This window comes from Luteimonas terricola (assembly GCF_004352845.1).
In the GTDB taxonomy this organism is placed as follows: Bacteria; Pseudomonadota; Gammaproteobacteria; order Xanthomonadales; family Xanthomonadaceae; genus Luteimonas; species Luteimonas terricola.
This window is the reverse complement of sequence record NZ_SJRX01000003.1, coordinates 1-114519: the sequence shown is the minus strand read 5'-3', so window position 1 is coordinate 114519 and position 114519 is coordinate 1. Positions and strand designations below refer to the sequence as shown.

At 67.5% G+C, this 114519-nt stretch carries 100 protein-coding genes and 2 pseudogenes (1 of these 102 only partly in view); 45 read left to right on the top strand and 57 right to left on the bottom strand.

Annotation, left to right across the window (positions count from 1 at the left end):
- Positions 1-1709, top strand: partial view of an alpha/beta fold hydrolase gene (locus tag E2169_RS08035; RefSeq protein WP_132986113.1) — the 3' portion only. Its footprint begins 67 nt before the window's first position; the window shows 1709 of its 1776 coding nt (coding positions 68-1776); the start codon falls outside the window, past its left edge; the stop codon is at positions 1707-1709.
- Between the two features lie 43 nt (positions 1710-1752).
- Here E2169_RS08035 and E2169_RS14255 read toward each other — a convergent pair whose 3' ends face one another.
- Positions 1753-1896 (bottom strand): hypothetical protein, encoded by a 144-nt coding sequence (locus tag E2169_RS14255; RefSeq protein ID WP_165942369.1) that lies wholly within the window; start codon positions 1894-1896, stop codon positions 1753-1755.
- A 354-nt stretch (positions 1897-2250) separates the two neighbouring features.
- On the opposite strand from E2169_RS14255, the gene E2169_RS08030 reads away from it, so the two are divergent.
- The 8 genes from E2169_RS08030 to E2169_RS07995 all read left to right on the top strand — a co-directional run bounded on the left by E2169_RS08030 (position 2251) and on the right by E2169_RS07995 (position 11737).
- Positions 2251-2610 carry a hypothetical protein gene (locus E2169_RS08030; RefSeq protein ID WP_207918377.1) on the top strand — a complete coding sequence of 120 codons (360 nt, stop codon included), beginning with the start codon at positions 2251-2253 and terminating at the stop codon, positions 2608-2610.
- 66 nt (positions 2611-2676) lie between these two features.
- On the top strand, positions 2677-3927 hold the full coding sequence (locus E2169_RS08025) for a TolC family protein (protein WP_132986111.1): 1251 nt from the start codon (positions 2677-2679) through the stop codon (positions 3925-3927).
- Entirely contained in the window at positions 3924-5156 is a 1233-nt protein-coding gene (locus E2169_RS08020; RefSeq protein ID WP_132986110.1) for an efflux RND transporter periplasmic adaptor subunit, read from the top strand. The genes E2169_RS08025 and E2169_RS08020 overlap by 4 nt, the downstream gene beginning before the upstream one ends.
- A gap of 10 nt (positions 5157-5166) precedes the next feature.
- The gene (locus tag E2169_RS08015; RefSeq protein ID WP_132986109.1) at positions 5167-8358 is read left to right on the top strand and encodes an efflux RND transporter permease subunit; all 3192 of its coding nucleotides are present in this window, start codon (positions 5167-5169) and stop codon (positions 8356-8358) included.
- Between the two features lie 164 nt (positions 8359-8522).
- Positions 8523-9170: a HupE/UreJ family protein gene (locus E2169_RS08010; RefSeq protein ID WP_132986384.1), complete on the top strand. Its 648-nt coding sequence runs from the start codon at positions 8523-8525 to the stop codon at positions 9168-9170.
- 19 nt (positions 9171-9189) lie between these two features.
- Entirely contained in the window at positions 9190-9858 is a 669-nt protein-coding gene (locus E2169_RS08005; protein WP_132986108.1) for a transmembrane anchor protein, read from the top strand.
- Between the two features lie 75 nt (positions 9859-9933).
- Positions 9934-11268: an MFS transporter gene (locus tag E2169_RS08000; RefSeq protein ID WP_132986107.1), complete on the top strand. Its 1335-nt coding sequence runs from the start codon at positions 9934-9936 to the stop codon at positions 11266-11268.
- A gap of 34 nt (positions 11269-11302) precedes the next feature.
- The gene (locus E2169_RS07995; RefSeq protein WP_132986106.1) at positions 11303-11737 is read left to right on the top strand and encodes a YqaA family protein; all 435 of its coding nucleotides are present in this window, start codon (positions 11303-11305) and stop codon (positions 11735-11737) included.
- A gap of 20 nt (positions 11738-11757) precedes the next feature.
- Here the strand turns inward: E2169_RS07995 and E2169_RS07990 are convergent, their stop codons facing one another.
- Positions 11758-11988: a hypothetical protein gene (locus E2169_RS07990; RefSeq protein ID WP_132986105.1), complete on the bottom strand. Its 231-nt coding sequence runs from the start codon at positions 11986-11988 to the stop codon at positions 11758-11760.
- Between E2169_RS07990 and E2169_RS07985 the strand changes: the two are divergent.
- Positions 11975-12099 (top strand): annotated as a pseudogene (locus E2169_RS07985) (IS3 family transposase); the annotation flags it as partial. The gene E2169_RS07990 and the pseudogene E2169_RS07985 overlap by 14 nt on opposite strands.
- Before the next feature lie 56 nt (positions 12100-12155).
- Here the strand turns inward: E2169_RS07985 and E2169_RS07980 are convergent.
- Complete coding sequence (locus E2169_RS07980; protein ID WP_132986104.1) at positions 12156-12554, bottom strand: MerR family transcriptional regulator; 399 nt, start codon at positions 12552-12554, stop codon at positions 12156-12158.
- A 44-nt stretch (positions 12555-12598) separates the two neighbouring features.
- Between E2169_RS07980 and E2169_RS07975 the strand changes: the two genes are divergently transcribed.
- The 3 genes from E2169_RS07975 to E2169_RS14440 are packed head-to-tail and all read left to right on the top strand — an operon-like array spanning position 12599 to position 13459.
- A complete protein-coding gene (locus E2169_RS07975; RefSeq protein WP_132986103.1) occupies positions 12599-12955 on the top strand; it encodes a mercuric transporter MerT family protein in 357 nt (118 codons plus the stop codon).
- Positions 12956-12963: 8 nt separating this feature from the next.
- Complete coding sequence (locus tag E2169_RS07970) at positions 12964-13254, top strand: heavy-metal-associated domain-containing protein (RefSeq protein WP_132986102.1); 291 nt, start codon at positions 12964-12966, stop codon at positions 13252-13254.
- A complete protein-coding gene (locus E2169_RS14440; RefSeq protein ID WP_425480542.1) occupies positions 13202-13459 on the top strand; it encodes a GDCCVxC domain-containing (seleno)protein in 258 nt (85 codons plus the stop codon). Before E2169_RS07970 ends, E2169_RS14440 begins: the two co-directional genes overlap by 53 nt.
- A 517-nt stretch (positions 13460-13976) precedes the next feature.
- Here E2169_RS14440 and E2169_RS07960 read toward each other — a convergent pair.
- The 15 genes and pseudogenes from E2169_RS07960 to E2169_RS07890 form a co-directional block, all read right to left on the bottom strand.
- Complete coding sequence (locus E2169_RS07960) at positions 13977-14159, bottom strand: MerR family DNA-binding transcriptional regulator (RefSeq protein WP_132986100.1); 183 nt, start codon at positions 14157-14159, stop codon at positions 13977-13979.
- Between the two features lie 172 nt (positions 14160-14331).
- A complete protein-coding gene (locus tag E2169_RS07955; RefSeq protein WP_132986099.1) occupies positions 14332-17484 on the bottom strand; it encodes an efflux RND transporter permease subunit in 3153 nt (1050 codons plus the stop codon).
- A 1-nt stretch (position 17485) separates the two neighbouring features.
- On the bottom strand, positions 17486-18940 hold the full coding sequence (locus tag E2169_RS07950) for an efflux RND transporter periplasmic adaptor subunit (RefSeq protein WP_132986098.1): 1455 nt from the start codon (positions 18938-18940) through the stop codon (positions 17486-17488).
- Positions 18937-20259 (bottom strand): TolC family protein, encoded by a 1323-nt coding sequence (locus E2169_RS07945; RefSeq protein ID WP_229659130.1) that lies wholly within the window; start codon positions 20257-20259, stop codon positions 18937-18939. Before E2169_RS07945 ends, E2169_RS07950 begins: the two co-directional genes overlap by 4 nt.
- Before the next feature lie 129 nt (positions 20260-20388).
- Positions 20389-20811: a hypothetical protein gene (locus E2169_RS07940; RefSeq protein WP_132986097.1), complete on the bottom strand. Its 423-nt coding sequence runs from the start codon at positions 20809-20811 to the stop codon at positions 20389-20391.
- Positions 20812-20855: 44 nt separating this feature from the next.
- Positions 20856-23282, bottom strand: coding sequence for a heavy metal translocating P-type ATPase (locus tag E2169_RS07935; RefSeq protein WP_132986096.1), 2427 nt, complete (start codon positions 23280-23282; stop codon positions 20856-20858).
- A gap of 61 nt (positions 23283-23343) precedes the next feature.
- On the bottom strand, positions 23344-24273 hold the full coding sequence (gene copD / locus E2169_RS07930; protein ID WP_132986095.1) for a copper homeostasis membrane protein CopD: 930 nt from the start codon (positions 24271-24273) through the stop codon (positions 23344-23346).
- Positions 24274-24283: 10 nt separating this feature from the next.
- Positions 24284-24667: a copper homeostasis periplasmic binding protein CopC gene (gene copC / locus E2169_RS07925; RefSeq protein WP_132986094.1), complete on the bottom strand. Its 384-nt coding sequence runs from the start codon at positions 24665-24667 to the stop codon at positions 24284-24286.
- Between the two features lie 58 nt (positions 24668-24725).
- A complete protein-coding gene (locus tag E2169_RS07920; protein ID WP_370465108.1) occupies positions 24726-25250 on the bottom strand; it encodes a DUF411 domain-containing protein in 525 nt (174 codons plus the stop codon).
- 13 nt (positions 25251-25263) lie between these two features.
- The gene (locus tag E2169_RS07915) at positions 25264-25773 is read right to left on the bottom strand and encodes a nuclear transport factor 2 family protein (RefSeq protein WP_132986092.1); all 510 of its coding nucleotides are present in this window, start codon (positions 25771-25773) and stop codon (positions 25264-25266) included.
- A 101-nt stretch (positions 25774-25874) separates the two neighbouring features.
- Complete coding sequence (locus E2169_RS07910) at positions 25875-27047, bottom strand: copper resistance protein B (RefSeq protein WP_229659129.1); 1173 nt, start codon at positions 27045-27047, stop codon at positions 25875-25877.
- Positions 27044-28882 carry a copper resistance system multicopper oxidase gene (locus E2169_RS07905; RefSeq protein ID WP_132986091.1) on the bottom strand — a complete coding sequence of 613 codons (1839 nt, stop codon included), beginning with the start codon at positions 28880-28882 and terminating at the stop codon, positions 27044-27046. The genes E2169_RS07910 and E2169_RS07905 overlap by 4 nt, the downstream gene beginning before the upstream one ends.
- Before the next feature lie 103 nt (positions 28883-28985).
- Positions 28986-29411, bottom strand: a complete 426-nt coding sequence (locus E2169_RS07900; RefSeq protein ID WP_132986090.1) for a CopL family metal-binding regulatory protein — start codon at positions 29409-29411, stop codon at positions 28986-28988.
- Positions 29412-29541: 130 nt separating this feature from the next.
- Entirely contained in the window at positions 29542-30462 is a 921-nt protein-coding gene (locus E2169_RS07895) for a cation diffusion facilitator family transporter (protein ID WP_129135893.1), read from the bottom strand.
- A gap of 403 nt (positions 30463-30865) precedes the next feature.
- Positions 30866-31222 (bottom strand): annotated as a pseudogene (locus E2169_RS07890) (integrase core domain-containing protein); the annotation flags it as partial.
- Between the two features lie 180 nt (positions 31223-31402).
- Between E2169_RS07890 and E2169_RS07885 the strand changes: the two are divergent.
- A protein-coding gene (locus E2169_RS07885) for an IS3 family transposase (protein ID WP_132986089.1) occupies positions 31403-32544 on the top strand; the annotation gives its coding sequence in 2 pieces (ribosomal slippage) (positions 31403-31646 and positions 31646-32544; 1143 coding nt in all).
- A gap of 4 nt (positions 32545-32548) precedes the next feature.
- Here the strand turns inward: E2169_RS07885 and E2169_RS07880 are convergent.
- The 11 genes from E2169_RS07880 to E2169_RS07830 all read right to left on the bottom strand — a co-directional run bounded on the left by E2169_RS07880 (position 32549) and on the right by E2169_RS07830 (position 47548).
- Positions 32549-33031, bottom strand: a complete 483-nt coding sequence (locus E2169_RS07880) for a ferric reductase-like transmembrane domain-containing protein (RefSeq protein WP_132986088.1) — start codon at positions 33029-33031, stop codon at positions 32549-32551.
- A 34-nt stretch (positions 33032-33065) separates the two neighbouring features.
- A complete protein-coding gene (locus E2169_RS07875) occupies positions 33066-34229 on the bottom strand; it encodes a porin (protein ID WP_132986087.1) in 1164 nt (387 codons plus the stop codon).
- Positions 34230-34349: 120 nt separating this feature from the next.
- The gene (locus tag E2169_RS07870) at positions 34350-34913 is read right to left on the bottom strand and encodes a hypothetical protein (RefSeq protein WP_132986086.1); all 564 of its coding nucleotides are present in this window, start codon (positions 34911-34913) and stop codon (positions 34350-34352) included.
- A gap of 93 nt (positions 34914-35006) precedes the next feature.
- A complete protein-coding gene (locus E2169_RS07865; protein WP_207918375.1) occupies positions 35007-35555 on the bottom strand; it encodes a DUF924 family protein in 549 nt (182 codons plus the stop codon).
- Positions 35556-35897: 342 nt separating this feature from the next.
- Complete coding sequence (locus E2169_RS07860; protein WP_132986084.1) at positions 35898-37475, bottom strand: hypothetical protein; 1578 nt, start codon at positions 37473-37475, stop codon at positions 35898-35900.
- Positions 37472-39319: a restriction endonuclease gene (locus E2169_RS07855; RefSeq protein WP_132986083.1), complete on the bottom strand. Its 1848-nt coding sequence runs from the start codon at positions 39317-39319 to the stop codon at positions 37472-37474. Before E2169_RS07855 ends, E2169_RS07860 begins: the two co-directional genes overlap by 4 nt.
- 240 nt (positions 39320-39559) lie before the next feature.
- Positions 39560-40285 (bottom strand): hypothetical protein, encoded by a 726-nt coding sequence (locus E2169_RS07850; RefSeq protein WP_132986082.1) that lies wholly within the window; start codon positions 40283-40285, stop codon positions 39560-39562.
- Between the two features lies 1 nt (position 40286).
- The gene (locus E2169_RS07845; protein WP_132986081.1) at positions 40287-41333 is read right to left on the bottom strand and encodes a restriction endonuclease; all 1047 of its coding nucleotides are present in this window, start codon (positions 41331-41333) and stop codon (positions 40287-40289) included.
- 2 nt (positions 41334-41335) lie between these two features.
- On the bottom strand, positions 41336-43858 hold the full coding sequence (locus E2169_RS07840) for an N-6 DNA methylase (protein WP_132986080.1): 2523 nt from the start codon (positions 43856-43858) through the stop codon (positions 41336-41338).
- Between the two features lie 7 nt (positions 43859-43865).
- Positions 43866-46403, bottom strand: a complete 2538-nt coding sequence (locus E2169_RS07835) for a DEAD/DEAH box helicase family protein (RefSeq protein WP_132986079.1) — start codon at positions 46401-46403, stop codon at positions 43866-43868.
- A gap of 65 nt (positions 46404-46468) precedes the next feature.
- Positions 46469-47548, bottom strand: coding sequence for a site-specific integrase (locus tag E2169_RS07830; protein WP_132986078.1), 1080 nt, complete (start codon positions 47546-47548; stop codon positions 46469-46471).
- A 104-nt stretch (positions 47549-47652) separates the two neighbouring features.
- Here E2169_RS07830 and E2169_RS07825 point away from each other — a divergent pair, with 104 nt between their 5' ends.
- Positions 47653-48609 carry a DNA-binding protein gene (locus tag E2169_RS07825; protein ID WP_132986077.1) on the top strand — a complete coding sequence of 319 codons (957 nt, stop codon included), beginning with the start codon at positions 47653-47655 and terminating at the stop codon, positions 48607-48609.
- Positions 48610-50627: 2018 nt separating this feature from the next.
- On the opposite strand, the gene E2169_RS07815 is transcribed toward E2169_RS07825, so the two are convergent.
- Genes E2169_RS07815 through E2169_RS07805 form a run of 3 tightly spaced genes read right to left on the bottom strand, consistent with a single transcriptional unit; the run spans position 50628 to position 53929 of the window.
- Positions 50628-51773, bottom strand: a complete 1146-nt coding sequence (locus E2169_RS07815; RefSeq protein WP_308422581.1) for an MFS transporter — start codon at positions 51771-51773, stop codon at positions 50628-50630.
- Positions 51752-52882 carry an MBL fold metallo-hydrolase gene (locus E2169_RS07810; RefSeq protein ID WP_132986076.1) on the bottom strand — a complete coding sequence of 377 codons (1131 nt, stop codon included), beginning with the start codon at positions 52880-52882 and terminating at the stop codon, positions 51752-51754. The genes E2169_RS07815 and E2169_RS07810 overlap by 22 nt, the downstream gene beginning before the upstream one ends.
- Before the next feature lie 12 nt (positions 52883-52894).
- Positions 52895-53929, bottom strand: a complete 1035-nt coding sequence (locus E2169_RS07805; RefSeq protein WP_165942388.1) for an alpha/beta hydrolase — start codon at positions 53927-53929, stop codon at positions 52895-52897.
- A 170-nt stretch (positions 53930-54099) separates the two neighbouring features.
- Between E2169_RS07805 and E2169_RS07800 the strand changes: the two genes are divergently transcribed.
- Positions 54100-54987, top strand: a complete 888-nt coding sequence (locus tag E2169_RS07800) for a LysR family transcriptional regulator (RefSeq protein ID WP_132986074.1) — start codon at positions 54100-54102, stop codon at positions 54985-54987.
- Between the two features lie 22 nt (positions 54988-55009).
- Here the strand turns inward: E2169_RS07800 and E2169_RS07795 are convergent, their stop codons facing one another.
- The 6 genes from E2169_RS07795 to dsbD are packed head-to-tail and all read right to left on the bottom strand — an operon-like array spanning position 55010 to position 59730.
- Positions 55010-55507 carry a cyclophilin-like fold protein gene (locus E2169_RS07795; RefSeq protein ID WP_229659128.1) on the bottom strand — a complete coding sequence of 166 codons (498 nt, stop codon included), beginning with the start codon at positions 55505-55507 and terminating at the stop codon, positions 55010-55012.
- A 45-nt stretch (positions 55508-55552) separates the two neighbouring features.
- Positions 55553-55735, bottom strand: coding sequence for a hypothetical protein (locus E2169_RS07790; RefSeq protein WP_207918374.1), 183 nt, complete (start codon positions 55733-55735; stop codon positions 55553-55555).
- Positions 55732-56235: a protein tyrosine phosphatase family protein gene (locus E2169_RS07785; protein WP_243707993.1), complete on the bottom strand. Its 504-nt coding sequence runs from the start codon at positions 56233-56235 to the stop codon at positions 55732-55734. Before E2169_RS07785 ends, E2169_RS07790 begins: the two co-directional genes overlap by 4 nt.
- Before the next feature lie 23 nt (positions 56236-56258).
- Positions 56259-57077 (bottom strand): thiol:disulfide interchange protein DsbG, encoded by an 819-nt coding sequence (dsbG, locus tag E2169_RS07780; RefSeq protein ID WP_132986071.1) that lies wholly within the window; start codon positions 57075-57077, stop codon positions 56259-56261.
- Complete coding sequence (locus E2169_RS07775) at positions 57077-57922, bottom strand: TlpA family protein disulfide reductase (protein WP_425480541.1); 846 nt, start codon at positions 57920-57922, stop codon at positions 57077-57079. The genes dsbG and E2169_RS07775 overlap by 1 nt, the downstream gene beginning before the upstream one ends.
- Before the next feature lie 2 nt (positions 57923-57924).
- Complete coding sequence (dsbD, locus tag E2169_RS07770) at positions 57925-59730, bottom strand: protein-disulfide reductase DsbD (RefSeq protein WP_132986069.1); 1806 nt, start codon at positions 59728-59730, stop codon at positions 57925-57927.
- A gap of 146 nt (positions 59731-59876) precedes the next feature.
- Here dsbD and E2169_RS07765 point away from each other — a divergent pair, with 146 nt between their 5' ends.
- Both E2169_RS07765 and E2169_RS07760 read left to right on the top strand, forming a co-directional pair.
- A complete protein-coding gene (locus E2169_RS07765; protein WP_132986068.1) occupies positions 59877-60542 on the top strand; it encodes a response regulator in 666 nt (221 codons plus the stop codon).
- On the top strand, positions 60539-61891 hold the full coding sequence (locus E2169_RS07760; RefSeq protein ID WP_132986067.1) for an ATP-binding protein: 1353 nt from the start codon (positions 60539-60541) through the stop codon (positions 61889-61891). The genes E2169_RS07765 and E2169_RS07760 overlap by 4 nt, the downstream gene beginning before the upstream one ends.
- Before the next feature lie 15 nt (positions 61892-61906).
- On the opposite strand, the gene E2169_RS07755 is transcribed toward E2169_RS07760, so the two are convergent.
- Positions 61907-62902 (bottom strand): GlxA family transcriptional regulator, encoded by a 996-nt coding sequence (locus E2169_RS07755; protein ID WP_132986066.1) that lies wholly within the window; start codon positions 62900-62902, stop codon positions 61907-61909.
- Positions 62903-63025: 123 nt separating this feature from the next.
- Between E2169_RS07755 and E2169_RS07750 the strand changes: the two genes are divergently transcribed.
- A complete protein-coding gene (locus E2169_RS07750; protein WP_132986065.1) occupies positions 63026-63931 on the top strand; it encodes an MBL fold metallo-hydrolase in 906 nt (301 codons plus the stop codon).
- 26 nt (positions 63932-63957) lie between these two features.
- The gene (locus E2169_RS07745; protein WP_132986064.1) at positions 63958-64617 is read left to right on the top strand and encodes an SDR family oxidoreductase; all 660 of its coding nucleotides are present in this window, start codon (positions 63958-63960) and stop codon (positions 64615-64617) included.
- A 14-nt stretch (positions 64618-64631) separates the two neighbouring features.
- Here the strand turns inward: E2169_RS07745 and E2169_RS07740 are convergent, their stop codons facing one another.
- Positions 64632-65078: a hypothetical protein gene (locus E2169_RS07740; protein WP_132986063.1), complete on the bottom strand. Its 447-nt coding sequence runs from the start codon at positions 65076-65078 to the stop codon at positions 64632-64634.
- Between the two features lie 267 nt (positions 65079-65345).
- Between E2169_RS07740 and hemN the strand changes: the two genes are divergently transcribed.
- From hemN to E2169_RS07725, 3 genes are all read left to right on the top strand, one after another.
- Complete coding sequence (gene hemN / locus E2169_RS07735; protein ID WP_132986062.1) at positions 65346-66743, top strand: oxygen-independent coproporphyrinogen III oxidase; 1398 nt, start codon at positions 65346-65348, stop codon at positions 66741-66743.
- Positions 66744-66762: 19 nt separating this feature from the next.
- Positions 66763-67518: a helix-turn-helix domain-containing protein gene (locus tag E2169_RS07730; protein ID WP_229659127.1), complete on the top strand. Its 756-nt coding sequence runs from the start codon at positions 66763-66765 to the stop codon at positions 67516-67518.
- Between the two features lie 132 nt (positions 67519-67650).
- On the top strand, positions 67651-69927 hold the full coding sequence (locus E2169_RS07725) for a nitric-oxide reductase large subunit (RefSeq protein ID WP_132986061.1): 2277 nt from the start codon (positions 67651-67653) through the stop codon (positions 69925-69927).
- A gap of 597 nt (positions 69928-70524) precedes the next feature.
- Here the strand turns inward: E2169_RS07725 and E2169_RS07720 are convergent.
- Entirely contained in the window at positions 70525-71061 is a 537-nt protein-coding gene (locus E2169_RS07720; RefSeq protein WP_132986060.1) for a DUF1415 domain-containing protein, read from the bottom strand.
- Positions 71061-71543, bottom strand: a complete 483-nt coding sequence (locus E2169_RS07715) for a YajQ family cyclic di-GMP-binding protein (protein WP_132986059.1) — start codon at positions 71541-71543, stop codon at positions 71061-71063. Before E2169_RS07715 ends, E2169_RS07720 begins: the two co-directional genes overlap by 1 nt.
- A gap of 114 nt (positions 71544-71657) precedes the next feature.
- On the opposite strand from E2169_RS07715, the gene E2169_RS07710 reads away from it, so the two are divergent.
- Positions 71658-72707 (top strand): NAD(P)-dependent alcohol dehydrogenase, encoded by a 1050-nt coding sequence (locus E2169_RS07710; RefSeq protein ID WP_132986058.1) that lies wholly within the window; start codon positions 71658-71660, stop codon positions 72705-72707.
- A gap of 91 nt (positions 72708-72798) precedes the next feature.
- Positions 72799-73659 (top strand): DMT family transporter, encoded by an 861-nt coding sequence (locus tag E2169_RS07705; RefSeq protein WP_132986379.1) that lies wholly within the window; start codon positions 72799-72801, stop codon positions 73657-73659.
- A 385-nt stretch (positions 73660-74044) separates the two neighbouring features.
- Here E2169_RS07705 and E2169_RS07700 read toward each other — a convergent pair whose 3' ends face one another.
- Positions 74045-74671, bottom strand: coding sequence for an OmpW/AlkL family protein (locus tag E2169_RS07700; RefSeq protein ID WP_370465131.1), 627 nt, complete (start codon positions 74669-74671; stop codon positions 74045-74047).
- A 168-nt stretch (positions 74672-74839) separates the two neighbouring features.
- On the opposite strand from E2169_RS07700, the gene E2169_RS07695 reads away from it, so the two are divergent.
- The 13 genes from E2169_RS07695 (at position 74840) to E2169_RS07635 (ending at position 88267) form a co-directional block, all read left to right on the top strand.
- On the top strand, positions 74840-75685 hold the full coding sequence (locus E2169_RS07695; protein WP_229659215.1) for a DUF2884 family protein: 846 nt from the start codon (positions 74840-74842) through the stop codon (positions 75683-75685).
- Positions 75686-75805: 120 nt separating this feature from the next.
- Complete coding sequence (locus tag E2169_RS07690) at positions 75806-77275, top strand: dihydrolipoyllysine-residue acetyltransferase (protein ID WP_132986057.1); 1470 nt, start codon at positions 75806-75808, stop codon at positions 77273-77275.
- 10 nt (positions 77276-77285) lie between these two features.
- Positions 77286-79061 (top strand): dihydrolipoyl dehydrogenase, encoded by a 1776-nt coding sequence (gene lpdA / locus E2169_RS07685; protein ID WP_132986056.1) that lies wholly within the window; start codon positions 77286-77288, stop codon positions 79059-79061.
- Positions 79062-79219: 158 nt separating this feature from the next.
- Positions 79220-80770 carry a BCCT family transporter gene (locus E2169_RS07680; protein ID WP_132986055.1) on the top strand — a complete coding sequence of 517 codons (1551 nt, stop codon included), beginning with the start codon at positions 79220-79222 and terminating at the stop codon, positions 80768-80770.
- A gap of 321 nt (positions 80771-81091) precedes the next feature.
- Entirely contained in the window at positions 81092-81472 is a 381-nt protein-coding gene (locus E2169_RS07675) for a hypothetical protein (RefSeq protein WP_132986054.1), read from the top strand.
- Between the two features lies 1 nt (position 81473).
- A complete protein-coding gene (gene atpB / locus E2169_RS07670) occupies positions 81474-82271 on the top strand; it encodes a F0F1 ATP synthase subunit A (RefSeq protein ID WP_132986053.1) in 798 nt (265 codons plus the stop codon).
- A 62-nt stretch (positions 82272-82333) separates the two neighbouring features.
- A complete protein-coding gene (gene atpE, locus E2169_RS07665; protein ID WP_132986052.1) occupies positions 82334-82633 on the top strand; it encodes a F0F1 ATP synthase subunit C in 300 nt (99 codons plus the stop codon).
- A 101-nt stretch (positions 82634-82734) separates the two neighbouring features.
- On the top strand, positions 82735-83205 hold the full coding sequence (locus tag E2169_RS07660) for a F0F1 ATP synthase subunit B (RefSeq protein ID WP_132986051.1): 471 nt from the start codon (positions 82735-82737) through the stop codon (positions 83203-83205).
- Positions 83206-83210: 5 nt separating this feature from the next.
- Positions 83211-83738 carry a F0F1 ATP synthase subunit delta gene (locus tag E2169_RS07655; protein ID WP_132986050.1) on the top strand — a complete coding sequence of 176 codons (528 nt, stop codon included), beginning with the start codon at positions 83211-83213 and terminating at the stop codon, positions 83736-83738.
- Between the two features lie 95 nt (positions 83739-83833).
- Complete coding sequence (gene atpA, locus E2169_RS07650) at positions 83834-85384, top strand: F0F1 ATP synthase subunit alpha (protein WP_132986049.1); 1551 nt, start codon at positions 83834-83836, stop codon at positions 85382-85384.
- Between the two features lie 68 nt (positions 85385-85452).
- Positions 85453-86316 (top strand): F0F1 ATP synthase subunit gamma, encoded by an 864-nt coding sequence (gene atpG / locus E2169_RS07645; RefSeq protein ID WP_132986048.1) that lies wholly within the window; start codon positions 85453-85455, stop codon positions 86314-86316.
- 103 nt (positions 86317-86419) lie between these two features.
- Positions 86420-87829: a F0F1 ATP synthase subunit beta gene (gene atpD, locus E2169_RS07640; protein WP_132986047.1), complete on the top strand. Its 1410-nt coding sequence runs from the start codon at positions 86420-86422 to the stop codon at positions 87827-87829.
- A 15-nt stretch (positions 87830-87844) separates the two neighbouring features.
- Complete coding sequence (locus tag E2169_RS07635; protein WP_132986046.1) at positions 87845-88267, top strand: F0F1 ATP synthase subunit epsilon; 423 nt, start codon at positions 87845-87847, stop codon at positions 88265-88267.
- 175 nt (positions 88268-88442) lie between these two features.
- Here E2169_RS07635 and E2169_RS07630 read toward each other — a convergent pair whose 3' ends face one another.
- Positions 88443-88826, bottom strand: coding sequence for a GtrA family protein (locus tag E2169_RS07630; RefSeq protein ID WP_132986045.1), 384 nt, complete (start codon positions 88824-88826; stop codon positions 88443-88445).
- A gap of 91 nt (positions 88827-88917) precedes the next feature.
- Here E2169_RS07630 and glmU point away from each other — a divergent pair, with 91 nt between their 5' ends.
- A complete protein-coding gene (gene glmU / locus E2169_RS07625; RefSeq protein WP_132986044.1) occupies positions 88918-90306 on the top strand; it encodes a bifunctional UDP-N-acetylglucosamine diphosphorylase/glucosamine-1-phosphate N-acetyltransferase GlmU in 1389 nt (462 codons plus the stop codon).
- 74 nt (positions 90307-90380) lie between these two features.
- On the opposite strand, the gene E2169_RS07620 is transcribed toward glmU, so the two are convergent.
- From E2169_RS07620 to E2169_RS07590, 7 genes are read right to left on the bottom strand one after another with little or no spacing between them, the layout of a single operon-like run.
- Positions 90381-91691, bottom strand: coding sequence for a sensor histidine kinase (locus tag E2169_RS07620; RefSeq protein ID WP_132986043.1), 1311 nt, complete (start codon positions 91689-91691; stop codon positions 90381-90383).
- Entirely contained in the window at positions 91691-93031 is a 1341-nt protein-coding gene (locus E2169_RS07615) for a sigma-54-dependent transcriptional regulator (RefSeq protein WP_132986042.1), read from the bottom strand. The genes E2169_RS07620 and E2169_RS07615 overlap by 1 nt, the downstream gene beginning before the upstream one ends.
- 9 nt (positions 93032-93040) lie before the next feature.
- Positions 93041-94273, bottom strand: a complete 1233-nt coding sequence (locus tag E2169_RS07610) for an ABC transporter permease (protein WP_132986041.1) — start codon at positions 94271-94273, stop codon at positions 93041-93043.
- 16 nt (positions 94274-94289) lie between these two features.
- Entirely contained in the window at positions 94290-95591 is a 1302-nt protein-coding gene (locus tag E2169_RS07605; RefSeq protein ID WP_132986040.1) for an ABC transporter permease, read from the bottom strand.
- A 10-nt stretch (positions 95592-95601) separates the two neighbouring features.
- On the bottom strand, positions 95602-96354 hold the full coding sequence (locus E2169_RS07600) for an ABC transporter ATP-binding protein (protein ID WP_132986376.1): 753 nt from the start codon (positions 96352-96354) through the stop codon (positions 95602-95604).
- 38 nt (positions 96355-96392) lie between these two features.
- Positions 96393-96608, bottom strand: a complete 216-nt coding sequence (locus E2169_RS07595) for a hypothetical protein (protein WP_132986039.1) — start codon at positions 96606-96608, stop codon at positions 96393-96395.
- A 2-nt stretch (positions 96609-96610) separates the two neighbouring features.
- The gene (locus E2169_RS07590) at positions 96611-97912 is read right to left on the bottom strand and encodes an efflux RND transporter periplasmic adaptor subunit (protein WP_132986038.1); all 1302 of its coding nucleotides are present in this window, start codon (positions 97910-97912) and stop codon (positions 96611-96613) included.
- A 193-nt stretch (positions 97913-98105) separates the two neighbouring features.
- Here E2169_RS07590 and glmS point away from each other — a divergent pair, with 193 nt between their 5' ends.
- The 5 genes from glmS (at position 98106) to E2169_RS07565 (ending at position 103933) form a co-directional block, all read left to right on the top strand.
- A complete protein-coding gene (gene glmS, locus E2169_RS07585) occupies positions 98106-99935 on the top strand; it encodes a glutamine--fructose-6-phosphate transaminase (isomerizing) (RefSeq protein ID WP_132986037.1) in 1830 nt (609 codons plus the stop codon).
- A 96-nt stretch (positions 99936-100031) separates the two neighbouring features.
- Positions 100032-100799, top strand: coding sequence for a DUF3348 family protein (locus E2169_RS07580; protein ID WP_132986036.1), 768 nt, complete (start codon positions 100032-100034; stop codon positions 100797-100799).
- Positions 100796-102787, top strand: a complete 1992-nt coding sequence (locus tag E2169_RS07575; protein ID WP_132986035.1) for a DUF802 domain-containing protein — start codon at positions 100796-100798, stop codon at positions 102785-102787. Before E2169_RS07580 ends, E2169_RS07575 begins: the two co-directional genes overlap by 4 nt.
- Positions 102784-103431, top strand: a complete 648-nt coding sequence (locus tag E2169_RS07570) for an OmpA family protein (RefSeq protein ID WP_132986034.1) — start codon at positions 102784-102786, stop codon at positions 103429-103431. The genes E2169_RS07575 and E2169_RS07570 overlap by 4 nt, the downstream gene beginning before the upstream one ends.
- On the top strand, positions 103421-103933 hold the full coding sequence (locus tag E2169_RS07565; RefSeq protein ID WP_132986033.1) for a DUF2894 domain-containing protein: 513 nt from the start codon (positions 103421-103423) through the stop codon (positions 103931-103933). The genes E2169_RS07570 and E2169_RS07565 overlap by 11 nt, the downstream gene beginning before the upstream one ends.
- On the opposite strand, the gene E2169_RS07560 is transcribed toward E2169_RS07565, so the two are convergent.
- The 6 genes from E2169_RS07560 to iadA form a co-directional block, all read right to left on the bottom strand.
- Positions 103930-105354 carry a PQQ-dependent sugar dehydrogenase gene (locus E2169_RS07560; RefSeq protein WP_132986032.1) on the bottom strand — a complete coding sequence of 475 codons (1425 nt, stop codon included), beginning with the start codon at positions 105352-105354 and terminating at the stop codon, positions 103930-103932. The two genes, E2169_RS07565 and E2169_RS07560, sit on opposite strands and share 4 nt — an antisense overlap.
- Complete coding sequence (locus E2169_RS07555) at positions 105351-105776, bottom strand: DUF2231 domain-containing protein (RefSeq protein ID WP_132986031.1); 426 nt, start codon at positions 105774-105776, stop codon at positions 105351-105353. The genes E2169_RS07560 and E2169_RS07555 overlap by 4 nt, the downstream gene beginning before the upstream one ends.
- Before the next feature lie 169 nt (positions 105777-105945).
- The gene (locus E2169_RS07550) at positions 105946-107748 is read right to left on the bottom strand and encodes a Mur ligase family protein (RefSeq protein ID WP_132986030.1); all 1803 of its coding nucleotides are present in this window, start codon (positions 107746-107748) and stop codon (positions 105946-105948) included.
- 64 nt (positions 107749-107812) lie between these two features.
- On the bottom strand, positions 107813-110599 hold the full coding sequence (cphA, locus tag E2169_RS07545; protein ID WP_132986029.1) for a cyanophycin synthetase: 2787 nt from the start codon (positions 110597-110599) through the stop codon (positions 107813-107815).
- A 14-nt stretch (positions 110600-110613) separates the two neighbouring features.
- Complete coding sequence (locus E2169_RS07540) at positions 110614-111453, bottom strand: cyanophycinase (protein ID WP_132986028.1); 840 nt, start codon at positions 111451-111453, stop codon at positions 110614-110616.
- On the bottom strand, positions 111453-112646 hold the full coding sequence (gene iadA / locus E2169_RS07535; RefSeq protein WP_132986027.1) for a beta-aspartyl-peptidase: 1194 nt from the start codon (positions 112644-112646) through the stop codon (positions 111453-111455). The genes E2169_RS07540 and iadA overlap by 1 nt, the downstream gene beginning before the upstream one ends.
- Positions 112647-112782: 136 nt before the next feature.
- Here iadA and E2169_RS07530 point away from each other — a divergent pair, with 136 nt between their 5' ends.
- A complete protein-coding gene (locus E2169_RS07530) occupies positions 112783-114234 on the top strand; it encodes a bifunctional 2-methylcitrate dehydratase/aconitate hydratase (protein ID WP_132986026.1) in 1452 nt (483 codons plus the stop codon).
- The last annotated feature ends 285 nt before the right edge of the window (positions 114235-114519 follow it).

Genomic DNA, 114519 nt, shown 5'->3' with positions numbered 1-114519 from the left:
GCATGACGGTCTCCACCAGGATCGATGGCCTGCGCCTGCCGGCGCGCCCCTGGGCGACCACGCGCGAGGTCATCTCGATGCTGGGGCTGGAGGAGGCGTGCAGCAGTTCCGGTCCCATCTGCGCGGACGCGATCCTTGATGCGTCCGACCCCATGCGCCCGGGGGTCCGCCTGATCGCGGCCGCGGACGTGCTGTTCCTGCATGGCCGCGCTGCGACCGGTGACGCGCGGACGCAGGCGCTCACCCGCTGCGGCATCCTGACCCATCGCTATCTTTTCGGACCCAACCTGCCCGGGCGCTTCGGCCCGCTGGATGCGCGTTCGCAGATGGCGCTGCGCCTGCACAACGCCTGTACTTCGGGCCTGGTGCAGGACGTCGTCGACCGTCCGCAGGCGATCGCCTGGCGGGTGGACGAGCGCCGCTTCCCCAGGTCCGCCGTGGAGCGGCTCGAGCTGGCCGCGGCGCTGAGGCCGAAAGGGCTGCGCACCCGCCAGATCAAGGACGGCATCGGTGCGCCTGCCGTGGCATTCGGGCGCACGGAAGAAGCAGTGGGTGCGTTCCCGGCGCAGCCCTTCGCGCTGCCGGTCACGGTGCAGTTGGTCGTCGATGCGGAGGGCAACGCCAGCCTGCTCGCCACCGACGCCTCGCGTGAAGCGTCGGTCGCGACCGTCTTCGGCGACATCCCGCTCGCACGCGACCTGAGCGCGGCCTATGCCAGCGCCGCGATCGCGTTCGAAGAGGAGCTGGACATGTGGCGGCTCCTCCGCGGCGCGCCGGACGGTGATGGCGAACCCCAGATCAGGCTGCTGGCGCCGATCGATTACCACAAGGACGTCGTCCTGCTGGTGCACGGCTTCGCGAGCAGCCCGATGACCTGGGCCAACATGGTCAACGAGCTGCTCGGCGATCCGAGGATTTCCGACCGCTACCAGTTCTGGCTTGCGCGCTATCCCACCGGCTTGCCGTTCCTCGTCAACCGGCAGGGGCTGGCCCGCACCATCACCGACTTTCGCGAACGCGGACGCCTGTCGCCCTATCATCCCCAGCCGCCCATGGTGATCGTGGGCCACTCGATGGGTGGTGTGCTGACGCGGCTGCTGGTCACCGAGTCCGGAACAGCGCTGTGGGATGCGGCATTCACCGTGCCGCCGGATGCCTTGCAGGCCGATGCCGCCGACATCGAGGCCGCCCGCGGTCTTTTCATGTTCGAACCCCTGGAGGGCGTGGACGACGTCGTGCTGATCGCCGCACCGCACCGGGGCAGCCTGATGGCGGAGGGAATGATGGCGCGCCTGGTCCGGAGGTTCATCGGCGGTCCGCGGGACGTGCTCGACTATCTGGTCCGGATGACCCTCGGACATCCCGGCCAGGTGCAGCCCGAGGTGCGCGACAACTACCTGGCCGGCGGGCCGGACAGCCTGGCGACGCTGTCGCCCGCGCAACCGGTGAGCCGCGCGGCGAGTGAACTGCCGACGGCGCCGGGCGTGGGCGTGCACTCCATCATCGGCATACTCGATCCCGAGGATGCGGCGCGCGGCGACGGCGTCGTCTCGCTGCAGAGCGCCTCATGGCCCGATGGTGCCGAGTACCGCGTGCGTGGCGGCCACGACCTGCAGACCCTCCCGGAAACCATCACCGTGCTCAAGCGGATCCTGCTGGCCAGGCTGCCAGTCTCACAGCCAACCCCGCAGCCAGCCACGGCGGAGTGACGGGGACCTCCCCATGTCGCCAATGTGCCGGGTGGGGGAGGGGCTATGTCGGTTCGGCGTCGGTGGCGCTGGCCATGTCGTCGGCGTGTTGGCCCGGCTTCTCGGCGGCGCCATCCGGCATGGTCTCGCCGAGTTCGGTTTCCACCGCACTTGCATGCCGTTGGCGATAGTCGGGGCAACGATTCACGGTAGTTCCCTGCGCACTGGCAGCAACACGTGGGTTCGCGCGCGTCTTTGGTCGCGAAACGGTATTAGCCAGGGGTGATTAGGCAGCATTATCGGGGGTAGGGAAGGGCTGCATTCGAGCCGAAGCGGACATGGCATGAGGAGCGCGGCGGACACGCTCCCGCACGTGCTCGGACTGGTGGGTCGGCCATCGTTTGGCCCCCGGGATGGGTCGACGCCCTGGTCCGGCCTTGACGGGCGTGCGGACCGCGCGCCCCAGACCCGTTAAATGCTGGTTCGGCTGCAGCTTGTCCGCCAGGATGGCAATCTCCGACGCCAATTGAAACACTGTATCAATTCGAGGTATCGTCGCAAAATGCTTCTCTGGCTCCGCCGCCGACTCTCGGGTAAAGCAGCATTGCTGCTGCTTGCCCTCGCCATGCTCGTGCAGCCAATGCTTGCAGCGGTTGGGGAGCTGCATGCCGTGGAGCATGGGTCGCACGTGGCGAGCGCGCACGACGACGACCATGTACCCCACGAGGAGGACGATCCCGCCCATGCGTTGGGCGCCCACGCGCTCCTCCACCAGTCGACCTGCGGCGGCGCTTATGCCGTGCTCTCCGCCGCGTTGCCGGTGCCTTCGTTCCTGCCCGCGACGGTCGATCTCTCGGGCGCAGACGCGCCGGGACTGCCCAGGTCTGTTCTGACCCTTCCGTTCCGACCTCCGATCGCCTGACGACGCTTCCGGCTGCCTGCGGGCAGTTGCTCTTGCGTATCCCGTCAACCGAATCGGAGGTTCTCCGTGAATCTGCGTTACTTGCTGGTTCTGGCCCTGGCCGGAACCTGCGGCGTTGCCTTGCCCGGCTATGCCGCCGAACCCTTGCGTCTGGATCAGGCCGTGTCCAGGGCGCTGGGCGCCAATCCACTGCTCGTCGCCGAGAAGGCGGAACTGCGGGCTGCCGAAGCGCGGTCCGCCCGGGGGGCATTACCCAAACCGCTGACGATCGGCGGTGAATTCGAGAACTTCGCCGGAAGCGGGATGCTGTCCGGTGTGCGCTCCAGCGAAACCACACTGCGGATCGGCAAGGTGCTGGAGCTTGGCGGCAAGCGACCGGCCCGGGAGGCGCTGGGGCGGGCCGAAGTCGACGAGCAGCTCAACCAGGCGGATGCCGTCCGCGTCGCGCTCGTCCGTGAGGCGACCTCCCGGTTCATCGACGTGGTTGCCGACCAGGAGCGCCTCGCATTCGCAAGGGAGCGCGTGCAGCTCGCGGAGCGGACGCGGCGGGAGGTGGCCTCCTGGGTCAACGCGGCGCGCAACCCCGAGTCGGACCTCCGGTCCGCCGAGATCGCGCTCGCGGAGGCGGAGCTGGAACTCGAGGACGCACAGCACGAGCTCGAGAGTGCGCGGGTCACGCTTGCGGCCATCTGGGGCACGCTCGAACCGGACTTCTCCGATGCCGTCGGCGACTTCGACGTGCTGCCCGAGTTGCCGCAACTCGCTGCGCTCGCTGCCCGGCTGCCCCTCACTCCGGGGCAGCGCCACGCGGCGCTGCAGCGCGAAACGGCGGACGCCAGGCGGCGCGTGGCGATGGCGAGCGCGAAGCCGGACATCGACCTGAGCCTTGGAGTCCGGCGGCTGGAAGGCCTGGACGACCAGGGCCTGGTGATGTCGGTCAGCGTGCCACTCGGCACGCGGGCCCGGGCCGGGCACTCGGTTTCCGAAGCCGACGCTGAGATCGCCGCGATCGACGCCCGCATGCTGTCGCAGCGCTACGAGCGTCATCAGCAGCTCTTCGCCGCCTACCAGGAACTCGCCCACGCGCGACACGAAGTAGAGCGCCTGAGGACGGCAATGATTCCGAAGGCCGAGGAGGCGGTCGCGATCACGCGTCGCGGGTTCGAACAGGGCCGTTTCGCCTTCCTCATGCTCGATCAGAGCCAGCGGAAGCTCTTCGACCTCCGCATCCGCCAGCTCGAAGCCACTGCCCGCTATCACACCCTGTTGGCCGAAATCGAAAGTCTCACGGCCACCGTCCAGGACACCATCCCATGATCCGCTTCCCGCTTTCCCTGATGATCTGCCTTGCGCTGGCCGCCTGCGGCGGGGCCAAGCAACCTGCCTCCCTTGATCCCTCTGCTGAAGCCGCAGCCGCTGGCGAGTACGAGCGCGGCCCGAACCGCGGGCGGATGCTCCGTGATGGCGACTTCGCCCTCGAAGTCACCATTTTCGAAGAGAACGCGCCCCCGCACTACCGCCTCTACGCGTACCAAGGCGACAAGCCTGTCGCACCACAGGACGTGCAGGCCACCATCCGCCTCAAGCGGCTCGATGGCGAGGTGAACGACTTCAGCTTCAAGCCGGAGGGCACGTTCCTCACTGACAGCGGAGAAGTCACCGAGCCGCATTCGTTCGACGTCGAAGTCCGCGCGCAGTACGCCGGCAAGTCGCACGAGTGGGTTTACGAGTCCTACGAGGGGCGCACCACGATCCCGGCCGCGGCCGCGCAGGCCTCCGGCGTGGAGATCGAAGTCGCCGGTCCGCAGACCATCCGCGACACCGTCAGGCTGATGGGCGTCGTGACGCTGGACGCCAACCGCCACGCACAGGTCAAGGCAAGGTTTCCAGGCACGGTGCGCTCGGTCAGCGTCGAGCAGGGCCAGCGTGTCAGCCGGGGCCAGACCTTGGTCACGGTGGAAGGCAACGACAGCATGCGCACGTACCCGGTGACCGCACCATTCGACGGCGTCGTGATCGCCAGGAACACCAATGCGGGCGACGTGGCCGACGCCAACGTGCTGGTGGAGATCGCGGACGTTTCGAAGGTCTGGGTCGAGTTGCGTGCCCTTGGAGCGGACGCGGAGAGGCTTGCGGTGGGCCAGCCGATCGAGATCGGCTCGGCGACTGGTGCCGGCAAGGTCGAAGCCAGGATCGAGATGTTGCTCCCGCTCGCATCCGGTCAAAGCGTTGTGGCGCGCGCCAGCATCGACAACCCGGAAGGCCGCTGGCGCCCCGGAATGATGGTCACCGGCGACGTCACCGTGGACGAAAAGGAGGTGCCGCTTGCGGTCCAGGAAGCAGGTCTCCAGCGGTTCCGTGACTTTACCGTGGTGTTTGCCCAGGTGGGTGACACCTACGAGGTCAGGATGCTCGAACTTGGCGATCGCGACGGTCGTTATGCGGAGGTTCTCGGCGGACTCAAGCCCGGAACGCCCTATGTGACCGAGCAGAGCTTCCTCATGAAGGCCGACGTCGAAAAATCCGGCGCCAGCCACGACCACTGAGGAGAACGCAATGCTTGAGCGCATCATTCGCGCGGCGATCGCGCATCGCTGGCTGGTCCTCGTCCTCGTCCTCGGCGTCTCGGTGCTGGGCATGTGGAGCTATGGCCGGCTGCCGATCGACGCCGTGCCCGACATCACCAACGTCCAGGTCCAGGTGAACACCGAGGCACCGGGCTATTCGCCCCTCGAGGCCGAACAACGGGTGACATTCCCGGTGGAAACCGCGTTGGCGGGCATGGCCCGCCTGCAGTACACGCGGTCCATCTCACGCTACGGCCTGTCCCAGGTCACGGTGGTCTTCGAGGATGGCACCGATATCTACTTCGCCCGGCAGCAGGTCGCGGAACGGTTGCAGCAGGCCGCTTCGCAGCTGCCAGACGGCCTGGAGCCCACCCTGGGACCGGTGGCAACCGGCCTAGGCGAGATCTTCATGTACACGGTCGAATCGGAGCCGGGCGCCGTCAAGGACGATGGCCAGGCCTGGACCCCGACCGACCTGAGGACGCTGCAGGACTGGGTCATCCGCCCGCAGCTGCGCAACCTGAAGGGCGTCACCGAGGTCAACACCATCGGCGGCCACGTGCAGCAGTACCACGTGACGCCCGACCCCTCGAAGCTGGTGGCATTCAAGCTCACGATCGACGACCTGCGCAGGGCGATCGAACGCAACAACGCCAACGCAGGCGCGGGCTATATCGAGCAGCGCGGCGAGCAGAACCTGATCCGCATCCCGGGGCAGGTCGCGGACGAGGCCGGCATCCGGGACATCGTGGTGGCCATGCGCGACGGCTTGCCGCTGCGCGTCGGCGACGTGGCCGATGTCCAGGTCGGCTCCGAGCTCCGGACTGGCGCCGCGACCCAGGACGGGCATGAGGTCGTGCTCGGCACGGTGTTCATGCTGATCGGCGAGAACAGCCGCGACGTTGCGATGCGGGCCGCCGAGCGGCTGGAGGAGATCGACGCCACGCTGCCGGCCGGTGTCTCGGCCCGAGCCGTCTACGATCGCACGCGGCTGGTGGACCGCAGCATCGCGACCGTCCAGAAGAACCTCCTGGAGGGTGCCTTGCTCGTCATCGCCGTGCTGTTCCTGCTCCTGGGGAACATCCGCGCGGCCCTCATCACCGCGGCGGTGATCCCGGTGGCGATGCTGATGACCATCACCGGCATGGTGCAGAACCGGGTGTCGGCAAACCTGATGAGCCTGGGTGCGCTCGACTTCGGGCTGATCGTCGACGGCGCCGTCATCATCGTGGAGAACTGCCTGCGCCGGTTCGGCGAGCGGCAGCGTGCATTGGGCCGGCTGCTGACCCGCGAGGAGCGGTTCGACCTGGCCGCCGTGGCAAGTACCGAGGTGATCAAGCCGAGCCTGTTCGGCCTGTTCATCATCGCCGCGGTGTACCTGCCGATCTTCGCGCTCTCCGGCGTCGAAGGTAAGACCTTCCACCCGATGGCGATCACCGTGGTCATGGCGCTGACCGCGGCCATGGTGCTGTCGCTGACGTTCGTGCCGGCGGCGGTGGCGCTGTTCGTGAATGGCAAGGTGGAGGAGAAGGAGACCAGGGTGATGCGGGCCGCGAGCCGCGTGTACGCCCCCCTCCTGGAGAAGGCCATTGCCCTGCGCGCTCCGCTGGCCGCGGTGGCCGCGGTGCTGGTCGTGCTCTGCGGATTGCTCGCCACCCGCCTGGGAACGGAGTTCATCCCCAACCTGGACGAGGGCGACGTCGCGATCCACGCCCTGCGCATTCCGGGAACGAGCCTCACCCAGGCCATCGGCATGCAGGAGCTGCTCGAGTCCCGGATCAAGGAGTTCCCGGAAGTCGACAAGGTCGTCGGCAAGATCGGTACGGCCGAGGTGGCCACCGACCCGATGCCCCCGTCGGTCGCGGACACGTTCGTGATGCTGAAGGACCGGGCCGACTGGCCGGATCCGGGCAAGCCGAAGACGACCCTCATGGCCGAGATCGAGACGGTACTGCGGGCGATTCCCGGCAACAACTACGAGTTCACCCAGCCCGTGCAGATGCGGATGAACGAACTCATCGCGGGCGTCCGCGCCGAGGTCGCGGTCAAGGTGTTCGGCGATGACATGGAGGAACTCGCCGCCGTCGGGGCGCAGATCGAGGGTATCGCGAGCTCGATCGACGGCAGTGCGGACGTGGCCCTGGAGCAGATCACCGGGCTGCCGCTGCTGGTCATCACGCCGGACCGGGCGGCGCTGGCCCGCTATGGCCTCTCGGTCGCCGATGTACAGGATACGGTCGCTGCGGCCATGGGCGGCGCGAACGCCGGGCAGCTGTTCGACGGCGACCGGCGTTTCGACATCGTCGTGCGGCTGCCGGAGGCGCAGCGCCAGGATCCGCGTGCGCTCGCGTCGTTGCCGATCCCGCTGCCGGCGGGCTACGGCGGGGCGGACGCCGGATCCATGGCGTACCTGCCGGGAGTGGTGCCACTGAGTGCCGTGGCCAGCATCGAGGTGGAGCTCGGTCCGAACCAGATCAGCCGTGAGAACGGCAAGCGCCGCATCGTGATCACGTCCAACGTCCGTGGTCGGGACCTTGGCTCGTTCGTGGAAGAGCTTCGGGCCCGGGTGGCTGCAGAGGTCGAGCTACCGCAGGGCGTCTGGGTCAACTATGGCGGCACCTTCGAGCAGCTGATCTCGGCAGGCCAACGGCTCGGCATCGTCGTGCCCGTGGTGCTGGTCATGATCTTCGGCCTGCTGCTGATGGCATTCGGATCGGCAAAAGACGCCGCGATCGTCTTCAGCGGCGTGCCCTTGGCGCTGACGGGCGGCGTGCTGGCGCTGTGGCTGCGCGGCATCCCGTTCTCGATCTCCGCGGGCGTGGGATTCATTGCGCTCTCGGGCGTCGCCGTGCTGAACGGCCTGGTGATGATCACCTTCATCCGCAAGCTGCGCGAAGAAGGCGCGAGCGTGCATGACGCCGTCGTCAACGGGGCGCTGACGCGCCTGCGTCCCGTGCTCATGACGGCCCTGGTGGCGAGCCTTGGTTTCGTGCCGATGGCCCTGAATGTCGGTACCGGCGCCGAGGTGCAGCGTCCGCTGGCCACGGTGGTCATCGGCGGGATCATTTCGTCGACCCTGCTGACGCTGCTGGTGTTGCCGGGTCTCTACCGGATGGTGCATCGCCCGAAGAAGCGTGCGGGCCGCGAGCCGTCCGCAGGCACCGCGCCCACGAACGCCTGACCCGAGGCGCGGAGCGGTCCCCGCGGCCGCTCCGTGCCTCTCTCATTACCTGACCTGGAAATCGTTTCCACATGATGTTCAAACCAACGCAATTCCTTCCGGCCACAGACGCCCCCGCGCGGAACTGGCTCCCGGCACTCCTCGCCGTACTCGCTGCACTGTTCATGCTGGTGCTGCCCGACCTCGCGTACGCACATGCCATCGCGGAAGGCGACAAGGGCTACATCCAGGAAATCACTGGCGTGCACCTCGTGTCCTTCGCCTATCTGGGCGCGAAGCACATGGCGACAGGCTACGACCACATCCTGTTTCTCCTGGGCGTGATCTTCTTCCTGTACCGGATGAACCAGATCGCGCTCTACGTCACCCTGTTCGCGATCGGCCATTCCACCACGATGCTGCTCGGGGTCTACTTCAACGTCGGCATCAACAGCTACCTGATCGACGCCATCATTGGCCTGTCAGTGGTCTACAAGGCGCTCGACAACATGGGTGCGTACCAGCGCTGGTTTGGCTTCCAGCCAAATACGAAGGTCGCGACCCTGGTCTTCGGCCTGTTCCATGGTTTCGGCCTGTCGACAAAGATCATCGAGTACGAGATCTCGCCCGATGGCCTCGTCCCGAACCTCCTCGCCTTCAACGTGGGCGTGGAGATTGGCCAGTTGTTGGCGCTGGGCGCCATCCTCATCGCCATGGGCTACTGGCGCAGGACGGACAGCTTCCTGAAACACGCCTACACCGCAAACGTCGTGATGATGTCGGCCGGCTTCATCCTCGTCGGCATGCAGCTGACGGGTTACTTCGTTTCCTGAACACTCAAGAGGCCTATCCATGTACAACTCGAAACCCACGAACTCCGATCTTCCGTCGTCCTCGCGCCTGCTCAAATCGACGATCATCGCCGCCGCCGTGGCGGTGCTCTTCCTGGTGACCATCGTGTTGCCGGCTGAGTACGGCATTGATCCCACGGGCATCGGACGCGCGCTTGGCCTGGCCGAGATGGGCGAGATCAAGACCCAGCTGGCAGAGGAACGCGATGCGGATGCCATCCTTGACGCGGCCAGTGCCGACGCGGCGATCATCCAGCCGCCGCAACCGGCCCAGGCTTTGGATGTCGCGGGAGCTGCCGGAGCTGCAGGCTCCGCATCCGCTGCGGCGGTCGAGCCGGTGCCGGAGGCGAAGTCGGCCTGGCGCGACGAAATGCGGGTGGAGCTCTCGACGGGGCAGGGCGCAGAAGTGAAGCTTGCGATGAACGCCGGGGAGCAAGCCACGTTCTCCTGGATGGTCGAGGGCGGCGTCGTGAACTTCGATACCCACGGTGATGGCGGTGGCCGCTCCACAAGCTACGAGAAGGGCCGGGGCGTTCCTGCCGATGAAGGCGTGCTCGAGGCCGCATTCGACGGCAACCACGGCTGGTTCTGGCGCAATCGCGGGAGCGCTCCAGTCACAGTGATCATCCGGACGGGTGGCGCGTACAGCGCCATGAAACGGGTGATATGAGGTCAAGGCTGCGCGCGGCGAGATCGGGTGACCCCTGCCATGTCTTGTCGCATTTGATTCTCCGGAGGCAGGCACATGCTCGAAATTCTGCGTGAACGCACGTTTCGCCGGTTGTTCGGTGCCCAGGTGGTCGCCCTTGTCGGCACCGGCCTGGCGACCGTGGCACTTGCGCTGCTGGCTTACGACCTGGCTGGCGCGCAGGCAGGCTCAGTGCTTGGCACCGCCTTGGCCATCAAGATGGTCGTATACGTGACTCTGGCGCCGCTGGCCGGCGCCACCGTTCCACCGCGACTACGCAAAGCGGTGCTCATCGGGCTTGATCTGGTCCGGGCCGCGGCGGCGCTGATGCTGCCGTTCGTCACCGAGATCTGGCAGGTCTACGTGTTGATCGCGCTGCTGCAGTCGGCATCCGCATGCTTCACGCCGCTGTTTCAGTCATTGATCCCGGAGATCCTCCCGGAAGAACGCGATTACACGCGCGCCCTGTCCTTGTCGCGCCTTGCCTACGACCTGGAGAGCCTGCTGAGCCCGGCGATTGCGGCGGCGCTGCTGACGATGATCAGCTTTCATGGACTGTTTGCAGGGACGTCGGCGGGTTTCATCGCCTCGGCCCTGCTGGTCATGGCGACCACGTTCCCGGTGGTTCATGCGGCGCGTGCCGCAGGCAGCCCCTACGCCCGCGCGCTTCGGGGCATGCGTATCTACCTGCACACGCCGCGCCTGCGTGGCCTGCTTGCACTGAACCTGTGCGCCGCCGCCGGCGGCGCCATGGTGTTCGTCAACACCGTCGTGATCGTGCGTGGCCCGCTTCAGGGGGGCGAACGTGAAGTCGCGTGGGCGCTCGCAGCGTTTGGTGCCGGCTCGATGGCCGTGGCGTTGCTGCTGCCGAAGCTGCTCGAACGTATCCAGGACCGGAGCGTGATGCTCGGTGCCGCTTCGGTCATGGTGGGCGCGCTGTTCGCGGCCACCGGGCTGTGGGCCGCCACGCAGGGAAGGCTGGGCTGGGCCCTGCTCATCCCGCTCTGGTGCGTGCTTGGAGCGGCATACGCCGGCCTTGTAACACCCGGCGGACGGCTGTTGCGACGATCCGCGCAGGCGGATGATCTCCCGTTCCTGTTTGCGGCGCAGTTTTCGCTATCCCACGTGTGTTGGTTGCTGGCATACCCGCTGGCGGGCTGGGTAGGGGCCGCCATCGGACTCGGCAGCGCGCTCGTCGCCTTGAGTTGCGTGGCCGTGCTGGGACTGTTTGTTGCCTGGCGCGCCTGGCCTTGCCACGATCCGGACGTGGTTGAACACAGCCATCCCGAGTTGTCCGACGATCACCCGCACCTCGTCGACCATCAGGTCCTCGAGGGAAAGCATATGCATCCCTACAGGATCGACGAGTTGCACGGACGCTGGCCCCAATGAGGAGGCGCGGCACGAGCGGCCCGCCACGTGATCGATGACGGAACTGGGCGTTTATGCCGCGTTGTTCGCGATCGCCTTCGGGGCGGCGACGCTGCTGCCGCTCTCGTCGGAAGTCCTGCTCACCGGCTTGCTGATGGCGGAGTACGAGCCGGCGTTGCTGATCGTCATCGCCGGCGCCGGCAATGTGCTGGGCTCCACCGTGAACTGGGTCATCGGGCGCCAGTTGGAACGCTTCAGGAATCGCCGTTGGTTCCCGGCGAATGAAGCACAACTCGATCGCGCCCGGCGTTGGTACCGGCGTTACGGAAAATGGTCGCTGTTGCTCAGCTGGGTTCCCGTGGTTGGCGATCCGCTGACGGTTGTTGCCGGTGTCCTGCGCGAACCCCTTTCGAGCTTCCTCGTGCTGGTGGCGATTGCCAAGGTGGGGCGCTACATTGCATTGGCGGCCGTGGTTCTCGGCGCACGTTGAAGAATATTCGTCGGTCGACATCACCCGCCTGCCACGTCCACCAGCCGTCCATAACCGGCGGCACCCACCAGCCAACGCCAGGTGGACCGGAACAGCACGCCCAGCGCGACCGCAAACACCACAGCGCCGCTCAGGTCCCTGGAGCTGCCAAGCAAAAGCGCGAGGTTGGTCCCGGTGATCAGCCCGACCACGGCGGCCGTCGCGCCCCCGAGGAACTCGGCAATGTCGCGACGATGCTTGTGGCGAAGCAAGTTGGGGGCATGGGCGTGCCCGGCGCCAAGCGCTTGAAGGAGCTGGAGACCGAGAACGGCCGGCTGACGAGGCTTCTGGCGGAGCCGATGCTCGAGAACGAGGTGACCCGCTAGGCGATGCGAAAAAAGGGTACCGCACCAGCGCGCAGGGCGCTGGTGCGGTACCCCTAGCCCATGAATGCTTTCAGAGTGGGGCAGGGCGCTCCGGCGGGTGCCTGGGCACACTTGTCCAGTTGCTTTTCCAGGTCGGCCTCCAGCTTTCGCAGATCAGAAATCCGTCCGCGGACATTGGTTAGCTTGCGCTCGGTGAGCAACTGCGTCTGTTGGCAGGAAGAAGCCCCAACCACCTGCTGGAGTGCTTGAACCTCTGCGAGGCTGAACCCCATGGTCTGGGCACGGCGTATGAACTGAAGTCGCTTCACGTCATCAGGCCCGTAGCGGCGTACGCTGCCTGCAGGACGCTCAGGTTCCGGAATCAATCCCCTGCGCTGGTAGTAGCGGACGGTTTCCACGTTTACGTTGGCGGCCGTTGCGAGCCGTCCGATGGTCAGCGTCGGGTTACCCAATTGTCTTGACTCCGTACTATGGTACGGAAGTTAGTATAACCCTCATGTCCCGCGCGCACCCGAAAACCCCGGTCATCGCCCTGATTGGTGCTGGCCTCGCCACCCTCGGAGCTTCGATTTGCTGTGTGGTGCCGCTGGTGCTGGTGCTCATGGGGATCAGCGGCGCCTGGATCAGCACCCTCACGGCGCTGGATCCCTTGAGACCCTGGTTCAGCGCCGCTGCCGTGCTGTCCTTGGCCGTGGCGTTCTGGTTGGTGTATCGACCGGCAGCGCAGTGTGGTGTGGATGGCCGCTGCATCGAGCCGGGCACCCTGCGACGCAGGCGGCGTTGGCTCTGGCTCGCGACGGCCCTCGTCGCCCTGTTGCTGCTCTTTCCCTATTACATCGTCTGGATTCTGTAGGAGGCGCGATGCGCAAGTGGATACTGGCCCTCGTGGCTGCTCTTTCGATCGGTGCTGCTCTGGCGGCGACGCCGGCGACCGTGGTTGTGCTCGATGCCGAGAACATGACTTGTCCCGCCTGTGGCATCACCATCAAAAAGGCACTGGAGAAGGTGCTGGGCGTGGCCGAGACGAAGGTGGACACCCGAGCTGAAACAGTCACGGTGGCTTTCGATTCGAGCCAGACGGATATATCCGCGATCGCGCGTGCAGTCACGGAGGCAGGTTTCCCGGCCAAGGCGCGAACCGGCGGTGAGTGACGTCGAGCTCCAGAGTGTCTTGACCTGCCCGGAGTGTGGGCATCGGGCAACGGAGACAATGCCGGTCACAGCATGCCAGTTTTTCTATGAGTGCACGGGCTGTGGAGTGGTCTTGCGGCCCAATCAAGGCGACTGTTGCGTGTTCTGCTCATTCGGAACTGTGCCGTGTCCGCCGATCCAACAACAGAAGCCCTGTTGCGGATAACGGCCGTGGCAAGTGGTTGCCGCTCATCAGCAAACCCGGCGAACGAACGCCCCGCGGCAAGCGGGGCATTTCTTCTCCTGGGGACCGGACAACGGGCCGTAATTCAGTGAGGTAAGCCCCCGGCTCTGCCGCGGGACGCTTAGGGTTTGACCTATACCGCGGTCGGCTTCACCCCAGTGCTTCTTGCAGTTGATGTTGCTGTTGCTCTTAGCGATTGGAAAAGACCCCTTTGAGGGGTCCCAATCGCTTAAAGCCCACGGCTTTGCCGAGGGATACTTACTACGTCTCATAAACAGTCGCCAAGCATCGGGACCTGAGCTTGCTGACCCTCAAGCGGGTGGAGAGCGGCAGTGGCGAGCCGACGGTCGAGACGTTGAACAGCATCGGCAGCATCTGACCCGGTACCGACAAAATAACGAGACTGATCAACTTCTTAGCTAACTTTTGGCTGTTTTTTTACACGAATCCATGCCGACCCTCTTCATCTGCTTCACCTCGGATTGCGATATTGAATCGCTTATCCGGGTGTCCGGGAAAGAGGGGCAGGATCAAACAGCTGGTAGCCGCTCTCGGTATGCGTGGCCGCTCGCAGCAGGCCGCGCCGCAGATAGTTGCGCACTACATGCACCGTGACGTCGCCCTGCTGTGCCAGCTGGCGTACCGTCATCAGCGGCGGCGCTGCTTCGTCTTTGGCCGCCATTGGCGCACTCCCGCTAAGATGTTAATCACGCTTGACCTGTGTCTCGCACACAGGTCAAGCTCGACTGACGCGATGCCCTCAATGACAAGACGCCTGGTGCTCCCGCGGCGATAACGACGGGCCCGCGCGTATGCGGACCGCCATTGCCCAGGTGCGTTGAAAGTGGAACGCATCACGGCACTTCCACGGACAGCGCGGCGGGTGTCTGCGGCTTCCTGGCCAGCTGCCGTTGCTTGATCAGCGAGTACAGCGCCGGAATCACCACCAGGGTCAGCACCGTCGACGAGACCATGCCACCCACCATCGGCGCGGCGATGCGGCGCATCACCTCCGAGCCAGTGCCGCTGCTCCACATGATCGGCAGCAGGCCGGCCATGATCGCGACCACGGTCATCATCTTTGGGCGCACGCGGTCGACCGCACCCTCGATGATCGCCTCGCGGAGGTCGCGTGCGTCCAGCAAGCGGCCTTCGGCCTGGCTCTGTGCGGCGCGCGCCTCGAGCGCGTGGTCGAGGTAGATCAGCATCACCACGCCGGTTTCCGCGGCGACGCCCGCCAGCGCGATGAAACCCACGATCACCGCGACGCTGACGTTGTAGTCGAGCATCCACATCAGCCAGATGCCGCCGACCAGTGCGAACGGCACCGACAACATCACGATCAACGACTCGGTGACGCGACGGAAGTTGAGGTACAGCAGCAGGAAGATCAGCGCCAGCGTCACCGGGATGACGACGCGCATCTTCTCCGCGGCACGCTGCATGTATTCGTACTGTCCGCTCCAGGTCACGTAGTAGCCCGGCGGGAATTGCACCTGCCCGGCGACCGCGTCCTGCGCGGCCTGCACGTAGCGGCCCAGGTCGCTCTCGCGCGTATCGACGTAGATGTAGGCCGCCAGCATCGCGTTCTCGGTGCGGATGCTGGGCGCGCCCATCGTGACCTCGATGCGCGCGAGCTCGCCCAACGGCACCTGGGCGCCGCCGGGTACCGGCACCAGGACCTGCGTCCCGATACGGTGCGGGTCGTCGCGCAGCTCGCGTGGATAGCGCACGATCGCGCTGAAACGCTCGCGCCCCTGGAGGATGGTGGTGACGATCTCGCCGCCCAGCGCGGCCGCCACCACGTCCTGCACCTCGCCCAGAGTCACGCTGTACTGGGCCAGGCTGCGCAGATCCGGGGTGATGTCGAGGTAGTAGGCGCCGGTCAGGCGTTCGGCGAACGCGCTGGTCGTCCCCGGCACCTCGCGCACCACTGCTTCGATCTCGGTGGCGAGGGCGTCGAGCTGCTCCAGATCGTTGCCGAAGAGCTTGATGCCCACGGGCGTGCGGATGCCGGTGGCCAACATGTCGGTGCGTGCCTTGATCGGCATCGTCCACGAGTTGGCGACACCCGGGAACTTCAGCGCCGCGTCCATCTCGGCGATGAGCTTGTCGGTGGTCATGCCGTCGCGCCACTCGTCCTCGGGCTTGAGGTTGATGGTCGTTTCGAACATCTCCAGGGGCGCCGGGTCGGTCGCTGTCAGGGCACGACCGGCCTTGCCGAACACGGATTCCACCTCCGGGAAGCCCTTGATGATCCGGTCCTGCTGCTGCAGCAGCTCCGAGGCCTTGGTCACCGACATGCCCGGGAGCGAGGTGGGCATGTACAGGAGCGTCCCTTCGTTGAGCGTGGGCATGAACTCGCTGCCCAGCCGCGACGCGGGCCACAGGCTGGCGAACAGGGCGACGAGGGCGATCGCGATCGTGGCCATCCGGTACCGCAGCACGACGTCGATCACCGGGCGGTAGGCCGCGACCAGGAACCGGTTCACCGGATTCTTCTGCTCGGGCACGATCTTGCCGCGCACGAACAGCAGCATGAGCACCGGCACCAGCGTCACCGAGAGCAGCGCGCCCCCGGCCATGGCAAACGTCTTGGTGAACGCCAGCGGCTTGAACAGGCGGCCTTCCTGCGCTTCCAGGGCGAAGACCGGCAGGAACGAGACGGTGATGATCATCAGGCTGAAGAACAGCGCCGGGCCGACCTCGCGGCAGGCGTCGATGATCAGCTGGGTTCGGCTTCGGGAGCCGTCGGAGCGCTCGATGTGCTTGTGCGCGTTCTCGATCATCACGATCGCCGCGTCGACCATCACGCCGATCGAGATCGCGATGCCGCCCAGGCTCATGATGTTCGAGTTCATGCCGAGCGCACGCATTGCGATCACCGCGATCAGCACGCCGACCGGTAGCATGACGATCGCGACCAGCGCGCTGCGCGCATGGAACAGGAACACCAGACACACCAGCGCGACGATCAGGCTCTCCTCGAGCAATGTCGTGCGCAGCGTCTTGATCGCACGCACGATGAGATCGGACCGGTCGTAGACCGCCTGGACGCTGACGCCTTCGGGCAAGCCGCGTGCAAGTTCGGCGATCTTGTCCTTTACCCCGCCGATCACGGCCAGGGCGTTTTCGCCGAAGCGCGCAATGACAATCCCGGCCACGACATCGCCTTCGCCGTCCAGGTCGGCGATGCCACGGCGTTCGTCGGGCACCAGTTCGACCCGGGCGACGTCGCCGATCAGCACCGGTGCGCCTCCTTCGGCGCGCAGCACCAGGCTCTCGATGTCCTCGATACCGCGCAGGTAGCCACGGCCCCGCACCATGTACTCGGTCTCGGCCATCTCGATCACGCGGCCGCCGACGTCGCGGTTGCTCGCGGCGATCACTTCGGACACCCGCGATAGCGGGATGTCGAACTCGCGCAGCCGGACCGGGTCGACGGTGATCGAGTACTGGCGCACGAAGCCGCCGACGCTGGCGACCTCGGCCACGCCGGGCGCGGTGGTGAGCTGGTAGCGCAGGTACCAGTCCTGCATCGCCCGCAGCTCGTCCAGCGAGTGGCGATCGCTTTTCAGCACGTACTGGTAGACCCAGCCCACGCCCGAGGCGTCGGGTCCCAGCGCTGGCGCCACGCCGGCCGGCAAGTTCTTCGAGGCGACGTTCAGGTTCTCGAGCACGCGCGAGCGCGCCCAATAGAGGTCCGTGCCTTCCTCGAAGATGACGTAGATGAAGGAGGCGCCGAAGAACGAGAAGCCACGGACGTCCTTCGACTTCGGCACCGCGAGCAGCGCGCTGGTCAACGGGTAGGTCACCTGGTCCTCGACCACCTGGGGCGCTTGCCCCGGGTACTCGGTGAACACGATCACCTGGACGTCCGACAGGTCCGGCTGTGCATCAAGCGGCGTCTGCAGCAGGGCGTAGACGCCACCGGCGACGATCGCCAGCGCCATTACCAGCACAAGGAAAACGTTGCGGACCGACCATTCGATGAGGCGGGCAAGCATGTCAGTGCCCCTCGTGGTCGGTAACGGGAGCGTCGTGGTCGCTCACGGCCCCGTGGTCGCCTTGGCCATCATGATCGTCATGGGCGCCGTTGCCGCTGTCGGGGGGCGGCGTCGACTCCGGGGCGGCCGGCATGGTGTGACCGGCATGTGGATCGGCGGTGGCCTCGTCGTGCCCTGCGTGTGGATCCTCGCTGGCGTCCGAGGGCGAGCCGTGGCCCGCGTGACCGGCCAAACCTTCGAGCGCGGACTGCAGGTTGCTTTCGGCGTCGATCAGGAAGTTGGCGGAGACCACGACCTGCTCGCCCTCGGCGACCCCGTCCAGAACCTCGATGCGATCCCCGCCGCGCCGCCCCAAGGTGACGTCGCGCGGCGCGAAACGTCCCGGGCCGGTTTCAATCAGCACCATCTGGCGCGTGCCGCTGTCGAGCACGGCCGAGCGCGGAACGGTCAGGACCGGTCCTGCCCCCCGCTCCTCGAGCAGCACGGTCCCGTAGAGCCCGGGCCGCAGGTCGCCGTCGGGATTGGGCAGCGCGATACGCACATCCACGGTGCGCGTCTGCGCATCGACGACCGGCTGCACAAACGTGACCTCGCCCTCGGTCACCTGGCCTGGCAGGGCCACGGTTTCGAAGCGCGCCGGCTGTCCGACCCTGATCTCCGAGGCCTGCGCCGCCGGCACCTTGGCGATCACCCAGACCGTTGACAGGTCGGCCAGGCGCAGGATGGTTTCGCCCGGCTCGAAGCGCGCGCCCTGGACCACCGGCTTCTCGATCACGACCGCGTCCGCGGGCGCAGTGAGGACCAAGGCCGTCTTGCCCAGTTGCGAATCGCTGATTTCCCAGTTGCGCAGGCGGGTGCGTGCGGCATCGCGCAGGCGGACCATTGACGCCGCGCTCGCGGGATCGGACTCGGCCAGCCGGCGGGCAGTCTCGTCGGCCAGCCGGTATTCCTGCTGCGCTGCGGCCAGCTGCGGGCTGTAAACGGACAGCAGGGGCTGCCCGGCGCCGACCCGCATGCCGGTCTGGTTCGCATACAACCGCTCCACCCAGCCTTCGAAGCGCGGGGCGATCGCGTACTGCCGGGTCTCGTCGACCTCGACCGTGCCGCTGGTGCGCACGGTGGTGGCCAGGGCCCCGCGCGTGACCGCTTCGGTGCGCACGCCCAGCGCCTGCACCTTGTCTGGGGGCATCACCACCGTGCCCGGCGCCGCCGGCGGTGCGTCGCCGGCATAGACCGGGACGTAGTCCATGCCCATCGGGTCCTTCTTCGGCACCGGCGACGTGTCCGGGAGGCCCATGGGATTGCGGTAATAGAGCACCTTGCGTTCGGCGGCCGGCGCGTCGACCGAGGTGCCTGCGGCCGGTGAATTGTTCGTGGCGCGGCCGGCCATCCAGCCGACGGCGAGGGCGGCGAGCGCGACGCCAATGGCGAGCGACAGAGTCTGGACACGGGTCATTGGATGTCTCCTTCGATGGCGCGCACGGCGGCGGCGCCCGACAGTTCGTCACGCAGCGCATCGACCCGTGCGAGGTCGGCGCCCTGCCATTCATTGAGTGCTTCGAGCAGCGTTCCGAAGTCGACTTCACCGACCTGGTAGCTGGCCAGCGCGGACTGCCAGTTGGCGTCCGCTTGCGGCAGCAGCGTGTTCTCGATCAGCTCGCGCCGTTCGCGTGCGCTGGTCCACTGCGTCCAGGCGGAGGCACCGCGTTCTTCGACGTTCCGGAGCGTGGCGTCCATGCGGGCGAGTGCTGCGTCTTCGAGCAGGCGGGATTCGCGCTCGCGCTCGCGTCGGGCGCGCTGCTGGAACGGGATCTCCACCTCCAACATCAGCTCGGTGCTTTCGATCCCATTGCCGAGTTGCATCGCGCCCACGCCCACGGTGATATCGGGATACCGGTTGCGACGCTCCAGCACCACGTTCGTGCGGGCGGCCTCGGCGCGGGCCCACTGCGAACGCACTGCCGGATGCGCATCGGCGCCATCCAGTGCTTCGGCCAGCGAAGCGCTGCGAACGAAGAGGCGGGGCGCCTCATCGGGGCTGACCAGGGGCGCATCGGAGCGGCGACCCAGCACCGCGTTCAATGTGGCGACGGCCTCCTGTTTAGCGGCAATGCGCTCGATCCGCTCGCGCTGGAGGCTGGTCTGCTCGACCTGGGCGCGGATCGCGTCCTGCTGTGCCGCTTGGCCGAGGGCGTAGCGGACGCCGGCCATCTCTTCGACCTGGCGGAGCAGGGCGATGCGACGATCGAGCACGGCGACGGCTTGGTCAGCATGCCAATAGCGCACGTAGGCGACCTCGGCAACAACCAGCAGGTCGCGCGCAGTGGTGATGCGGTCGAGCCCGACCGCGATCGCATCTTGGCTGGCCGCGGTCCGCGCCAAGCCGCGCTTGCCCCAAAGCGGGAAGCGCTGGCGCAGCGCGTAGTCGACCTCGCGGCCGGCATCGGGGGTGCGCCAGGGCTCGTCCGGATCAAGGCCGCGGAATCCCACGGAGGCCGTCGGGTCGGGCAGGGCGCCTGCCGGCAGGATCCGCGCTTCGGCAGCCTGGGCCTCGAAGTCCATGGCCCGTAGCTCGGGGTTGTGTTCGAGAACCCAGGCGCGGATCGACTCGAGGTTGTGCCCCGGGACAGGGTCGGTGGCCGACGCCGGCAGCGCCAGCGTCCACAAGGCGCTGGCGAGCAGGCAGGGAAGCAGGTGCCGGAGCGGTGGCCGACGGCGGAACAGCGGGCGAGGGTGCAGGCGCCGGGCCTGCAGTCGGTCGAACAGGGATGCCATGTCAGATGTCCTTGGGCCGACGCGACGCAAGTCGCTCGGACGAGGGCAGGAACACATGCCGTGACGAGGCACGGCGTGAACGCACAGTACTGCGCCGCACAGACGTGCGGCGCAGTCAGCGTTCGGGCATCAAATCAGCAGGAGGGCCGCGGGATGGGCGGTCGGCCGGTGCCACGAGGGCCTGGGTGGCGAGTCCACCCATGTGGACGTGGCGCCCGGCGCACCATTCGCAATCTCGGCGACCGCAAACCAGGAGAGCCATGCTCCGACAAGCAGCGGCGGAATCGAAGGAATGCGCCCGCTATCCGCCGAGAGGTCACCCTCGGTGCAGTGTGCGCCGCACAACGCCTTGCTCGCCGAGTGAACCTCGGCATCGCAGCCGTGGCCATGGTCGTGATGGGTGTCGGTGGCGGCAGCGACAAACGCCGCCGGCGTGCCTGGGAGATCCAGGCACTCGCCATGGCCGGCCAGCGCGAACTGGGACCAGAGCAGCGCCGCCATCGCGAGGAGGACGGTGCGCTGGAACCATTTCCGATGGCGAAGGCGGGTCATGACTTGAGCTTACTTCTTACCGGGACTGAAGCAACTGACCCATATCAAGTCCGGGCCAAGCCAGGCGCCTGGTCTGATGCCGTCGTCGTCGGTCCTGCCGGGACCGACGCGGACTTGGCCAGGCGAAGTGCATTGGCCACCACCGATACCGAGCTCAGGCTCATGGCGAGCGCCGCGACCATCGGGCTCAGCAGGATCCCGAATGCGGGGTAGAGCACCCCGGCCGCGACCGGAACCCCCAGCGCGTTGTACAGGAACGCGAAGGTGAGGTTCTGCTTCATGTTGGCCACCGTGGCCTGGGAGATCTTCCGAGCGCGCAGGATGCCGCGCAGGTCGCCCTTGACCAGGGTGATCTGCGCGCTGGACATCGCGACGTCGGTGCCCGTGCCCATGGCGATCCCGACGTCGGCTGCGGCCAGCGCCGGCGCGTCGTTGATGCCGTCGCCCGCCATCGCCACCCGCCGGCCTTCGCGCTTGAGGCGCTGCACCAGCTCGGCCTTGTCCTCGGGGCGGACCTCGCCATGCACTTCGTCCAGGCCCAGCTCGGCGGCCACGGCGCGTGCGGTGGTGAGCCCATCGCCGGTGGCCATGATGATGCGCAGCCCCGCGGCATGCAGCTCATCAATGGCGGCCGCGGCCGAGGCCTTGATGGGGTCGGCGACCGCGATCAGGCCCGCCAGGCGGCCGTCCACGGCAAGGAACATGGCGCTCGCGCCTTCGCGGCGCAGACGTTCGGCCACGTCGACATGCGCACCGGGATTGGCGCCCAGGTCGTCCATGAGTGCGGTATTGCCCAGCGCAAGCGCGTGGCCGGCTACCGTCCCACGCACGCCCATGCCGGTCACCGAGTCGAAGCCCTCCACGCGGTCGAACTCGAAGTTCCGGCGCCGGGCCTCGGCGACGATGGCGTCGGCCAGCGGATGCTCGCTGCCCTGGTCCAGGCTGGCGGCCAAGTGCAGGACCCGGTCGGCGTCGAAGCCCTCGAAGGCCACGACTTCCTTGAAGGCGGGGCGCCCTTCGGTGAGGGTGCCGGTCTTGTCGACGATCAGCGTATCGATGCGGCGCATGTGCTCGATGGCCTCGGCATCCCGGAACAGCACGCCGACCTGTGCCGCCTTGCCCGTGGCGACCATGATCGACATCGGCGTCGCCAGGCCCAGCGCGCATGGGCAGGCGATGATCAGCACCGAGACCGCGTTGAGCACGGCGTAGGTCCAGGCCGGCTCCGGGCCGAAGATGCCCCAGATGAAGAAGGTGGCCACCGCGATCGCCAGCACCGCGAGCACGAACCAGTAGGCGACGGTATCGGCCATGCGCTGCATCGGCGCGCGGGAACGCTGCGCCTGCGCGACCAGCTGCACGATCTGCGAAAGCACGGTATCGGAACCCACCTTGGCGGCGCGGATCACCAGCGCGCCGGTGCCGTTCTGGGTCGCGCCGATGACCTGGTCGCCAGCGGTCTTCTCGACCGGGATCGGTTCGCCCGTGAGCATCGACTCGTCGACGCTGGAATGGCCTTCCACCACCTCGCCATCGACCGGCACCTTCTCGCCGGGGCGCACGCGCAGGTGGTCGCCGACATGGACATGGGTCAGCGGGATGTCCTCCTCGGTGCCGTCGGGATTGACCCGCCGGGCTTCCTTCGGTGCCAGTCCAAGCAGCCCCTTGATCGCCGCGGAGGTTTTCGAGCGAGCCCGCAGTTCCAGCATCTGGCCGAGCAGCGTCAGCGACACGATCACTGCCGCCGCCTCGTAATACACGCCGACGCGCCCATGTTCGGTAAACGACGGCGGGAACAACCCGGGTGCCAGCGTGGCGACCAGGCTGTAGCCAAAGGCGGCCGCGACGCCAATGCCGATGAGGGTGAACATGTTCGGGCTGCGGTTGCGGATCGACTGCACGCAGCGTTCGAAGAACGGCCAGCCAGCCCACAGCACGACGGGCGTGGTCAGAACCAGCTCGACCCAGGTCTGCACGTCGATCGACAGCGGCAACATCTGTACGCCGCCCAGCACGACACGCGGGAGGTACTGGCCGAACATGGCCAGCACGAGCGTCACCACCGTCAGCGGAAGCGTCCACCAGAACCGGCGTGAGAAGTCGCGAAGTTCCGGATTGTCATCGTCCTCCAGGCTCGGCATTTCCGGTTCCAGCGCCATGCCGCAGAAAGGACAGTTGCCCGGACCCTGTTGCCGGACTTCAGGGTGCATCGGGCAGGTGTAGATGGCGCCGGGCTGGGTCACCTCGGGCTCATCCCGGGACGTCAGGTAGCGCTCGGGCTCAGCCACGAACTTCGCGCGGCATCGCTCCGAGCAGAAGTGAAAATGGGCGCCGGCGTGGTCCGCATGATGCGGCGTGGTGGCGGGATCTACCTGCATGCCACAGACCGGGTCGGTTACCCGTCCATCCGCAGTCTCGACAGGGGCTTCGCCTGCGGAATGGTGATGGTCATGGGACGACGGTGAGTTCATGCCGATGCTCGCTTTAGTGAGGATGGACTGCCAAGGCAGTGTGCCATTGCGGGTTAAACAGCTATTCGGGGTTGAGCGTCCCGAGCACTGAAACAACAATCAGGATCAAGATGGCCAGCGCGGCCTCAGCCGTAACACTCTGCCGCAAAGCCCGCACCTCCTGCGCGGGATCTCCGCTGGTCAGCGCTCGTTCCAAGCGCGGCACCAGCGTCCATCGGTGCAGCGCTCCCAAACCCAGCATTCCAGCGAACAGGGCCAGTTTGAACAGCAGCAACTTCCCGTAGGTGCTCTGGAACAGGGCCGAAAACGACCACGCGGTGAGATCCCCGTAGTGCGCGATGCCGGACACGATGAGCGCACCAACGAAAATCGTTCCCAGCGTCGAAAACCCATGCAGAAAGTCATGTGTTGATCGCAGACGCCCGCTGCCGGAGGCCTCCTTGCCGCGCAGGAGCATCCCCAGGAACATCAGGACCGCTGCGATCCAGCCGCCTGCCGCGAGAAGATGGACGATGCCTGCAGCAAGCCGGACCGCGCCTGCCAAGCCCTCGCCAGCGGCGGCGTGGCCGTTCCATGCCAGCGAAGCGAGTGCGCCGCCCGCCAGCGTCGCCGCCAGCGGGAAGGCGGGCTCCACCTTCCCGCGGCGACGATGCCATCCGAGCACAAACATCAGGGCGAGCAGCAGCGCGCCTCTCGCCATCGCTGCCCGGCCCGCGGACGTCTCGAGCAGATACCAGCCAAGCGATGCGCGATCAACGTCGGCAACCGGCATTCCCATGATGCCCGCGGTCTTGAAGACGACATCGGCGCCGGTGAGCACGATACCGACGATAGCACTCACCAATAGGACGCCCATGAGTGGCCACCCGGCCAGGGCGTCGGCGTGTGCCGATCGACGCGAACCGAACCATCCGAACAGTGGAACCCCGAAAAGAACCATGAGAACAAGGTATTCCAGGAATCTCAGTGTATAAGCCGACAAGTCGAACATTCGCGACTCCTCAGCGCACCGTGAATGTGAAGCTGCCCGTCATGGGATGGTTGTCGCCTCCCACGGCACGGTATTCCACGGTATAGACGCCCGGAGCCAGCGGCCGAGACAACTTGGCACGCAGGGTCTTGCCGCCATTGACGATCTCGGTCGTAAAGTTCTCGATCGGCATGGTGGAACTGCCGTGCATCATGAGCAGCTTCAGGCGGGACGCCCGCGGCAGCAATGTTTCGTTGAAGACGAGATCGATTGCCTCTGGAGATGCCACGACCGCATCTGCCGCCGGCGTGGACTGTTGCAGCGCCGCGTGGGCGTGCGCCACCTGCAGCGAAAACTGCCCCGCCGCAATTGCGAGGACTAGCGCGAAGGAGCGAATGACGTTTGACGATTTCATACGGATATTCCTCATTGCGAATGTGATGCAACGTTGTTCATGGGCGTTGCCCTGACAGTCAGTGCTGTGCGAACGGTTCGATGGTCCCGTCGTGATGGACCAGCTCGACCGTGTACGGCTGCTGGCGCCCATCCGGAACCTCCATGCCCGGCGAACCAAGCGGCATTCCCGGGAGGACCAGGCCGCGTGCGTCCGGCTTTTCTTCGAGGAGGCGCTTGATGTCCGCGACCGGGACATGGCCTTCGATGACGTAGCCGCCAACCTCGGCCGTGTGGCAGGAGCCCTTTGCATACGGAACACCCAGGCGCTCCTTGACCGGACCGAGGTCACCCATGTCGTGCACATCCACGGTGAAGCCCGCTTTCTGCACGTGGTCGATCCAGGCACTGCAGCACCCGCAGGTCGGGCTCTTGTAGACGGTCATGCGTGGCAGGGCTGCTGGAGTCGAGTCGGCCGTTCCCGAGGTGGCCTGTGCGGCGGGCGCGATGGTGGATTGCGCGGGTGAAGCGGCCTGTGTGCAAGCACCCAGACCGGCCACGACGAGAGTCACCCACGTCAGGCGGCTCAATTTGCAAGCTTTCATCTTGGTTCTCCGTTCAGCGCTTGGTCCGCGAGGACCAGTGGATGTGGACGATCCGCCAGCCGTCCGCAGCCTGCTTCAGCACCATCGTCTCGGCGCTCAGGACGGTCAGTGGCTTTCCGTCCTTCTGGGCATGCAACTCGCTTTCGGTTCCGACCCATGCGAACTCGCCAGCGGTTCGTGCACGCTGACGGAGCAGCTGGCGATGGGCGCCCTTGAGGAACGCCGCATCGCTGGCGGCGTGATGGCCCATGTATTCCTCACGACTGTGCTCGGCGCCTCCGGATTCCTGGATGAGGACGTCGGCAGCGAGCAGGGCTTCGACCGTGGCCAGGTCGCCGCTGGACAGGGCGGTGTTGAACCGCTCCGCCACGGCGACAGCGGCCGCTGCGGCGGCTGGGACGTCCACGTCCACGGATGCCGCGGCGGCCGGGTGATGAGCATGCGACTGCGACGCCTGTGCCATCGCGGGCGATGCGACGGCCAGTGCAAAGGCGAGGGTGAAGGAGGTTGCTATTGCTTTCATGCATGGACTCCAGGGGGTCAGTGGTTGTGTGCTTGGCCTGCGGAAACGCCGATCAGCCGGGCGTGCTTCGGGTGTGTCGGGTTTCAATGTCCTGTTGCCTGTCAGAACCAGATTCGAACGCCGGCCACGATCCGGGTGTCGTCGATGTCCCCGGACTGCGCACGACGGTGGTCCGCCGTTCCGCCGTAGGCGCGCTCCCAGACCACCCCGACATAGGGAGCGAATTGACGATGGAACTCGTAGCGCAGGCGGAACCCGGCCTCGACCGTGCTCAGCCCACTGCCAATTCCGACCTCGGGATCGTCCTTGCTCCAGGCCTCACCTTCGACCAGCCACTGGCCGATCAGTCGATTGGTGAACAACATTTCGTACTCGGCTTCCGCCCCGATCCCCACCTGGCCGGACTCGCCCAGGTACGCCGTGGCTGAGACTTCGAACATGTACGGTGCCAGACCGATCACGCCGAGCGCCGCGTAGGTGCGGGACGAGCCGCCATCAAAGCCAAAGTCATGGCGGACACCGGCGACCGCATCCCACCACCGGGCGATGGCGCGGCCGTATAGGACCTCCACGTCGGCGGACTCGGTGGATCCACCAACGCGCTCGCCCTCGCTGCGCAGCCAGAGCCGGTTCAAGTCGGAGCCGACCCAGCCCATCGCTTCCCAAGCCACACCGGTGCCGTCTTCATCCGCGTCCCACACCTCAAGCCGATCAAGCGCCCAATAGGAGTGGATCGATTCGCCGTGCATCAGGTGCTCGTCGAGGTCCTGGAACGCTGCGGCACGATCGGCCGGCGTGACGACAGGAATAGGCTCGTGTGGTTCGGCCGTGGCCGGGAGATCCTGGCTGGCACCTGCCTGGTGGCCCATGGAAGCGTGGTCCATGCCCGAGTGGTCCATGTTCGATCCATCCATTCCAGAGTGATCCATCGAGGAATGGTCCATCGTGGAGTGATCGCTGCCGGCAGGGTCCGCCGCCCCCTGTTTCATGGCGCCGTGGTCCATGTTTCCGTGGTCCATGGATCCGTGATCCTGCGTTCCATGTTCCATCGGTTCCGCCGGTGGCTTTGACGGGGTTGCGTGGTGCGCATGGTCGCTGGGGCGTGGGTCAACCGGCTTGGCCTGCGACTGTGCGGCAGTCGGCTTCGCTGCCGGATGGTGCGAGGCGTGATCTGTCTCCTGGCCCCACGCCGGCGCGACACCGGCAGTGAGGAGCAGCGCGGTGGCCAAGCCGAGGGTGAGCGGGTTGCGGCGGGATAGGGTCATGGCGTTCATTCCTCCACCCGCACTTCGCGGAACATGCCGGCTTCCATGTGGTAGAGCAGGTGGCAGTGGTAGGCCCAGCGGCCGAGCGCATCGGCGCGCACCCGGTAGCTGCGCTTGGTGCCTGGCGGCATGTCGATGGTGTGCTTGCGCACCATGAAGTTGCCGGACTCGTCCTCGAGGTCGCTCCACAGGCCGTGGAGGTGGATCGGGTGCGACATCATCGTGTCGTTGACCAGCACGATCCGCATGCGCTCGCCATAGTTCAGCCGCAGGGGCTCTGCGTCGGCGAACTTCAGTCCGTCGAACGACCAGGCGAAGCGCTCCATGTGGCCGGTGAGGTGCAGCTCGACCGTGCGGCCGGGTTCGCGGCCGTCCGGGTCGCGGAACGTGCTGCGCAGATCGGCGTAGGTCAGCACGCGTCGGCCGTTGTCGCGCAGGCCAATGCCCGGATCGTCCAGCTTGGGCGCGGGTGTCATTGTCTGCATGTCGACGAGCGGGTTGCCGGTCTCGGTGGCCGGGTGCTGCTGCATTCCGCCGGCGCCGTGATCCATGCCTGCCATGCTTCCGCCGGCCATTGCGCTTCCGGCCATCGACGACATGTCGTGGCCGCTGTGGTCCATCCCAGCCATTGAGCTAGACATCGAGGACATGTCGTGACCGCCGCCGCCCATGCCGCCGTGGCCCATGTCGTCCATGGTAAGGAGCGGCTTGGGACCGACGTCGGGCACAGGCGCACGCAAACCGTCTCGGACAGCGAGGGTGCCGCTGATGTAGCCGGTGCGCCCCAGGTCCTGCGCGAAGATGGTGAACGCATCCTGCCCGGTGGGTTCGACGATGACGTCGAAGGTCTCGGCGGTGGCAATGCGGAATTCGTCAACCGTGACCGGATGCACGTACTGGCCGTCGGCCGCGACCACCGTCATCTTCAGACCCGGGATGCGCACGTCGAAGTGCGTCATCGCGGAGCCGTTGATGAAGCGAAGGCGGACCTTCTCACCAGACCGGAAGAGGCCGGTCCAGTTGCCGAGCGAGGTCGTGCCGTTCATGAGGAAGGTGTAGGTGTTGCCATTGACGTCCGACAGGTCGGTCGGCGTCATCCGCATCGCACCCGCCCACATCTTGCGGTCTTCGACCGTGGGGGCCCAGCCGTGCTGCTTCACGTCGTCGAAGAAGTCGCCGACCGTCTGCTTGGCGTAATTGTCGAAATCCGACCGCTTCTTGAGCCTGGCGAACAGGTGGCGTGGGTCCAGGTCGGTCCAGTCCGACAGCATGACCACGTAATCGCGGTCATAGGCGAAAGGTTCGGGCTCGAGCGGCTCGATCACCAGCGGCCCATACAGGCCGGCCTGCTCCTGGAAGCCGGAGTGGCTGTGGTACCAGTAGGTGCCGCCCTGCACCACGTTGAAGCGGTACTGGTAGGCCTCGCCGCGGTTGATGCCGTCGAAGCTCAGCCCGGGTACACCATCCATGTTGGCCGGCAGCAGGATGCCGTGCCAGTGGATCGATGTCTGGTTGCCATGGATGGAACCGGGGGGCAGGGCATTGCGGACCCGCAGGTTGACGGTCGTGCCCTCGCGCCAGCGCAGCAGCGGCGCCGGAACGGATCCGTTGACCGTGATCGCGGGGCGCGTGGCGCCGGTGAAGTTCATCGGCGTCTCGCCGATGGTCAGATCGAAGTCGGTGCCCGAGAGCACGTTGGGCAGGCCCTCGGCCTTGACGGCCCAGCTGGAACGGGGCCACAGACCCAAGGTTGCGACGGCCCCGCCAACAGCAAGGCCCTGGACGAAGCGGCGGCGCGACGGGGCAGACAGCCCCTCGGCACGGCCGAAAGAATCGGATGACATGGGAACTCCGGGAAAGGTCGAAGGCTCGCGGGACGAGCGTTATCCTGTCAGTGCGGAGCAGCGGACAGGATCCATCAGCGCCTCGGGAGGCGCGCAGGGACACTTAGCCGATCGGAGGTCGGAAGAGATTTCTCAGAGCCGCGGACGCGTGAACCGACAGGAAGGGTTCGGCGGTCTGCCGGTACCGGACGGTGAAGTCGGCGAGTGCCGACCCGGCAAGTGCCGCGGAGCAATGGTGCATGCACGCATCGCAATCGCCTGACTGACAGCAGTCGTCCAACGGCGATGCTGCACCGGCATGGTCAGCGGCCTTGGGGTAATGGTGATCATCGGCCCCCGGAGCAGCCGCTGAGGCCCCGTGGCAGGCAGCCATGGCCTCGGCTGCTGTCGACGCCGTGGTCGCGTAGGTCGCGTCGCCCAGGGAGTCGCGCACGTGCTCCATGTGCATGGACGCGCCAGCGATGCCCGGACCGTTCGCCAGCAAGGCAACGATCAGGAACAACCGCATCATGAGCGCGCGGAAAGGCATGCGCCCTAGTATACGTGCGGATATAAACGCCGGATGAACGCAGCGACAACCGCACGGGACGCAGCTCGAATATCGAGCCCCCAGCCCTTCGTCGCCTGCCTAGCCCAACGCGCCTGCAGCAGTTTTTCGGCTACAGGGCCATGTCTTCGTAGCTGCGGGGATCAGAGACCGGCTCCAGGTGCCCGGTCACGCGCATGGCCGGGAACTCCGCCACGATCTTCTCCACCAGGTCTTCCATGGCGTCATGCCCGCGCAAGACGGTCCAGTCGCCGGGCACCAGCATGTGCATCTCCATGAACTGGCGGGCCCCCGATTCGCGGGTCCGCACGGCGTGGAACTCGATCCGGCCCGGTTCGGCGTGCGCGTCCAGGATGGCCTGGATCCGGGCGTTGTCCTCGGGGGACAGGGTCGCGTCCATCAGGCCGGAGGCGGATTCGGACATCAGCCGGTAGCCGACAACCAGGATGTTGACGCCCACCAGGATCGCGATCACCGGATCCAGCCAGTCCCAGCCCGTCAGCCACGCCAGCCCCAGGCCCACCACGACCCCGACCGAGGTGTACACGTCGGCCATCAGATGCTTGCCGTCGGCGCGCAGGGTGATGGAGCGGTGCTCGGTGCCGACCTGGATCAGGATCCGCCCGACGACACCGTTGAGGACGGCGGCCACGATCGAAATGGCGAGGCCGATGCCGAGCGCTCCCAGTGGCCGCGGATTGAGCAGGCGATCGATGCCCAAGTAGATGATCGAGGCCGCGGCGACGAAGATCATGATCCCTTCCAGCGCGGCGGAGAAATACTCCGCCTTGCTGTGGCCGAAGTGGTGGTCGTCGTCGGCCGGCTGGGCGGCGATGGTCAGCGAGACCAGAGCCACGATGGCGGCCACGAGGTTGACCATCGATTCGGCGGCGTCCGACAGCAGGCCCACCGAGCCGGTGATCGCCCAGGCACTGCCCTTGAGCAGCACCGTCAGCACCGCCGTCACGATCGCCAGCCACGCGTACTTCCTCAGGTCCGGCGTGGCTTCGGCCGGTCTGTCATGGGGTTTCATGGGGACTATTGTCCGCTGCGACCGCGGGCCGGGCCAGCCGGCGCATGTCGCGCAGTCGGCAGGTCCGCTCAGAACCTCGACCGCCCGCAGCAGGCGTCGTCGTTCCGGCGCGGGTCGGCACCGCTTGCGCGCCGGTCGATCCTAAGCGGAGCGCGCATAGGCTGGCAGGCATCAGATTCACACGATGAGAAGGGCACAGCAAGCCCCTAGCCAGCCGTCCTGCGTTGAGCGAGGTTGGCTGTTTGCTTGCCCGAAGCGGGTGTTCGCCTGAGCGCGCGGATTAGGGCCGGTTATCGGGGGTAGGGGCGACGCCCATTTGCATGACGGATCCTTCAGTCATGCTTGAGGCGTGGAAAATTTCGAGCCGACGATCAGGGCGCCCGCGTTCGACGTCCCCCCGCCTTCAGTAGCGGTCGGCTTTAGAGTCCGTGGTTAGGGTATCCGAGCTGGCCAGGGTTTTGGCATAGGCTTCTGGGGTCAGCCCGTCGAGCGCGTTCTTTGGCCGTTCTTCGTTGTATTCGCGGCGCCAGGTTTCGATGACCGTGCGGGCGTGCAGCAGGCTGGTGAACCAGTGCTCGTTGAGGCATTCGTCGCGCAGGCGGCCGTTGAAGCTCTCGACGTAGGCGTTCTGGTTCGGCTTGCCCGGCTCGATCAGGCGCAGGGCGACGCCACGGTTGTGAGCCCACTCGAGCATGGCCTTGCCGCAGAACTCCTTGCCGTTGTCGGTGCGGATCACCTCAGGCAGGCCGCGCTTAGACGCGTGACATCGGCGAGCTGGAGCCGGAGTCAGTAGCGCTGCAACATGACAATCACTGATAAATCAGGCTGTTAGGCCTAGCGAGTAGTTACTTGTACCGGATCTACTGAGTAGCCAAAATGAATCGCCCCGGGTTCACTAGACATCTCCAAGCCGTACATTACGGCAACTGAGGAGGTGTGTATGCGCAAGCGATATACGGAAGAGTTCAAGGCGGAGGCGGCCAAGCAGGTCATCGAGCATGGTTTGCCGACACGCGAGGTGGCGATGCGGCTTGGGGTGGGGGCGGAGTCCCTGTACACGTGGGTCCGCGAGCGCCGCAAGCAGCCTGAGGTACGTCGGGCCGAAGCCGACCAGGCCGCCGAGGTTCGACGGCTGCAGGCCGAGCTGCGGCGGGTGACCGAGGAGCGCGACATCCTAAAAAAGGCCGCGGCGTACTTTGCCAAGGGGTAAGGGCGAAGGACGCGTTCATGCAAGCGCACCAGGAGGAGTTCCGCGTGACCAGCATGTGCCGGGTTCTGGGGGTGCAGCGCAGCGGCTTCTACGCGTGGCGCCGCCAGCCACAAAGCGCACGGGCCACGGAAGATCAGCGTCTTCTGGGCCTGATCAAGCAGGCATGGCTGGAGAGCGGCACGGTGTACGGCTACAGGAAAGTCACCGACGATCTGCGCGACCTGGGCGAATCGTGCGGCAAGCACCGGGTGGCCCGGTTGATGAGGGCCGAAGGTCTGCAGGCGCAGGTGGGCTATGGTCGGCGCCCACAGCATGGAGGCGGGAAGCCGTCGACGGTGGCTCCGAACCACCTGGATCGCCAGTTCGACGCTCCGGCACCGAACACGCACTGGGTCACCGACATCACCTACATCCGGACCCACGAGGGCTGGCTGTACCTGGCCGTGGTGCTGGACCTGTACTCGCGTCAGGTGGTCGGCTGGGCGATGCAGGGCCGGATGCAGGCCGATCTGGTGCTGCAGGCCTTACTGGCGGCGGTATGGCGGCGCAAGCCGGCTCCGGGGCTGATGCTGCACTCCGACCAGGGGAGCCAGTTCACGGGTGGAGAATGGCAGGCGTTCCTGAGGGCCCACGGCATCGTCTGCAGCATGAGCCGTCGCGGAAACTGCCACGACAATGCCGTGGCGGAGAGCTTCTTCCAGTTGCTCAAACGGGAGCGGATCAAGCGGCGGACCTACCCGGATCGGGCCACGGCGCGCAGCGACGTGTTCGACTACATCGAGATGTTCTACAACCCCAAGCGCCGGCACGGATCCAATGGAGGACGGTCTCCGGTAGAGTTCGAACGGCAGGCGGGACATTCAGGCTTGTAGGTGTCTACGAAACCCGGGGCGATTCAATCAGCGCCAGCAGGATCAGCACGACGACGGCGTAGAAGGTCCATTCGCCAATGCTTTCGGCCAGTCCGCGCTGGTCGGACAACCAGTCGGCGACCGAGTTTCCGGGTCCGGCCCGTTCGCCGCGCGCCGGCCGCTCCAACCATCCCCAGCCTACGGCCCATTTCGGCCCCTTCGCCCACAACCAGTGGAGGAGGGAGGTGACTAGCGCGGCGATACCGAGCCATTTGTGCAGGCGATACATCTTGTCGAGGCCGCCCAGCCAGGCCTGCGGCCACATGGGCCGAAGCGCCAGCACCATGGCAAAACCCATGCAGCCCATCGCAACCACGCCGGTCAGCTGCAGCATGGTGGTGCGCAGCCCGAAGAAGGTGGTTGACCGAAAGATCGTGGGCTCCGCGATGAGCCACAGGACCACCAGGAGCACCACGGCTCCGGCAAACACATGCCTCAGCTTACGCATGAGGCACCGTTGCGAATAGCCGTGAAGGGATCACTCAAAACCTCCAGGTGGCGCGCACGTACAGATCGTCATCCCGGCGTGGACCGGCGGCGGCGGGGAGGTCGATTTCCTTGCGCCGCCGCAGGCGCGCGTCCAGCTGCCAGGCCTGTGTCGCCTGCCACACCCAGCGCGCCTCGATCAGTTCGTCGTTCGGGCGGAAGTCACTCGACAGCAGCCAGCCGTCGGCGACGCGGCCGTAGACGATGCCGAAGTTGTGCCCCGGCAGGATGTCCATGAAGTTGAGCGACGCCTGCCAGGACAGCGAATCCGAACTGCCGCTGCCGGAGTTCATGGCTTCCCGACGCGGAGTGTTGGGGGCATAGCCGAGTTCGCCGCCGAGCCGCAGCCTGGTTTCGCCGTCGCCAAGTCGCCACTGGGCGGTGGCCTTGGCGGTCACGGCGAAGTAGTCCTCCGTCCGGGCATCGGCGACGCCGTAGGGATGCAGCGCGGACGGGAGCCAGTTGACCGTGACCACACGCTGGATCAGCGGTCCGATCGGCGTCTTGGATTCGAGGACGGCCAGCATGCCCAGGCGCGAGCCGCTGTCGCTGAACTCCAGCGGCCGGCGCAGGGTGCCGGTCGGGCCGCGGCGGTCGTTGTGGCGCAGGACCAGGTGGGTGGTCCAGTCGTCGCCGGGGCGCCACTGCAGCCAGGCGCCATCGGTCCAGGTGACGTCGAAGTTGGTGCTGTCGTTCTGGTCCAGCGACTTCTTCATCACGTCGTCCAGGCCCCATGCGGCCTGGAAGCGGCCGACGCGAACGCTCCATGGCGCCTCGGCCGGGCGGTATTCCAGCCAGGCCTCGTCGATCGTGCCCTGGCCGTTCTCCAGGCCCGCCGGACCCGGCGCCCAGGTGCGCATCCAGAACTCCTCGCTGTCCTGGTCGCCGTCGAGCCGGGCGGCGACCCGGCCGCTGAAGTGCCAGCCGCCGCCCAGCTCGCCCTGCAGGCGGAAGCGGAGGCGGGCGCGCAGGCTGTCGGCATCCGATTCGGTGCCGCTGCGGCTGCGGGTCTCCGAGGCGACGTAGCCGAAGCGCATATCGCCGCTGGTCTTCCAGGCATCTGCCGCAGTCGCGTCGGCCGTCACCAGTGCGAGCAGCGTGACGGCGAGCCACGCGAAGGGGTAGGGCCGTCGGGCAGGCAGGGCTCGCCGGGTACGCATGGGTTTGGCCTCCGGGTCGGGAGGCGCAGGTGGCGGGTTATCGACTGCGCCTGATCGTCGTGGAGACTTTGCGCGCCGTAAACATGTGCGTCTTTGACCCAGATCAACCGCAAGGGGTGGTCAGGAGCCCGCCCCTTCGTTGGGATCGTCGAACAGCGCCTCGTAATTGGCAACGGCACCGTGCATGTCATGCACGGGGGCGGCGTCGGACGGATCGGCCTGCAGCGCCTGGGTACCGGCCATAAAGCGGGCAAGCACGGCGTGCAGGGCGACGTCGGGTTCGACCGGCAGGCTGCAGTTCTCGAACATGTATTCGACGGCGGCATCGACCTCGGCGGCTCCTGCCAGGATCGTGGCTTCGTCGGAGGCCTGCTCCAGGCTGCCGATGGCGGCGCGCACCCGCGACATGCCCTCGATCAGCGGCGCGTCCGGCTCCCACTGGACGTGGTGGTCGGGCACCGGGAAATCCACGCCGGCCGCGTGCGCCGTGTCGTGGCCATGGTGGTCGTCGTCGTGCGCACCCGCCGCGTCAGAGGCACTGGTGGCCGCCTGGTCGGCCTGCGCCGTTGCCGTCGCGTCCGAGGCAGCGGACGCAGCCGACGAAGTGTCTTGTGTGCAGCCGGGGGCCAGCGTGCCCAGCGCGAGTGCGAGTGCCGCGACGAGGGGAATCTGCTTCACATTCATACAAGGCTCCGTGTAAGGAAAATCGAAAGATCTTCAGAGCCCAGTCTGGCGCGGGGGCGGCGGGTATGCAAAGCCCGCTGCGGCGCTGGAAGTTCAGCCGGCGAAGCCGCCATCGGCCAGAAAGGCCCGCTCTTCGGCCGTGGATTCACGCCCAAGGAGCCAATTGCGGTGTGGAAAGCGGCCGAAGCGGCGGATGATGTCATGGTGCCCCCGCATCCCGTCGGCGCGCCTGCCACCGAGCCGGGCTGCCAGCGTCAGCGACAGCGTCTGGTCGACGGGATCCTCGGAATGGGTGAAGGGATACACGAAGAACACCCGGAACCCGTCCTCAACGCGCTGCATGTGCCCCAGCTTTTCCGCCTCGCGACCGAACATCAGCGCCAGGCCGTCGGTGGCAAACATATGCGCGGTGCCGCGGAAAGCGTTGCGCGGGAACTGGTCAAGCAGTACCAGCAGCGCCAGCGCGCCGTGCGGGGTCCGGATCCAGTCATCGCAGCGGCGCGCGGCAGCCTCCATGTGCGCGGTCAGGAAGCGCTCGCGGAAGAGGCGGTCGAAATCGGGATCCTTCACCATCCACAGTCCCTCGGCGACGACGTTCCGCCAAAAATCGGCCAGCTCGGTGATGCAGGGTTGCGCCGTCAAGGTGCTCATCTCCGCGCTGCGCCGCGCTTGGAGGGCGGGAGCAATCGAATGCTACTGCTGGGCGGTTGGGACGATTGACCGCATCATGTGGCCAAGGTTAGCGCATGTACTGGAGAGACTTCGTCGCATACAGCAGACTCGCGCCGAGTATGCCTGCGATCCGACGCGTCGTGCCCGCAACCGCGGTTGGGCAAAGGGGACCGATTAGGGATGTTTATCGGGGGTAGGAGAGGGTAGCTTCCGACCCAAGGCGGACCCACTTGAACGTTCAGGCATCCTGCGAAGTTGTCCATGAGATCCTCCGCGGCAGGGCTTTGATTAAAGCTCTGCCCGAACTGCGTGTTAGATGTAGTACTTAAAATTCGGCTTCCACTTGTCGGGACTGACCCCGCGGTTTGCCAATAGGATCTCGCCCACCCGATCGGAATACTTGATGGTGATCGGCCGACCCTCACCCAACTGGCAGGCGTTGTAGTTGAGCTTGGTCAGGCCAAGGATATCCTTGGCGATCTCCAGAATGTCGCCCTCGCCATGCTGCAGCGTGATCTCCAGGGGCACCGGAACCTCGAACCCATCGTAGGTCGCAATCCTGGCCTTAAAGCCGTTGGTGAATAGCAAGCCATGGTTCGCAGAGCGTTGCCAGAAGACGCCGCGCTGGACTGGTTGCTGGCCGCGCTTGGTGGCATCGGGATGCGCGTCATAACGATACAAGCGCAGTCCCTGCGAATCCTGCCTCACGCGGATCGCGGTGAGCTTAACCCCCGGCGGACAGGCATTGAGGAATCCTTGATACTCGTCGGCATCGATCCCTGAATGAGCATGCAGGAAGATTTCCTTGAGCGGTAGTCCGTGTTCCTGGGTGTAAGTGGCGATCGTGCCGCGCAGCAGCGCTTCGGCCTTCTCAGGCGGCAAGTGGAATTCGCCGCGCTCCTTGGAGTACCAAGGACCGAATTCGCCGACGAACACTACGCCATCGCCGCTGTCGAGGAACAACTGGGCGGCGCAACAGGCCTGGCGTCCGTCTTGGGTGATCTTGTATGCGAGCCCGACGTAACACACGCCCTCGCGTGCCCAAGGCGTTTTCCAAGGCTTGGCGCCACACTTGTAGTACAGCGCGGTGCTGAAATTCCAAAGGCGGTCGGAGAGCGGATTGGTGCCTTTCTCGCCATTACGCACCTGCGCGCTTACGCGAAGCGTCGCCTCCCGAATGATTTGTACCGGCAGATCGTGCGCCATCATTCGAGCCTTGAGCTGGCGCCGGAAGTCCGGTGACAGCCCAAGCGCCTGCTCATAGGCGTCAATGTTGCTGATCGCGGCTGCTACATTGTCGTCAGCATCATCGAACATCCTGGTCTGGCCGCGCTTGCGGTCGCATAGCGCTTGGTCAAGAAACCTCTTTTCCTTCCGCGTGCGTTGAGTGTCACTGCGTTCGTCCAACGCCACGCTCGAATGGGGATGACAATTCTCATACACCTCGTCGGGAACGATGCAGATCGCCAGCGCGGGTTTGGCATCGAGTTTGGCGGTGCGCTCGATCGCCTGCATGAACAGTCCGGTGACTGCATAGGCACGCTCGTGCTTGTCGCTCTTGCGCGAGGCTTCAGACAGCGTCTGAGCATCTACCTCATAGTTGCGGATCGGCGATGGCCAGCGCGTTCCGAAGGCGACATCGAAACTAGGGTAGGGCGGCCAGGCACGATGCCGGTTCTCGTCGATGCAAGCGGCTGGGCTGTTGAGGTCGTCGCACCAGCTCTTCCACAGCGCCAGCCCCTCTGGTGTGCCCACGACAACGTGTTGGGGCAGTTGCGAGCAAGGTTCGGCCGGCCCGAACAAGGCCAGTCCATCATGAGGATCTTCAGCGGTCTGGCCATTTCCGAATAGGAGCGCCGGCTCGCCGAGATAATGAAAGGTGTCGGTCATGGTGTCGTCAATATGGCGGTGGGGGTAGGCATGCCGGCATCGCCTGTATCGTCTCCGTCATCCTGGTGCGCGCGATACAGCGCCATCTCCTGCCCGATCTCCGATGCATCGGTTAATGCAGACACATCCAGACCGACCGGACACTCCCATCGCATGGGCGCCGTGGTCATTGTCACGGCTCTGTGGCCATTGCCGACCGTCACCTTGCCCGGATGGGTCTCAAGTCCTTGCACGACGCCGAGTAGACGGGCAAGCCATTGCTTGTTCCACCAGGATTTGGTCACCACTTTTCTGCGTCGGTTGATCTCCTTGCCCTCGAACATCGCGCCTTCGAGTGTGGTGACCCTGACGTAAAGCCTGATGACAGCGGTCCATTGTCCCTGCTTATCCTGGTCGCAACGGAATCGGGGGCCGAGCTGATAGCGGAACTCCGAGGCGCGCTCACCGTAGCCTTTAGTGCGTTTTCCGGTGAGTTGGACGGTAGTCTTCTGCCCGTCAACATGGGTGATGGCCTGCGCCAACTCTTGCTCGCCATCGCGGGTGAAGTGATATCCCTTGCGGTCGTGACAGAACACCAGCCCTTTGGCTTCACAGGCGACATCCAGGCTGCGACGCAACAGGAATTTGGCGACGTTGATTGTGAGATGTCCGTGTGTGTGCTCGGCATCACGCCAGGAGAACTCCGAATAGCGGCCGCTCACGTCGCCGAGACATGAGCCGGAAGGAGGGAGGTCGAAGGCGATCAGCGTGCGTTCGTTGGCGACGTAGAACGCCCACTTCCTTGACAACTCGTAGCGCTCGGCCATGGTCAGCGCATACGGCACCCTGATGTCGAGCATGCTGGTGGGCACGGTCATGGCGAAGACATTGGCGAAGACCGGTTCGGGTTTGGCGATGGTCACCTGCGATGGCAGGAAGTCGCGCAACGCGATCTGCGCGCCGCGCTCAGCAGCGAGCGAAGGTCGGATGCCGGACGAGGACAAGGCGTCGAGCACCGCGTTCAGACCCTCACGCCATGACGAGGAGAAGTCGGCCGCGACCAGCTTGGTCAGGCGCGAGGGCAAGGTCCAATCCTCCGAAATGATCCCCTTGCAGGGAATCACGAGGTCTCGGTTGCGCGCGGTCGCGATCGCGCAGCGTTCAAGAAACAGGGGGTCGGCCAGGCTCGCGCTTGAGAGGATCGGCAGGTAACGATTGGCCCGGTGTGCAATCAACGTCCTCACCGTCTCGTCTGCGTCTTCGCCGGCCAATGGTGCCGTGCCTCTACACCAGGTGCGAAAGCCTGACAGGGATAGTCGCCTGGAAAGCCATGCGGCGATCGCATGGTCGGAAGTGACGTGATCGATGAGGATCGTATCGTGGCTGTCAGCGATCGATTCGCCGCCTCGCTGCGGGAAGAACGGCGGCACGAAGATGGACGGGTGCTGCGCGAGTAGATGACGCTGTGGCCCGGAAAGCTGGACGCGAAGTCGCTCAAGATCGAACAGGTCGAGTCTCCAGCCGAAATCGTCCTTAACCATCTTCACTGCCGCGTCCTTGTCTCTAGCGGCGATGGCTTCAGTGCAGGCAAACACGAAGACATCAGGCTTATGTTCTACTTCTCTGACGCGTTTGCAGTCACTGCGCAGCTTGATACGCCAGTCGGTGCGCACGGTGTATGCAAAACAAATTGTGCGTCCCGCGGAGTCGGTACGGATGATTGCGTCGCGTCCTTCGTCTCCGGTACCGCCCAAGGGATCGATTGTTGAATAGCCTGCGCTGGCGAGCAGTGCGGAGCACAGCCGCTCGAACTGCCTGTAGTCCGAGAGCTGCTCTAGACAATAGGTGATGGCATCAGCAGACACAGGCGGAGTATCCCTTCTCGTCGCATGTCTTCACAGGCTATAGGCCAGTCCTATCAAGTTCAAGCGAGCGTCAGCGAACAGGTTAGGGGCGGCCAAGTCGGCATTGAGAATGCCCACTTCTGGCTGGAAGCGGACTTTGGGGTAAGGATTAGATGGATATATCAGGGGTAGGGTTGGCTTCCATCCCTGCGTAACTTGGATTGTCGACGTCCTGCCGTTCGGGTAGCTAGAACTCGGCCTTCAGTCATGTCCGTAGATTGCAATCACATCCTCGTGCATGGCGGAAATCTGTTCCGCATGAGAGCCTTCGATGAGCATACTGATGTCAGTTCGCATGCAGATCTCCATGTCTTTCTGCGCCATGTAGTTGGCGTGAACCAAGACCTCTCGTATCTGATCTGCTGGCTCTGGATACTCGCGCTCCTCTGGATCCGCGTTGCTAGCCAAGAAATCCTTGTAGCATCGCTCGATGATCGGCGTTGAGTGGTCTTGTATCTCGCTCACTACTCGCAAGATCTCCCTGATCTTGGCATCGAGAGAAGCCTGCGTACTGAAAAAGATGTTGCCGTTCGGATGTGCCGTTTCGTTGCGATCGTCCACCAGCTTGCTGTAAGTTCCGATCTTGCCGTTGTCGCAGGCGATCAGCTTGAGAAAGCGTAGGATGGTGCGCTCATTGACCTTGCTGAAGGTGAAGGGCGATGTGGCCTCCATCATGTTCTTCTCGACATCCTTGCCAAAGCCGATCAGGCCCTTCGCGAAGTCGACGGGCTCGGCGTTCTTGATCTGCCAGATGTTGAAGTACACGAAGCTCATCGCCAGCATGTGGTAGGCGAGGAAGGCGAACTGGTATTTGCCGTGCGTATAGTTCGTCTGGAAGGCGTCCCAGAGGAAGGCGACGTACTCCTGCTCCTGCGGGCTCCTGAAGGAGAGCGGGAGGTAGTCCGCGAGTTCGGCGGCCTCTTCCATGTCATTCCTCGTCCGGTAGCGCTACGGCCCAGATCCGCTTCAGCGGGAGTTCCGCACGAAGGTCCGGATCGAGGCGATCGTAGACTTCGTAGAGGGCATCGAGTAATTCGGTCTGGGACCACATCCGGACGCGGAAGAAGCTGCTCGCCAACTCCTTCTGTACGTTGTTCTTGAAGCCGCTCCAGGAGACGAACAGCCCTTCGTTGGCACCGAACTTGGTCACCGAACCGAGCAGCTTGTCGACCGTGGGTCGGTCGATGGGACTGTCGCCAGACTTGACCTCCACCACCAACCGTGGCGAGCCGAAGCCGAGTGGCCCGGCACCGGCGAGGATGTCTGCGCCGCCATCGCTGCTGCCGCCGCTTCGCCACGTGGTGTAACCCTGCGCGCGCAAGATGCCCTCCACCAGGCGCTCCAGTCCTTCGCCCTTGAAGCGGCTGAGGATCAAGCGAACGATGCCGTCGCGTGCGCGCTCTTCCAGGTCGACTTCGGCTCCTGCGTCCGGCTCAACACTGTCGGGTAATGGGGTGAGGGCAGCCACGGCCTGGGTGCCGGATTCCGGCTTCCAGCTGTTTTTGCGCATTGCCTTCAACCGCGCTTCGGCATCGTTCTTCTGAACGCGGCAGATGGTCATAAAGGCGCCGAACGTGTTGAGCAGGTCCTTGCCGAAGTGGCTGCGCGGAATGGCTTCGCCGATCCACTTCACCGGGCGCCAGTGGAAGAACGGATCAGGGCCGTCAGGCTCGAAGGCGTAGTCTCCGGTCAGTTCACCAATCTGTATGGCGCGCTGGTGCTTCAGCGGCAGCACGATCCAGTCGCCCTTCTTCATCTCGTGCGCGAAGGGCCAGATCTGACTGGCTTGGTTGAGCAGACTCTTGGGCTTGCTGCCGGGGTAGCGCTCTTCCATCGCAGCGATCAATGCATCGCGGCCACGCAGCCTGGAGAGATCGACGTCCAGGCCATCCCAGGTCACGTAAACGCGTCCTTCGCTGATGAACTTGTCCTGGAACTCCCCATGCCCCCCAGCGCGAACCAACCAGACTGCCATGACTATGCCTCCTGATTGGCGAGTGTGATGGGCGCCCCGCCCCAGATGTGGGCGAGGGTGGCGTGAATCTTCTTCTCGAAGCGGGCGACCAACTTGCGGTTGGCGGCGACAAGGGCATGCTCGGCTTCCATCTCGGCGGCGACGGCGTTCTGTTCCGGCAGCACAGGGAGTGGAATCTTGATCCGCTCAAGGTTGCCCTTCGTTATGTGCACAAGGCCGACTCCGCCATGGAGGTTTTCCTCTACCTCCGCAACGGCGCCGTTCAGGGCATGAAGCAGGAAGGTCCTGTTGGCGCGGTCTGGCGGAAACTCGACCTTGAATATGTGCTGGTTGAGAACCGCCCTTGGTCCGGGCCAGACATGGGCACCGAAGGAGGTTCCGCGCGACCCTGACCAGGAGAACAGGAGTTCTCCAGGCTCGACGATATGTCGAGGGGACACTTCGCCCGTGAAGTAGTTGAACTCAGCGGTAGGATTGTTGAGGTTCTGAATCCTCACGATCGGCAACCCGCCGCTCTCCGCCTTCTCCCAGTCTGAGGGTTTAAAGGCGCGACCATTCAGAAGCGTGCATACCTCGCCGATCTCCACCGTCGGCCATTCCGGTTGGATGGGGATGCGGGGGCGGTAGTTGTCGAGGATGGCACGGGCACCGTCGATGACCTTCCGGTAGCCATCGATCTCCGCCACGATTTCCTTCTGCACTTCCAGTGGCGGTAGGGGAATCTCAAGCTCGCAGAACTTGGACTTCGAGAGCTCAGCGAAAGTCCCTCCAGTTGCCCATGACTGCATGGTTGGCACCAGCTTGGTGAGCGCCAACGCGACGTACTCGGCGACCGCGCGCTGTTCGTCCTCGATCACAACGCTCTTGAAGCCTTGGTTCGTCGCCATCGGCACACGGTTGATCGCAATGCGACCGATGGTTGCGCGGGTCGAGACGATGACGGAGTTGGTCGGTAGCAGCTTGGCCGAAGACTCACGAAGTCCCCTGTCGGAAATCGTTCGCTGCGTCGATGTGATCTGGGTAATGAAATCGGATGAAGGCAGGTCCACAAGCGTCGCCCACGGAATCCCGCCACCCCAATACTCCTCGATGTCTGACTTCGGAGTGCCGCCGCTCTCGACCCGAAACAGGCTGGTGTCACCTAGAGACACGAGCGGGAACGTATGGTTACTCGCCGCACTGGCCCGATACCGCTCCCCACTGAGGTTGTAGTCCTCATTTTCCGCGATCCTTGCTTTCGGCACCACCATTCCCAGCGTCGGTTGAAGCTCCTCCACCGACTCCCGTGCGCGCAGCCGCCGCAGAAATTCGGTGATCTCGGCTTGCGCTTGGGGCAGGTCGTCCTTCTGAATCGGACGGCGCTGGGAACCCAATCCGAATCCATCGTTCTCAATCTTGAAGAATGCAACGCTGTGTGACTGCTTCGCCAGCGCCTTGTCGAGGATCAGGATCGAGGTCTTGACGCCGGAGTAGGGATTGAACACGCCCGCTGGCAGCGACACCACGGCCACGAGATAGTCCTCGACCAACATCCTGCGCAGTTGCCGGTAGGCCGTCTGACTCTGGAAGATGATGCCCTCGGGCACGATGATGCCGGCTCGCCCGTTGGGAGTGAGGTGTTCGGCGATGTAGTCGACGAACAGCACCTCGCTGCGTTTGCTCTGCACGCCGAAGCGGTTGTGCGGCTTGATGCCGCCCTTCGGCGACATGAAGGGCGGATTGGCGAGGATGACGTCGGCGTACTCGTTCCAGCGGTCCTGGCTGGTGAGAGTGTCGTACTCGAAGATGTGGGGGTCGGTGAAGCCGTGAAGGTACAGGTTCACCAGCGACAGCCGCACCATGTCCGGCGAGATGTCATAGCCCTTGAAGTTGGCTGCGAGGCGCCCGCTCTCGTCCGGGGTCAACGTGCTGTTGCCGTCTGCATCGACGTTGGCCTTGAGGATGTGCTTGAACGATGAGATCAGGAAGCCCGCGGTGCCGCAGGCGGGGTCGAGCACCGTCTCGGTCTTCTTCGGGCCTAGGATCGCGACCACGAAGTCGATGATGTGGCGCGGGGTACGGAACTGACCGGCATCGCCCTGGCTGCCGAGCACGGAAAGCAGGTACTCAAAGGCATCGCCCAACCGTTCGGAATGGTCGTACTCGAACTCGTCGATGATCTTCAGGAAGGCTCGCAGCGTCTCCGGATCACGGTAGGGCAGGTAGGCATTCTTGAAGATGTCGCGGAACAGCGCCGGGATTCCTGGGTTCTCCGGCATCTTGCCGATGGCCTCGGCGTACAGGTTCAGCGTCTCGTGGCCACCCAAACCCGAGCGCATCAGCTTGGCCCAGCCGTAGCGCGCGTAGTCGCCGGCAAAGAACTTCCGCCGGCCGCCAAACTCCTCGGCTTCGGCGTCCATGTCGTCCATGAACTTGTAGATCAGCGCGATCGTGATCTGCTCGACCTGGCTCTTGGGGTCAGGCACCTTGCCCACGAGGATGTCGCGGGCGGTATCGATGCGGCGCTTGGTGTCGGTATCCAGCATGTCGGTCTCAGGGCAGGAACTGGTTCAAGGGCAGGTAGTCCTTGATGTAGTCGGGAACGAGTTGGCGGTAGCGTGCAGGCACGGCCTTGAAGTCGCGGCTGTTGAAGAAGGGATTGGTCGCAAGATCCTGGTAGTGCCGGCTGTCGATGATCTCGCGGGTGCGCGGACTGGATGCGTAGGCTTTGAAGTAGCTCTTGATGGCGGAGATCTCGATAGCTTCCTCAGGCTTACGATCAGACACGAACTTGGCGAACTCCTCCTCCAGCAGCTCGTCGCGCGACTTGAAGCGGGGGATGAGGCCGAAGATCTTCTCCAGGATCTCCCGCAAGGTCAGACGGCGATCCACCGCTGCGGCTCTACGCAGCTTGTCGAGCGAGTAGAACTCCTCGGGCTTGTCGAAGACCTCACGGTTCACGTAATCGATGACGCGGTCCCATTGGCCAGCTTCGACCGCCTCAGCGATCACCGGGTTCTCGCGCACGGTCTCTCCGAAGCGCTCGAAGAACATGCGGTCGATTCGCATCCCCTCGGTCGTGATCTCCTCGACGCGGATCGAGGCCAGGATGTCGGCGCCGAGGTGCTCGTACTGACCTCCCGGCGGAGGAGGAGGTTGAACGGGTCCTTCGCCTTTGTTTGAGGCAGGCTTGGGGAGCTTGAGCACCTCGTCGTAGTTGAACTCGGTCTCGAAGTATTCGCAGTTGGCGAAGAAGTCGAACAGCTTGAAGGCGGTTTTCTGCGGCTCGGCGAGGTCGTCCCGCCGCGACACGTCGAACAACTGCTCGCGAAAGTCGTGCTTGCGGGTGCCGCGCCCTTTGATCTGGATAAAGTCGGTCGGGGAAAAGATCGGTCGAAACAGGCCGAGGTTCAGGATGTCGGTGCAGTCGTAGCCCGTGGTCATCATGCCGACGGTCACGCATACGCGGGCCTTGCTGGTCTTGTAGTCGGCGATGAAGTTACCGGAGCCGAGTAGGTTGTTATTGGCGAAGTTGATCGAGAACTGCTGGGCATCAGGGATCTGCGAGGTGACCTGGACGGCGAAATCGGACTGGTACTTGCCTGGAAACATCCGATCGGCCATCAGATTGAAGAGCTGGGCCAGCTTCGCGGCATGCTGCTGACTGACTGCGAAGACGATGGACTTGCCGATCTCGCCGCTGACAGGGTCTCGTAGGGCATTCTCCAGGAAGGTCTTGCAGAACAGCGCATTGGTGGCCTCCGAGAAGAAGCGCTTTTCGAACTCGCGCTGCTTGTAGGTCTCCTGTTGGTCGTCTCCGGTGTCGTCGGTGAAGGCCACGATGAATCCTTCCTCGGAAAGCAACGCCGTGGTGATGTCGGTGCGGGCATCGACCACCGTCGGGTTGACCAGATAGCCGTCCTTGACGCCGTCGAGCAGAGAATAGCGGAAGGTGGGCTGGCCACCTTCGCAGCCGAAGGTGCGGTAGGTGTCGAGTAGCAAGCGCCGCTCGGACTCGCGCGGGTCGCGCGTCGTGGGCCTGGTTGCATCGAATCGGCGCAAGTAGTCGCGTGGGGTGGCGGTGAGACCCAGCTTGTAGCCGATGAAGTAGTCGAACACCGCCCGCGCGTTGCCGCCGATCGAGCGATGGGCTTCGTCGGAGATCACCAGGTCGAAGTCGGTCGGTGAGAAGAGGCGCTGATACTTGTTGTTGAACTGGAGGGACTGGACCGTCGTCACCACAATCTCGGCGCGCCGCCAGTCGTCCCGGTTCTCCTTGTAGACCACGGTCTGGAAGTCGGCTGACAGGTAGGCGGCGAAGGCCTTCTTCGCCTGATCCTCCAATTCGAGACGGTCGACCAGGAAGAGCACACGTCGCGCATTGCGGGATCGCAGGAACAGCTTGATCACAGCCGCCGCGGTCAAGGTCTTGCCGGTGCCTGTCGCCATCTCGAACAGGAAGCGGTCTTTGCCCTCGCGCACAGCCGCCTGCAACTGATGCAGCGCCTTCAGCTGATAGGGACGCAGGAATCGGAGCTTGTTGTCGCGGATGAAGTCGGATCGCTCCGCCTCGTTCTTCCATGCCGCCTCAGTGGCGTAGGTGGGGCGTTGTGTGAGGGCGATGTAATCTGCCTCAACCCTTTCGTCGATGACTCTTTGGGAGTCGGGGGCGACATCCTTATACCCTTGGACCGATTCTGGCGTCGGGAAAGTCGTGATGACGTAGGGACTGCCGCGGTCGAGGTCCCAGAAGTAATGCAGGTTTCCGTTCGACAGGATGACGAATCGACAGTTCTGCGAGCGCGCGTACTTTCTGGCTTGTTCCTTTCCGATGAGTGGGTCCTTGTCCTCTGCTTTGGCCTCGAGAACGATCAAGGGGAAGCCGCGGGTATCGAGCAAGAGGAAATCCACGAAGCCCCTCACAAGCTTCTCGAAGTTGCTGCCGAGGGCTTCGATGTCTGTGGGCTTGATTGCTACCGACGGTTCGAGGCGGATGTTCGCCGGCGAAGTACCTTCGGGGAAGAAGCGCCAACCGGCTGCTTCAAGCAGCTTGTTGATTTTGATGCGAGCGGTGGCTTCTTTCTGGTTCAAACATGTCTCTCCCGGCTCAACGGTCCGCTAAGTCTTCTGATAGCTCCCCCCCCCCCCAAATGGGCTCACCTGAGCAACCGTGCAGCTGGGTTATCCTCGGCCTGCCCAGACTGGAAGTACCCGATCACGCTCGCCACGGAGCGGTGCTCGGTCATTGCCATCACCGCTGGTAGCGGCACCCCTTGCTTGCCAGCTTCGGTAACGAATCCCGATCTTAGACTGTGAGCCCCGAAATCCCCCTCCAACCCCGCTAGTTTAGTGCGCCGCTTCACGATCATGGCCACCGAGCCCGGGAGGAGGGCAGGGCCGATCCGCCCCTTCCAGATACGTCGGAAGATCGCCCCCTCATCTATCCCCGCAGCGCCCAGCCAAGCGGCCAGTGCCTCAGCACTGCGCCCCAGGATCGGCTTGTCCGGTGTCGAATCCGCCTTCACCCCGGCCTGCTGAGTCTTCGAGTACTCCAGACGATAGATGTAGCCGTCGTCGCCCACCTTGCGCAGGTCTCGCATGTCGGCTGCTGCAATCTCGCTGCGCCGTCGTCCGCCGCTGGCGAACCCAAAGCAGAGCAGGGCACGGTCACGCAGGCCTTCCAGGCTGTCATCACAGGTGGCCAGCATGGCTTCCAGCTCGGCCCGAGTGATGGCTGTCTTCTTGGTGGGGCGCTCGCCGCGTTTGACCGAGGCACGCCGAGCTCGGCTGAGAAGCGTCCTGACAGTGGGCAGTTCGCAGGGGTTCGGCAGCCGCTTGAGCTTATGGGCGGTCGAGAGTACGGCTACCCGCTGGACCACGGTCGAGAGCTTGAGCGGCCCGACCTTGGCCTTGAGGCCAGCCGACACCAAAGCCTGGTCCAGCGCTGGCGGCAATTCGCTAACCAGCCCGGTCTTGCCTTTGCGCTGGATGTGGTCGACCAGGAACTGGATCATCACGGCCTCACTGACAGGCAGCGCCAATTCGACCCCATAACGGCCTTGATGCCAGCCCGCCCAATAGCGCAGAGCGGTTGCGTAACTGCGCGTCGTGTTAGCGGCGGCCGCTTCAGCGAGTAGTTCGCGCACGGCATCGGCAGCTTGCTGGGCAAGTTGTTCTGGCAGTACCAGGCTGGTGACCGTCTCTGCTGTTGTCGGTAATGTGTTATTTCGTTTCATACTATGTAATGTATGCTATGAAATAGAGTCTCTACTAACGATAATCATCACTTATCGCGAGTACGGAAGCAACAGAGTAGGGCGCCCGCGTAGGAGGCAGTTCCATGGCACGTGGCATCACCGAATCCGACGTCCACACCGCGGCAGACGAGATCGTCGCCGCCGGCGAACGGCCGACCGTGGAGCGCATCCGTACACACCTTGGCACCGGGTCCCCAAACACCGTGACGCGTTGGCTCGAGACTTGGTGGCAAGGGCTCGGCCAGCGGCTTCACGCCCAGCAGGCCCGTCTTTCGTTGCCGGAAGCCCCAGACGCCGTGGCCGCGCTCGCGGGGGATCTGTGGCGGCTGGCGCTGGAGAGCGCCAGTGACAACGCCCACAAGGCCGTGGCGGCAGACCGCATAGTCCTCCAGGAGGCACAGGCCGCGCTCCAGGCCGAACGCAAGGCTTTTGCTGTCGAAGCCTCGTCCCTGCGCAGCGACGTGGAGGCCGCTGCCCACGCTGAACGCGTGGCTACCGCCCAAGCAGCTGAGCTCAAGCGGCTTACCATCCAGCTTGAAGGCCAGCTCACCGAGTTAGCTCAGCAGCGAGACGCCACGCTGGCCCGAGCAGCGGACGCCGAATCCGCGCGGCAAGCGGCCGAGAGACGGCTGCAGGACCTCCAGGACGCCGGCCAATCTGAGCGTGAGACGCTGACCAACCATGTGCGGGCGATCGAGGATCGTGCCCATGCCGAAGTTGATCGCGCCCGGCAGGAGAGCAAGGAGTTCAAGGGTCTTCTCGCAGCCCTAAAGAAGGAGCGAGCATCGTCGGAGAAGTCGCACCTCCGGGCGGTGGAGCAGGGCAACGCCAAAGCCGCCGAGGCCTCCCGTCAGGCTGAGATCCAGCGGGCGCGGGCCGATGCGCTGGAGGACCAGTTGGCCAGGCTACGGGATCTGCCCGCGGCTCTGGAGGCCACCCTACGCCGCTCCACATCCCCCCTGAAACCGCGCAAGTCCGGTACCAAGAAGGCCGCTCGGAGGTCAGGCAATCCCCCGAAAGTCACTGCCGACAACAAATAGGCTCATGCATCAGGCCCATCCATGCATCTCAGTAACGCGATGCATCCCCAAGCTCCTCGAAGCGCTGTGCGAATAGCGGCCTGATGACCGCAATGGTGGTCTAAAGCTGAAGGACGTTTCGATCCGAGATGGCTAACGTCTCTCGAACTAGTCAGGTCCCGCCCGTGTTGTCGTTTTCGATGTATTCGACTTGCGCTGGGGCCAAGACTGCTTGGGGATTGTGTCTGAGCATGTCACATGGCGCTTGGTCGTCCAGGAGCACGTGTGCCGACAAAAACCATTCCGTTTCGCCCCAGCCTGTAGTGCGACCTTGTTCATCGAGGTAAGGGCCGAACCCACGCAGGACGCTCAGAATCTCGGCGACGTGAGGGATCGGGTGGCCGTCCGGTGAGCACTGCCAGCTCGGGAACCTGTAGTGGTGATGCGGTTCTGTCATGTAGACGCCCAGAAGTCTGCCCGAATGGCGAAGCTCCGTTGCGGTTCCAATTGACGCGCCGCATGCATCCGACAGCATCTGGTCAACCTGGCCTGCCGTAGGCCAGAGACATGAGAGTTCATCGCGGCGCGCAGCGGAGGCCTCAAGGAGTGAGTGCGTGCTGGAACCTCCATATACGAACTCAAAGGCAACAGCAGCGCGTTGTTCTGTTGCCGCTGTATTGGGTGTAACAACCCGCGCGACGGTGCAGCCGATTACGGGACCCGCCCCGCGGTGCAAGTGGATTAGCAAGGATTTCCATCGCTCGCTAATCTTAGCCGGACTCAGCTAATTCCATGGATTCAATCAGTTATCGGCGCATCCCTCATTGGGGTGGCAGCCAATTATGGTCCGGGAGATAAGGACGCCATACAAGCCATCGGCGCGGGACTGGCCTAGGGTGAGACATCAATGAATCGCTAGTTGAGCGGCAGCGGGCGCGCCGAAGGTCGCAACCTTAGACATCCAGACAGGTCGCCGAGGCAGGCGCGAACCGGCATAGGGCTCTCCGCGCCGACGACGAAACTGGTACAGGGTTGTCCTCGCATATCGGATTCGGCCCAAAGTGGCCTGCCGAAACGGCGCAGACTTTCCGCGCAGGAGGCTCAAAGTTGTCCGCGGCAGACAGCGGGATCGGTGCACACCGAAATCTACGGAAGTCGCAAGAGTGCACAAGCCTTTGTACGGTAGAAATTTGGATGTACAGGCGTGAGTGCGTCGGATGTACACCGAAAGTGTTCACGCGGTACACCAAAGAGTGCGGTGCCCACATGCGCCAGCCTCGCCATGGTCCGTGCAGGTCGGTCTTGTTGTAGACCACGCGATCATGGTGGGCGGCGTCGCTCTCGCGACTACAGTGGAAGCATGCAGGCATTGCGGCGTCCTTGCAGTGGGGCGGTCCACCGTGCCAGCCGGCGCAGCAGCTGGCGGATTGCCGCGGGGATCGCACTGTTCCACCCCATCCGCCACTTCGCATAATGCACATTATGTAAATTACGGGCGCTCAAGGCTCTCAGATCCCCATCGTGTTGCGCAGGGTTTTTCACAGCTGGCGAGACAGGCTTCGAAAGCCAGCGCCGGAGATCCTCCAGCCATGAAGCAAGACCCGGCCGGCCGCCATCCGGACTGATATGGTCCCTCCCGTACCAGGGGGACACCATGAATCGACACCGAGAGATCCAACCGTGGGGATTCTCAGCCGGCGCGTGGCAGGCTCTGGCCCTCGTGCTGCTGGGGATCCTTGCGCTGACCAATGCCGCATGGTTCTACAACGTACGGGTTGTCAGAGCGGAAGCCGCAGCGTCGGCACCCGAGCCGCGACAAACAGAGCGCGTGATCTACCAGACGCCGGATGGCAGGCCCGTAGCCGGCCCTGGCGCCTACCCTGCCCCGACACCCGCTGCGCCCGCACAACGCCGCCAGCGCGGTTCCGTGCACGAGCAGCCTTTGGCCAGCGATGAGCACTGCATCGACGGAACCCGATTCCGCGTCGATGGCAGCAACTGGACGCAGAACGGGGCCTGCTAGGTCTGGGCGAGCGCAATCAGGCAGGTCGGGCTGTCCATGCCGTTCGGCACGAGGTTGAGAAGCGCGTGGTGGGTGCCGGCATTCCGCATGGCTTCCAGCACGTCGGCCAGTGCCAGCGAGCCGGTGCGATAGCCGAGTTCGATGTCTTCGGCCGGAGCTGTGCGGACATCGCCTGGAAACCCGGGGACGAGAACAGGAACAGCAGGCCCCAGAGGCCGAACAGGACCACCACGCCGGCGAGCCAGCCTCCGAACGCGACCAGCGCCACGGCGATCACCGCCATCAGCAGCGGAATCACGATCAGCGTGCGATGGAAATCCATCCTCAGGAGCGTGCCGATGATCGCGGTGCCGAGGAGGCCCGCGACGCCGATGATCAGCAGGATGAAGGACAGCGTGGCCACGTCCACCAGCGTCACCAACTCGAGAAACGGCCGCACGTAGGTGAACAGCACGAACTGCCCCATGAAGAAGGCGCCGACCGCCAGCATGCCGAGGGTCACCACGCGGCGCTTGAACAGGCGGAAGACGTTGCCGGAACCCGCGCTGCGCGGGCCGGGCGGCATCGACGGCAGGCTGATCCACTGCCAGACAAGGGCGATCAGCGCGACCGGCACCAGGCACAGGAACGCACCGCGCCAACCGATGATGCCGCCGAGATAACTGCCAAGTGGTGCGGCCACCACCACCGCCAGCGCGTTGCCGCCATTGAAGATGGCCAGCGCCCTGGGCACCTTGTCGATCGGCACCAGCCGCATCGCCACCGCCGCCGACAGGGACCAGAATCCGCCCACCACCACACCGATCAGCGCACGGCCGATCATGTAGGTCGGATAGTCGGGCGCCAGGCCGACGACGAGGCCCGACACACACATCAGCCCGGTCATCCCCAGCAGCAGGGTCTTGCGGTTCATCGTGCCGGCGAGCGTCGAGATGGACAGGCTGGTCAGCACCGCAAAGGCGCCGGAGATGGCGATCCCGTAGCCCGCCCTGCCCTCACTGACCCCGAGACCGGTGGCGATCGGCGTCAGCAGGCTGACCGGCATGAACTCCGAGGCGATGAGCGCGAACACGCACATCGTCATCGCGAAGACGCCGCTCCAGTACGCGGGTTGCGCCGCGCCGCCAGGATTCGCGGATGTCATGGCGCGGACGTCCACCACGGTTCAAACACCTGCAAGCGGTTGTCGAAGTGCACCGGCTGGCCGATCGTCGGCGTCCACAGGGCGTAGTCGCGCCCCTTGCTGGCTTCGACAAGACGTTCGAACGGGTCGTTCCAGTCGTGTGGCGCGAGCGTGAAACGGCCCACGTGCTGCGGCGTCAGCGCCCTCGCCCCGAGATCCACCGCGGCCTGGGCCGCCTGTTCCGGATTCATGTGCAGGTTCGCCCAGCGCGGGTCGTACTGGCCGGTGTCGAGCGCCACCCAGTCGAATGGTCCGTGACGTTCCCCGATCGCGGCGAAATGGTCGCCATAACCGGAGTCGCCACTGAAAAAGATCCGCCGCTGCGGCGTCTGCATGGCGAAGCCGACCCACAGCGACTTGTTGCGGCTGAACGTGCGACCGGAGTAGTGGCGCGCAGGCGTGGCATGAAGCGTCAGGTCTTCCGTGAGCGCGAGCGTGTCGTTCCAGTCGAGCTCATCGATCCGCGCGGCGTCGTAGCCCCAGGACGCGAAATGCGCGCCGACGCCGAGCCCGGTGACCACGCGATCGATCAAGGGCTCGATCGCCAGGATCGTCGGATAGTCCAGGTGGTCGAAATGGTCGTGCGTGATCAGCAGGACATCGATCCGCGGCAGGTCGTCCGCCGAGTAGATGCTGGTGCCGGTGAACGCCTCGATGAAGCCCGGCAGCGGTGCCGCGTTGGCGCTGAACACCGGGTCGATCAGGATGCGCTGGCCCGCCAGCTGCACGTACCAGGAGGAGTGGCCCAGCCACAGCGCCAGATCCTCGTTGACGTCCAGCGACTTCAGGTCGGTCTTCTGCGCGGGTATGGCATGCGGCGGCCGAGGACTGCCCTTCTCGGCCATCAGGTTGTCGATCTGGATCGACAGCTGGGTGGCGCCCGCGGTCAGGAACGGCGTGTCGACCAGGTTCTGGAACGCGCCGTCGAAATTGTTGGGAGACCGCTCGATGAGGCTGAGCCGCTCGCCCTGCGGCATCCGCCCGAACACCGGCTTGCGCAGGTAGAGCAGCACGAAAACGACGACGATCGCGGCTATGGCACCGATGCCGGCCAACACCATCAATGAGCGGAACCAAGTGATCTTCATGCGTTGCGCAGCTCAGTTCGCGGCCAGGTGTTCGGCGAAGAACGTAGCGAGCTTGTCGAAGGGAATGAGGTCGGTGCGGTCGTAGAGATCGACGTGGCCGGCGCCAGGCACCCAGTACAACTCCTTGGGCTGACCGGCAAGCTTGAAGGCCTCTTCGCTGAACTCCTTCGAATGCGCCTGGTCGCCGGTGATGAACAGCATCGGCCGCGGCGAGATCGTCTCGATGTCGTTGAACGGGTAGAAATTCATGAACTTGACGTTGCTGCTCAGCGTCGGGTGCGTCGTCAGCGCCGCCCTGGTGTCTTGCGGCGTGTACTCGCCACGCGCAGTGCGGTAGAAGTCGTAGAACTCGCGCTGGATGGGATGGGTGTCCGCCGCCAGCTCATGGACCGTGCCGCTGGTGTAACGGGTCTCGCCGCCCAGGAACTCGACGTAACGCTGCTCGGCCGCCTCGGCGATGATCGCCTTGCGCTGCTCGAGCGTCTGCGAGTGGTTGAGCGCGTTGCGATTGGCGCCGCCCATGTCGTACATGCTGACCGTCGCGATGGCGCGCATGCGCGGATCGAGCTTGGCCGCGCTGATGACGAAGCTGCCGCTGCCGCAGATGCCGAGCACGCCGATGCGCTCGCGATCGACGAATGGCCGCGTGCCCATGAAATCCACTGCCGCGCTGAACGCTTCGGCATACAGGTCCGGCAACACGGCGTTGCGCGCATCGCCCCCGCTCTCGCCCCAGAACGGCAGGTCGATGGCCAGGGTCACGAAGCCCTGCTCGGCGAGCTTCTGGGCGTAGAGGTTGGAGGACTGCTCCTTCACCGCGCCCATCGGGTGGCCGACGATGATTGCCGGCTGGGCGGTGCTGCGGTCCATGCCTTCGGGAATGAACAGGTTTCCCGCCACCTTGATCCCGTACCGGGTGTCGAAGGACACCTTGTCCAGAGTGACGGTTTCGCTTCTGTAGAAGTTGTCTGCACCGGCGGACATGTCGGCTCCCGTTGCGATGAACGGGCTGGCGAGAAGCGCCAGCGCCAGGGTGAGTTTCTTCAGCTTCATGGGTGTTCTCCTCGGGGCGATGACGGCCAGAGCAGAGCGAGTCCCGCGACTGGCCCAAGTCCCTGTCTGGCGGGAAGTCTGTGCCATCCAGACTGCAATGATTAGTCACTTGGACCTCATTTGACTTATGATCCTTGCTCATCAATCGAGAGCGAGCCGCGGCCATGGCCCGATCCAACCTCAACGATCTGCAGGCCTTCGTCACCGTGGCCCGGGAAGGCAGCTTCACGCGCGCCGCCGCGGTCCTGGGCGTCACCCAGTCGGCGGTCAGTCACGCAATCCGCGCGCTCGAGGCACGCATGGACATCCGGCTACTCACCCGGACCACGCGCAGCGTCTCGCCCACGGCCGCGGGCCAGCGCCTCCTTGACGGGATCGGCCACCGCTTCGAGGAGATCGAAGCGGAACTGGACGCGCTGACCGCGCTGCGCGACAAGCCGGCCGGCACCGTGCGCATCACCTGCGCCGACCACGTCCTGCGCACCACGATCTGGCCCAAGCTGGTGCCGTTGCTGCGGGAATACCCGGACGTCAAGGTCGAGCTCGACGTGAGCTACGGCCTGAAGGACATCGTCGCCGAACGCTTCGATGCCGGCGTGCGCCTGGGCGAGGCCGTCCACAGGGGCATGATCGCGGTGCCGATCGGGCCGAAGCTGCGCATGGCCGCGGTGGCCTCGCCCGCCTACTTTGCCGAGCACCCGCCGCCCAGGACGCCTGCCGATCTGATGCAGCACCGCTGCATCAACCAGCGGCAGGTGGCCGGCGGCCTGTACGCCTGGGAGTTCGAACGCCGCGGGCGCGAACTGGAGGTGCGAGTGGAAGGTCAGGTCACCTTCAATACGCCGCCGGAAATCACCCGGGCAGCCCTCGACGGCATGGGCATCGCCTATCTCCTCGAGGGGGACTTTTCCCCGCACCTGGAGCAAGGCCGCCTGGTGCGGGTGCTGGAAGACTGGTGCCCGCCCTTCCCCGGCTTCCACCTTTACTACCCGAGCCGCAGGCATCCGTCGCCGGCGTTCTCGCTGGTGCTGGAGGCGCTGCGCCTGGGTTGAGCCGGAGACAAGTCGAAGATCCTCAGTTGTTCGAAAATTCGATCCGCGTCCCGCGTCGACCCAGCGCCTGGGCCAGACCTTCGGGATCGTCCACGCGGCCGAGACGCGTGTACGAATAGGAGGTATCGAAGGTCCGGTAGAAGACGACCAGGGTCCTCGATCCGAACAGCATGAGGTCGCCGCTCCGGATCGTTCCCGGCCGGCTTGCCTGCGTCGGCAGCGTCTCTGGCAGGTCGGCGTATTTCTCGTTGCCATGGAGATCGATCATGTCCAGCGCCAACGGCAACATTGCGGCGAACGCGCGGCTTGCCTCGTTGTCGGCCAGGGTGATGGCGAAGCGACGCTCGCCGACGGTCATCCACATGCTTGATTCCTCCGGTGTGACGGCTGCCGCCGCGGCGACAGCGACAGGCAAGCCCTGGGGCGAAGGCTGGGCCGCCTCGCACCCACCGACGGCGAGCAGGCCGAACAGAAGGCTCAATCCGCCCCACAGCCCGCGGGCAACGCGGCGCTTGTCCATGTCCATTCCTCGTCCATTCCTCGTGGGGTGGACACGCGGCAGAACTTACGTGCGCCCGGCAGCCCGGGACTCCAGGCGCTGGCTGCCGTCGCCGCAGAAGTTCCGTCGATAGGCGGAAGGCGGTGTCCCCAATTGCGCAGCGAAGTGCTGGCGCAGCGACAGCGCCGTGCCGAAGCCGGCCTCGGTGGCGGTCTGCTCGATCGGCAGGTCGGGGGCATTGCGTGTCACGGGCCAGCGTTCCCGGGCGGGCCGGTCTCGATGCGCATGCGAACCGCATCCTCAAGGCCCGTCAGCCCCCAGGCGCGGCCGATGGCGATCGCGTCCTCCAGCGGCCTGTCTTCCAGCCAGGCCGCGCGCAGCGCCGCCATCGCGCCGACCCGGTTCCCGCTGGCGCAGTGGACCAGCACGGGGCGCGGCGATTGCCGCAGCAGGCTGTCGAACGCCTGCACCTTGTCCAGCGTGAGGTCCCCGGCGCCGCGCACCGGCAGGTTCGAGTAGCCCATGCCCTGCGCCCGCACGGCTGCGGCTTCGTCGAAGCCGGGCGTTTCCCCGTCGAGCGTCAGGTCGATCACGTGCCGGATGCCCGAGTCCCGCAGACCTGCGACGTCGTCGACGTCGAGCCTGCCGGTCACCACGACGCCCGGTGCCGGCGTCTTCGCTCCTTCGATCACCTGCACATTGCTCGACTCCGGCGGCGACGCGCATGCGGCGACGGCGGCAAGCAGCACGGAAAGAACAACGAGCCGATGTCTCATCGCGGGCCAAGCACCGTGGTCAGATCCGAGGCGGGGGGCATTCCCGAACGGCGCTGCACTGCACCGTCGGCATCGCGGAACAGGATACCCGGCGTGCCCTGGAAGCCGAGCTGCAGCATCAGTCGCTGGTTGGTCTCCAGCCGGCGCGCCACGGCGGCCGGCACCGTGGCGAGCGGCTCGATGCCGCCCTGCGCAAAGTTGCGCTCGTTGCGCTGCAGCGCCTCTTCCGACGACGCCGCGCCGTAGATCGCGGCCACCTTGTTGGCGCTGTCGGCCTTGATCACACCGACCATGAGGTGGCGAATCTGGACCTTGCCGGCATCGACCCAGGGGCGCGCGGCTTCCCAGAAGCGGTTGCAGAACGGGCAGTTCGGATCGCTGAAGGTGTAGACCACGCGTGGCGCGTCGGGGCGGCCGTCGACGATCCAGTCGGCGGATTCGAGCTGCGCCCAGGTGCGCTTGGACATCGGCCCGCTGACCAGGCGCTGCAGCGCCGCCGCGCCGACATCCTCGCCCTTGGCATCGAGCATCACGCCGACAAGCGCATGGCGGCCGTCCGGAGTGAGGTACACGGCCACCGGCTGCTGGCCGGCCACGCCGGCGAAGCCACGCAGGCCGGAGGGCGCCTCGAACTCGCCGAGCACTTCCAGCCCCTGCGCTTCGACGGCCTGGATGACGGCCGGCCGGTCCGCGGCCGCGGCGGCGCTGCCGGTGGCGGCGCTGGCGTCCGTGGAGTCTTCAGCCTTGCTGCAGCCGGACACGCCCAGCAGCAGTGCGGACAACAGGGCGAGCAATGTGGGGTGGGCACGCAACATCAATCGGTCTCCTTGGAAGGATCGGGAACGGGCTGCGGGGTTGGCGCGGGGCCGAACCGCTGCAGCGCGTGGGTCAAGGTGGCTTCCGACAGTTCGCCCATGTGGGTGTCGACCAGGCGGCCGTCGGCGTCGAAGAACAGGGTCGCCGGCAGGCCGCGCGCGCCGGCCTCCTGCGAAGTGGCGGAGAACGGGTCGAGCAGCACATTGCGCAGCCGCAGGCTGTCGCCGTCCAGGTAGGCGCGGATGTCGCCTTCGGATTCGCCCTGGTTGACGAAGGCGAAGGTCACGTCGGGGCGCCGTTCCTGCGCGGCGGCGAGCACGGGCATTTCGCGCCGGCAGGGCGGACACCAGGTGGCCCACAGGTTGACCACCATCGGCTGGCCGGACATCGCCGCCAGGCTGACGGGTGTGTCGCGGTCGAGCATGGCCAGGTCGGTCGTGGGCAGCTTCAGGGCCGAGGCCTGCATCAGCACCAGCGCGCCGGCAAGCAGCGCCCAGGAGCCGAGCCCGGCGCCCGCGGCCATCGCCAGCGGGCGCCGCAGCGGCTTTGCCCTGCGTGCCTGCCAGGCGCCGAACGCCAGGCCGGCGAAGGTGCCCGCCCACAGCGAGAAGCCGCCGTCACCCAGGCGGATGATCGACCAGGGATCGGCCAGGTACTCCGGCAGCCACTGCAGCACGAAGCCGATCCGCGCCGCGACCAGGCCGACGAAGAGCATGTCGATGAGGACTGGCGTGACCTTCACTGGCGGGTCCGGCGCGCGGCCGGTTTTCCAGCCGACAGCCACGGCGATGGCCAGCGCCAGCAGCAGCACTGCCAGCTGGATCGGGAAGGGTCCGATGCTCACCATCAGCCTGCCCCGCCCATGACCCGCTGCAGACGCAGCAGGAACGCGTCCGCACCGACTTCGCCGATCGTGCGCTCGGCGCGTCGCTCTTCGCCGTCCGGCCCGATCAGCAGCAGGGTCGGCGGCCCCGCGACCTGCCAGGCGCGCTGCAGGGCCTGGTCCTCGGCATCGTTGGCGGTCACGTCGGGACGCAGCACCTGCATGCCCGCCAGCACGTCGGCCACGCGGGGATCACCGAACACCTCGCGCTCGATCACGTGGCAGGACACGCACCAGTCGGCATAGAAATCGACCAGGGTCCACTGGCCGCGCGCGCCGGCCTCGGCGATGCGGCGCGCGACGTCATCGACGGTCTTGGCCTGTACGTAATCCACTCCCGGCGCTGCGGCCGCTGGCGCCACGCCGGCGGCGCCGAAGCCGGCCAGTGGCCGCCAGGGATCGCTGGCGCCGGACGCACCGCCCAGCATCAGCGCCAGCGCCCACACCGAGGACACGGCGGCGAGATAGCGTGGCAGCCACCGGCGAACCGGACTGCTGTCGGTGGGTGCCACCATGGCCACCAGGCCGACCGCGACCGCGAGCAGCCAGGCGCCCCACAGCGCCATCTCCGTTGCCGGCGCCAGCACCCGCGCCAGCATCGAGATCGCAAGCGCCAGCAGGGCATAGCCGAACACCGCCTTGACCCGGTCCATCCACGCGCCCGGCCGCGGCAGGATGCGCGCGCCGAACACCGCGATCAGCAGCAGCGGGACGCCCATGCCCAGACCCAGCGCGAACAGCGCCAAGCCGCCGGTCACGGCGCTGCCCGATTGCCCGATGTACAGCAGCGCACCGGCCAGGGGCGCGGTCATGCACGGCCCCACCAGCAGCGCGGACAGCAAGCCGAGCGCCGCGGCGCCTGCAAGCGTACCGCCCTGGCGTTCGCGGCCGGCGCGCTCGAGCCGGTTGCGGAGCCAGCCGGGCAGCTGCAGCTCGAAGGCACCGAACATCGACAGCGCGAGCACCACGAACACGGCGGCGAACCCGCCCAGCAACCAGGGGTTCTGCAGCGTGGAGTTCAGGTTGGCGCCGGCCAGGCCCGCGGCGACGCCGAGCGCGGCGTAGGTGAGCGCCATCGGCAGCACGTAGGCGGCGGACAGCGCCAGCGCACGCCGTGGCGGCGGCTGGCCGCCGACGATCATGCTGGAGATGATCGGGATCATCGGCAGGGTGCAGGGCGTGAACGCCAGCAGCAGCCCGAGGCCGAAGAACACCGCGATCGAGGTCGCCAGGTTGCCGTTGGCCAGGCGGCTGGCGAGCTGCTGGTCTTCGCCCGCGGCGGCGGGCGCAGCGGCCGTGGCCCCGGCTACTGCGGCGGTGGCGACATTCGCGCCCGCCACATGCGGCAGGTTGATGTCCATGGTCTGCGGCGGGTAGCAGATGCCGGCGTCGGCGCAGCCCTGCCAGTGCAGCGTGGCCGTCGTGGCGCCGCCGCCATCAACGCGCATGTCCACGGCGTCGTAATAGACCTCGGTGAGCCCGAAGAACTCATCGGTCTTTTCGAGGCCCTTGGGCAAGGTGAGCGGCAGCGGCCCGGCGCTTGCATTGACGGACAGGCGATGGCGATAGAGGTAGTAGCCCGGTGCGATCTCGCCCTGCAGGCGCGTGCCGCCTTCCTCGCCAGCCGAGACCTGCACGGTGAAGACATCGGCGGGGTCGAGAAACTCCGGCTCTTCGCCCCCCGCCAGCGAGGACAGCCAGTCCTGCGCCTGGACGCCCGCGGGCATGAGCAGCGCGAACGCCCACAGCATGCGCAACAACAACGACATTCGACTTCCCGGCATCTGCATGCGGGGCATCATGGGCGCCCGGAATTAAGTGGGGATTAAGTGCGCTGGCGCGGTTCAGGGCCTGTGGTCCGCCAGGGATGTCTGCGCTACGGTGGCGCCCTCCCCTTTCGCCTGGAGCGCCATCGATGCGGGTGCTGGTCGTCGAGGACGACGGACTCATCGCGCGCGGCATCGTGTCCGGCCTGCGCGCCTACGGCATGACCGCCGACAGCGTGCCGAACGCGGCGCAGGCGGAGTTCGCGCGCCGCGACGGCGAGTTCGACGCGATGGTGCTGGACCTGGGTCTGCCCGACGAGGACGGCATGCAGGTGCTGGCACGCATGCGCCGCCAGGGCGACACCCTGCCGGTGCTGCTGCTGACCGCGCGCGATGCCGTCGAGGACCGCATCGCCGGCCTGCACGGCGGCGCAGACGACTACCTGGTGAAGCCCTTCGACCTGGGCGAGCTGGTCGCCCGGCTGCACGCCCTGGTCCGCCGCGCCGCCGGCCGCAGCGTGAACCTGATCGAGGCCGACGCACTGCGCCTGGACCCCGCCAGCGGCCAGGCCTGGCTCGACGGCGCACCGGTGGAACTGTCCCGCCGCGAGACGGAGTTGCTGGCAAGCCTGATGCAGGCCGGCGGACGCTGCCTGTCCGGCGAGCAGCTCAAGGACCGGTTGTACGGCCTCGGGCAGGACGTCGGCAGCAACGCGGTCAACGTGCACATCCACAACCTGCGCCGCAAGCTCGGCCCGGGCGTGGTGGAGACCGTGCGCGGCCTCGGCTACCGCTTCGGCAAGGCGGGCCAATGAGTCTGCGACTGCGCTTGGTGCTTACCATCGGCATCGCACTGGCGGTGCTGTGGAGCGGCGCGGCGCTGTGGATGCTGCGCGACCTGGACCGGCACCTGCAGCAGACGCTGGATGAGCGCCTGTCGATGTCGGCGCGGATGGTCTCTGGCCTGCTGGCGCAGTCGCGGATCGGAGAAGGCGGCGCGCCGGCGATGAGCATGCGCGATGCCATCACCGTGCCCGGCAGCCGCGGCATGGCCTGCCAGATCCGTTCGCTGCGCGGCGAGGTGGTCGCCATGACCCGCGGAGCCCCCGACATGGTGATGGCCGCTGCCGCGCGCGGCTATCGCACGCAGACGGTGGACGGCGTGCGCTGGCGGACGTACACGCTGCAGAGCGACGGCTACAGCATCACCACCGCCGACAGCCTGGATGAGCGCGCGTCCCTGCGCCGCGGCATCGCGTTCGCCGCTGGGCTGCCGTTCCTGATCGCCGCCGCGGGGGGCCTGCTTGCCCTCTGGGTCGGTGCCAGCCGCGGCCTGGCACCCTTGGATCAGCTGCGTCGGACTCTGGCACACCGCCAACCAGACACCATCGAGCCCCTGGAGGCGCGTTCCCTGCCCACCGAGCTCAGGCCGCTGATCGATTCGTTGAACCGGCTGCTGCAGCGCATCGCCCAGGCGGTGCACCGGGAGCGCAGCTTCACCAACGACGCGGCGCACGAACTGCGCACGCCATTGACCGCGATCGACACCCACCTCCAGGTGGCGAGACTGACCACGGGGTCCGAGGCACGACAGGCCCTTGCCGATGCGGACGAGGGCGTGCGCCGAATGCGCGCGACACTGGACCAGTTGCTGATGCTCGCTCGCGTCGAGGGCCGCCTGCCGTTCGACGAAGGCGAACTGATCAGCGCGGATGAGGTGGTCCGTCGGGTCATCGCGGCGAGCGCACCCGAAGCCGCCGCGCGCGTCGCCTGTCGCGGTGACGGCGGCGCGGCGATGGTGGCCGTTCCGCCCGCGCTGGCCGTCGTGGCGCTGCGCAACCTGACCGACAACGCCCTGCGCTACTCGCCTCCTGGAAGCCAGGTGGAGGTGGTTACCGAGTCCGATGGCGCCAACGTCCGGTTCCGGGTGATCGACCAGGGCTCCGGGTTCAGCCTCGACGACCGGGGACAGGCCATGCAGCGATTCTGGCGCGGTCGCGGGCGCGACAGCAGTGGCAGCGGACTGGGCCTGGCCATCGTGGATGCCATTGCGACCCGGTACGGCGGAAACATTGCGCTGGGACCGGGCGACGGTGGAGGAACCGTTGCCGAGCTGGTTTTTCCCAGGCAACAGGAGCCGTCCATGGACTTCCGATGGCGGTAATCGAGTCGACGTGAACTACGTGCGTCCGGCAACCCGGGACTCCAGCCGCCCGCTGCTGTCACCGCAGAAGCTCCGTCGATAGGCGGAAGGCGGTGTCCCCAGCTGCGCAGCGAAGTGCTGGCGCAGCGACAGCGCCGTGCCGAAGCCGGCTTCGGTGGCGATCTGCTCGATCGGCAGGTCGGTGGTTTCAAGCAGCTGCTGCGCGCGCGCCAGCCGCTCCGACGCCAGCCACTTCACGACCGTGGTGCCGGTCGCCTCGCGGAAGCGGCGGGTGAAGGTGCGGCGGCTCATGTGCGCGGCGTCGGCCAGTGCGTCCACCGACAGCGGTTCGGCCAGGCGCTCGCGCGCCCAGTCCAGCACGCCCGGCAGGCGGTTCTCGCTGGGCAGCTCGGGCACCGGCTGCTCGATGTACTGCGCCTGCCCGCCCTGGCGGTGCGGCGGCGTCACCAGCAGCCGCGCGATGCGGTTGGCCACGTCGGCGCCGTGACGCACGCGTACGAGGTTGAGGCAGCAGTCGATCGCGGCGACGGTTCCGGCGGAGGTCACGATGTCGCCGTCGTCGATGTACAGCACATCCGGGCGGAAATCGGCGGTGGGAAAGCGGCGGGCGAACACGTCGCGGACGGCCCAGTGCGTGGTGGCGCGGCGGCCGTCGAGCAGGCCCGCGTCGCCCAGCACGAACGCGCCCAGGCACAACCCGACCACCTGCGCGCCGCGCGCATGCGCCGCCCGCAAGGCCTGCGTGAGCTCGGCGGGCGCGGGCGTCTCCGGGTGATCCCACGCCGGCACGATGACGATGTCGGCCCGCCGCATCGCGTCCAGCCCGTCCGGCACGTCGATCTGCAGCCCCTGCATCGTGCGCACGGGGCCGGGTGTGGGCGCGCAATAGCGCACCTCATAGGGCGACAGGCCCGGTGGCGCGGGCTGGACGCCAAACACCTGGCCGGGAACGGACAGGTGGAACAGGTTGATGCCATCGAACGCCAGCACGGCGACGCGAATCGGCTTCATGGACGCCTCCGGAAGGCGGAGAAAGAATGGCCCGATTATATCTATTAATGTCATTTGGGCCAATGGTGCCGGGCGCGCAGTCTCCAGACAATGGCCGTCATTCCACACGACCAGGAGACTCCCATGACCCATCGAACCCTGCTGCGCGGCGCTGCCGTCGCGACTCTGGCCCTCGCGCTCGCCGCCTGCGGCGCCACCAGCCCCACCAGCCCCGCAGCCACCCCGGACGCCAGCACCGAAGACGCCGGCACGGTCGGCTTCCAGCAGATCCGCAACGCGACGATCAAGCTGGACTACGCCGGCACCACGTTCCTGATCGACCCGATGCTCGCGGCGAAGGACGCCTACCCCGGCTTCGAGGGCACCTACAACAGCGAGGTGCGCTACCCGCTGGTCGAGCTGCCGATGCCGATGTCCGAGGTGATGGACGCCGATGCCATCATCGTCACCCATACCCACGCCGATCACTGGGATGACGAGGCCAGGCGCAGCCTGCCCAGGAACCTTCCACTGTTTGTCCAGAACGAAGCCGATGCCGAAAGCATCCGCCAGGATGGCTTCACCGACGTGCGCGTGTTGACCCGCGACACCGTCTTCAACGGGACGCAGCTGAGCATCACCGGTGGACAGCATGGCGATGACCAGGCCATGGCCGTTGCCGGAGAAGCTCTCGGGCAAGTGATGGGCGTCGTGTTCCAGCGCCCGGGCCACGAGACGGTCTACTTGGCCGGAGACACGATCTGGAATGCGCAGGTCGAAGATTCAATCCAGCAGTACCAGCCGGACGTGATCGTCCTCAACACCGGCTATGCGCGCATCCAGGGCCTGGACGGCTCCATCATCATGGGCAAGGACGATCTCTACCGGGCCTACCAGGCAGCGCCCCAGGCCAAGGTGATCGGCAGCCACATGGAAGCCGTCAATCACGCCATGCAGACGCGCCAGGACCTGCACGACCACATCAAGGCAACGGGCATGGATCCCGAGCGCGTGCTGGTTCCGGCGGACGGCGAGTCCTATACCTTCTGAAGAAGCAACACCGAAGAGGATCCATCATGCGCAAGGTCTTCATCATCGGCGGCTCGGGCAAGGTCGCCCGCCGCCTCGCCCAGCAGCTCGCGGCGCGCGGCCATGAGCCGCGCTCGCTGTACCGCAAGCCGGAGCAGGCCGACGAACTCGAGGCCCTGGGCGCCGTCCCGGTCGAGGGCAACCTGCTGGAACTCGACGCCGACGGGCTGGCGCAGCGCATGGCCGGCAGCGACGTGGTCGTGTTCTCGGCCGGCGCTGGCGGCAAGGGTGGCGTGGAGATGATCGACGCCATCGACGGCCGCGGGCTGGAGCTGGCGGTCGCGGCGGCACGGCAGGCGGGCATCCAGCGCTTCCTGCTGGTCTCGGCCTTCCCCGAGGCCGCCCGCGGCAAGGCGGTGTCGGAGACGTTCGAGCACTACATGGCGGTGAAGAAACTCGCCGACGTGCATCTGGCCGCGTCCGACCTGGACTGGGTGATCCTGCGCCCAGGCACGCTGCTGGACGCGCCCGGCACCGGCAAGGTGCGCGCCGGGCTGGCCATTCCCTATGGCGACGTGCCGCGCGACGACGTGGCCGGGACGCTGCTGGAGATCATCGAACACCCGGCGGTGAGCCGGATCATCATCGAGCTGACCGAAGGCCAGGCGCCGGTTGCAGAGTCCGTGGCGCGCCTGGTACGCGCCTGAGCCGCCCGCCCGCTCTATCGACAGGCCGCCCAGACCTCGTCATCGAGCTTCCGCAACAGATCGAATGTCCGCTTCAGGCCCACGCGCCGGAGTGTCTGCTCGCGCCGGTCGCGGGCAGCCTGGCAACGGTCCGATTTGCCGCGCGCCGTCGTCCGGGCCGGACGCGTGCCCAGCGAGCCGGTTCGGGCAGTCGTACCCGATCGCGACGAAGCGCCGGTCTGTCGCTGCCGTGGTACGGGTCTCTCAGCCGCGGCGTTCGTGGCCGCCTCCGGCACGGCGTCATACGTGTTCGCGAGCAGGTGACCGTCCGCACACTCTGCGCTGGTGAACGTGACGTGGCCATCCGCGCCGATGCACTTCTGCACGGTCTGCGCATCGGCCGGAGCGATCGATCCCGGCATCGCGACGCCCACGGCCAGCAACAGCGCCAGCCACGCACCATCCCTGGATGCTTCCCGCATACGGCCTCCTGCCAAACGGGTGAATGCCGGCTCCCCGCGCCAACAAGGGCGCGGGAACGTATCCGCTGGTGCACCGCGAGGCCGTCGCGGAAGCGCACGCGCCGTGCATGCCCGGAGGCGGGGTGTGCACGGATACTAGCCGACGCGCTGCGCGCGGTGCCTGAGGCAGCTCAAGCCGATCGTGTCGGATTAGTCCGCGACCGCCCTGCCCCATGGCTTGACCGGAATCAAGGCGTGCCGGCGGTGGCTGCGGCAGGATCGCTTCCCATGGACGCTTCCCTCCCCTTCAGCGCCGAGCTCCTTCGCCGCTACGACCGCCCCGGCCCGCGCTACACCTCCTATCCCACCGCGCCGCAGTTCAGCAACGCGTTCGGCGAGGAGCAGCTGCGCGACGCCGCGGCCGCCAGCAACGGCGATCCGATCCCGCGCCGGCTGTCGCTGTACGTCCACGTTCCGTTCTGCGTCAGCCCCTGCTTCTACTGCGGCTGCAACCGCATCATCACCCGCGACACGTCGCGCGCCGAGACCTACCTGGCGCGCCTGTACCGCGAGATCGACATGGCTGCGGCGCTGTTCGACCGCGACCGCGAGGTGGTGCAGCTGCACCTGGGCGGCGGCACCCCGAACTTCATGGGGCCCGACCAGATCGGCGAACTGGTCGACACCCTGCGCCGCCAGTTCCACTTCGGGCGTCCCGAGGAAAGCGACATCTCGATCGAACTCGATCCGCGCTTCGTGTCGCCCGCCGACATCGCCGAGCTGGGCCGGATCGGGTTCACCCGCGCCAGCTTCGGCGTCCAGGACTTCGATCCCGTGGTGCAGGAAGCGGTCAACCGCATCCAGTCGGTCGAGGACACCCGCGCGGTGGTCGATGCCTGCCGCGCGAACGGCTTCCGCTCGGTCAACGTCGACCTGATCTACGGCCTGCCGAAGCAGAATCCCGTCGGCTTCGCGCGTACGCTCGACACCGTGGTGGAGATGCGCCCCGACCGCCTGGCGGTCTACGGCTATGCGCACCTGCCCGGGGTCTTCCGCGCGCAGAACCAGATCAAGTCCGAAGACCTGCCCAGCCCGGAGGAAAAACTCGCGCTGCTGGAACTGGCGATCACCAGGCTCTCCGCCGCCGGCTACCAATACATCGGCATGGACCATTTCGCCCTGCCCGACGACGAGCTGGCCATGGCCCAGGCCCGCGGCAGCCTGCACCGCAATTTCATGGGCTACACCACCCACGCCGACAGCGACCTGGTCGGGCTGGGCGTGAGCGCGATCAGCCACATCGGCGACACCTTCAGCCAGAACCCGCGCGACCTGCCCTCGTGGCAGTTCGCGATCGACGAGGGCCGCCTCCCGGTGTTCCGCGGCATGCGCCTGGAGGAAGACGACGTGATCCGCGCCGACCTGATCCAGCAGCTGATGTGCCAGGCGGCGGTGCCGATCGGCGCCCTGGAGCGCCGGCATGCCATTGTTTTCAGCGAGTACTTCGCCGATGCCATGGAGAAGCTGAAGCCGCTCGAAGACGACGGCCTGGTCCGGACCGGGCCCGACCGGATCCAGGTGACCGCGCGCGGACGGCTGCTCTTGCGTAACATTGCCATGTGCTTCGACCGCTATCTCACCCCCGCCGACCCCGACACCCGGCCCCGCTTCTCCCGCGCCATCTGAGGCCCGGGGAGGCCGCGCCGTGGTAGACAAGGTCGCGTTCCCGCGCTTCGATCCAGGCATTCTTGCCGACGACGGCGACGAGTTCACGTTCTGCTCCACCTGTGCCTTTTCCCAGGCCTGCATGGCCCAGGGCATGGACAAGGCGTCGCTGGGCGAGCTGCACATGCTGGTCGAACACGTCGGGCCGCTGCACGCCGGCGACCACGTGTTCCGCGTCGGCGATCCCTTCGAGGCGATCGCCGCGGTGCGCGCGGGCACGGTCAAGACCTACGTCATCGATGCCAATGGCCGCGAGCACGTGCTCGGCTTCCACTTCCCGGGCGAGGTGATCGGCCTGGACGGCATCGACGGCGACACCTATCCCTGCAACGCGGTCGCGCTGGACACGGTGATGCTGTGCCGGTTCTCGTTCCCGAAGATCTCGGTGCTGGCCACGCGCCTGCCCGGCCTGCAACAGCACCTGTTCCGCCTGCTCAGCCGCAGCATCGGCCGCGCCGCCCTGCTGTCGGGCGACTGGACCGCGGACGAACGCATGGCCGCGTTCCTGATCGGGCTGTCGCGGCGACTGGCCGCGCGCGGCTTCTCGCCCGACCGCTTCCAGCTGACCATGGCGCGGACCGACATCGCCAACTACCTGCGTCTGGCGCCGGAGACGGTCAGCCGCGTGCTCAAGCGCTTCCAGCACGACGGCCTGGTGGCGGTGGACCGCCGCGAGCTGGAACTGCTCGACCGCACCCGGCTGGAAGCGCTCGCGGCTCCAGTGCTGCGCGGCTGAGCCTGACGGCGTAGAGCGGCAGGCCTGCCGACAGCTCCAGTTGGCTCCTGCTTGACCCAAGTCAGTTTCGTTTTCAGTCCCGATCGTCACGATGGCGACGCCAACGCCTGTCTCCGAGGAGAGATCGAGATCATGGATACCACCAAGCGGCTGTGGTGGGGGCTGTCCGCCCTGCTGATAGTCACCTTCGCAATCATGTTGTGGATGGGTCGCGAGATCCATCAGCAAGCACCACCGCTGCCGTCGCAAATCGTGACCACGAGCGGCGAAGTCGTCTACACCCGGACCGAACTGGAAACCGGCCGCCAAGTCTGGCAGAGCTTCGGCGGCCAGCAGATCGGTTCGATCTGGGGGCACGGCGCGCTGCTGGCGCCGGACTGGTCGGCCGAATGGCTGCACAAGGAGGCGTTGGCGATCCTGGAAATGCGGGCACAGGATCAGCTTGGCATGGCCTACGACCAGCTCGGCGCCGATGACCAGGCCAGGCTCCAGGCCCAGATCAGGCCGGAACTGCGCACCAACACCTACGATCCGGACACCGACACGCTCGTCATTTCCGACGAACGCGCCCGGGCCATCGACGTGGTCGCCGCGCATTACGACGGCGTCTTCTCCGACAACCCGGCCATGGCCGACCTGCGCGAGACCTATGCGCTGCGCGAGAACCCGATCCCGGACGCCGAGCATCGCCGTTTGATGTCGGGCTTCTTCTTCTGGGCGTCCTGGGCCACGGTGACCGAGCGCCCAGGCAGCGACATCACCTATACCCACAACTTCCCGCACGACCCGATCGTCGGCAATACGCCCACCACCACCAGCTTCATGTGGTCGATGTTCTCGATCCTGCTGATGATCGCGGGCATCGCCCTGCTGGTCTGGCACTACGCGGTCTGGCACGGCAAGGAAGAGCCGCTGACACCACCGAAGACCGACCCTTCGCTGGCCATCGCGGTCACCCCGTCGATGCGCGCGGTGGGCAAGTACTTCTGGCTGGTGATGGGCCTGTTCCTGGTGCAGATCCTGCTGGGTGCGACCACCGCCCACTACCAGGTCGAGGGCCAGGCCGCCTACGGTCTTCCGCTTGCCGATATCCTGCCCTACACGCTCACCCGCACCTGGCACACCCAGCTTGCGATCCTGTGGATCGCGACCGCCTGGCTGGCCACCGGCCTGTACCTGGCGCCGGCGATTTCCGGGCATGAACCGAAGTTCCAGCGTCTCGGGGTGAACTTCCTGTTCGTGAGCCTGATCCTCATCGTCGTCGGTTCATTCGCCGGCCAGTGGATGGCGGTGATGAACAAGCTCGGCCTGGCGCACAACTTCTGGTTCGGCCACCAGGGCTGGGAATACACCGACATCGGCCGCTTCTGGCAGATCTATCTGTTCATCGGCCTGATGCTGTGGCTGGTGCTGATGGGCCGCGCCCTGTGGCCGGCGCTCAGGCGCAAGGACGAGATGTCCTCGATCGCCGGACTGCTGTTCCTGTCGGTGATCGCGATCGGCCTGCTGTACGCGGCCGGCCTGATGTGGCGCGAGCACTCGCACATCTCGATCATCACCTACTGGCGCTTCTGGATCGTGCACCTGTGGGTGGAAGGCTTCTTCGAAGTGTTCGCGGTCGCGGTGATCAGCTTCATCTTCGTCAAGCTGGGGCTGGTGCGCGGCAGGTCGGCCACCATCGCGGTGCTGTTCGCAACCATCGTGTTCATGGCAGGCGGCGTGCTGGGCATGTTCCACCACCTGTACTTCGCCGGCACGACCACGGCGGTGATCGCAGTCGGGGCGAGTATCTCGGCGCTTGAGGTGGTGCCACTGGCGCTGATCGGCCTGGAAGCCTACGACACCTGGAAGAACGGCCGCGCCACGCCGTGGATGGCCCGCCACAAGTGGCCGATCATGTTCTTCCTGGCGGTCAGCTTCTGGAACCTGGTGGGCGCCGGCCTGCTCGGCTTCCTGATCAACACGCCGATCGCGCTGTACTTCATGCAGGGCACCAACCTGACCGCTGCCCACGGCCACACCGCGCTGTTCGGCGTGTACGGCATGCTCGGCATCGGCCTGATGCTGTACTGCCTGCGCGGGCTCAAGCCCCACGTGGTCTGGCGCGAGGGACTGATCCGCTCTTCCTTCTGGTGTTTCAACATCGGCCTGGGCCTGATGGCGGTGCTGACCCTGCTTCCGCTGGGGGTCCTGCAGCTCGAGGCCAACATGGAGCACGGCTACTGGTACGCCCGCTCGGCGGAGTTCATGGACCGCCCGATCGTCGAAGTGCTGGTCTGGCTGCGCACCCCGGGCGACGTCGTGTTCGCGGCGGGCGGGCTGCTGATCGCGGCGTTCGTGGCCTCGCTCTGGCTGCCACAGCGCCGCTCCGATGCGCTTGAAGGCGGTGAGGTGGGCAACGAAGCCTGAGCGGATTTCATCCGCAGGACCTGGGGGGGCGGACGCGAGTCCGCCCCTTTTTTTGGTTCTTCTCTCGGATTGGATGGAAGGTGCGGCGTTGATATGACGTGGGGCGCCGGGTGCCAAGGCCCTTGAGTGCTCATGTCCCCCGGCGCTGGCCTGCGGCCATCGCCTCCTCCTTGACTTCGCTCTCAAGGGCCTTGGCACCCGGTGCGCAGCAGTACGCGGTGGCCCGGGAGCAAAAAGCCGGGGATCGTGCGCACTCCAGCCGAAGCCGAGCCCCGTCGTGGCCGGGAGGCCTTCGCGGGGAAGTAAAGGAGGAGGCATCCGCCGCCAGGCGGATGCCGGGGGACATGAGCCGCGAAGGCCTCCCGGCCACGGCGGGGCCCTCCAGGTCACAGCGAGGCGTAACGAAAGAAGCAGACACCTCGTCGAAACCGCTTCCCCGGGGTTGGTACCGGTCACGCGGTCAGCCGAGCCGCGGCTGCAGTCAGGGACTGGCGACGATGTGATCGACCCGAAGCCGAAATCGCCGGTCCATACCCACCGCGCAGGGGCACGCTCCCTCCCGAAGCCCGTAACCACGGCCGTGGCTGGCGTCGGCGCCTAAGAATCGTCCCGCAAAAGCTCCCGCCACCCCGCATGCCCCAGATTCTCCAGCGTCGCGATATTGCGCTCGACGATGCTGTCGGGATCCGGGAACGCCTCGACCGCGCGGCTGACGCTGTCCTCGCGCAGCAGGTGCAGGGTCGGCCACGGCGAGCGGTTGGTGCTGTTGGCGATGTCGTCCGGGTGGCTGTCGGCGAACTGGTACTGCGGATGGAAGCTTGCGACCTGGAGCACGCCCTCGAGCTCGAGCTCCCCGACCAGGGCATCGGCGGATTCCAGGAAGTCGTTGTAGTCGAGGAAGTCGCCCAGCACCTGCGGATGCACGATCAGCGTGGTGTCGATGTCGGCGGCGGGCGTGTCGCGCAGGCGCAGCAACTCCTCGCCCAGCTGTTCCAGCAGCGCCGTCTCGTCGCGGGCCTCGCTCAGCACCATGCGCACCTGGCCCTTGGCGACCACGGCCTTGGCGAAGGGGCACAGGTTCAGGCCGATGACGGCGCGTTCCAGCCAGCGGCGGGTGTCGGCAAGCGGGTCCATCAGTCGCGGAAATTGTCGAACTGCAGCGGCAGCTCGAACTCCTTGCTCCGCAGCAGGGCCATCACCGCCTGCAGGTCGTCGCGCTTCTTGGCGGTGACGCGCAGCTTGTCGCCGTTGATCTGCGAATCGACCTTGAGCTTCGAGGCCTTGATCTCGGTGCCGATCTTCTTCGCCAGCTCGCGCTCGATGCCCTGCTTGACGGTGACCTTCTGCCGCGCGCCGGCGACGTTGCTCTCGACGTCGCCGAACTCCAGGCAGCGGGTGTCGATCTTCCGCGCCGCCAGGCGGGCGCGCAGGATGTCGGTCATCTGCTGCAGCTGGAAGTCGCTGGGCGCGCGCTGGGTGATCACGGCGTCCTCGTGCTCGAAGGCGGCGTCGACGCCCTTGAAATCGAAGCGCGTGGTCAGCTCGCGGTTGGCCTGGTCGACGGCATTGGTCAGCTCGTGGGTGTCGACTTCCGAGACGATGTCGAAGGACGGCATGGCGCGGTCACCATATGGAAAAAACGGGGCCTCAGGGTACCGCAACCCGTCCGCCACGGGCCTCGTGCATCATGGGCGTCCCGCCGCCCCCACGGCCGCCCCCGGAGCCCTTCGATGCACAAGACCGCCGCCTATGCCGCCACGTCAGCCACCGCGCCGCTGGCCCCCTGGAGCCTGGAGCGCCGCGACCCGCGCGCCGGTGAAGTGCTGATCGATATCCGCTACTGCGGCATCTGCCATTCCGACCTGCACACCGTGCGCGGCGAGTGGGGTCCGGTCGAGTATCCGCTGGTGCCGGGCCACGAGATCGTCGGCCACGTCGCCGCGGTTGGCGAGGGCGTGGATCGCTACAAGGTGGGCGACGCCGTGGGCGTGGGCTGCTTCGTCGACTCCTGCCGCAGCTGCGCACAGTGCGCGGCCGGCGAGGAGCAGTACTGCGAGAAGGGCATGGTTGGCACCTATGCCAGCGTCGACCCCTCCACCGGCGAAGCCACCCAGGGCGGCTACTCCACGCGCGTCACTGTCCACCAGGACTACGTGCTGCGCATCCCCGACGGCATGCCGCTGGACCGCGCGGCGCCGCTGCTCTGCGCCGGCATCACCACCTTCTCGCCGCTGCGCCAGTTCGGGCTCAAGGCCGGGAATGAACTCGGCGTGGTGGGGCTGGGCGGGCTGGGCCACATGGCGGTCAAGCTCGGCGTCGCGCTGGGGGCGCGCGTCACCGTGCTCAGCACCTCGGAGCGCAAGCGCGAGGACGCACTGAAGCTGGGCGCGCACGCCTTCGAGGTTGCGGGCAGCGACAAGACGGCTGCGCGGCGCCTGGCGAAGCGCTTCGACATGATCCTCGACACGGCCTCGGCCGCGCATGACTACAACCTCTACCTGGGCATGCTCAAGATCGACGGCACCATGGTGCTGCTGGGCATTCCGGAGCCGACGCCGGTGTCGGCGTCGTCGCTGGTGATGGGTCGCCGGCGCCTGGCCGGGTCGCTGATCGGCGGCATCCGCGAGACCCAGGAGATGCTGGACTTCTGCGCCGCCAACGGCGTGGCCAGCGACATCGAGCTGATCGATGCCGCCGGCATCAACGACGCCTACGAACGCATGCTGCGCGGCGACGTGCGCTACCGCTTCGTGATCGACGCCGCCACGTTCGGCGCCTGACGGCCGCATGGATCCGATCGCGCCGGGCGTCGCCGGCGACGGCACGGCGGACGCCGCGGCCGCCCGCGACCACAGCCGTGCGGTGCTTGCGATGCTGTTCGCGGTCGCCGTGCTGTGCGTGATGGATGCCTGCATGAAGCAGCTCGCCGGCCACTACCCGCCGATGCAGGTGGCCGCGCTGCGCGGCATGGTCGGGCTGCCGCTGGTGGTGGCCTGGGCGGCGGCGACCACGGGCCTGAAGCCGCTGTTCCGCGTGCATTGGCCGCTGCACCTGCTGCGCGGCGTGCTCGGCGTGCTGTTCCTGTCGTGCTTCGTCGCCGGCCTGCGCGAGCTGCCGATGTCGACGGCTTATGCCATCACCTTCGTCGGCCCGCTGCTGGTGACCGCGATGGCGGTGCCGCTGCTGCGCGAACACGTCGGCCCGCGGCGCTGGACCGCGATCGCGGTCGGCATCGTCGGCGTGCTGGTGGTGCTGCGGCCCGGTGGCGAAGGCGTGCTCACCAGCGCCGGGCTGCTGGTCCTGTTCGCCACCGTCTGCTATGCGGGCTCGGTGGTCACCGTGCGCATGCTGGCGCAGCGCGACAGCGCGCAGGCGCTGGTGTTCTGGTTCCTGGGCATGGTCGCCGTCGGCGCGGGGCTGCTGGCCTGGCCGGGGTGGGTGCCGCTGCGCGCAGCGGATGCCTGGCTGCTGGGCGGGATCGCGGTGTCGGGGACCCTGGGGCAGATCGCGCTCACGCATGCCTTCCGCCTGGGCGAGGCCTCGCTGATCGCGCCGCTGGAATACACCGCGCTGGTCTGGGTGGTGCTGCTCGACCTGGTGCTTTGGCAGGCCTTGCCCGACGGCATGACCTGGCTGGGCGCGGCGATCGTCGTGGTCAGCGGCCTGTATCTGATGCGCCGCGAACGCGTGGTGCGGACGCGGCCGGCGCCCGCTCCCGCGCAGGACACCTGAGTCGGTCCGCGGCATCGAAATATGACGGTGACCTGGAGGGCTCCGCCGCGGCCGGGAGGCCTTCGCGGCTCATGTCCCCCGGCATCCGCCTGGCGGCGGATGCCTCCTCCTTGACTTCCCCGCGAAGGCCTCCCGGCCACGACGGGGCTCGGCTTCGGCTGGAGTACGCACGATGCCCGGCTTTCGCTCCCGGGCCACCGCGTACTGCTGCGCACCGGGTGCCAAGGCCCTTGAGAGCGAAGTCAAGGAGGAGGCGATGGCCGCAGGCCAGCGCCGGGGGACATGAGCACTCAAGGGCCTTGGTACCCGGCGCCCGCGCTGTATCAAAAACGGGCCCCGAAGGGCCCGTCTCCTTGCGTGGTGTCGCGACCGGGTCGCGTCGCGATCAGAAGCGGGCGCCAACGCCGACGCCCAGAACGACCGGGTCGAGCTTGGCATCGCCGGCCTTCACGCCGTTGATCTTCACGTCGGAGTCCGCCTGGAAGTAGCGCGCGTCGGCGCGGGCGAACCAGGTCGGGGTGATGTTGACGTCCAGGCCAACCGTGGCCACCGCGCCCTTGGCGGTCTCGATGCCAACGCGGTCGCCGGCCGGCGTGGCGCTCTCGTTGTCGTAGTTGGTCTCGTGGTAGCCGAGGCCCACGAACGGACGCAGCGTGCTGTCCGGCGTACCGAAGCGGTACTGGCCGCTCAGCGAGTAGGGCTGGGCCTCGACGCTGCCGACCTTGCCGCCGCCGGCGTTGACGCGCTGGCCGTAGCTGTCCGCGGCCCAGGCTTCGACGCCCCAGTTGTCGGTGATGTGATAGGTCACGCCAAGGGTCGGCGTGCCTTCGCCGTCGAATTCGGTGCGCGTGCCGGCGATCTCGGGATTGCGGGTCGGCTCGACCATCGAATAGCCGGCGACCACGGACACGCGCTTGTCGGCGGCGCTGTCCTGGGCGAATGCCGACGGCGCGATGGCGATGGCCAGGGCCGCGGGAACCAGGATGCTGGCGATGGGGGAAATGCGGGACATGGGGGAGTCTCCTCGTTAAGAACCTGTAGGCCCCTGGGAGTGGGGCGTCGCCACCCTATCGACCTGCTCATGAATCGCGCTTGTCGCCGCCCATGGGTGAACGGGAACTTCTGCACGCGCGGTTCATCGGCTGCACGCCCCGCCGACGCCGGTGAACGGCTCGTGACCATGGTCATTGCGCCCAACGGCACGTCCGGCCGCACGGACGCGGCGCCCATACTGGTGGCCGCATCCACCATCGAGGGGACCGCCATGCGCAAGACCACGTGCACGCTGCTGCTTCCACTGCTGCTGTTCGCCGGCGGCGAGGCCGGGGCCCAGGTGCATGTCGACGACTGCAACGTCGACAGCGACTACGACTTCCACCTCACCGAGCGCAGCGTGGTGCTGCTCGACAAGCGCGGTTCCCCGCACACGGTGCTGATGCGCCAGGGACGGCTGTTCGTCGATGACCGGTGGGTGGAGGTGTCGGCGGCCGATGCCCGGCGCCTGGCCGACTACGAACGCCAGGCGCGCGCGGCGATGCCGCTGGCCGCGAACATCGCGCGCGAGGCCACGGCGATTGCCTTCGATGCCCTGGCGGAAGTGGCCGCGGGCTTCGGCAGCGATCCGGAGGCCAGCCGGCGCCGGCTCGCGGATGCGCGCCAAGTGCTCGACGCCGAGCTGGCGAAGGCCGTGGGTCCCACGCGCTTTGATCGCAGCAACCTGGGCAACGCCATCGGCGAGGCCGTGGCCAAGGTGGTGCCGTCCCTGGTCGGCGACATCGTTGGCGGCGCGCTGCGGGCGGCCTTCAGCGGCGATGCCGCGCGGCTGCAGCGCCTGGAGAACCTCGACGCGCAGATCGAGGCCCTGGTGGAGCCGCGCGCCCGCGCGCTCGAGGCCGATGCGCAGGCCCTGTGCCGCCGCATGGAGGCGCTGGACGCCATCGACGAGGCGCTCGACTACCGCCTGCCGGACGGCGGCAGGCTGGACCTGCTCGAGGTCAGCGCGGCGAAGGGCGGTCGCAAGCGCTAGTTTCCCCCACGGCTCCGCGGCGACGTCGTGGCGTCGCGGAGCCTCTTTCCGATCGAGGTTGGCGGGTGCATCCGACGGGGCCACAATAGCGGTCCGATCAGATCGCCCGTGGAGACCCCGATGGCCAGCCCCCAGGAAGCACGCGTACCGGACATCGGTGGCTTCGACGACGTTCCGGTGATCGAGGTCCTGGTGGCGGCCGGCGACGTCGTGGAGAAGGACCAGAGCCTGGTCACGCTGGAATCCGACAAGGCGACGATGGAGGTGCCGGCGCCGTTCGCGGGCACCGTGCGCGAGGTCAAGGTCAAGGTGGGCGACACGCTGTCGGAGGGCGGGGTGGTGGCGCTGATCGAACCGGCCGGTACGGATGCCGATGCCGGTGACGCCGATGGCGCCGCGACTGCCGCGGACAAGGCACCGGCCGGCAAGTCACCCGCCGAGGACAGGGCGCCGGGCGCGAAGGCGCAGCGCGCCCAGCCGGAGACGCCGGCCAGCGCCGAAGCCGCCGCCGAGACCGGCACCCAGGTCGAGCCCGTGGCGGTGCCCGAAGCCGCCGACAACATCGCCCAGGCCTCCATCGACCGCCAGGCCGTCGGGACTCCGGCCGACGCCGCCGCGCCGCCGCGCCGCTTCGACGCCGACGCGCTGCTGCCGGGCAAGGTGCCCTATGCCAGCCCCGCGGTGCGGCTGTTCGCGCGCGAACTTGGCGTCGACCTGTCGAAGGTCAAGGGCGGCGCGCGCGGCGGGCGCATCACCCGCGAGGACGTGCAGCAGTTCGTGAAGTCGTCGCTGGCCGGCGGCACCGCGGCAGGTGGTGGCGCGGTCGCCGCAGGCGGCGGGCTCAGCCTGCTGCCCTGGCCGAAGGTCGACTTCTCGAAGTTCGGCGAGGTCGAGGAGCAGCCGCTGTCGCGGATCAAGAAGATCGCCGGCGCGAACCTGTCCCGCAACTGGGCGATGATCCCGCACGTCACCCAGCACGACGATGCCGACGTCACCGATCTCGAAGCGCTGCGCGTCGCGCTGAACAAGGAGGGCGCGGCCGACAAGAGCGGAGCGGGCATCAAGCTCACCATGCTCGCCTTCATCATGAAGGCCGCGGTCTCCGCGCTGCAGAAGTATCCCGAATTCAATGCGTCGCTCGATGCCTCCGGCGAGACGCTGACGCTCAAGAAGTACTTCCACATCGGCTTCGCGGCCGACACCCCGAACGGACTGGTGGTGCCGGTGGTGCGCGACTGCGACCGCAAGGGCATCAACGCGATCGCGCAGGAAACCTCGGCGCTGGCGAAGAAGGCCCGCGACGGCAAGCTCGGGCCGGCGGAGATGTCCGGCGGCTGCTTCTCGATCAGTTCGCTGGGCGGCATCGGCGGCACCAGTTTCACGCCGATCGTCAACGCGCCGGAGGTCGCCATCCTGGGCGTGTCGAAGACGGCGATGAAGCCGGTCTGGAACGGCGCGGAGTTCAAGCCGCGGCTGATGCTGCCGCTGTCGCTGAGTTACGACCACCGGGTGATCGACGGTGCCGCGGCGGCGCGCTTCACCGCCTACCTTGCACAGCTGCTCGGCGACATGCGCCGGGCCATGCTCTGAGGGCGCTGACATGGCGAACACGATCGAAGTGAAGGTTCCCGACATCGGCGGCGGCGACGTGCCGGTGATCGAAGTGCTGGTGGCCGTGGGCGACACCGTCGCCGTCGACCAGGGGCTGGTGACGCTGGAGTCGGACAAGGCGACGATGGAAGTGCCCTCGTCGGCCGCCGGCGTGGTGCGCGAGATCAAGGTCAAGGTCGGCGATACGGTGACCGAAGGCGGCGTGGTGGTGGTGCTCGAGGCAGAGGGCGGCGCCGCGGCTCCCGGCGCCGCCGATGCCGGCCCCGGCAAGCCGCCGGTGGCGCGCTCGCACCGCGCACCTGCAGAACCCGAGGCCCCCGCACCCGCCGCGTCCAGCGGGCGCAAGGCCGACATCGAATGCGCGCTGGTGGTGCTGGGCGCGGGCCCCGGCGGCTACACGGCTGCCTTCCGCGCCGCCGACCTCGGCCTGGACGTGGTCCTGGTCGAGCGCTACGAGCAGCTCGGCGGCGTCTGCCTCAACGTCGGTTGCATCCCGTCCAAGGCCCTGCTGCATGCCGCCGGGGTGATCGAGGAGGCCGCGCACGCCGCCGACTACGGCATCAGCTTCGGCAAGCCGAAGATCGACATCGACGGCCTGCGCGGCCACAAGGATCGCGTGGTCGGCCAGTTCAACAAGGGCCTGGCCGGCATGGCGAAGCAGCGCAAGGTGCGCGTGGTGTCCGGCAGCGGCAGCTTCGCCTCGGCCAACGAGCTTGAAGTGACCGGCGCCGACGGCAAGACGCAGCTGCTGCGCTTCGCGCAGTGCATCATCGCCGCCGGCTCGCAGGCGCTGGAGCTGCCGGGCTTCCCCTGGGACGATCCGCGGGTGATGGACTCCACCGACGCGCTGGAGCTGGCCGAGGTGCCGAAGAAGCTCCTGGTCGTGGGCGGCGGCATCATCGGCCTGGAAATGGCTACCGTGTACCGCGCGCTGGGCAGCCAGATCACCGTGGTCGAGCTGGCCGACCAGCTGATGCCCGGCGCCGACAAGGACCTGGTCAAGCCGCTGGCCGACCGCCTGAAGAAGCAGGGCGTGGCCATCCACCTGAAGACCAAGGTGGTCGACGCCAAGGCGCAGAAGAACGGCATCAACTGCAGCTTCGAAGGCGACAGCATTCCCGATGGCAAGCTGTTCGATCGCGTGCTGGTGGCGGTGGGCCGGGTGCCCAACGGCGGCAGGCTCGGCGCGGAGAAGGCCGGCGTGCGCGTGGGCGAGCGTGGCTTCATCGATGTCGATGCGCAGATGCGCAGCAACGTGCCGCATATCTTCGCCATCGGCGACGTCGTCGGCCAGCCGATGCTCGCCCACAAGGCGACGCATGAAGGCAAGCTCGCGGCCGAGGTCGCCGCCGGCGAAAAGCGCGAATGGGTGGCGCGGGTAATCCCGTCGGTGGCCTATACCGATCCCGAGATCGCTTGGGTCGGCCTGACCGAAACCGAGGCCAAGGCCAAGGGCATCAAGCCCGGCGTGGCGAAGTTCCCGTGGGCGGCAAGCGCGCGTGCGGTCGGCATCGGCCGCGGCGAGGGCTTCACCAAGCTGCTGTTCGACGAAGGGACCAAGCGGGTCATCGGCGGCGCCATCGTCGGCCCGCACGCCGGCGAGCTGATCGCCGAGGTCGCGCTGGCGATCGAGATGGGCGCCGAGGCAGCCGACATCGGCCACACCATCCACCCGCATCCGACGCTGTCGGAGTCGGTGGCGATGGCCGCCGAGATCTTCGAAGGCACCATCACCGACCTCTACATGCCCAAGCGCAAGAAGTAGCGCCGGGCCGCCCCGGTTTCCGGGGCCTTGCCCCGACGACGTGCAGGCCAGGAACTGCGGCATGTCTTCATTGTGTGGGGCACGCGGTGCCCCGCGTCGCACCGCAGCGCGGTGGCCTATGCTGCCCGGCGTCGGCCCATGCAACAGGAGTCCCCACCATGGTGTTTCGCATCTCGCTGCTGCTGGTGGTGGTGCTTGCCGTCGGCGCGGGCCTCGCGCCGGCGCAGTTCGGGCAGGTGACCAGCGCCGCGCTCGCCGCCGTCATCAACCACGCCGGCTGGCTCTACCTGTTGATCGTGTTCCTCACGCTCGCGTTCCTCGTCTACCTGGCCTTCGGTCCCCTGGCACGACTGCGCATCGGCGGCACGGACGCCGAGCCGGAGTTCTCCGGCATCACCTGGCTTGCGATGCTGTTCGCGGCGGGCATGGGCATCGGGCTGGTGTTCTGGGGCGCCGCCGAGCCGGTCTCACACCTCATGTTTCCACCCGAGAACCTGCCGGCAGGGACGCCGCAGGCCGCGCGCGCGGCGATGCGCTACACCTTCTTCCACTGGGGCCTGCACCCATGGGCGATCTATGCGCTGATGGGGCTCGCCATTGCCTGGTTCCAGTACAACCGCAAGGGCCGCGGGCTGATCAGCGACCTCCTGCAGCCCCTGATCGGCGAGCGGCACCGCGGCTGGATCGGCCGCGTGGTCAACATCATCGCGGTGGTCGCGACCGCGATCGGAGTGGCCACCACGCTGGGCTTCGGCACGATGCAGATCAGCGCCGGCATCGGGCGCGTGTTCGGCCTGCCCACGGGCCTTGGCATGCAGCTGACGGTGATCGGGGTGTGCTTCGTGCTGTACATGGCGTCGAGTGCCAGCGGGGTGGACCGGGGCATCAAATGGCTGTCGTCCTTCAACCTCGCCCTTGCCGGGGCGCTGATGCTGGCCGTCGCGCTCCTGGGACCCACCGGCTTCATTTTCGAGACCTTCACCACTTCGCTGGGCGGCTATCTGGACCATCTTGTGGCGATGAGCCTGACGATGACCCCGTTCACGGGCCACAGCTGGGTCGCCGACTGGACGATCTTCTACTGGGCCTGGTGGATCTCGTGGTCGCCCTTCGTGGGCGCATTCATCGCCCGCGTGTCCTACGGCCGCAGCGTGCGCGAGTTCATCCTGGGCGTGGTGGCGGTGCCCAGCCTGCTCGGCTTCGCCTGGTTCTCGACCTTCGGCGGCGCTGCGCTGTGGGCACAGATGTTTGGCGGCCTGGACATGGCCGGTGCCCTGGCGGAGGGCTACGAGACCGTGCTTTTCAGCATGTACGCGAGCCTGCCGTTCGCTGACCTGCTGTCGGGACTGTCGGTCCTGCTGCTTGTGATCTTCTTCGTGACTTCGGCCGATTCGGGGATCCTCATCCTCGGCTCGATGTCGTCGGAGGTAGCGGGTGACCCGAGCCTGGCGCGCAAGTTCGCCTGGGGCATCGCCATCGCCCTGATCGCTTCGGCGATGCTTGTGGCCGGCGGCCTGGACGCCCTGCAGACGCTGGTCACCGTGGCGGCCTTGCCGTTCGCCCTGCTTCTGGTCGGGGTGATGATCGGCCTGCATCGGGTCCTGAGCGTCGAGGCCCTGCGCGAAAAGGCCGAGGAGCGCCGTTCCCGGCGCGCGATCGAGGACTGGATCGCCCGCGAGCAGGAGCAGCAGGAACGGCAGGGCCCGTGAAAGTCGAAGCCCCGGCGCAATGCCGGGGCTTCATGCAGGACCTGCACGGATCGACGAGGGGAGAACGGGCAGGCCAGGCACAAGGTGGGACAGCCCGGCCTCGAAAGGGTTCCCCCCGAACCACTGCGATTTTCTGAATGGGTCGGGCCGTCCGTGGGGGCAGCCCGCTCCTGTCCGCGGAGCGGGTTCGGGCCAGCATCCGGTGCCGGGGGAGCATCTCCTTCCGGCATTGGCCCCAGGTGAATATGACTGCTATAATTCCGGGGCTAGACAGGGCCAGTTTGCAGCGGCTCCCGCACCACAGCCACAGGACAGCATGTGTTGAATCCCCTTGCCGCAGGTTCGCGGCTGGTGCGGCGCACGATCGCCTGGCAGGTGATCGCGGTCGCTGCGCTGGCGCTTGCGCTATTTGCGAAGGGTTCCGCGTGGGCCGTGGCGGCAGTGGCGGGGGGCGCGGCCATCACCGCGGGCGGCGCGCTGTACGGCGTGCTTGCGCTGGGTGGGGGCATCGCACCGGCGGCCGGCGCGCTTTCGCGTCTGGTGCTGGGGCTGCTGGCGAAGTGGTTCGTGGTGATCGCAGTGCTGTTCGTCGCGATCGCCGTGGTGCGGCTGCCGGCCCTGGCGGTAATCGGGGGCGTGGTGGCCGCCTTGGTGGCACAGGTGCTGGCCATGGCCGGCGGACATCGAAACGGGAATCCTTGAAATGGCGGCTGCGGCGGAACTCACCCCCACCAGCTACATCCAGCACCACCTGCAGAACCTGACCGCGTCGGTCGGCGAGGGGTCTTTCATGACCCTCCACGTCGACACCCTGGTCAGCTCGCTGGCGATGGGGCTGCTGATCACCTTCCTGTTCTGGGCGGGCACGCGCCGCGCCACCGCGGGCGTGCCGGGCAAGTGGCAGGCCTTCGTCGAGATCATGCTCGAGTTCGTCGACCGCCAGGCGCGCGACACCTACCACGGGACCAGCAAGCTGGTGACGCCGATCGCGATCACCCTGTTCTTCTGGATCCTGTTGATGAACATGCTGAAGTTCATCCCGGCCGACTTCTTCGCCGTCCCGCTGTCCTGGATCGGCGTCGAGTACTGGAAGCCGGTGCCGACGGCGGACGTCAACGCCACCCTGGGCCTGTCGATCAGCGTGTTCTTCCTGATGCTGTTCTTCGGCCTGCGCGCGAAGGGCCTTGGCGGCTTCACCAAGGACTTCCTGACCACGCCATTCGGCAAGTGGATGCTGCCTGCCAACCTCATCCTCAACATCGTCGAATGGGTCAGCAAGCCGATCTCGCTGGCGATGCGACTGTTCGGCAACATGTTCGGCGGCGAGATCGTGTTCCTGCTGATCTGGGTGCTCGGCGGCGCCAGCATCGTCGGCCTGCTCGGCGGTGCCGTGTTCGGCCTCGGCTGGATGATCTTCCACATCCTGGTGGTCCCGCTGCAGGCCTTCATCTTCATGATGCTGTCGATCGTCTACCTGAGCCTGTCGGAAGACAGTCACTGAAGTTCCAGCTGCAACCCAACCCTTTCGTCCAACCCTCAAAAGCACCACGCCCGGAGATAACCATGGAAACCATCCTCACCACGCTTGCCCAGGTCCAGGCCTTCAGCGCCCTCGGTATCGGCATCATGGTCGGCCTCGCCGCCCTCGGCGCCGGTCTCGGCCTCGCCATCATGTCGGGCAAGTTCCTCGAGTCGGCCGCGCGCCAGCCCGAGCTGATCCCGGTGCTGCAGGTGCGCATGTTCATCACCGCCGGCCTGATCGACGCCGCGTTCATCATCACGGTCGCCGTCGGCCTGCTGTTCGCGTTCGCCAGCCCGTTCATCGGTCCGTGGACCGACGCCCTGGCGCAGCTGGCCGGCTGATCGCCTCGCCGCGCACGGCGTGGGCGGCCCCGGCCGCCCGCGCCACGCAGTAAGGCCGGCATGCGCCCCCGCATGCCCCGACCACCACGACAGGCACTGCCATGAACATCAATCTCACCCTGATCGCCCAGGCACTCTCGTTTGCCGCGCTGATCTGGCTGATCGCCACCTTCGTCTGGCCGCCGCTGCTCAAGGCCATCGAAGAGCGCCAGCAGAAGATCGCCGAGGGCCTCGCCGCCGCCGACAACAGCCAGCGCGCGCTTGCGCAGGCCCAGGACACGGCGAACGAGGAGCTCAAGGCTGCGCGCACCAAGGCCAACGAGATCATCGACCAGGCGCACCAGCGCGCCAACCAGATCGTCGACGCCGCGCGCGTGGAAGCGCAGACCGAGGCCATCCGGCAGAAGGCCATGTTCGACGCCGAGATCGAGGCGTCGGCCAACCGTGCCCGCGAGGACCTGCGTCGCCAGGTGTCCGCGCTTGCCGTCACCGGCGCGGAGAAGCTGTTGAAGCGTGAGATCGACGCCAGCGCCCACAAGGCGCTGCTCGACGAACTCGCCGCGGAGATCTGAGCCCGATGAGCCAGGAGATCACCCTCGCCCGTCCCTACGCCCGCGCCGCCTTCGGCATCGCGCGCGACCGCGGCGATTTCGCGGGCTGGTCGCAGGCGCTGGCGTTCTCCGCCCGCGTCGCGGCCGACCCGCGGGTCGCGCCGCTGCTGGGCCATCCGTCGCTCACCGACGCCGACGCCGTCGAATTGCTGGCGCCGGAGTCCGCGGCGGTCGAGCAGCGTGATTTCCTTGCGCTGCTCGCCACCAACGGGCGCCTGGCCCAGCTGCCCGAGATCGCCGGCCTGTACGAGGACCTGCGTGCGGACGCCGAGAACATCGTGCGCGCCACGGTGACTTCGGCGGCCGAGCTGTCGGAGTCCGAGATGGCCGGCATCCGCGCGGCGCTCGAGCGTCGCTTCGGCAGCAGGGTCGAGGTCGAAACCGCGGTCGACGCCGCACTCATCGGCGGCGCGGTGATCAGCGCCGGCGACGTCGTCATCGACGGCTCGCTGCGCGGCAAGCTCGCGCGCCTGCAGTCGGCACTGAGCCAGTAAGCAAGGACGTCGCGGCCCGGCACCCGCCGGCGGCGACGCCACCACAAGATCCACTTACCGCGCACCAGCCGCTGGCGCGCACCGAGGAACCGGAAATGGCAAGCACCCAGCTCAACCCCTCTGAAATCAGCGAACTGATCAAGAGCCGCATCGAGAAGGTCAAGCTGGCCGCCGAGGCGCGCAACGAGGGCACGGTGACGTCCGTGTCCGACGGCATCGTGCGCATCTACGGCCTGGCCGACGTGATGCAGGGCGAAATGATCGAGCTGCCGAACGACACCTTCGCGCTGGCCCTGAACCTCGAGCGCGACTCGGTCGGCGCCGTGGTCCTGGGCGACTACGAGCACCTGCGCGAGGGCGACGTGGCCAAGACCACCGGCCGCATCCTCGAGGTGCCGGTGGGTCCCGAACTGCTGGGTCGCGTGGTCAATGCGCTCGGCGAGCCGATCGACGGCAAGGGCCCGATCACCGCTTCGCTGAGCGCGCCGGTGGAGCGCGTGGCGCCCGGCGTGATCTGGCGCAAGTCGGTCGACCAGCCGGTGCAGACCGGCTACAAGTCGGTCGACGCCATGATCCCGATCGGCCGCGGCCAGCGCGAGCTGGTCATCGGTGACCGCCAGACCGGCAAGACCGCGCTGGCCATCGACGCGGTGATCAACCAGAAGGACACCGGCATCAAGTGCGTGTACGTCGCCATCGGCCAGAAGGCCTCGACGGTGGCCAACATCGTGCGCAAGCTGGAAGAGAACGGCGCCATGGCGCACACGATCGTGGTGGCGGCCACGGCGTCCGAGTCGGCGGCGATGCAGTACATCAGCCCCTACTCCGGCTGCACCATGGGCGAGTACTTCATGGATCGCGGCCAGGACGCGCTGATCGTCTATGACGACCTGTCCAAGCAGGCCGTGGCCTACCGCCAGATCTCGCTGCTGCTGCGCCGCCCGCCGGGCCGCGAAGCCTACCCGGGCGACGTCTTCTACCTGCACTCCCGCCTGCTTGAGCGCGCCGCGCGCGTGTCCGAGGACTACGTCGAGAAGTTCACCGACGGCGAAGTGAAAGGCAAGACCGGCAGCTTGACCGCGCTGCCGATCATCGAGACCCAGGCCGGCGACGTGTCCGCGTTCGTGCCGACCAACGTGATCTCGATCACCGACGGCCAGATCTTCCTCGAGACCGATCTGTTCAACGCCGGCATCCGCCCGGCCGTGAACGCCGGCATCTCGGTGTCGCGCGTCGGTGGTGCGGCCCAGACCAAGATCATCAAGAAGCTCTCGGGCGGCATCCGTATCGCCCTGGCGCAGTACCGCGAGCTGGCAGCGTTCGCGCAGTTCGCCTCCGACCTCGACGACGCCACCCGCAAGCAGCTCGAGCGCGGCCAGCGCGTCACCGAGCTGATGAAGCAGAAGCAGTACCAGCCGATGTCGATCGCCCACCAGGCGCTGTCGATCTATGCCGTGAACGAGGGCTACATCGACGACGTGGCGGTCGCCAAGATCGGTGCGTTCGAGGAAGGCCTGCACGCGCACTTCGACAACACCGCCGGCGAGCTGGTGACCCAGGTCAACGGCAGCGGTGCCTGGAACGACGAGATCGAAGCGGCGTTCCGCAAGGGCATCGAGGACTTCAAGGCGACCGGGTCCTGGTGAGCTGATCCGGGGCGAAGGCCCCGGTTCCAGGATCCCAGAACCCCATAGCGAGCAGAGCGAGCGAAGACATGGCCGGCGGCAGAGAAATCAAAACCAAGATCAAGAGCGTGCAGAACACCCGCAAGGTGACGCGCGCGCTCGAAATGGTCTCGGCCTCGAAGATCCGCAAGGCGCAGGAGCGGATGAAGGCCTCGCGCCCGTACGCGCGTGCGATGAAGCAGATGATCGGCCACCTGGCGCAGGCGAACACCGACTTCCGGCACCCGTTCCTGGTGGAGCGGCCCGAGGTCAAGCGCGTCGGTTACATCATCGTCTCGTCCGACCGCGGCCTCGCCGGCGGGCTGAACAACAACCTGTTCCGCAAGCTGCTGGGCGAGATCCGCCAGTGGCACGAGAAGGGCGTCGAGGTCGACGTGGTCACCATCGGCCAGAAGGCGACGGTGTTCTTCCGCCGCCTGAAGGTGGACATGCTGGCCAGCGTCACCCACCTGGGCGACAACCCGGAGGTCGAGCAGCTGATCGGCATCGTCAAGGTGATGATCGACGGCTATATCGAAGGCCGCCAGGACCGCGTGTTCGTGGTCTACAACGACTTCGTCAACACGATGACCCAGCGCGCCGCGTTCGACCAGCTGCTGCCGCTGCCGCCGTCGGACGAGCAACTGGTGACCCACGACTGGGACTACCTCTACGAGCCCGATGCGCAGACCGTGCTCGAGCACGTGCTGACCCGCTACATCGAATCGCTGGTGTACCAGGCGGTGATGGAGAACATCGCCTCCGAGCACGCCGCGCGCATGGTCGCGATGAAGGCCGCGAGCGACAACGCGAACAAGCTGATCGACACGCTCAACCTGGTCTACAACAAGGCCCGGCAGGCGGCGATCACGCAGGAAATTTCCGAGATCGTGGGCGGCGCGGCCGCGGTCTGATCCAAACAGCATGTGGGAGGGGCGCAGTGCCCGGTCCCGACGAGTCGCGGCCATGGCCGCTCCCGCAATCAGATAAAGACATCAAGTTTCAGAGGACCAGGCAATGAGCAACCAGGGCAAGATCGTCCAGATCATCGGCGCCGTCGTCGACGTGGAATTCCCGCGCAGCGAAGTGCCGAAGGTGTACGACGCACTGAAGGTCGAAGGCACCGAGATCACCCTCGAAGTGCAGCAGCAGCTCGGCGACGGCATCGTGCGCACGATCGCGCTCGGCTCGACCGACGGCCTGAAGCGCAACCTCGTGGCCACCAATACCGGCAACGGCATCGTGGTGCCGGTCGGCGCCGGCACGCTGGGCCGCATCATGGACGTGCTCGGCCGCCCGATCGACGAGGCCGGCCCGATCGACGCCTCGGCGCACTGGGAGATCCACCGCGCCGCGCCGTCCTACGAGGACCAGTCCTCGTCCACCGAGCTGCTGGAAACCGGCATCAAGGTCATCGACCTGATGTGCCCGTTCGCCAAGGGCGGCAAGGTCGGCCTGTTCGGCGGCGCCGGCGTGGGCAAGACCGTCAACATGATGGAACTCATCAACAACATCGCCAAGGCGCATGAAGGCCTGTCGGTGTTCGCCGGCGTGGGCGAGCGTACCCGCGAGGGCAACGACTTCTACCACGAGATGAAGGACTCCAACGTCCTCGACAAGGTGGCGATGGTCTACGGCCAGATGAACGAGCCGCCGGGCAACCGCCTGCGCGTGGCACTGACCGGCCTGACCATGGCCGAGTACTTCCGCGACGAGAAGGACGAGAGCGGCAAGGGCAAGGACGTGCTGCTGTTCGTCGACAACATCTACCGCTACACGCTCGCCGGCACCGAAGTGTCGGCGCTGCTCGGCCGCATGCCGTCGGCGGTGGGCTACCAGCCCACGCTCGCCGAGGAAATGGGCGTGCTGCAGGAGCGCATCACCTCGACCAAGAGTGGTTCGATCACCTCGATCCAGGCCGTGTACGTGCCCGCGGACGACCTGACCGACCCCTCGCCGGCGACCACCTTCGCCCACCTCGACGCCACCGTCGTGCTGTCGCGCCAGATCGCTTCGCTGGGCATCTACCCGGCGGTCGACCCGCTGGACTCGACCAGCCGCCAGCTCGATCCGAACGTGATCGGCAGCGAGCACTACGACACCGCGCGCAAGGTCCAGGCGACGCTGCAGAAGTACAAGGAGCTCAAGGACATCATCGCGATCCTGGGCATGGACGAGCTGTCGGAAGAGGACAAGCAGGCCGTGTCGCGCGCGCGCAAGATCGAGCGCTTCTTCTCGCAGCCCTTCCACGTGGCCGAAGTCTTCACCGGTTCGCCGGGCAAGTACGTGCCGCTGAAGGAAACCATCCGCGGCTTCAAGGGCATCGTGGACGGCGAGTACGACCACCTGCCGGAGCAGGCGTTCTACATGGTCGGCAGCATCGACGAGGCGGTCGAGAAGGCCGCGAAGATGGCCGAAAAGGCCTGAGGCAGGTAGGCAATCATGACCACCATCCGTTGCGACATCGTCAGCGCCGAGGCCGAGATCTTCCGCGGCGAGGCCACCATGGTGGTCGTCACCGGTGAAGTCGGCGAACTCGGCATCGCGCCGCGCCACGCACCGCTGATCACCCGGCTCAAGCCCGGCAAGGTCGTGGTCACCCAGGCCAACGGCGAGAAGCTGGACTTCGCCATCAGCGGCGGCATCCTCGAGGTGCAGCCGCAGGTGGTGACGATCCTGGCCGACACCGCGATCCGTGCCGACGAGATCGACGAGGCCGCGGTGCGCAAGGCCAAGGAAGAGGCCGAGCGCGTGCTCGCCGGCCGCGGCGAGGCGATGGACATCGCCGAAGCGCAGCAGAAGATGGCCGAAGTCGCGGCGCAGCTGCAGGCGCTCGAGCGCCTCCGCAAGAACCTCAAGCACTAAGTCCCGGCAGCGCCCCGAAGCCCGAAGGGCAGATGGGGGAAGCCCCGCGGGAGTGTCCCGCCACCAGACCAACCCCGGCCCCGGCCGGGGTTTCGCATTCCGCCTCAGCGCCTTGCAAGCGTGATCGCCCTCGAAGGCGAGATCCAGTGGCTGGCCGGTTCGCCGGCACCGACGATCACCGCCTGTACACCCAGTGCCGCGAGCCGATGAAGCCGAGCACGCCCAGGAACGCTTCCACGAGCGGCTTGGCCAGCCACGCCCACTTGCGTCCGAGCACGTCGTCGATCGCTTCGATCGCCACGGTGCTCAGCAGGGTCATCACCAGCCACATGGCGACAAAGCGCAGCAGCTGCCGGCGCCCGATGACGTGTTCGTCGCCGGTGAAGGTGATCTTGCCGTTGAGCCAGAACCCGATCAGCGCACCGGTGATCCGCCCCGTGATATTGGCCACGCCGATGCGCAGCCCGGCGTGGCTGAGCAGCACCATGACGCCCCAGTCCAGCAGCCACTGGATGCCGCCGATGACCAGGTAGCGCGGGCCCTGGCGCTTCATGTTCATGAGGTGGGTTCCGCGGCTGCCGGCGACATCGCGCGCATGCTATCAGCATGCCCCTTAGAATGGCCGCCGGAACCTCAGGCCAGGACGCGCCATGCCCGCACAAGACCGCACCGCGAACGAACTCCACGTCGTGATCCTCGCCGCCGGCGAGGGCAAGCGCATGAAGTCGGCCCTGCCCAAGGTGCTGCAGAAGATCGCCGGTCGACCGATGCTCTCGCACGTCATGGCCGCCGCCCGCGCGCTTTCTCCGGCCGCCATCCACGTGGTGCACGGACATGGCGGCGACCAGGTGCGCGCCGCCTACAGCCACCGCTCCGACCTGCGCTGGGTCGAACAGGCCGAGCAGCTCGGCACCGGCCACGCCGTGCGCGAGGCCATGCCCGGCGTGCCCGATGGCGCCCAGGTACTGGTGCTCTACGGCGACGTGCCGCTGATCACCGCCGCCACCCTGCGCCGGCTGCTGGCCGTGGACAGCCGGCTTTCGGTGCTGGTGGCCGAACTCGAAGACCCGCGCGGCTATGGCCGCATCGTGCGCGACTCGGAAGGCAATGTCGGCGCCATCGTCGAGGAGAAGGACGCCGACGCCGAGCAGCGCCGCATCGACATCGTCAACACCGGCGTGCTGGCTGCGGAATCAACGGCGCTCAAGAACTGGCTGCAGCGCCTGTCCAGCGACAACGCGCAGGGCGAGTACTACCTGACTGATGTCTTCGCGATGGCCGCCGCCGAGTACAGCGCCGCGGAGATGGTCTTCGTCGACGATCCGGTCGAGACCGAAGGCGCCAACGATCCCTGGCAGCTGGCGCAGCTGGAGCGCGCGATGCAGCTGCGGCTGGTGCGCGCGCTGTGCGCGGACGGCGCGCGCTTCGCCGACCCGGCGCGCGTCGACATCCGTGGCGAGGTCATCGTGGGTCGCGACGTCGAGATCGATGCCAGCGTGGTGTTCGAAGGCCGCGTGGTGCTGGGCGACGGCGTGCGCATCGGCCCCTTCTGCCGCATCCGCGACACCGAACTCGGTCCCGGCACCGAAGTGCGCGCGCACTGCGACATCGAGGGCGCGCGCACCGAGGGCGCGGTGCAGATCGGTCCGTTCGCGCGCCTGCGCCCGGGCACGGTACTGGCCGATGGCGTGCACATCGGCAACTTCGTCGAGACCAAGAACGCGGCGCTGGGCGTGGGCAGCAAGGCCAACCACCTCAGCTACGTCGGCGATGCCGACATCGGCGCCGGGGTGAACATCGGTGCCGGCACCATCACCTGCAACTACGACGGCGCCAACAAGTCCACCACCACCATCGAGGACGGCGCCTTCATCGGCTCCAACTCGGCGCTGGTTGCGCCGGTGACCATCGGCCGCGACGCCACCATCGGCGCGGGCTCGGTGATCACCGGCAATGCGCCGGAGGGCAAGCTCACGGTCGCGCGCGGACGGCAGCAGACCATCGAAGGCTGGCAGCGCCCGAAGAAGCAGCCCCGCTAGAAGCCGCCTCCGTAGGAGCAGCTGTAGCTGCTCCTGCATTGATAGCCGGTGGTATCGGGCGGCGTCCGGCGATGTCAGGCGGGCAGGACGAGGCTCACGCACAGCCCGCCGCCATCGCGGTTGGTCAGCGCGATGCGGCCACCGTGCGCTTCGGCGATCTCGCGCGTGAGGGCCAGGCCCAGGCCGGTGCCGTGGCGCTTGGTGGAATAGAACGGCAGCAGGGCGTTGGCCAGCACCGGCTCGTTCATGCCGCTGCCGCGGTCGAGCACGTCGATGCGCCAGGCATCGGGGAGGCGGCGCAGCGCCAGGCGCACGTCGCCGGGCGTGGATCCGGACTCGTGCGCGTTCTTGAGCAGGTTGAGCATGGCCTGCCCCAGCTGCGCGGCATCGGCGCGCACGTTGCCTTCGACATGGCCCTCGATGCCGAAGTCGACCTGGCTGCGCAGGCGTTCGAGGAACACGCGCCAATCGATCGCTTCCAGACGCGGCGCCGGCAGCTTGGCGAAGCGCGCGTAGTCGCGGATGAAGCCTTCGAGGTGGCGCGCACGCTCCTCGATCGTGGCCAGCGCGGCGGGCAGCCGTTCGTGCTGGCCGCGGCGCAGCAGCTCGGCGCCCGAGTGCGCAAGCGATGCGATCGGCGCCAGCGAGTTGTTGAGCTCATGGCTGATCACCCGGATCACCTTCTTCCAGACCTGTACTTCCTGCCTGCGCAGCTCGGCGGTGAGCTGGCGCAGCAGCAGCAGCTCGTGGCGGCGGCCGTTGAGGCGGAACAGGCGGCGGGAGAGGTGGTAGATGTCCTCGTCGTCATCGCTGCCGACGGTGAACATGCCGTCGCCGCCGCGTGCGAAGGCGTCGCGCATGGCATCGGGCATCTGCGCCAGCAGCTCGTCGAAGGCGACGCCCTCGAGCTTGCGGCCGTCGCCGATCAGCTTGCGCGCGGCGAGGTTGCCGAGCACGACGCGACCCGATGGATCCACCAGCAGCATCGCCACCGGGGTGTTCTGCACCATGGTGTCGAGCAGCAGTTCGCGCTGCACCAGGCGCAGGCGCTGGTCGCGCAGGGTGTCGCCCAGCGCGCGGTGGCTGGCGACCAGGCCACCGAGGTCGCCGCCGCCTTCCCAGGACACCCCGAAGCTGTAGTCGCCGTCGCGGTAGCTGGCAACGCTGCCCGCGAGCGCGCGGAACAGCGAGTGCGCGGGCGCGAGCAGGCGCCGGACGTGATAGAGCAGCAGCGGCAGGGGCAGGGTGACCGCAAGCAGCAGCGCCAGCCAGCGCGAGGGCAGCCAGTGTTCGAGCAGCAGCGCCAGCCCGGCCGCAATGGCCATGTAGGCCAGTGCGAGGGCGGTGAACGTCACGCTCAGCGGCAGCCGCAGCGGACGCCGCATCACTCGCGCCGGATGCCCAGGCGGTCGAGGCGGCGGTACAGCGCCTGCCGCGACAGCCCGAGCTCCGCAGCGGCCTGGGCGAGCACGCCGCCGCTGCGCGCCAGCGCCCCCTCGATCGCCGCGCGGTCGGGTTCGTCGGCGCCGGGTGATGCGGGGCGGGCCTCGGCCGCCGGCAGGCCCAGCGCGTCGGCCTGGATCAGTTCGCCCATCGACAGCAGCGCCGCGCGCTGCACCACGTTGCGCAGCTCGCGTACGTTGCCCGGCCACGGGTGGCGGAGCAGGGCGCGTTCGGCATCGGCACCCAGGCGTTTGCCGGCGGGCAGGAAGTGCAGCGCCAGCGGCAGGATGTCGTCGGGCCGTTCGGCCAGCGGCGGCAGCTTCAGCTCGATGGCATTGAGGCGGTAGTACAGGTCTTCGCGGAAGCCGCCGTCGCGGATCATCGCCGCCAGGTCGGCATTGGTCGCGCTGACCACGCGCACCCTGACCTGGCGCTCGCGGTTGCCGCCCAGGCGCGCGAAGCGGCCGGTCTCGAGCACGCGCAGCAGCTTCACCTGGCCGGCCGCCGGCAGGTTGCCGATCTCGTCGAGGAACAGCGTGCCGCCGTCGGCGGCCTCGAACTTGCCCTCGCGCGCCTTGCCCGCGCCGGTGTAGGCGCCGGCCTCGGCGCCGAAGAGCTCGGCCTCGATCAGCTCGCCGGGCAGTGCGCCGCAGTTGAGCGCGACGAACGGCCCGTCCTTCACCATCGAGTTGGCGTGCACGATCTCGGCGACTTTTTCCTTGCCGGCGCCGTTGGGCCCGGTGATCAGCACCGGGAGCTCCGAGCGCGCCACCTGGCAGGCCAGCGCCAGCAGGCGTTCGCTGGCCGGGTCGGCATAGACCACGCCGCGCAGGTCGTTGTCGCGCGACAGCGCGTCGCGCCGTCGCCGCTCACCGCTGCGGTGGCGCGCAAGCTCCTTCCGCGCCTCCGACAGCTCGAGCAGGTTGTTGACCGAGGCCTGCAGCTTGCGGTCGTCCCAGGGCTTGCCGAGATAGTCCGCGGCACCGGCCTTGACCAGGTCGACCGCGGCTTCCAGGTGTGTCCACGCCGTCAGCAAAATCACCGGCAGGTCCGGCTCCTGCCCGCGGATGGCCTGGAACAGCGCCATGCCTTCCTCGCCCGAGGTGGTGTCGGCGTGGAAGTTCATGTCCTGGATCACCAGGTCGATGTCGCCACGCCGCAGCCGCGCCAGGCCCTCGTCGGGCGACTGCGCGGCGACGGTGTCGATGTCGTGCAGCGAGAACAGCACCTCCAGCGCAGTGGCGACGGCGGGGTTGTCGTCGATGATCAGGATCGTCGGCATCGGTCGGAATCATACGCTCCGCGTTGCGACCGCCGGCGGTACGGCTGCCGCGCGCCGCGCCGGTCCCAGCACTGCGATCTGGCCCAGCAGCCACAGTGCCACCGCGCCAATGGGCAGATAGACCAGCGGCAGCCGCGGCAGCTCGTAGCGGCCCATCAGCATCTGGTTGATGCCGAAGGCCAGCACCATGCCGACGACGATGCCGATGGTGGCGAGCAGGAAATTCTCGATCTGGAAATAGCGCAGGATCTGGCCGCGGGTGGCGCCCAGCGCGCGGCGGATGCCGATCTGCTTGCTGCGCTGCTGCACCCAGAAGCTGGCCAGGCCGACGATGCCCAGCGCGGTGATCAGCAACAGCGCGATGCAGACGATGCCGAGCAGCCAGACCATCGAGCGCTGCTGCTGGTAGTACTCGTCACGCAACTCGCGGAAGGTCTTGGTGTTGTCCTCGAGGATGATGCGCTTCGGGCCGTTGGCGCGCAGCGCATCCCCGGCGCTCGCCAGGATCTCCTGGCGTCGCTCCGGCGTGGTGCGAATGATGTACTGGCCACCGAGGTCGTAGTTGGCGCGCACCGGCATGATCAGCGTGTACTCGCTGCTCTCGGGACCGCCCGCGTTGCCGGGCCGGATCAGGTTCGCAACGACGCCGACGATGCGCACGGGCTCGTCGCCCCACACATAGATCGGCTTGCCCAGCGGGTTCTCACCCGGGAATAGCCGTTCTGCCAGCGTCCGGGTGACGACCACGCCGGGGACCCTGACCTCCTGCTCCGGGTCGCTGAGCGCTGCGTGCGGGATGAGTTCGTCGGCCGTGAAGTAGCGGCCGGCAACCAGCTCCACGCCGAATGTGTCCAGGAACTGGTCGTCACCCATGTAGGTGGTGGCGACCAGGGTCGACTGCTGCTGGTCGGGCTCGAGGTTCACCCCCGAGTTCCAGGAGGAGTTCACGAACGGCACCTGGTTGGTGGTGGTGGCGCCGGTCACACCGGGCAGGCTCCGGAGCATCTGGAGGTCGGACCGCGTCTGCGCGGCCGCATCGGCATCGTTGCCGATGGGGATGATCTGAATGCGCACCAGTTCGTCCACGGCGATGCCGCTCGGCTGGCGCATCTGGGTCAGGCGCTCGCCGACCATGAACAGCGCGTTGCAGATGATGGCGCAGGTCAGCGCGATCTCGAGGACGATCAGCGCCGCTGCGGTCTTGTGCCGCAGCAGGGTGGAAAGAATCGGTCGGATGTCCATCAGTCGGTCCTCGCGGTCACTGCGACTTGAGTTGGATGGCGGGCGCGACCTCCATGGCGCGCCACGCGGGAAGGAGGCCGGCGACGATGCTGGCGACTACCGCGAGCACGAACGTGGCCAGCAGCATCGGCAGGTCCAGGTGCGCCAGCTCGGCATAACTCGACGGCTGTTGCCGCACCGCCCAGAGTCCGAGGAGCGCCAGGCCCAGGCCGAGGATGCCGCCGGCCAGCCCCACCGCGCCGGCTTCCACCAGGCACTGCTTGAAGATCTCGTTGCGCGAGGCGCCCAGGGCGCGGCGCACGCCGATCTCGCCGCTGCGGCGCAGGAACTTGGCCAGCAGCAGGCCGACGGTGTTGAGCAGGCAGACCAGCAGGAAACCGAGGCCGAGCCAGAGCTGCATCATCACGTCGCGCGGAACGACGCGGTTGAAGTCGAGCCAGTCCATGACGTTGCGCAGGCGGACGTTGGGTTCGCGCTCGAAGCGGCCCGCGGCCTTCTGCTGCGCGGAGTAATTGTCCAGGTAGGCCTTGTAGTCCGCGGCCTGCGATGCGTCCTCGAGTTCCACCCAGTACTGGATCCACACGCAGGGCGCGTTGACCGCGGTCTCGTCGGCGCCGGAGTCGCCCCAGCAGTCCATGCTGCCGCTGCGGCTGAATTCGAGGTCGCGCGAGGTGGAGAAGGGCACGAAGACCTCTTCCAGCTCGCCGTAACGGTCGCTGTTCATGTCGTAGAAGCGCGGCGTCGGCCGCCAGTCCTCGAGCACGCCCGCCACCCGGAACTCGTTGCCGCCGGTCACCAGGGCCTGGCCGACGCTGTTGGCACCACCGAAAACCCGATCGTTGAGCGACTTCGAGATCACCGCGACCCGCGCGCTGCTTGTGTCGTCGGAGGCGGTCCAGCCGGTGCCGTGCAGGAACGGTGCCGCGAACATCGGGAAGAAGTCGGCGCTGGTGTAGCGCGCTTGGGCGAAGAACGGCGGCAGGTCGGCCTTCTCCGGCGTGATCGAGACCGCGCCGCCGGTCATCATCGCCTGGCGCAGGCCCTTCTTCTCGCGCAGCAGGGTCTCGGCGTCGAAGCGGGTGACCTGGGCCGAGGGCTCCTCGCGGGGAATGAAGCCGCGCATCGACGCGGGGTCGAGCTGCACGTAGAACAGGCGGTCGCTCTTCTCCGGGATCGGGTCGCCGGAGAGCACCGTGAACACCGTCAGCGTGGTCATGCAGGCACCGATGCCCAGCGCGATCGCCAGCACCATCAGCGCGGTCAGTGCCTTGTTGCGGCGGAAGCTGCGCAGGGCGAGCTTGAGGTAGTAGGCGAGCATGGTCGTGTCCTCAGTCGCCCGAAGCCATGCCGGCTTCGGCGGTGGCGCCGGCTGCAATGCGTTCGGCGCGCGCGGCACGCGTCAGGCTCGGCTCCGCCGACAGGTCGGTGGCCATGCCGTCGACGATGTGCACGTTGCGGTGCGCGCGCGCGGCCAGCTCGGGGTCGTGGGTGACCATGATGATGGTCGTGCCCTGCTGGTTGATGTCCTCCAGCAGCTCCAGCACGCTGCGCGCCATCTGCGTGTCCAGGTTGCCGGTGGGTTCGTCGGCCAGCAGCAGGCGGGGACTGCCTGCAAGCGCGCGTGCGATCGCGGCGCGCTGCTGCTGGCCGCCCGACAGCTCCGCCGGGAAGTGCTTCATGCGCGAGCCCAGCCCGACCATGCCCAGCGCGTCCTCGATGCGCAGCTTGCGCTCGTTGGCCGGCATGCCGCGGTAGCGCAGCGGCACGTCGACGTTGTCGAACAGGTTCAGGTCCGGGATCAGGTTGAAGCCCTGGAAGATGAAGCCGATCTTCTGGTTGCGCAGCTTGCTGCGCTGGTTGTCCGAGAGCCCGCGCACGTCCTCGCCGTCGAGCAGGAACTCGCCGCCGGTGAAGGTCTCCAGCAGGCCGGCGATGTTGAGGAAGGTGGTCTTGCCCGAGCCCGATGGCCCGGTGACGGCGACGAACTCGCCCTCCTTCACGCTCAGGTCGAGCGAGCGCAGCGCGTGCGTCTCGACCAGTTCGGTGCGGTAGACCTTGGTGACCTGGCGCATGTCCAGCATGGCGGTGGATCCTTGTTCGATGGGCGTGGCGGTGGACATCAGTCGATGCGGAACATGTCGGGGAGGGTCGATGCCGGCAGGTAGTGGTGCGTGGTGCGGCCGCGCCGGGCGTCGCCGTTGTTGGCGCAGGCCAGCCCGGGTGCATCGAGCCGGACGTCGAATCGGTAGAGCTCGCTCAGCCGGCGCGGCACGGCGTCGGCCAGTTCGAACGAACTCCAGTGCAGGTGGTGGGGGAAGCCGGTCGTTGCGTACATGGTCAATCTCCGGAAATGCGGACGCGGTCCGCCTGCTGGAACTGGTCGCTGCCCGACACGACGATGCGTTCGCCGGCCTGCAGCCCTGAAACGATCTCGACGGCGGACAGGCTGGATGCGCCCGCCTGGATCGCGCGCCGCTGCGCGCTGCCATCCACGATCACGTAGGCGAAGCTGCCGCCGTCCTGCTCGAGGAAGGGGCCGCGCTCGACCATCAGCACGTCCTCGCGCGTGTCCATCACGATGCGCGCCGACAGCCGCTGGTTCTGGCGCAGCCCGGGTGGCTGCTGGCCGTCGGCGAAACGCAGCCGTGCGTTGACCTCGCCGTTGACGACTTCCGGCGACACCGCCGAGATCTCGGCCGCCCACTGCTTGCCGACGCTGGTCACCTGCGCCGGCATGCCGATGCCGAGGTCGCGGGCGAAGCTTTCCGGCACCCTGATCTCGACCTCGAACTGCGAGAGGTCGACCACGCCCAGGATCGGCGCGTTGGCGGCCACGTTGGTGCCCTGCGCGATCTGCACCTGGCCGACCTGGCCGTCGAAGGGCGCGCGCAGCGTGAGCGCATCCACCTGGCGGCTCAGTTCGTCCACGACCGCCTGCTGGCGTTCGGCCATCAGGCGCTTGTTGCCGGCGTCGATGCCGGCGCCCCGGCCCTGCAGCGAGAAGTCCTGCCTCGCCGCGGCCACGCCGATCCCGGCCTTCTTCAGGCCGTCGAGCGCGCGGTCGTAATCGTTGCGCGATACCGCGCCGCCCTCGAAGGCGCGCTTGTAGCGCTCGACGTCGCGCTGCGCGGCGACCTGTTCGATCATGGCCTGGTCGAGTGCCTTCTGCGCATCCGACCGGGTGAGCTGCGCGTCGAGCACGGCGCGGTTGGCCTCGCCCTGCAGGCTGGCCAGGGTGGATTCTTCCTGCACCAGCTTGCTGCGCAGTTCGGGGCTGTCGATCACCGCCAGCTCCTGGCCCTTTTCCACGGGGTCGCCGGCCACGACCTTGAGCGCCACGGTGCCGCCGGCGATCGCGTACAGCGTCGGGCTGTTGGCGGCGATCACGCGGCCGTCGGCGGAGAGGTCGCGGACCAGGTCTCCGCGCGTCACCTGGGCGATGCGCAGGCGCGAGGCGTCGTAGGACCGGCCACCGCTGCTCCAGCCCGCCGCGACCCAGGCCGCGAGCACCAGCAGCAGCGCGGCGGCCACGGCGCCCACTGCCCAGGGCTTGCGCAGGAGGCGGCGCGCGGCAGGCGCGGCGGCCGCGGTGCGGTCCTGGCCGGAGGTGTCGCGGATACGGGCGCGGGTCGGGTCCATGGAGGTCGTGTCTTCAGAAGCGGGTTGTCTGCCCTCAGAGGTGCAAGTCCCGTGCCAACTTCAAGTCGTTGATTTTGCTGAGTGCGTAGCCGGTGTCCGCCTGTCCGCGCGGACACCCGGACTGTCCGCCCGGACGGCCGCGGGGCCTTTCGCCGTTAGACTGTGAAGTTCCCAACCAAGGGGTCCATCACCTATGTGCGGCATCGTCGGCGCGATCGCGGATCGCGATGTGGTTCCTGTCCTCATCGAAGGACTCAAGCGTCTCGAGTACCGCGGCTACGATTCCGCCGGCATCGCCGTCGTCGACGGCTCCGACATCCGTCGCGTGCGCCGCACCGGGCGCGTGGCCGAAATGGAAGGTGCCGCCGGCTCCGAAGGCTTCAGCGCCACGCTCGGCATCGGCCATACCCGCTGGGCCACCCACGGCGGCGTCACCGAATCCAATGCCCATCCGCACGTCAGCCACGGCGTCGCGCTGGTGCACAACGGCATCATCGAGAACCACGAACAGCAGCGCGAGCGGCTGATGGCGATGGGCTACGCGTTCGAGTCGCAGACCGACACCGAGGTCATCGCGCACCTGATCCACCATTACCTGCAGGGTGGCGACGACCTGCTCGGCGCGCTGCAGCGCGCGGTCAAGGAGCTGCATGGCGCCTACGCGCTGGCCGTGGTGAGCCGCAAGGAGCCCGGGCGCATGGTCTGCGCGCGCATGGGCTGCCCGCTGCTCATCGGCCTGGGCGAGGGCGAGAACTTCGTCGCCTCCGACGTCTCCGCCATCCTGCAGGCCACGCGCCGCGTGATCTTCCTGGAAGAGGGCGACACCGCCGAGGTCAGGCGCGACGGCGTCCAGGTGTTCGACGGCGACGACCAGCCGGTGCTGCGCGAGGAGCACCTGTCCGACGTCTCGCTGTCGTCGCTGGAGCTGGGCCCCTACCGGCACTTCATGCAGAAGGAGATCCACGAGCAGCCGCGCGCGCTGGGCGACACCATGGAGGCGATCATCGACGCCGGTGTGTTCGAGCCCACGCTGTTCGGCAAGGATGCCGAGGCCGTGCTGCGCGGGATCGAGGGCGTGCAGATCCTCGCCTGCGGTACCAGCTTCTATTCCGGCTCCGTGGCGCGCTACTGGATCGAGGCGATCAGCGGGCTGCCGTGCAGCGTCGAGATCGCCAGCGAGTACCGCTACCGCACCGCGGTGGCCAACCCGAAGCACCTGGTGGTCACCATTTCCCAGTCGGGCGAAACGCTCGACACCATGGAAGCGCTGAAGTACGCCAAGTCGCTCGGCCACGAACACACGCTGTCGATCTGCAACGTGCCTGAAAGCGCGATCCCGCGCGCCAGCAAGCTGGTGTTCTACACCCGCGCCGGCGCCGAGATCGGCGTCGCCTCGACCAAGGCCTTCACCACCCAGCTGGTGGGCCTGTTCGCGCTGGCGGCAACGCTTGCCAAGCTCAACGGCCGGCTGTCGGAAGAGAAGGAAGCGGAATACATCGAAGCACTGCGCCACCTGCCCGGCAGCGTGCAGCACGCGCTGAACCTGGAACCGCAGATCGCGCTGTGGTCGGAAAGCTTCACGCCCCGGCATCACGCGCTGTTCCTGGGCCGCGGCGTGCACTACCCGATCGCGCTCGAGGGCGCGCTCAAGCTCAAGGAGATCTCGTACATCCACGCCGAGGCCTATCCCGCCGGCGAGCTCAAGCACGGCCCGCTGGCGCTGGTCGACGACGCCATGCCGGTGGTGGTGATCGCGCCCAACGACAGCCTGCTGGAGAAGGTGAAGTCGAACATGCAGGAAGTGCGCGCGCGCGGCGGCGAGCTGTTCGTGTTCACCGACGCCGACAGCAACTTCAGCGAGAGCGAGGGCGTGCACGTGATCCGCACCCCGCGCCACGTCGGCGTGCTGAGCCCGATCGTGCATACGATCCCGGTGCAACTGCTGGCGTACCACACCGCGCTTGCGCGCGGGACGGACGTCGACAAGCCGCGGAACCTGGCGAAGAGCGTGACCGTCGAGTAAGCGGGACGGACAAGCCGGGGGCGTGATCGAAGACCCGGGGAACCGGGTCTTCTTCGCACCCGGTGCGCGCTAAAATGGTCGTTTTTTGGCCATCGCATGCTGCAAGTCCAAACCCCGGCGCCTGTTCCCGGCGCCTCCCTGGCCCGCCTTCTGGCGCGGTTGACGGGGCTGCATGCCACGCCACCCACCCACTCGGCCGCGGACAGGCTGGGTGACTGGCTGGACTGGCAGCGGGCGGTGGCGCTGTCGCGTGTCCTTGATGACGCGCCTGCGTCCGTCCCGGGCGCCGATGTGGCTGGGACGGACGCAGGCGCGGCAACCGCCACCGGCTCCCCGGACGACGCGGACGCGCGCATCGCCGACGACTACCGGCGCCGGCGCGCCGCGCTGGAGGACGCGATCACCGACGACGCCCGCGACTGGACCCTGCCGCTGCGCCCACGCCCGGCCGAGACCGGCACCGGTGCCGCGGCCGGGGCCGCCGCGGTGCTGCGCCATTGCCAGGGGCTGCAGCGCGACATGCAGGCCGCGACCGGGCGCCTGCGCGGTGACCTGCGCGAGCGCCTTGCGCAGGGGCCGGCCGGCCACGCGCGGCTGGCAGGCATCGATGCGGCGATGGAAGGCCTGCTGGCACCGCGCGAGCACGCACTGCTGGCCCCCGTCGTCCCGGCACTGGTGGCGCGCTTCGAGCGCCTGCACGCCTTGCATGGCGCGGTCGAGCGGTCGTCCGCCGCGGGCTCCGGTGCCTGGCGCGCCAGCTTCCGCAGCGAGGCCAGGCAGGTGCTGCTGGCCGAGCTCGACCTCCGTTTCCAACCCATCGAAGCGCTGCTGGCAGCGCTTCGCAGCCCACGACTGGACGCATGAACAAAACCTTCCTGAACGGATTCGTCTTCGCCGCCGGCCTGCTGGCCGTGTGCTGGATCGGCGCGGGCTACGTCGGTACCCATGCGCCTGCGCTGGCGGTCACCGCCCTGATCGGCGTGCTCTACCTCGTCGGCGGTCTCGAGCTGTACCGCTACCGCCAGGCGAGCGCGACCCTGGTGGCTGCGCTCGCTGCGCCGCCGGAGCCTCCGGACCCGCTCGCCACCTGGCTGGACCGCCTCGACGCCTCGCTGCGCACCGCGGTGCGCATGCGCATCGAAGGCGGGCAGGCGCCGCTGCCGGCGCCGGCGCTCACGCCCTACCTGGTCGGCATGCTGGTGCTGCTGGGCATGCTCGGCACCCTGCTGGGCATGCTGCTGACCCTGCGTGGCACCGGCATGGCGCTGCAGTCGGCCAGCGATCTGCAGGCGGTGCGCGATTCCCTGGCCGCGCCGGTGGAGGGCCTGGGCGTCGCCTTCGGCACGTCGATCGCAGGCGTGGCGACCTCGGCGATGCTGGGCCTGCTGTCGGCCCTGTGCCGCCGCGAGCGCGCGGCGGCCGTGCGTGGACTCGACGCGGCGGTCGCGACCAGCCTGCGCGTGCATTCGCGGGCGCACCAGCGCGACGAGGCGCTGCGGTTGATGCAGCTGCAGGCCGGCGCCATGCCGGCGCTGGTCGACCGCCTGCAGATGATGACGGACGCGCTGGAGCAGCAGGCGCAGGCGGCGCACGCGCGGCAGGCCGGACAGCAGGAAGCGTTCCACGCCGGGACGGCGGCGGCCTACCAGCGGCTGGCCGACACCATGGCGCAGTCGCTCGAGCGCAGCGCGGCCGACAGCGCGCGCGCGGCGGCCGGGGCCGTGCAGCCGGCGGTGGCAGCGGCCATGGAGACACTCACGCGCGAGGCGGCGCAGCTCCATACCACCGTCGCCGGCGCCGTGGACCGGCAGCTGGCCGCGCTCGGCGCTGGTTTCGATGCCAACGCCAGCGCGGCGATCGCGCTCTGGCAGCAAGCGCTGGACGAGCAGGCAGCGTCGAAGCAGGCCCTGGCGCAGGCGCTGCGCGAGAGCCTGGACGTCGCCGGTGAACGCTTCGTGCAGCGCTCGGGCGCGCTGCTCGACGACGTGTCCTCGCGCCTGGACGCCACGGCGCTGCAGGTGGGCGCGGCCTGGGACGAGGCGCTTGCGCGGCAGCAGGCACAGCACGCCGGCCTGGCGGAGCAGCACCGGCAGGCGCTGGATGCGGCCACGGCCGGGTTCGCGGCGCAGGCCACGACGCTGCTCCACGAGGTCGAAGGCTCGCATGCGCGCCTGCAGGCCACGCTGGCCGAGGCCGACGGGCAGCGCCTGGAGGCCTGGCGTGGACAGGTGGCGGACATCGGCGCGCAGTCGCAGGCGCAGGCCGCCGCGATCATCGCCGAGATCTCCACCCTGGTGGAGGCGGCCTCGGAGGCGCCGCGCGCGGCGGCCGAGGTGGTGGCCGAGCTGCGACAGAAGCTGTCGGACAGCATGGTGCGCGACACCGCCATGCTCGCCGAGCGCACCCAGCTGATGGAGACGCTGGACACCCTGCTCGGCGCCGTGAACCATGCGTCCACCGAGCAGCGCGGCGCCATCGATGCGCTGGTCTCCACCGCGTCGTCCCTGCTGGAGCAGGCCGGCGCGCGCTTCAGCGACCAGGCGGACGCCGGCGCCGGCGCGATCGATGCCGCCGCCGCGCGCCTGGACGCCGGTGCGATCGGCGTGGCCGGCCTGGGCGAGTCGCTCGCCGGCGCCGTGCAGCAGTTCGGCGAAAGCCATGCACGGCTGACGGAGCGGCTGGAGGGCATCGCCGCCGCGCTCGAGGCATCGGGCACGCGCAGCGACGAGCAGCTGGCCTATTACGTGGCCCAGGCCCGCGAGGTCGTGGACCTGAGCGTGCTGGCGCAGAAGCAGATCATCGGCGAGCTGCGCCAGCTGCCGGGCGCGCGCGCCGGAGCCGACGCGGCATGAGCCTGGAGATCGACGGCGACGCCGATTCGGCGGTGCCCGTCTGGGCCGCGTTCGGCGACCTGATGTCGGTGCTGCTGGGCGTGTTCGTGCTGATCCTGGTCGGCGTGATCGGCGTGCAGCTGCACCTGGAGTCGCGGCTGGAGGAAGAGGTCGCGCAGCGACAGGCCGAACAGCAGCGCCGCGAGACGCTGGAGCAGGCGCTGGCCGCGCCGCTGGCCAGCGGCCGCATCACCCTGGTCGATGGCCGCATCGGGATCAGCGGCAGCGTGCTGTTCGCGCTCAACTCCGACCGCCTGCAGCCCGAGGGCCGGGACCTGCTGGAAAGCCTGGCGGGGCCGCTCGCGGACTTCCTGGCTTCGCGCGACGAGATCCTGATGGTCAGCGGCTTCACCGACGACCGCCAGATCCGCGGCGGCAACCGCCAGTTCGCGGACAACTGGGAGCTGTCGGCGCAGCGCGCGCTGACCGTGACCCGCGCCCTGATCGCGCAGGGCGTGCCGGCGTCGTCGGTGTTCGCCGCGGCCTTTGGCGCCGGGCATCCCGTGGATTCGAACGCCGACGAGGACGGCCGGGCACGCAACCGCCGCGTGGAAATGGCGCCGGTGCCGCGGCAGGGCCGGCAGCAGGCGCCCCATGGCCGATAGCGTTCGCGAGGGCGTCGTGCCGGAGGTATCCGGCGGAGACGACGGCGTGCCGTCAGGCCAGCGGCGCACGCCCTCGGCGTCAGCGCTCGGCGGATTGCTGGGTGCGTTGGAGCAGTGGGCGAACGAGCGCGACGCGCTCGCCGCCGCCGCGAGCCTGCAGGGCCGCGCAGCCTGGCCGGAGCTGCCGGCGCTGCAGGGCTTCCGCGCCCTGTGGGCAGGGCTGCGCATGGAAGAGCAGGTGCGCCGCGCGCTGGCGCCCGCGCCTGCCGGTGCGGGGCCTCTCAACTCCAGCACCCTGGTGCATCGCACGCTGGTGCTGATGCGGGAGGAATCGCCCGGCTACCTGCGGCACTTCACCGCCTACGTGGATGCGCTTGCCTGCCTGCAGGACCTGCAGGGTCAGGCGATGCCGTCCGGCACGGATGCGCCGGCGGCGGGAAGGAAGCGTGCCAAGGGCCGCGCGCGCGCGGCCCGGGGCACTGTTCCGAACGGGCCGGCCTAGGGCTGTTCCGGCTCCGGCACGGCTGGAGCGTCCGCCGCGGCATCATCCGCCGCGGCACCTTCTGGATTCGCGCCCGGGTCGGCATCGGCGGGCGCCGCTTCCAGTGCGTCGGCCGGCGCGGCGGCCGCGCCACCCACCCGCGACACCCGCCAGATGATGTTCGCCAGGTCGTCGGCGATGATCACCGCGCCGCGCGGATCCACGGTCACGCCCACGGGGCGGCCGCGGGTGGTGCCGTCGTCGTCGCGGAAGCCGGTGGCGAAGTCGATCGGATCGCCGGCCGGCCGGCCGTTCTGGAACGGCACGAAGACCACCTTGTAGCCCACCGGCTCGGAGCGGTTCCAGCTGCCGTGCATGCCGACGAAGGCGCCATCGGCGAACTGCGGGCCCATCGCGGCGGAGGAGAAGTCGACACCGAGCGAAGCCACGTGGGCACCGAGGCTGTAATCGGGCGTGATCGATGCCGCGACCTTTTCGGGGTTCTCGGGCCGCACGCGGTCATCCACGTTCTGGCCCCAGTAGGCCCAGGGCCAGCCGTAGAAGCCGCCCTCGCGCACCGAGGTCAGGTAGTCGGGCACCAGGTCCGGGCCGATCTCGTCGCGCTCGTTGACCACGGCCCACAGCTGTCCGCTGCCTGGCTGGATCGCCAGCGCGGTGGGGTTGCGCAGGCCGGTGGCGTAGGGACGGTGCATGCCGGTTTCAGCGTCGATCTCCCAGACCAGGGCGCGATTGGCCTCGGCGACCATGCCGCGCTCGGTGATGTTGCTGTTGGAACCGATGCCGACGTACAGGAAGCGGCCATCGGCGCTGGCGGCCATCGCCTTGGTCCAGTGGTGGTTGATCTCCGAAGGCAGCTCGGTGAGCGTTGCCGGCGTCGCGGCGCTGGCCTGGGTCTGGCCCGGGCTGTAGTCGAAGCGCACCACGGCGTCCTGGTTGGCGACGTAGAGCTTGTCGCCTATCAGCGCCATTCCGTAGGGTGCGTTGAGCTTGTCGGCGAACACGGTCTGCAGCTCGTAGTTGCCGTCGCCGTCGGCGTCGCGCAGCAGGGTCAGGCGGTTTCCGCCCTTCACCCGCGTGGTACCGGCGGCCTTGATCGGGCCGGCGATGATGTCCTTGGGCTTCAGCGCGGGCGCGTTGCCGCCGCGGCCTTCGGCCACGAGGATGTCGCCGTTGGGCAGCACCAGCGTCTGTCGCGGGATCAGCAGGTCGGTGGCGATCGCGCGGACTTCGTAGCCCTCGGGCACGACCGGCAGCCTGTCGCCCCAGGCGGAGGGGTCGGCGATCACCATCTGCGGCAGCAGACCGCGCTTGGGATCGGGCAGCTCGGGCTCCGCCCCGTACTGCAGGGGGCCGGGATCGGGGTTGCAGGCGCCCAGCGTCAGGGCGGCGGCAGCGACTGCGAGCAGGCTGATACGGTTCATTTCACACCTCCGGTGCGCGGTGCGCAGACGGCGAAGCAGGTCGCCACGCAGGCGAGCACGACGACGATCACCGACAGCACCAGGCCGCCGGGCATGCTCGCCCATGCGTCGCGGGCATGCATGAGCGCGTTGAAGAAGCCGACGATCCACGTCGCCAGCAGCAGCACGGCATGCAGCACCGTGTTGCGGGTGCGGCGCGAAGGCGCGAGGCCGATCAGCGCGCAGACCACGGCGATGCCGGCCAGCACGAGTCCGCCGGCGATCAGCCACGAGGCGAAGTTGTTCCACTGGATCTCGTAGGTGCGCGCGTAGCCGATGTCGCTCAGCAGGGCGCCCAGGAACAGGGTGACGACGCCGCCCAGCAACAGGACGTGGAGCGGATGGAATGGGGGGGCGTACCGGCGTTCGACGGTGGCGACCATGGTCGGTCCTCCTGGAAGGACGCCATCGGCGTCCAGTGGGAATGGGTGTGCATCCCCGCGGGGATGTGATGCCTGTTCATCTTACGGCGTGGGAGTTGACGGCCGCGTGCATGACGCCGGGACGCTGCGTCCCCTTGACCCGGGCGGTTTCCTGGGGGACGAAACGGCGCTATCCCGGGTTGCCCGTCCCTGGAACAGGATCGCCCGCAGCCCAGCCCTGCTCCTGCAGCCGGTCGAGCAGGGCGGTGACCTGGCCGCGGCCGGCGGCGCCGTGCACGGGCAGGACCAGGCTGTCGCCGGGGCCTGCGTCGCCGAGGATCCGGCGTGCGGCCTCGGTCTCGTCCAGGCACTCGACGATGGCATCGTCCGCGACGCCGTGGCGGACCAGCGCTTCGCGCAGCAGCCGCGCCACCGCGCCGCTTTCGCGGCCGCGCAGATAGCCATCCATGTCCTTGAGCACGACCCGGTCCGGGTGGTTCGCCGCGGCGGTGGCGGCGAGATCGGCGATGGCGTCGTCGCTGCGGTCGCCGGCCTGGCCCAGCAGCAGGTGCAGGCGGCCGCCTTCGCGGTGCGCCTGACGGACCAGTCCGAGCAGGTGCTGCAGGCCGTCGGGGTTGTGCGCGTAGTCGACGTAGACCTGTACGCCCCCGCCCAGGGTCCAGCGCTGCAGGCGGCCGGGATTGTCGCCGTGGGCGCTGCCGAAGCGCGCGAGCACGCTGCCGATGGTGCCGGCTTCGACTCCCAGGCATGCGGCGGTGAGCGCGGCGGCGGCGCAGTTCTGCACGTTGTGCGCGGCCAGTCCGCCCAGGGTGAGCGGCATGTCGGCGATCGCGCCGAGGTCGTGCGCGGCCGTGCCGTCGAACAGCCACAGCCTGCCGTCGCGCACGCCGCAGCTGCGGCGGCCCTCTGCGCGCGCCTGCTGCAGGAGCGGGTGGTCGTCGTCGACGGAGAACCACGCCAGCGGCGTATCGACATCGGTGGCATGGCGTCGCAGGGGTGCGTTGTCGGCGTTGAGCACCAGGACGCCGTCGGCGCCGACGGCGCGGGCCACGGTCAGCTTCACCTGTGCCAGGCCGTCGAGGTCGTGGATGCCGTATTCGCCGAAGTGGTCGGGGCTGACGTTGGTGACCAGCGCCACGTCGGCGCGGTCGATGCCCAGCCCGCGGCGCAGCAGGCCGCCGCGCGCGGTCTCCAGGATCGCCGCCTGCGCCTGGCGGTTGCGCAGCAGGCTGCGGGCGCCGCCCGGGCCCGAGTAGTCGCCGCCTTCGATCAGCGCGCCGTCGAGGTAGATGCCGTCGGTGCAGCTGTTGGCGGTGTGCCAGCCGTGGGCGATGGCGATCGCGGTGAGCAGGCGCACGGTGGTGGTCTTGCCGTTGGAGCCGGTGACCAGGGCCACCGGGATCGCGTGCAGCCGATCCCAGGGCACATCGCCGGGCTGCGGCAGCGCGTGGTTGTCCCAGGTGAGGCTGCCGGTGCCGGTGCCGATCGACAGCTGCTCGTCGTCGAGCAGCAGCGGCAGGCCGTGGGCAAGAGCGCCCTCGCGAAGAGCGCGAAGAGCGGGAAGGCGTTCGGCGGCTGCGGCGGCGCGCAGGATGCGCAGTGACTCGTCGTCGTCGCCGAGCGGTGCGTGGCCAGGCTGCAGTGCGGGTTCGCCGGTGTCGATGCCGGCGTCGGCAAGCGCGGACAGCCAGGCCCATTCGTTGACCTCGGTGGCGGTGTAGAGGAGGTCGGCGGGCGCGGTGAAGGCGAGGCTGGCGCCGCTGGCGTGTTCGCGCACCACGATGCTTGTCTCTGGCCAGCCGAGCGCGGCGCGCGCGCGGCCGATCCGCTGCGTCCAGGCATCGATCAGCGCAGGCGCGACCGGCGTGCCGATCTCCGTCTCCAGTACCGCGCCGGGTTCGGCGAAATACAGGTTGGGGCCGGTCAGGCGGCGGGAGTCGTCGAAGGGCGGTGGAGTGGTTTCGGTCGTCATCGTGGCGTGGCGCTTCGTTCGCGCCTGCGGTCAGCCGGTCAGGCGGGCGCGTGCGGCGCTGGCGTCAGTCGCTGTCCTCTTCCGGGGCAAACACCAGGCCGCGCTCATCGCGCACCAGCCCTTCCATGTCGTAGGCAGGCTCCTCGATGTCGACGACGGGCAGCGGCGGCTGCACGGCCCTGGCGGGACCGGCCGCGGCGCCTTCGGGCTTGAACTTCGTGACCTGTTTCCACGAGCGCGCGAGTGCGTCCGCGAAGACCAGCAGCAGGTCGCCGGACACACCCATGCGCAGGGCGGCATCGATGGCCTGCTGTTCATCGGGGATGACCGAGATCGCCTCCTCGCCGACACCGGCCTCGCGCAGGGCCTGGGCGATGATGTCCGGCACCTCGTCGCCGTCGCGGCCGCGCAGGTTGTCGTCGCGGCGACAGATGTAATGGTCGAATCGGCCGGCCACCGCCTGCGCGATCGCGACCAGGTCGCCGTCGCGGCGGTCGCCGGGCCCGGCCACCACCACGATCCGCCGCCCCTCCACGTCCAGGCGCTGCGCCAGGTCGGCCATCACGCCGACGGCGTGTGCGTTGTGGGCGTAGTCGAACAGCACCTTGAACGGGTGTTCGCTGAACACGTTCATCCGCCCGGGTGCCTGGAAGAACGTGGTGTCGAAGGTGCGCAGGCCGTGGCGGATGTCGTCGAGCTTGAGTCCCATCGCGAAGGCCATGGACGCCGCGAACATCGCGTTCTGCACGTTGTGCAGGGCGCGGCCTTCCAGCGTGGCCGGGATCAGGTGGGTCCACAGCAGCGGGATGTGGTTGCCCTTGTCGTAGAGCGTGATCATGTGGCCGTTGACGCCTTCCTCCAGCGCGCAGGCGCGGCCGCCGGCGCGCACGTGCTCGCGCACCAGGCCGTGGCCTGGGTTCATGGTCACGTAGCAGATGCTGCGGGCTTTGGTGTAGCCCGACATGCGCAGCACGTTGGTGTCGTCGGCGTTGAGCACGGCGCACTCCTGGGCCACCTCGACCACGATGCGCTTGATCTCGGCCAGCTGCTCGAGCGTGTCGATGCCCTTGAGCCCGAGGTGGTCGGGCTGCACGTTGATCACCGCGCCCACGTCGACCGCGGTCACGCCCATGCCGGCGCGCAGCAGGCCGCCGCGCGCGGTCTCCAGCACCGCCAGGTCGATGGTCGGGTCGCGCAGCACCATGCGCGCCGACACCGGGCCGGTCATGTCGCCCTCGACCGTGCGCTGGCCGTCGATGTAGACGCCGTCGGTGGTGGTCAGCCCCGGGGTGTGTCCGGCCATCTTGGCGATGTGCGCCAGCATGCGCGCGGTGGTGGTCTTGCCGTTGGTGCCGGTGACCGCGGCGATCGGCACCCGCGCCGGCGAGCCCGGCGGGAACAGCATGTCGATCACCGGCCCGGCGGCGTCGCGCGGCGTGCCTTCGCTCGGCGCCACGTGCATGCGGAAGCCGGGCGCGGCGTTGACCTCGCAGATCGCGCCGCCGATGCGCCGATGGCTTTCGGTGATGTCGGGGCTGATGAAATCCACGCCGCCCACGTCCAGGCCGATCGCACGCACCGCGCGCACCGCCATCTCGCGGTTGTCGGGGTGGATGACATCGGTGACGTCGGTGGCGGTGCCGCCGGTGGAGAGGTTGGCGGTCGAGCGCAGGAACACGATCTCGTCGACGGCCGGCACCGAGTCCGCGCTATGGCCGACGCGCTCCATCATCAGGCCCGCCTCGCGGTCGAGCTCGAGCCGGGTCAGCACTTTTTCGTGGCCGACGCCGCGGCGCGGATCCTGGTTCACGCGTTCGACCAGTTCGGCGATCGTGCCGCGGCCGTCGCCGACCACGTGGCCGGGGGTGCGCCGGGTGGCGGCGACCAGCTCGCCGTTGATCACCAGCAGGCGGTGGTCGTCGCCGGGCTGGAAGGTTTCCACGATCACCGAGCGCGAGTGCTCCTGCGCGGCCACGAAGGCGGTGCGGATCTCGTCGTCGTCGGTGATGTTGATGGTGATGCCGCGGCCGTGGTTGCCGTTGTACGGCTTGAGCACGACCGGGCCGCCGAGCCTGCGCGCGGCCTTGAGCGCATCGGTCTGGCTGGTGACCAGCACTTGCCGCGGCACGGGCAGGCCGAGCGAGGCGAGGATCTTGTTGGTCTCTTCCTTGTCGCTGGCCAGCTCCACGGCGATGTGCGGCGTCAATCCGGTCACGGTGGCCTGGATGCGCTGCTGGTAGCGGCCGTGGCCGAACTGGATCAGCGAGCGTTCGTTGAGGCGCAGCCACGGAATGCCGCGCTCTTCGGCCGCGCGCACCAGCGAGGCGGTGGACGGACCCAGCGCGCGCCGCTGGGCGTAGCGGATGAAGTCGTCGCGTGCGTCTTCCCACTGCCAGTCCGCGGGCACGCTGCCTTCGGGGCGGATCGCGTCGGGCAGCAGCGAGCAGACCAGGCGCATCGCCAGCTCGCCGGCGGCGATGCCTTCCTCGCGCTGGACGTACTCGTAGACCACCGTGTAGACGCCCGGGCGGTCGTCGACGCTGCGGGTCTTGCCGAAGGTGACGTCCTCGCCGGCGATGTTCTGCAGCTCGATCGCCACGTGCTCGAACACGTGCCCGAGCCAGGTGCCTTCGTCTTCCCGCATGCGACGCAGGAATCCGCCGGGCTCGCGGTAGGAGCAGCCGTGCTCGGCCAGGCCGGGCAGGGCGGCGAGCAGCCCGTCGATGAAGTCCGGGCCCAGGCGCGCCGTGGGCCACTGTTCGAGCTCGCCGAGGTCCAGCAGCAGCCGGATGACCGGGAAATGCGCATGCAGGGACGGACCAACATAGACGGAGCGTTCGAGAATGCGCATGGATGTGTCCCTGGTCAGGTCTTGCGGGTGGCGAGGCGTCCGGCAGATGCCCGCCGCGTATGCAGGTTGAACGTGGCGCCGGCAATCAATATATGCACGCCCAGGCCGAGCATGCACACGGGGTCGTCCTCGTCGGCGTGGGCGATCGACGAGAACTGCAGGTCGTGGGCGTCGACCACGGTGACCGCGCCGCTGCCCTCGACCTCCAGGGTGTCGTCGGGGGAAATGAAGGCCGCGGTGTCCTCGTCCAGGCCGATCCCGATCGCGAACGGGTTGTAGGCCAGGGCGGCGCTGAGCCGGCCGAGGCGGTCGCGCTGGCGGAAGTGCTGGTCGATCACGAAGCGGTTGGTCAGGCCGAGTCCGGGCGCGAGCCGCACGCTGCTGGCGCGCGGCGACGAACCCTCCTTGCCGAACGCGATCATGTGCTCGCTCAGGAAGCCGGCGCCGGCGCTGGTGCCGGCCACGGCCACGCCCTGGGCATTGCGCTGCCGGACCGTGCGCGCCACGTCGGTGCCGCCGAGGATGGTGGACAGGCGCAGCTGGTTGCCGCCGGTGAAGAAGATGCCGCTGGCCTCCGCCAGTCGCGCCAGCCGGTTGGGTTCCTGGCAGTCGCGGCGGGTGTCGAAGTCCAGGACCGAGACGCGGGCCGCGCCCATCCCGCTGAACAGCGTCTCGTAGCGCAGGCCGGTTTCATTGAGCCGGCTGGCGGTCGGGATGACCACGATGTCGGCTTCGCTGCCGCCGCTGAGATCGACGAAGCGCTGGAGGATGCGCGGGTTGGTGTCCTTGTCCTCTGCGCCGCCGATCGGGATGATCCAGCCGCGGTGCTCCCCGTCGGGGGGTTTGCTCGGCATCAATTGCTCCTGTTGTCCTGGGGATCCATTTTTTCGAACGTACCATGGCGTACGACGGCTCCATCCCGCAGGTGGAGACGGCCGCCGGCGAACACGTGCGCGACCGCGCCGTCGTCGTCGAGCGCCACCAGGTCGGCGTCGGCGCCGGCCGCGATCCGCCCCTTGGACGGCAGGCGCAGCAGGTCGGCGACGTTGCCGGTGAAGGCCGGCGATGCGTCCTCCAGCGGGACGCCCCGGGCCAGCAGTTCGCGCAGCGTTTCAAGCAGCGCGCCGGAGTGGCCGACGTCCATGCTGCTCACCCGGCCCTGCGCATCGAAGCAGGGCAGGCAGCCGCCGGCGTCGGAGCTGATGGTGACGCGCCCGCGCGGCGCACCGCTGTCGAGGTAGCGGACCAGCGCGTCGGCCGCGCTCCATGCGTCTTCGCCCTTGGCGACCGGGAAGGCGGTGATGTCGATCGTGCAGCCGCGGCGCGCCAGTTCGATCGCTTCTTCGAACAGCGCCTTGCGGCGGTTGACGTGGGTCGGGTTGAACACGCGCGCCGGCAACTCGCTTTCGTCGAGCGCGCGGCGCACCAGGTCCAGCCCGCGCGGCCCGTCGCCCAGGTGCAGGTGGACGATGCCGGCCTTGCCGGTCATCAGCCCGGCCACGTGCGCTTCGGAGGCGACGCGCAGCAGTTCTTCAAGCGTCGGCTGGCTGGAGCGGTGGTCGCTGATCGCCAGTTCGCCGACGCCGATCAGGCAGTCGATGAAGGCCAGGTCGGCGCGCACGCTGCCGGTCAGCGTGGCCGGTGGCAGGTGGTAGCCGCCGGCAAGCCCGTAGGCGGACAGGCCTTCCTCGCGCAGCGCGTTGACCTGCGCGACCAGCTCCCGGGTGCCGCGTGCCACGTCGTCGGTGCCCAACAGGCCGACGACGGTGGTCACCCCGCTGCGGGTGTAGCGCGACAGCATCGGTGCCGGCACGCGGCTGGCAAACCCGGCTTCGCCGCCGCCGCCGGTGACGTGCACATGGCCGTCGACCAGGCCAGGCAGCAGGCGATGGCCGCCCAGGTCGACGGTTTCCGCGCCGAAGGCCGCGGGCAGGTCGGGCGCATCGGTGCCGATCCACAGCACCTTTCCGCCACCCAGCAGCAGGTCCCGACGCCCCAGCGCTTCGGGCGCATACACGTCCGCGTTGCGGACCAGCGTTGTATTCATCGCGGCAGGTTGGAATGCGCCGGGCATGGCGTCAAGCGCGCTGAAGCCATGCATCCGGGGCGATGTGAGTGGCCTGCAATGGAGAAGCCGGCAATGGGGGAGTAGGTTCGGGGCACTGCCGCACGCGAAGCCCATCATGTCCACGCACATCAGCAATGTCCGCCCCGAACCCGACCAGGCGATGGTCGACATCGTCGACTACGTCACCGGATACGACATCGAGTCGCCGCTGGCCTGGGCGATCGCGCGCAACTGCCTGATCGACACCCTGGGCTGTGGCCTGGAGGCGCTGGAGTATCCGGCCTGCACCAGGCTGCTGGGTCCCGTCGTGCCCGGAACGGTCGTGCCGCACGGGGCCAAGGTGCCCGGCACGCGCTTCCAGCTGGACCCGGTGCAGGCGGCCTTCGACATCGGGACCATGGTCCGCTGGCTGGACTTCAACGACACCTGGCTTGCGGCCGAGTGGGGGCATCCGTCGGACAACCTTGGCGGCATCCTCGCTGTGGCCGACTGGCTGAGCCGCAGCGCCGTCGCCGCCGGCAAGCCGCCGCTGTCGATGAAGGACGTGCTGGCGGCGATGGTCAAGGCGCACGAGATCCAGGGCTGCCTGGCGCTGGAGAACAGCTTCAACAAGGTCGGCCTGGACCACGTGGTGCTGGTCAAGGTGGCGTCGACCGCGGTGGTGGCCTGGCTGCTGGGCCTGTCGTGCGACGCGATCCTCAACGCGGTGTCGCTGGCCTGGGTGGACGGACAGAGCCTGCGCACCTACCGGCACGCGCCCAACACCGGCAGCCGCAAGTCCTGGGCCGCGGGTGACGCGACCAGCCGCGCGGTGCGCCTGGCACTGATCGCCGCCACCGGCGAAATGGGCTATCCGGGTGCGCTGACCGCGCCGGCCTGGGGCTTCTACGACGTGTCGTTCAAGGGCCGGCCCTTCCGCTTCCAGCGGCCCTACGGCAGCTACGTGATGGAGAACGTGCTGTTCAAGATCAGCTTCCCGGCCGAGTTCCACGGCCAGACCGCGGTCGAGGCGGCGCTGGTCCTGCACGGGCAGATGGCGGCCGCCGGCAAGGGCGTCGACGACATCGCGGCGATCACCATCCGCACGCAGGAAGCCTGCATCCGCATCATCGACAAGCAGGGTCCGCTGGACAATCCGGCCGACCGCGACCACTGCATCCAGTACATGGTCGCGGTGGCGCTGGTCTTCGGGCGGCTGGCCGCCAGCGACTACGAGGACGACGTCGCCGCCGATCCGCGCATCGACGCGCTGCGCGCGAAAATCACCTGCGTCGAAGACCCGCAGTACACCGCCGACTACCACGACCCGGACAAGCGCAGCATCGCGAATGCGCTGGCCCTGGAGTTCAAAGACGGCACCGGGCTTGCCGAAGTCGCGGTGGAATACCCGGTCGGACACCCGCGGCGGCGCGCGGAGGGCATCCCGTTGCTGGAAGCCAAGTTCCGCAGAAACCTGGCGCGGCGCTTTCCGGCGCGGCAGCAGCGGGCAATCCTGGCCGCGAGCCTCGACCAGGCCACGCTGGAGGCCATGCCGGTCCATGCATACGTCGATCTCTACGTGATCTGAGAAGAGGTTCATCTCCCGACTGAGGGAATGGCGCGCCATTGATACTCTCGGGCGCCGGGTGCCAAGGCCCTTGAGTGCTCATGTCCCCCGGCAATGGCCTTGCGGCCATCGCCTCCTCCTTGACTTCGCTCTCAAGGGCCTTGGCCCCCGGTGCGCAGCAGTGCGCGGTGGCCCCAGGAGCAAAGCGGGCATCTCGCGCAGTTGCAACAACGCCGAGCCCCGCCGTGGCCGGGAGGCCTTCGCGGGGAAGTCAAGGAGGAGGCATCCGCCGCCAGGCGGATGCCG

Bases quoted from the DNA above. Each gene is read 5' to 3' on its own strand.
- E2169_RS07550 (WP_132986030.1), bottom strand. From the start codon at position 107,748: ATGACGACCGAAACCACTCCACCGCCCTTCGACGACTCCCGCCGCCTG.
- E2169_RS07800 (WP_132986074.1), top strand. From the start codon at position 54,100: ATGGCCCGATCCAACCTCAACGATCTGCAGGCCTTCGTCACCGTGGCC.
- E2169_RS07995 (WP_132986106.1), top strand. From the start codon at position 11,303: ATGACGGAACTGGGCGTTTATGCCGCGTTGTTCGCGATCGCCTTCGGG.
- E2169_RS07825 (WP_132986077.1), top strand. From the start codon at position 47,653: ATGGCACGTGGCATCACCGAATCCGACGTCCACACCGCGGCAGACGAG.
- copC (WP_132986094.1), bottom strand. From the start codon at position 24,667: ATGAAATCGTCAAACGTCATTCGCTCCTTCGCGCTAGTCCTCGCAATT.
- E2169_RS07560 (WP_132986032.1), bottom strand. From the start codon at position 105,354: ATGAACCGTATCAGCCTGCTCGCAGTCGCTGCCGCCGCCCTGACGCTG.
- E2169_RS07950 (WP_132986098.1), bottom strand. From the start codon at position 18,940: ATGACCCGTGTCCAGACTCTGTCGCTCGCCATTGGCGTCGCGCTCGCC.
- E2169_RS07680 (WP_132986055.1), top strand. From the start codon at position 79,220: ATGGTGTTTCGCATCTCGCTGCTGCTGGTGGTGGTGCTTGCCGTCGGC.
- E2169_RS07760 (WP_132986067.1), top strand. From the start codon at position 60,539: ATGAGTCTGCGACTGCGCTTGGTGCTTACCATCGGCATCGCACTGGCG.
- copD (WP_132986095.1), bottom strand. From the start codon at position 24,273: ATGTTCGACTTGTCGGCTTATACACTGAGATTCCTGGAATACCTTGTT.
- E2169_RS07875 (WP_132986087.1), bottom strand. From the start codon at position 34,229: ATGCGTACCCGGCGAGCCCTGCCTGCCCGACGGCCCTACCCCTTCGCG.
- E2169_RS07970 (WP_132986102.1), top strand. From the start codon at position 12,964: ATGCGCAAGTGGATACTGGCCCTCGTGGCTGCTCTTTCGATCGGTGCT.
- atpE (WP_132986052.1), top strand. From the start codon at position 82,334: ATGGAAACCATCCTCACCACGCTTGCCCAGGTCCAGGCCTTCAGCGCC.
- E2169_RS07580 (WP_132986036.1), top strand. From the start codon at position 100,032: ATGCTGCAAGTCCAAACCCCGGCGCCTGTTCCCGGCGCCTCCCTGGCC.
- atpD (WP_132986047.1), top strand. From the start codon at position 86,420: ATGAGCAACCAGGGCAAGATCGTCCAGATCATCGGCGCCGTCGTCGAC.
- E2169_RS07615 (WP_132986042.1), bottom strand. From the start codon at position 93,031: ATGCCGACGATCCTGATCATCGACGACAACCCCGCCGTCGCCACTGCG.
- iadA (WP_132986027.1), bottom strand. From the start codon at position 112,646: ATGAATACAACGCTGGTCCGCAACGCGGACGTGTATGCGCCCGAAGCG.
- E2169_RS07795 (WP_229659128.1), bottom strand. From the start codon at position 55,507: ATGGACAAGCGCCGCGTTGCCCGCGGGCTGTGGGGCGGATTGAGCCTT.
- E2169_RS08030 (WP_207918377.1), top strand. From the start codon at position 2,251: ATGCTTCTCTGGCTCCGCCGCCGACTCTCGGGTAAAGCAGCATTGCTG.
- E2169_RS07830 (WP_132986078.1), bottom strand. From the start codon at position 47,548: ATGAAACGAAATAACACATTACCGACAACAGCAGAGACGGTCACCAGC.
- E2169_RS07940 (WP_132986097.1), bottom strand. From the start codon at position 20,811: ATGACCCGCCTTCGCCATCGGAAATGGTTCCAGCGCACCGTCCTCCTC.
- E2169_RS07690 (WP_132986057.1), top strand. From the start codon at position 75,806: ATGGCCAGCCCCCAGGAAGCACGCGTACCGGACATCGGTGGCTTCGAC.
- E2169_RS07935 (WP_132986096.1), bottom strand. From the start codon at position 23,282: ATGAACTCACCGTCGTCCCATGACCATCACCATTCCGCAGGCGAAGCC.
- dsbD (WP_132986069.1), bottom strand. From the start codon at position 59,730: ATGTCGTTGTTGTTGCGCATGCTGTGGGCGTTCGCGCTGCTCATGCCC.
- E2169_RS08005 (WP_132986108.1), top strand. From the start codon at position 9,190: ATGTACAACTCGAAACCCACGAACTCCGATCTTCCGTCGTCCTCGCGC.
- E2169_RS07530 (WP_132986026.1), top strand. From the start codon at position 112,783: ATGTCCACGCACATCAGCAATGTCCGCCCCGAACCCGACCAGGCGATG.
- E2169_RS07575 (WP_132986035.1), top strand. From the start codon at position 100,796: ATGAACAAAACCTTCCTGAACGGATTCGTCTTCGCCGCCGGCCTGCTG.
- atpB (WP_132986053.1), top strand. From the start codon at position 81,474: ATGGCGGCTGCGGCGGAACTCACCCCCACCAGCTACATCCAGCACCAC.
- E2169_RS07895 (WP_129135893.1), bottom strand. From the start codon at position 30,462: ATGAAACCCCATGACAGACCGGCCGAAGCCACGCCGGACCTGAGGAAG.
- E2169_RS08010 (WP_132986384.1), top strand. From the start codon at position 8,523: ATGCTGGTGCTGCCCGACCTCGCGTACGCACATGCCATCGCGGAAGGC.
- E2169_RS07620 (WP_132986043.1), bottom strand. From the start codon at position 91,691: ATGCGGCGTCCGCTGCGGCTGCCGCTGAGCGTGACGTTCACCGCCCTC.
- lpdA (WP_132986056.1), top strand. From the start codon at position 77,286: ATGGCGAACACGATCGAAGTGAAGGTTCCCGACATCGGCGGCGGCGAC.
- E2169_RS07610 (WP_132986041.1), bottom strand. From the start codon at position 94,273: ATGGACATCCGACCGATTCTTTCCACCCTGCTGCGGCACAAGACCGCA.
- E2169_RS07555 (WP_132986031.1), bottom strand. From the start codon at position 105,776: ATGGTCGCCACCGTCGAACGCCGGTACGCCCCCCCATTCCATCCGCTC.
- E2169_RS07725 (WP_132986061.1), top strand. From the start codon at position 67,651: ATGGATACCACCAAGCGGCTGTGGTGGGGGCTGTCCGCCCTGCTGATA.
- glmS (WP_132986037.1), top strand. From the start codon at position 98,106: ATGTGCGGCATCGTCGGCGCGATCGCGGATCGCGATGTGGTTCCTGTC.
- E2169_RS07850 (WP_132986082.1), bottom strand. From the start codon at position 40,285: ATGGAAGAGGCCGCCGAACTCGCGGACTACCTCCCGCTCTCCTTCAGG.
- E2169_RS07755 (WP_132986066.1), bottom strand. From the start codon at position 62,902: ATGAAGCCGATTCGCGTCGCCGTGCTGGCGTTCGATGGCATCAACCTG.
- E2169_RS07570 (WP_132986034.1), top strand. From the start codon at position 102,784: ATGAGCCTGGAGATCGACGGCGACGCCGATTCGGCGGTGCCCGTCTGG.
- E2169_RS07600 (WP_132986376.1), bottom strand. From the start codon at position 96,354: ATGCTGGACATGCGCCAGGTCACCAAGGTCTACCGCACCGAACTGGTC.
- E2169_RS07595 (WP_132986039.1), bottom strand. From the start codon at position 96,608: ATGTACGCAACGACCGGCTTCCCCCACCACCTGCACTGGAGTTCGTTC.
- E2169_RS07810 (WP_132986076.1), bottom strand. From the start codon at position 52,882: ATGAAGATCACTTGGTTCCGCTCATTGATGGTGTTGGCCGGCATCGGT.
- E2169_RS07590 (WP_132986038.1), bottom strand. From the start codon at position 97,912: ATGGACCCGACCCGCGCCCGTATCCGCGACACCTCCGGCCAGGACCGC.
- E2169_RS07745 (WP_132986064.1), top strand. From the start codon at position 63,958: ATGCGCAAGGTCTTCATCATCGGCGGCTCGGGCAAGGTCGCCCGCCGC.
- E2169_RS07660 (WP_132986051.1), top strand. From the start codon at position 82,735: ATGAACATCAATCTCACCCTGATCGCCCAGGCACTCTCGTTTGCCGCG.
- hemN (WP_132986062.1), top strand. From the start codon at position 65,346: ATGGACGCTTCCCTCCCCTTCAGCGCCGAGCTCCTTCGCCGCTACGAC.
- E2169_RS07975 (WP_132986103.1), top strand. From the start codon at position 12,599: ATGTCCCGCGCGCACCCGAAAACCCCGGTCATCGCCCTGATTGGTGCT.
- E2169_RS07695 (WP_229659215.1), top strand. From the start codon at position 74,840: ATGGTCATTGCGCCCAACGGCACGTCCGGCCGCACGGACGCGGCGCCC.
- E2169_RS07740 (WP_132986063.1), bottom strand. From the start codon at position 65,078: ATGCGGGAAGCATCCAGGGATGGTGCGTGGCTGGCGCTGTTGCTGGCC.
- E2169_RS07860 (WP_132986084.1), bottom strand. From the start codon at position 37,475: ATGACCGACACCTTTCATTATCTCGGCGAGCCGGCGCTCCTATTCGGA.
- E2169_RS07540 (WP_132986028.1), bottom strand. From the start codon at position 111,453: ATGCCGAGCAAACCCCCCGACGGGGAGCACCGCGGCTGGATCATCCCG.
- E2169_RS07920 (WP_370465108.1), bottom strand. From the start codon at position 25,250: ATGAAAGCTTGCAAATTGAGCCGCCTGACGTGGGTGACTCTCGTCGTG.
- atpG (WP_132986048.1), top strand. From the start codon at position 85,453: ATGGCCGGCGGCAGAGAAATCAAAACCAAGATCAAGAGCGTGCAGAAC.
- dsbG (WP_132986071.1), bottom strand. From the start codon at position 57,077: ATGTTGCGTGCCCACCCCACATTGCTCGCCCTGTTGTCCGCACTGCTG.
- E2169_RS07635 (WP_132986046.1), top strand. From the start codon at position 87,845: ATGACCACCATCCGTTGCGACATCGTCAGCGCCGAGGCCGAGATCTTC.
- E2169_RS07870 (WP_132986086.1), bottom strand. From the start codon at position 34,913: ATGAATGTGAAGCAGATTCCCCTCGTCGCGGCACTCGCACTCGCGCTG.
- E2169_RS07900 (WP_132986090.1), bottom strand. From the start codon at position 29,411: ATGCCTTTCCGCGCGCTCATGATGCGGTTGTTCCTGATCGTTGCCTTG.
- glmU (WP_132986044.1), top strand. From the start codon at position 88,918: ATGCCCGCACAAGACCGCACCGCGAACGAACTCCACGTCGTGATCCTC.
- E2169_RS07905 (WP_132986091.1), bottom strand. From the start codon at position 28,882: ATGTCATCCGATTCTTTCGGCCGTGCCGAGGGGCTGTCTGCCCCGTCG.
- E2169_RS07705 (WP_132986379.1), top strand. From the start codon at position 72,799: ATGCTGTTCGCGGTCGCCGTGCTGTGCGTGATGGATGCCTGCATGAAG.
- E2169_RS07630 (WP_132986045.1), bottom strand. From the start codon at position 88,826: ATGAACATGAAGCGCCAGGGCCCGCGCTACCTGGTCATCGGCGGCATC.
- E2169_RS07655 (WP_132986050.1), top strand. From the start codon at position 83,211: ATGAGCCAGGAGATCACCCTCGCCCGTCCCTACGCCCGCGCCGCCTTC.
- E2169_RS07960 (WP_132986100.1), bottom strand. From the start codon at position 14,159: ATGGCGGCCAAAGACGAAGCAGCGCCGCCGCTGATGACGGTACGCCAG.
- cphA (WP_132986029.1), bottom strand. From the start codon at position 110,599: ATGCGCATTCTCGAACGCTCCGTCTATGTTGGTCCGTCCCTGCATGCG.
- E2169_RS07840 (WP_132986080.1), bottom strand. From the start codon at position 43,858: ATGCTGGATACCGACACCAAGCGCCGCATCGATACCGCCCGCGACATC.
- E2169_RS07880 (WP_132986088.1), bottom strand. From the start codon at position 33,031: ATGCGTAAGCTGAGGCATGTGTTTGCCGGAGCCGTGGTGCTCCTGGTG.
- E2169_RS07565 (WP_132986033.1), top strand. From the start codon at position 103,421: ATGGCCGATAGCGTTCGCGAGGGCGTCGTGCCGGAGGTATCCGGCGGA.
- E2169_RS07765 (WP_132986068.1), top strand. From the start codon at position 59,877: ATGCGGGTGCTGGTCGTCGAGGACGACGGACTCATCGCGCGCGGCATC.
- E2169_RS07710 (WP_132986058.1), top strand. From the start codon at position 71,658: ATGCACAAGACCGCCGCCTATGCCGCCACGTCAGCCACCGCGCCGCTG.
- E2169_RS08000 (WP_132986107.1), top strand. From the start codon at position 9,934: ATGCTCGAAATTCTGCGTGAACGCACGTTTCGCCGGTTGTTCGGTGCC.
- E2169_RS07720 (WP_132986060.1), bottom strand. From the start codon at position 71,061: ATGGACCCGCTTGCCGACACCCGCCGCTGGCTGGAACGCGCCGTCATC.
- E2169_RS07605 (WP_132986040.1), bottom strand. From the start codon at position 95,591: ATGCTCGCCTACTACCTCAAGCTCGCCCTGCGCAGCTTCCGCCGCAAC.
- E2169_RS07845 (WP_132986081.1), bottom strand. From the start codon at position 41,333: ATGGCAGTCTGGTTGGTTCGCGCTGGGGGGCATGGGGAGTTCCAGGAC.
- E2169_RS07945 (WP_229659130.1), bottom strand. From the start codon at position 20,259: ATGGCATCCCTGTTCGACCGACTGCAGGCCCGGCGCCTGCACCCTCGC.
- E2169_RS07700 (WP_370465131.1), bottom strand. From the start codon at position 74,671: ATGTCCCGCATTTCCCCCATCGCCAGCATCCTGGTTCCCGCGGCCCTG.
- E2169_RS07715 (WP_132986059.1), bottom strand. From the start codon at position 71,543: ATGCCGTCCTTCGACATCGTCTCGGAAGTCGACACCCACGAGCTGACC.
- E2169_RS07910 (WP_229659129.1), bottom strand. From the start codon at position 27,047: ATGAACGCCATGACCCTATCCCGCCGCAACCCGCTCACCCTCGGCTTG.
- E2169_RS08015 (WP_132986109.1), top strand. From the start codon at position 5,167: ATGCTTGAGCGCATCATTCGCGCGGCGATCGCGCATCGCTGGCTGGTC.
- atpA (WP_132986049.1), top strand. From the start codon at position 83,834: ATGGCAAGCACCCAGCTCAACCCCTCTGAAATCAGCGAACTGATCAAG.
- E2169_RS07750 (WP_132986065.1), top strand. From the start codon at position 63,026: ATGACCCATCGAACCCTGCTGCGCGGCGCTGCCGTCGCGACTCTGGCC.
- E2169_RS08020 (WP_132986110.1), top strand. From the start codon at position 3,924: ATGATCCGCTTCCCGCTTTCCCTGATGATCTGCCTTGCGCTGGCCGCC.
- E2169_RS07915 (WP_132986092.1), bottom strand. From the start codon at position 25,773: ATGAAAGCAATAGCAACCTCCTTCACCCTCGCCTTTGCACTGGCCGTC.
- E2169_RS07955 (WP_132986099.1), bottom strand. From the start codon at position 17,484: ATGCTTGCCCGCCTCATCGAATGGTCGGTCCGCAACGTTTTCCTTGTG.